This is a genomic window from Citrobacter sp. R-1.5.2 (assembly GCF_035064245.1).
Taxonomy (GTDB): domain Bacteria; phylum Pseudomonadota; class Gammaproteobacteria; order Enterobacterales; family Enterobacteriaceae; genus Citrobacter.
Map to the genome: position 1 here is coordinate 1 of NZ_JASEYC010000012.1, position 82,365 is coordinate 82,365.

Consider the following 82,365-nt stretch of genomic DNA (forward strand, 5'->3'; position numbering starts at 1 on the left):
ATCTGATGGAAATGGAAGCCACGCAAGCACCTTAAAATCACCATCATACACTAAATCAGTAAGTTGGCAGCATTACCCGTCATCGGGCAGAACATACCAATATTAAGCCTCGGAATATCCGGGGCTTGTTATTTTGCGAGCAGGCTCGTAGCAAATGGCTTAATTTGTTCGAGGAGATGACACCTGGAATAGAATAGCTGCGGGTGCTTGAGGCTTTCTGAGCTTTGAGCATTTGCAAGGTCCCGGAAAGACAAAAGCCCCAGGAGATAGTTCTATCAACCTGAGGCTAACGTACAAACCTAGACCATTTGGATGTTAGTCTCTTCTTTGCAGGGAGGCAAGACATGCTGACAAAATATGCCCTGGTGGCAATTGTAGTGCTGTGTTTCACGGTGCTGGGATTTACGTTAATGGTACGAGATTCGCTGTGCGAGTTAAGTATCAAAGAGCGTAATATGGAGTTTAAAGCTGTTCTCGCTTACGAACCGAAGAAGTAGCAACAACGCGGGGGAAACCCCGCGTCTTGATGGCCTGGTTTTGTCCTCTCGCACCCATTCCCGAAGTGCGCGCCAGTTGTTGCAGGCCCGATAAGCAAAGCGCCATCGGGCATTACAACGTTACACCAGACTCTTCAACCGATAGATCCACTCCAGCGCCTGGCGCGGTGTCAGCGAATCCGGGTCAATATTCTCCAGTGCTTCAACGGCTGGTGATGTATCTTCCGGGGTACTGAGCAGTGACATTTGCGTGCCATCAACCTGCGTTGCCGCTGCGTTTGGCGTGATGCTTTCCAGCTCGCGCAGTTTTTGCCGTGCGCGTTTGATAACCTCTTTCGGAACGCCAGCCAGTGCCGCGACCGCCAGACCATAGCTCTTACTTGCCGCGCCATCCTGTACGCTGTGCATAAAGGCGATGGTATCGCCATGCTCTAACGCATCCAGATGTACGTTCGCTACGCCTTCCATTTTTTCCGGTAACTGAGTCAGCTCGAAGTAGTGGGTAGCAAACAACGTGAGTGCTTTGATTTTATTCGCCAGATTTTCAGCACAAGCCCAGGCCAGAGATAAACCGTCATAGGTAGAGGTCCCGCGTCCAATTTCATCCATTAGCACCAGGCTGTTCTCAGTGGCGTTATGCAGAATATTGGCCGTTTCGGTCATTTCTACCATGAAGGTTGAACGACCGGAGGCGAGGTCATCCGCCGCGCCCACGCGGGTAAAGATGCGATCGATAGGCCCGATCTCCACTTTCTGCGCCGGAACGTAGCTGCCGATGTAGGCCAGCAGCGCAATCAGCGCGGTCTGGCGCATATAGGTGCTTTTACCACCCATATTTGGCCCGGTGATAATCAGCATCCGCCGCTGCGGGGAAAGGCTAAGTGGGTTGGCGATGAACGGCTCGCTCAACACTTGTTCCACCACCGGATGGCGACCCTCGGTAATACGGATACCGGGCTTATCGCTGAATGTCGGGCAGGTGTAGTTCAGGGTATACGCGCGTTCGGCCAGGTTGACCAGCACGTCCAGCTCTGCCAGTGCGCTGGCGCTCTGCTGTAAATCCGCCAGATGCGGCAACAGCATGTCGAACAGCTCGTCATACAGCTGTTTTTCCAGTGCCAGCGCTTTACCTTTTGAGGTCAGAACTTTGTCTTCGTACTCTTTCAGCTCAGGAATAATGTAGCGTTCGGCATTTTTCAGCGTCTGACGGCGCACATAGTTAATCGGTGCCAGGTGGCTCTGCCCACGACTGATCTGAATGTAGTAACCGTGGACGGCGTTAAATCCAACTTTCAATGTGTCCAGGCCGGTGCGCTCGCGCTCGCGGATCTCCAGTCTGTCCAGATAATCAGTTGCGCCATCAGCCAGCGCTCGCCATTCGTCCAGCTCTTCGTTATAGCCCGGTGCGATAACGCCACCATCGCGTACCAGCACTGGCGGGGCATCAACCACGGCACGCTCCAGCAGTTCACGCAGTTCCGTGAACTCGCCCATTTTTTCGCGCAGCATCTGTACGGGGGCGCTGTTTACGTTTTCCAGTTGAGCGCGCAGTTCCGGTAATTGCTGGAAGGCGTGACGCATACGCGCCAGATCGCGTGGACGCGCGGTACGCAGTGCCAGACGTGCCAGAATACGTTCCAGATCGCCCACCTGACGTAACACCGGCTGTAACTCACTGGTGGAATCCTGCAGTGCACCGATCGTCTGTTGGCGCTCGATCAGTATCTGCGTATCGCGCACCGGCATATGCAGCCAGCGTTTGAGCATACGGCTACCCATCGGCGTCACGGTGCAATCGAGCACCGATGCCAGCGTATTTTCTACGCCACCGGCCAGGTTCTGGGTAATTTCCAGATTGCGGCGCGTGGCGGCATCCATAATGATGCTGTCCTGCTGGCGTTCCATGGTGATGGAGCGAATATGCGGCAGTGAGGTGCGCTGGGTATCTTTTACATATTGCAGCAGGCAGCCGGCAGCACATAATCCACGCGGCGCGTTTTCTACACCAAAGCCGATCAGATCCCGTGTACCAAACTGCAGGTTTAACTGCTGGCGGGCGGTATCAATTTCAAATTCCCACAGTGGACGGCGACGCAGGCCACGACGGCCCTCAATCAGCGACGTTTCTGCGAAATCCTCGGCATACAGCAATTCGGCAGGGTTGGTGCGCTGCAGTTCCGCAGCCATCGTCTCACGGTCTGCGGGTTCACTGACGCGAAAACGCCCGGAGCTGATGTCCAGTGTGGCGTAGCCAAAGCCTTTACTGTCCTGCCAGACAGCGGCCAGCAGGTTGTCCTGACGTTCCTGTAACAGTGCTTCATCGCTGATGGTACCTGGCGTGACGATGCGTACCACTTTGCGTTCAACCGGCCCTTTGCTGGTCGCCGGATCGCCAATCTGCTCACAAATAGCGACAGATTCCCCCTGATTGACCAGCTTAGCGAGGTAGTTTTCCACCGCATGATGAGGAATGCCCGCCATCGGGATGGGCTCGCCCGCAGACGCGCCGCGTTTGGTCAGCGAGATATCGAGCAGCTGCGACGCACGTTTCGCGTCGTCATAAAACAGTTCGTAAAAGTCGCCCATGCGGTAAAACAGTAATATTTCCGGATGCTGGGCTTTCAGCTTGAGATACTGCTGCATCATGGGGGTATGGTTGGAGAAGTCCGTATCAAGTGACTCTTTCATATCGCCTTTGCTCTTTTTTTAATCTTTTTGGGTACCGGGGAAGTCTTATGTGAGCCCCTGGAAACTCACATAAACCCACAAATTTGTCATTCGAAAGCCGCCTAAAAGGCAGTAACGGCGAGCGTTGGCTCAGACTGAATGCTGTATCTTATCACCGACAACCACTGAGATTCATCCGTCGGTTGTACCGCCAGAATGCCTGGCGATTACTCATTTTCCGGCAGCGCATAATTCTGGCAGTACAGGTAGGGGATCCCTTCTTTGGTAATCAGATAGGTATCTCTGTTCAGTGCGAAAAGATCGACATTCGAGACGCTGGTGTTGGTCAGAAAGAAATCGGGCAGGATCTGCTGGATTAAACTGGCGGGAGCCGTTTCACGGTTTGATACATGAATTTTCTGTGAGACCCATACCGGGCTGGTGCCGTAACTGGAGTGTGTAAAGAGCACCATGCGTTGTACAGTCTGTTCATTATTAGTGGCGTCACTAATAATGCCATCAATATTCACAATACCTTTAGTATCACCGCTTTTGATATCAATGATCCCCTTAAATGAGGCGGTATTACGCACGATATCAATGGCTGCCCGGCAGGAAAGATTATGCAGGTGATTATGATTATTGCCGAGCCGCCAGATGCTGGCAATCGCAATTACGCAAAGGCAAAGCATCAGGATTATACCCGTCTGGATACGGAAGCGGGGAGTGCGAGGAAGTAAATTCATTAGCTATCATACCGTGGGTAATAGACAGACTGACACGCGTTTTCTTGTTCGCCTTTCATCGGCGAGCGGCACAATAGCACCGACAATTTTTTTGATTCCGGATAGGTCGTGATATAGATAAATTTATTGGCCTGACACAACGCAGGATTTTTGTCGATAAACGCAGTATGCCGGGAGAAATTGCTGGCATCGTTATTAAAATAATACTGACAGTCAGTTGATACTTGTGGCGCAGCAATATAACCGGAAAAATAATCATCACTGCTTTTCCACGGGAATACGATCAGAACGCAGATTATCAGTGTCAGCACCATCATTATCGTTTCAGTGGTCGTTACCCGTGGTTTACGTGGTGTCCCCGCCAGCAACGCCTCTATACCCGCTTCTGGGGTTAAGCCAGACTCAGGTGCTACCGGTATGTCAATGGCTAAAGGGACACTCTCCGGTGTTGCAATCTCCAGGATTTCAAACTCTTCGTTAATAATCAGTCCCTTGCGGGGTATCGTTGTGATGAACGTTTGCTCCAGTTCCAGTTGCAGCAGGCTTTTGCGTAAAGACAGGATGCTCTGATAAAAGGCATTGAAGCTGACCTGGCGATGATTGCTACCCCAGCCAAACTCCAGCAATTCGTTCTGTGAGACAACCTTTCCGCGATGTTGAATAAGTAATAAAAGACATAGTGATGCCGAGTGTTTAAGTTTTATCTGCTGCTCGGGATGGTCTACCCGCGTCAGACACTGTGTGCCTGGCGTGAAGATTATTTTATTTTCAATTAGATAACTGACATTGCCAGTCTCAGACATAATGCCTCAGCTCTTGATGATGCACCCAGTGGTCAGTGGGTTATGATAACACTTTGTCCAAAAAAGACGCCAGAACCGCGCAGTGTTTCAATTTGATAGCATAATATAACAACAATAGTAACTTTTTAATGAAAATAAAGAGCATATAAATCAATGGATTGTGTCTTTTTGGCTATTATGCAAAGAGCAAAAAGACGAAATTGTGATGACAAAGGTGATAAGCATTAATTCTTTCTGGACAGCGCAATATACTGCTCGACACCACCACGCGAGAACAACGTCAGTGCCGTTAGCGCGTCAAAAGCACCAGGGAATGCTGGTGGTAGAGGTAGATGGGGATAAATGTCAGCTTGTATTAAAGCTGACATTTATTTTGTCCGTTAAGTCAATTCCACCATTATTTTGATGAAGCAATCATTTGCGTTTGAGAGTCCCATGTTCCAGAACGAAATAGACAAATCTGTAGTGCTGATTGGTGATGAAATAAAGAAATCGGATAACGCCTGGCTGTCATTACGTAAAAAACGTCAGCGCATCGACCTGAAAGTCGATGGAAATATCTTGTTTCTGGAGAAAGGGACGGTCTCTGTATATCGTGTAGAAAATGATTTAGTGACGGTAAGTATTTCTGCACCGGCGATCCTTGGACTTCCACAAATGCGTACGGAGGTCGCTGGGCACTATTTACGCTGCGACACCGATTGTGAAATGTGGGCCATGAGCGTACAGAACGCCGATCTTTTATTTACCGCTAAAAATCTCTGGAAGCAGGCGTTTGATATCCTGGCGCACCATCTGCAACGCTATTTCCAGCGTGAAACATTGCAATCGCACAGAACCATTCGTGAGCTGATTATTGAACACGTCAAATATATTTGGGCGATGGAGCCCGCGGTACGTGAGAAAACATCCGTATATACCTTTATTTTGACCCGCAATCATATCTCGCGCAGTGCTATTCATAAGGTATTACAGGAGCTGGTGAATGACGGAAAAATCACACTCAATCGGGGTAAACTGTCTGCTTATTCCGCGGCATAAACATAAGCGCCCCTGATTTAACGCAAGGGGCGCGCAAGTGATTAACGTTCTCTGAGCGCCTCTGCACGCGCACGAATGATCGGTTTCAGCAGATAGCTAAGAATGGTTTTCTTACCGGTGAGGATATCGACGCTTGCCACCATGCCGGGAATGACAAGCATCGGATGCTCTCTTGTACCCAGGTAGTTTTTGTCAGTTTGCAGACGAACAATATAGAAACTCCGTCCCTGCTTATCGGTAATGGTGTCCGGACTTATCTGCACCACTTCACCGCGCAGCCCGCCATAGATGGTGTAATCGTAAGCGGTAAATTTCACCATCGCGTGCTGACCTGGATGCAGGAAGGCGATATCGCGCGGCTGTATTTTTGCCTCAATTAACAGCTTGTCATCCAGTGGCACGATTTCCACCAGATCGCTGCCCGGCTGAATGACGCCGCCGATAGTATTGACCATCACCTGCTGGACGATACCGCGTACAGGTGAAGTAACCATGGTGCGATTCACCCTGTCTTCCAGTGCTTTGACGCTGGCCTAGGCTTTGCTCAGGTTGGTGCGGGCTTCGTTCAGTTGAGCCAGCGCATCACTCTTGAAGCGGCCACGGCTTTCACCGATTTTGTTCTCAATCTCTTTAATTTCTGAGGCGGCTTTAGGCAGCGACAGGCTGACGGAATTGAGCTGTCCGGCGGTTTCCACTTCAGTACGATGTAAACGCAGCAGTTCGACTTTTGAAATGGCACCAGAGGCAAGTAACGGTTCTGACATTTTGATTTCCTGGCGTATTAATCCCAGGCTGTGCTTGAACTGATCTTCCTTTGATTCATAATCGCGCAGTTCTTGTTTTTTCTGCACCAGTTGCTCTTCAAGCGCCGAAATTTCGTTGTGAAATTGCGCCCGGCGGCTGTTATACAGTTCGGTTTCACCGCGGGCGACGTCCGGGGCTTTGCTGGCAATCTCTTCTGAGATTACAAAGTCACGGTTTTCAACCTCTGCGCTCAGGCGTTCTACCTTTGCGCGCAGGCCGAGTTTATCCGCTTCCGTTTCGCCGACGTTTGAAGCAAAACGTGTGTCGTCAAGGTGCAGTAATGGGGCTCCGGCGTTGACGATTTGCCCTTCGTGTACGTACAGCTCGGTAACAATTCCGCCTTCCAGGTTCTGTATTTTTTGCAGTTTTGACGAGGGGATCGCTTTGCCTTCACCGCGTGTCACTTCATCAATCTTCGCAAAACCTGCCCACACGAAGGACAGGACCACCAGCGCAAGGATCACCCACAGCGTCAGGCGAATGACCCGTGGAGCATCATCGATAATGGCGTGACTCACTTCATTGATACTGTCGGTTTGATTTTCATCACGGCCGTGAAAATAGTGCTGCATGAAGCGGCGAGCACGCGCCAGGAAATCAGCGAGACGCATTAATCTGCCCCTTTTTCAACGCATCCATCACCACCGCTTTCGGGCCATCTGCGATGATGCGTCCTTTATCAACAATAATCAGGCGGTCAACCAGCGACAACATGGAGGCGCGGTGGGTGACCAGTAATAGCGTTTTACCTGCGATGCAGGGGACCAGCGCGTGTTTGATCTTCTCTTCGCTGGTGTTATCCATCGAGCTGGTGGGTTCATCCAGTAGCAGTAGAGGCGGATCCAGCAGCAGCGCACGAGCGAGTGCCACCGCCTGCCGTTGTCCGCCTGAAAGCTGAGAACCGCGCTCGCCAACCTGCAGGTTGTAGCCGTCAGGATGCAGACGAGCGAAATCGTTGACACCTGCCAGTTCCGCCGCGCGTAACATGGTTTCGTCATCGACATAGCGCGCGCCGCACAGCAGGTTGTCGCGCAGTGTGCCGTTGAACAACTGGATGTCCTGTGGGACGTAGCCGATGCTGTGGCGGAGATCGTTGACATCCAACTGACGGGAATCGATACCGTCGATCAGGATATTACCGGCGCAGGGCTGGTACAGATTGACGATCAACTTACTGATCGAGCTTTTACCGGAGCCGCTACGGCCGATGATACCGATGCGTTCGCCGGGCTGAATGGTGAGATTAATTTTGTGCAGTGACAGGTTTTTTTGTTCTGGATAGCTAAAATCCACGTCGCGGAATTCAATGCTGCCCTGCAACTGTTCACGCTTGAGCGGGTTTTCATCCGCACGGCGCTCCTGTGTCAGTGACATCATCTTATCGGTATTCTTGATGGTGAGTTTTGCCTGCTGGTAACGGGCAATAAGACCGGTTAATTGGCCCAGAGGCATTAATGCACGGCCATTCAGCATGTAGCAGGCGATCAGGCCACCCATACTCAGCTTGCCGCCGATAATCATATACACACCAACAATGATCATCACCACGCCCGAAATCTGCTGGAACCAGCCGGTGAGATTGCTGGCCAGACTGGACAAGGTTTTCACCCGCAGTTCCAGACGGCTCAGGCTACCCAGCGTTTGTTCCCACTGGAACTGACGTTCGCTTTGGGCATTATTCACTTTAATGGCATCCAGGCTGCTGAGCGTTTCAATTAACAGTGCCTGACGCTCGCTGGCGAGACTCATGGTTTTGGCCACCGCCGCATTGACGGGTTTTTGCAGTGCCCAACTGCACAGCAGGGCAATCGGTAGCGTCAGGAGCGGGATCCAGGCCAGAGAGCCGCCAATAATGCCTATAACGATCAGCAGCAGCAGGGTGAAGGGCAGGTCGATAATCGTCGTCAGGGTCAGCGATGAGAGGAAATCACGCAGTGACTGAAACTCATGAATATTCTGCGCAAAGCTACCCACGCGCTGTGGACGCTCTTTCATCTCCATACCGATAATGCGCTCAAACAGGGTCGAGGAGATAATGAGATCGCTTTTTTTGCCCGCAATATCAAGACAGATACCGCGTAGCATTTTTAAAATCAGATCAAAAACAAAGGCAAGGCAAATGCCCACAGCCAGTACCCACAGTGTCACCGTCGCCTGGTTCGGCACCACGCGGTCGTAGACGTTCATGGTAAAGAGTGGTGTGCCGAGTGCGATCAGGTTGATTAACAGGCTGGCCAGCACGGCATCCATATACAGAAAACGTGACAGCTTCAGCGTGTCTTTAAACCAGGACTTGGTGCGTGGCAAAAAGGCTTCTGCCTGCAAATCGAACTCATGGCGCGGATGGGCAAAAATAACCTTTCCGGCATAGCGCTGTTCAAGCGTGGCTAAATCGACACGGATTTCACCACCTTCGCTTTCGCTGGGCATAAAACGAGCGCTGCCATCTTCATTCCATGCCAGCAATACGCCAGTTGCGCCAGAGCGCAGTAACAGCACGGCAGGCAGAGACATCTGCGGAATTTTATCAAGCGCGCGCGTCACCACCCGCGCTTTTAAACCGGCTCTTGCCGCAGCGCGAGGAAATATATTCAGCGTGAGTTGATCGTTTTCTAATGGCAGACCGCTGCTTAACGTTGAACGACTGGCTGATTTACCGTGCAGAGAACACAAAATAAGTAGGCTATCTAATAACGGGTCGTCATGATGGCTACGGGGATCGTGATGTTGAGAATTGCTACTGTCAGAATTCTCTGGGACTTCATTGAATAATTCAGCTTGTGCACTCATTTTCGCAACCATTCTGACCTGCACGTTTTAATAATAGCAAGCTAATAATAAGCGTGCAGGTCAGGGATTTATTGGGTATTAATAATTATTAATGAAGTTCAGGCAGGCTATTTTCTTCTGCAGAATCTACCGGTTGACCTGATGGCGGTGGTGCAATTTTTAGAATACCCATTAATTCACCTGTACGTTCGCTAATACGATAACCGCTGGTGACTGCCAGATAGCGTAATTCGACAAGGCGGCGTTTTGAGGAGAAAACTTCATTTTCGCTATCAAGTAAATCCAGTAGTGTACGCTCGCCAAGACTGAATTGATCCTGATAGGCGGTACGTACTTTTACGCTACGGTCGGCATATTCTTCGGCAGAAGGAAGCTGGGCGCGCGCGTTTTGTAATGCTGTCCACGCCAGGCGCAGTTCCTGATTCATCTGGCGCAACGTGTTGTTACGCACATCCTGAGCCTGCTTATGCAGATACGCGCGGGAGTCCATCGTGGCTTTGTCGCTACCGCCCTGGTACAGGTTGTAATGCAGTTTTACCATCGCTTCCCACTCTTCGGTATGTGCGCGAGTGGTGTCGGTGTTATTGCTGATCCCACGGGAAAGCTCAACGTCAACGCGTGGGTAGAAGGTTGATTTTGAGGCTTCGTACTGTTGATGCGCGGCCTCAATATCCGCATTGGCAGACTTCAGCAATGGGCTATTCTTCTCCATTCGACTTTTGGCGTCCGCAAGTGAGGTTGGCAGCTCAGCGTCGATACTCGCTGGCTGGCTGAGTCCTTGCGGCTCCATGCCGGTCACGCTGATAAAGGTGGTTTTTGCATCTTCGAGGTTGGTTTGCTCGGTCAGTAAGTTGTTACGCGCCTGCGCCAGACGCGCTTCGGCCTGCATGAAGTCTCCTGAACGGCCAACGCCCTGATCGGTACGCAGTTTTATCTGGTCATAGATGCGTTCATGGTTAGCCAAATCATCTTCAGCCAGACGGACAAACTCCTCGCGCTGCAACACGTCAAAATAGGCCTGAATCACCGTATATGCGGTACTTTCGCTGGTATTCATAACGCTCCAGGCGCGTGAGTCCACGGTCGCTTTTTGTCGGGCGACTTCGCTGGAGGTGGCAAAACCATTAAACACATTTTGCTCAAGGCTCAACGTCGCCTCGTTGGGGGACTGCGTCAAACCGTTGGTGCTGCCTGCGGCACGCGTCGTCGCATCATCAATATTTTTGCGTCCGGCTTCAGCATTTAAATTCAGCGACGGTAAATATCCACCTTTTGCCGCACGTAGTTCTTGTTCGGAAGAATAACGGCTGTTTATCGCCGCATTGACTTCAGGGTGGTTAGCTAATGCTTCTTTAACGGTATTGTGTAAATCTTCTGCATTAACTGAATTTATTGAAAACCATGAAAGCAGAAAAACAAAAAACTTCTTCATGACATGAATGCCTTATATCTCACGGTTATGACTTCCCGTTGTCGTTGCTATCATCCGTTTTTACAAACACGTTATATTAATTAACAAATATGAATTATCTTAATTGCTTACAGCGGACAGCTATTCAACGACATGTTTTGTCACATCGTGTTTTATTTTTGGTTATTTTTTATTATATTTATTGGCCAGTCAAGTCTCATGTAAATGCACTTTATAAAATGTGTTTTTTTCTACATTGGGATATTAATGTTTACATTAAATGAATGTGATATTTGTTCGTTAATTTATTAACGAGTTTATAAAAATAATGATGGTATTTAAGTGAGGTTACGGTGAGCAAATTACTCGGTGTGATCAAAGCAATAATTGGACAGGTTTATGTTGTTGACGCAAGTGGCGCACAGCGACGTGTTCATGAAGGCGACAGAGTATATAGCGGTGAAGAAATTGTGACCGGTGCCAACGGTGCGGTAAGTCTCTCTTTACCGGACGGAAAAACGCTGGATGTTGGTCGCAACAGCCACTGGGGCGATCATGGGCTACAGGCCAACTCTACTCCGGAACGTGATGCTCAGGATATTGCCGCCGTACAAAAAGCGATTGCTGATGGGGCTGACCCGACGCAGACACTGGATGCGACCGCAGCGGGTAATGAAGAGCCGGTGCAGTTGGAGGGCGGTGGGGGTGGTCACACGCTGGTCCAACTGGCCTTAACCGGACAAGTTGTTGATCCAACAGCCGGTTTTGACACGCAAGGGCTGGGGAGCCCGACCTGGGATATCAATCAGCCGGTAGGGGGAATGGACACAGGTACAGCCAGTGTGTTCCCACCCGAAGTGCAAATTACCGAGTTTGCGGGTAACGATGGCTACATTAATAACACTGAATTCCACCGGACCCATTTAAGCGGCACCAGTAACCAAAATCACGTCACGCTCACCTTCACCGATAGCCAAAAAAACACATTCACTGTAGATGTCCCGGTAAGTAACGGTCACTGGAATATCGATACCGATCTTGGCGGACTGGTACCGGGAAATGTAACCGTGGTGGCAATAGCGACCGATGTCTCGGGGCGGACCGCACAAACTTTCGACAATGCGTTGATTGATATTACCGGTCCACGTATCGATATTACGGTCGATAGCGTGACCCCAGATAACCTGATTAACCACCAGGAGTCTCTTCTGTCGCAAACCGTGATTCACGGGTCTGTCGGGGGAGATGCAAAGCCGGGTGATGTCGTGACGCTGGTTGTCGACGGTATAACGTATACCGGCACGGTCGACGATCCGGGAACGGGCATTTTGACTTACAACATCCCGGTCCTGACCCAAGGGCTGCTGAATGACCCGACGATTCATGCCTCCCTCACCTCTACCGATGATGCCGGCAACAGCACCACCGTTTCGACCGATCACTATGTCGATAACGATTTGTATGCACAGAATGCGGTGACCATCGGGACGGTGGCAAATGATGATGTCGTCAATGCTAACGAATCTCGCATGCCGACCATCATTTCTGGCGTAGCCAGCGGTGATGCCAAAGTGGGCGATCCGGTCACCTTGACGCTTCAGGGCAAAACATTCCATGGCACGGTGTTCGACGACCATGGCCAGCTGCGTTATGAAATTGTGGTGCCTTCCTCAACGCTGAAAGAAGGTGCAAATGATGTGCAGGTGACGCTGGTCAGCCATGACGCTGTCGGTAACGAAGCGATTGCTATTACGCACAAAACTGTGGTGCTGGATACCCAGGCACACAACACCCTGACGATTGACAATGTCACCGATGATAACACCCTGAACTTCACTGAGCTGTCGGCGAATAAGCAGGTGATTATCGGGGAAGTGCGCGGGGAAGACGCGAAAGCGGGCGACCCGGTGCTGGTGGAGATCAACGGCCACCAGTATCACGGTCAGGTGATTGATATCGGGAAAAATACCCTCGGCTACCGCATTGAAGTCGACTCTGCTACTTTTTCTGACAACGTCGGTCAGGTGCTGAAAGAGGTGACGGTACACGTCAGCGTCACTTCCCACGATGCGGCAGGTAACCTGGCAATTGCCACCAGCAACCACAACGTACATCTCGATAACTTCGCGGAAAACGCGGTGCATATTGATACCGTCGCGGGTGATGACCTTATTAATATCAAGGAATTTTTAGCCAACGGCGGGATCACGCAAATTACCGGTACCGTGACCGGCGTGGATGCGAAAGTGGGTGATGTGGTTACCCTGGAGCTGAAGGGGGGCGCGGTGATTCACAGTTCGGTTATCGCGCTGGCGGGCGGTGGGCTGGGCTATAGCATTCCGGTAAACAGCCATAAGCTGGTAACTCATCCAGAATTTAGGGTTTCTGTTACCTCTACGGACCCAGTGGGGAACAGCGTCACGCATTCTGAAACCAAAACCATCAGCGCCGACCTGTATACGCAGTCGCATATCACCATTGATGGTGTGACCGCTGATAACTTCATCAACATCAAGGAATCGACGGACAATAACGGCAAGACCACCATCAGTGGCACGGTAAGCGGCGATGCGAAAGAGCACGATACCGTTGAGCTGGTGATTAATGGTCAACACTATTCGGGTGAAGTGGAAAAGCTGGCAAACGGCAATCTGGTCTACCATATCCCCGTAGAGACTAAGGATCTGTTAGCCAACCCGCTTATCCATGCGAGCATTCATACCACGGACGATCATGGCAACGAAATGACGGCGGTGACGAAACATGTCGTTGGGCTGGATCTTAACGCCAGCGCCTCTATCGGCATTGATACCGTCGCCGGTGATGACATTATCAGTAAAGCCGAGTCCGAGCTGCATAAGGCAACCATCACAGGGCCCGTCGGCGGCGATGCGCAGAAAGATGATACCGTCACCTTAACCTTCAACGGTAAAACCTATATCAGCAAGGTTATTGAACTCGCTAACCACTCGCTGGGCTACCGCATTGAGGTCGACACAGACACACTGACGGATGGCAGCGACCAGAAGATCCATGTCTCCATCTCAACCGTTGACGAACACGGCAATACAGCAGCAGCAACGTCCGAGCATATGGTGCATATCGATCTGCACGCTGAGGCGAGCATTACGATTGATAAGGTGACTGCCGATAACACCCTGAACCATGCTGAACTGAATATGGCTAAGCAAATCATCAGCGGTAGCGTTGGTGGTGATGCGAAAGTTGACGATGAAGTCACCCTCGAAATTAATGGCTACAAGTTTACCGGTAAGGTCATTTCACTAGGTAATAACCATCTGGGTTACCGAATCCCGGTCGACTCGTCGGCATTCAGTGACAACCAGGGTGACCAGGATAAACATGTCAACATCAGGGCGACGGTTACCTCCCACGATGCGGCGGGCAACCTGGCGATTGCCACCTGCGACCACAACGTGCATATCGACAACTTTGCGGTAAACCAGGTGCATATCGATACCGTCGCGGGCGATGACGTTATTAATATCAAAGAGTTTTCCGCCAACGGTGGCATTACGCCAATCACCGGCACCGTGACTGGTGTTGATGCGAAAGTGGGTGATACGGTGATCCTGAAGCTGGATGGTGTTACGGTGATGCAAGGTGCCGTTATCACGCTGGCGGGCGGTGGGCTGGGGTACCGCTTCCCGATGAATACCCATATGTTGATGAGCCATCCGGAAATTACCGTGTCTGTTACCTCCACCGATGCAGAGGGGAACAGCGTCACGCATTCAGAGATGAAAACCATCAGTAGCGATATGTACACGCAGTCGCATATCACCATTGACGGCGTGACGGCTGATAACGTCATCAACATCAAGGAGTCGACGGACAATAACGGTAAGACCACCATCAGCGGCACAGTGAGCGGCGATGCGAAAGAGCACGATACCGTGGAGCTGGTGATTGATGGTCATCCGTACTCCGGTGCGGTGGTGAAGCTGGCGAACGGTGGTCTGGGCTACTATATCCCGGTTGACACCCAGAACCTGGTCAACGATCCGGTGATTCACGCGAGTATTCACACCACAGATAATCATGGTAACGAAACCACCGCCATCGCAGAACGTACCGTTGGGCTGGATCTGAACGCCAGCGCCTCTATCGGCATCGATACCGTTGCAGGTGATGACATTATCAGTAAGGCAGAGTCTATTCTGCATAAGACGACTATCACGGGGTCGGTCGGCGGCGATGCGCGGGAAGGTAATGACGTCACCTTAACCTTTAATGGCAAGACCTACCACGGCCAGGTCAGTAAGCTGCCTGACGGCTCGCTGGGCTACAACATTGAAGTCAGCACCGACAACCTGAAAGACGGCAGTGACCAAAAGGTCCATGTCTCCATCTCAACTGTTGACGAACACGGCAACCCATCAACGGTAACGCATGACCATATGGTGCATATTGATCTGCACGCTGAGGCGACGATTACGATTGATAAGGTGACTGACGACAACATACTCAACCATTTAGAGTTAGATAAGACCTGGCAGTTGGTTAGCGGCGTTGTCGGTAAAGATGCCCAGGTTAACGATGATGTGAGTGTTGAGATTAACGGTCACACGTATACCGGTAAGGTTCTCGTTCTGGGTAACGGTCAGTTGGGGTATCAAATCCCGGTCCTTTCTTCAGATTTTAGCAACAACCAGGGCAACCAGGACAACGATGTCACCTTCAAGGCTAGCGTAACGTCGCATGATGCGGTGGGTAACGAAGTTGTCGTGTCTACGACGCATAAAGTGCAGATTGATAATCACGCCCTGGCTGGAATTACCATTGATACCGTGGCGGGCGACAATATGATTAACGGCGCCGAGTCCACAAAACATACCACCGAAGTGATGGGTACCGTTTCTGGTGATGTGCATATTGGCGATAAAGTGACCGTTACCGTCAATGGTCACCACTACGACGCAACGGTACAGAAACTCCCTGAGCACAATAATGCGCTGGGTTATAAGCTGGATGTGTTGACGGGCGATCTGGTTGCCGATCCACATATCGTTGCGCAGGTGGTTGGGGTAGATAGCGTTGGCAACCTGCAGAAAGCCGAAGACACGAAAGATATGACGGTAGATTTGCATGCGAGAGCGCTACTGACTATTGATCCTGTCACCGGCGACAATATGGTTAACGGCGATGAATCCCGCCAGCCATTCACCTTTGTGACCGGAAAAGTCGGCGGCGACGTACACGTCAATGATACCGTTTACCTTACCGTAAATGGTCATACCCTGACCGGGAAAGTGACCGAACAGGGCGGGCATCTCGGGTATAGCATTAAAGTCAGTACCGCCGATTTGCTGTCCGACCCGCATTTAACGGCTACCGTCAGCACCACCGATGTTGCAGGCAACCCGGCAACGGCCAATGCGCAGACCACGGTAGTGATTGATACCCGCGTGGACGCGACGATTACGATTGACCCCGTTACGCCAGACAACACGTTGAATGATGTTGAACAGCATCAAACCACCACCGTTGTCACCGGCACCGTGACCGGCGAGGTTCACCCAGGCGATCCGCTGGTGATGACGATCAACGGCCATTCGTATCCTGGTTTTGTTGACGTGATTAGCGGCAACCAGTTGGGTTACAAGATAGTCGTATCGACGTCCGACCTGGTGGCTAGCCCGCATATCACCGTGTCGATGGATATCACTGATGCGGCGCAGAACCATGCCCATATTGTGGAGCATCGTGACGTTAATCTGGACAATCAGGCCCTTGCCGCGATCACCATCGATCGCGTGACGGGTGATGACGTTCTGAACGGCACTGAATTGCAGGCGCCTAAAACGACCATCAGTGGTACGGTGGGCGGCGATGCACAAAAGGGGAATATCGTTCATCTGCTGATTGACGGCCATACGGTCGATGCGACGGTTGTTGAACTGCCGAAGCTGGGGACGCTGGGCTATAGCGTTGAGGTTGATACCCAGTGGCTGCAAAACAATCCGCATATCACGGCAACCATTACCACCACCGATCCTTACGGCAATACCGCCAAGGCGGATGCGACAAGCACGGTGACAATTGACGATCGTGCCGAGGCTATCGTCCATATCGACCCGCTGGTGACGGATGATAACGATGCGGTGATCAACTACAAAGAGGCGCATAACCCGCTGACCACCGTGACCGGTAGCGTGGGCGGTGATGTGAAGGTGGGCGATATGGTTGAACTGACCATTAACCATCAGACCTACTATGCGCAGGTTCATGATGACCACGGTAAGCATGTATTTCGCACCGAGGTTTCAACGCTCGATCTGTTGATTGACTCGAATATCCATGCCGAGGTGACGGCAAAAGATGCGGCAGGCAACGTTGCGCACGGGCATGATGATATGCCGGTGGTGATTGATACCGTTGCTGATGCCGGGATAACTATTGATGTTGCCTCCAGTGGTCTACCACCAGGTAACCCTATTGCGAATAACTTGCTTCCAGGCAGCAGACCGGACTTTATCTCTGTAACCGGACATGTTGCTCCCGATGCGGTTGTAGGCGATACGGTGACGCTTACGGTGGGTCACGGATTTGTCCTGACCACTCAAGTCATTACACTTCCCGATGGTCAACTCGGCTATCAGGCGGATATTGGCTCCGATAAATTCGAAGAGTATGGCGATATTCTGGTTTCTATCACCACCCATGATAGTCATGGCAACACGGCGACAGCAACAGAGCATAAATTTATCGATCTACCGTGGTTGCACAATACACCCGTGATCGGTAATACGCCTTACGGGTTCACGACGCCGCCAGTGGTCACCCCGCCGACAACGGGCACGGGAACCACACAGCCGCAGAAGCCGCATGTCCATCTCACGGTCGATCCGGTAACGGGCGATGACGTTCTCAACGGCGCTGAAGCGCAAAAACCGACCACGCCGATTCGCGGCCGGGTGACCGGCGATGCCCACGTTGGCGATGATGTGACCGTCACTCTCAATAACCATCACTACACCGGTAAAGTGAGTGAGATTCCGGGGCTGCCGGGGGAAATGACCTGGCGGGTTGATGTTCCTTCGTCCGAGCTTAAGACACATCCGACGTTTGACGTATCCATTACCGTCAGTAACTCGGCGGGCAGCGACACCTCGAGCGTGCCGAAAACTATTCAGGTCGATACCGATAACCCGGTCCATATCACCATAGACAAGGTTGCCGGCGATGACGTTATCAACGGCAAAGAAGCGCAAAGCGGTAAAACAACGATCAGCGGTACGGTCAGCGGTGAAGGCATTCATGACGGCAGCGTAGTCTCGCTGCTGGTGAATGGTAATACCTTAACCGCCGAGGTGCATGCCGATCACGGCCAATGGGTTTGGTCGAAGGAAGTCAGCATCAACGATCTGCGTAATACCTCGGATATTACCGCCTCGGTAAGCGCCACCGATGCGGCCGGGAATACCGGCACGGGCTCGACGTCAAAGCACGTTGACGTCGATCTCAAAGCCGATGCGGGCGTCACGGTCGATGATATTACCGCCGACAACGTCCTGAACGCACAGGAAACAGGGCTGCCTAAGATTGCGGTGAGCGGTTCCGTTTCGGGTGATGTCAACCCAGGGGAAAACGTGACGTTGAAGGTTAACGGTCAAACTTATACCGCGACAATTGATGCGAGTAAGCACTACACCGTTGATGTCAATACATCAGACCTGGTGGCTGATCATACTATCGAAGCTACGGTGACCGGCCACGATAATCACGGCAACGTCCAGGATGCCAGTATCACCAAAGCGTTTTCTGTTGATACCACCGCGACGGCTGCGGTAACGGTTAATACCGTGGGCGGCGATGATGTGATCAATGCTGATGAGATAAAAGCCGGTACGGTCGAAGTCAGCGGCACCGTGAATGGTGACGTACACAAAAACGATAAGGTTTATATCACTGTTAATGGCAATCCGGTTGAGGCGACGGTCATTGAACTGCCGCATATGAATGGGCAGTTGGGGTATAAAGCGATCGTCAGCACCGCGGATCTGCAGGCCGATCCTACCATTCACGTCAGCGTGACGGGTCATGATGCGGCAGGTAATAGCCAGCCTGCGACGTATGACAAAACCGTGGTCATTGACGATCACGTGGATGCGACGATTGTGCTGGATACCGTATCCAATGATGACGTGTTGAATAACGTTGAAGCCGGGAAGCCGACTACCACCATCACCGGTTCTGTGACCGGCGACGTTGAGGTTGGTGATTTGGTCACCGTCACCGTCAATGGTAAAGATCTGACGGCGAAAGTGACCGACAGCGGCGGCCATAAGGTGTTCCGTGTTGAAGCCAGTACGGTTGATCTGGTTCACGACCAGCATATTACCGCCCACGTTGTCGCCCATGATGATGCCGGTAACCGCCAGCAGATTGATACTGATAAGACGATCACAGTCGATCGCGTGGCTTCTGGCACCGTTAGCGTTGATAGCGTCACAGTGGATAACGTTCTCAACCACCAGGAATTATCGGGACAGAAGGTCACCATCACCGGCCATGTCGGCGGCGATGCGCAGCTTGACGATCCGGTGACCTTAACCATCGGCAGTACTTCGGTTAATGGCAAAGTCATTACGCTGAGCAACGGTGGTTTGGGTTATCAGATTGACGTGGATTCCGCCGTTCTGCGCGCCAACACATCAATTGATGTGAAGGTTACCGGGCATGACGCGCCGGGAAACCCGTTCACCGCAACATCGACGCATACCTATTCTGTTGATGAGCAGGCCAACGGCGCTATTACCATTAATGACCACATCGCAGGCGACAACGTCGTTAACCTGAATGAATCGAAGTCAGATACGGTGATTAAATTTACGGTTTCCGGCGATACGCACCCGACCGATGTCGTTGAAGTGAGTATCAACGGCAACAATATGAAGGCTACGTTGGTGCCGGGCTCCTCGACGGTTTATCAGGTTGCGGTTCCGGGAACGTACCTGAATGAGGGCGACAATAAGGTTGAGGTGAAAACGACGTTACACGATGGTGCAGGCAACACGTTAGAGGTGCACGATCAGAAAAACGTGGTGCTGGATACGCATGCTGACGGCACGATTACCCTCACCGATGGTATCGCGGGCGACAACGTTGTGAACCAGAAAGAATCGCTAACGGATACCGTGATTCGCGGGACGGTCACGGGCGATGCGCAGGCGGGTGGAACGGTCACGATCAGCGTTAATGGCCATGACACCATTGCTACGATAGTTGCCGATCCTGCGACCCATACACTGGGTTACCAGGCGGCGATATCGAATGCGTATCTGAACGAAGGCAACAACGACGTTCAGGTGAAGACGACGTTACGTGATGCGGCGGGCAATACGCGAGATGTGAGCGATCACAAAAATCTGATCCTCGATACTCACGCCGATGCCAGCATCGTGGTCGATAAAGTCACCGGGGATAATCACATTTCTCGCGCAGAAGCGCAGGCCGCAACCATCCACATCACCGGTAGCGTAACGGGCGATGTACATGACGGCGAGCACATCAACGCGCTGGTTAACGGTCATCTGTATGATGCAACGCTGCATCAGGTGAATAACGAACTGCATTATGACTTTGAGGTGGATACGTCGTCATTCCGCGCCGGGCATAACCGTGTGAACGTGCTGGTTGAGGCGAACGATAACCACGGCAATACCGCATACTATGCGCAAACGCTGAATGTCATCATGGACGATCCCACGCCGATCAAAGGTCAAGCGGTGGACAAGGGGCATCATGCGGCGGTTCAGCATGCCTTGCACGATTTGTTTGACGATAGTGCGCTGTCACTCTCCTATGCCTCTTCTACGAAGGTACATGGGACGAATGTGGCGCAGGGTGTTACAGACAAAGCGAAGAGCGCTCTCGATAACGTTGATCTCAGCGATTTGGCGCGTGAACTGCACGAAGGTGTGGACATCGCGAAATACATTCACAGCGGCGACGATCATCATCTGATTGCCAGCCCGGCGAAGGTCGCGCATGGGATTGATACCGCGCTGTCGGGTCACCCTGGCGGTGATTTACATTCCACGACGTATTCGCTGGATCATCTGATCGCTAAACCTGACCAAAATCACACTCACTAACGGATGCTCACTGCCCTGTGCCAACAGGGCAGTGCATCACGCAATATGTAAGGTTACAACATGAATTCTGTTCCACCAGATGCAAACGCTCATCCTGAAAAAGAAGGGGGGAGCAAAAGCGCGGAACTTGATAATCAACAGTTCCTGGCGATGCTGCAAAAGAGCGACCTTGAAATGGTGCGCGTACTGGACGACCTGATTTACCTGCTGATCCGTAAAGGGGTCATTGCCATTACCGATCTTCCGCCAATGGCACAGGTAAAACTGATGAATCGCGCGAACGCGCGCCAGGAGCTTGGTGGGTTAGAACAACTGCTGGGTAGCGATGACCGTATTTTTTAGCGTAGGCAGGCAGTCAGCGTGCAAGCCGGATAAGCGAAGCGCCATCCGGCAAACACAGTGCTAGTGTAATTGTGACAACGGTGCGGGCTCACCCAGTAGTTGCCCCATCGCGCCATCAATGCCTAATTCCTGCAATACCGTCAGCTCGCCCTGCGTTTCAACGCGTTCAGCGATTAATGGCAGGTCAATACTGCGCGTAGCGTTGCATAACACTTCAATAAACAACCGCTTATCGCTTTCCTGATCAATATTACGAATGTAGCTACTATCGATTTTCAGCCAGGCAAGCCCCCACTGGGACAGATGACCGATCATATCGAAGCGGCTGCCAAAGTGCTGCAGACCCAGCGAGCAGCGATGCTGGCTCACGGCTTTCACAAACGCCGCCATTTGGTTTGGCCCTGGCAACTGATTTTCATCCAGTTCCAGAATCAGTTGACTGGCTAATCGTGGTGAATATTTCAATGGATTCAACAGGTCCGCCACCGTGTTTGCACTGGCGACGGAACTGCCGGAAATGCTCAGAGCGAGTTTTCCTGGCGCAGTTTTCAGCTGATTTAACGTCAGTTTCAGCATCACCCGGTCCAGACGATGGCTCCAGCCAAAACGGTGGATCCACGGCAGGAATCGACCAGCGTTAATGGTGTTGCCCTGTTCATCAACAATGCGTGACAGCACTTTGTAATGCAGAATGTTGTGCGGGTGCTGGCAGTCCACAACGGGCTGATAAACCAACTGGAATTGCTGATTTTCCAGCGCGTGTTCAAGACGCACAAACCACAGGTGCTGATCTTCGGTCGCCGTCGCCACGTCGGTGGTGGGCACGACCTGATGCTCAGTGTGTGTTTCCACTTCCACCAACAGACGATCGGCCTGAATCAGCAATGTCTGTGCATTATCTCCGGCGCTGAATGGCACCATGCTGGTATAGGCGACGGGCTGTTGGTCTGACATCCCTGTGGCATAAAAGGCCATGAGCTTTTGGCTAAGTGAATTGCTCAGTTCCAGCATTTCGCCGTGCGTGACGCCGGGGCAGAGCAGAGCAAACTCGCCCCCGCGAATACGGGCGACGGTACTGTTGAGAGACGCATATTTTTCTTTCTGTGCTGTCAGCAGGTTGGCGATATTGAGCAGTAACTTGTCGGTATGCGGCCCACCAAAACGTTGGTTTAGCCCACCTAAGTCCTGCACGCGGATTAACATCAGATACCCTGGCGCAGTGTCAGCATCGCTCAGGCGTGCCTGAAGCTGCATATCGAATGCCCGGCGGTTAGCGATTCCGGTCTGGCTGTCGAGATAGGCTTCATTGTGCAAACGTTCACTGTAGATGGCCTGCTCTTCAAATAATGACTTGAGTTTGGTTGCCATCAGATTCATCGCCCCGATAACACGACGCAACTCCGGTGTTTTGGGGAGTTCTGACAGGGTCAGAAACTCACGGCGGGTAATAGCTTCTGACTGTTTCGCCAGGTAATTGAGCGGTTGCAGCAGTTTGCGCAGCAGCAAAACACCTGCCCCCAGGCAAATGAGGCTACAGGACAACATCCATAACAGATTACCTAACGTATTGTCCCACAGGCGTTGCACAGCAAAGATAGGGTCACTGGTGACTTCAACACGTGCCGCCTGCTGCCAGCCACGCATGATCGTCGCTTCGCCGGTTTGCGCCGTGACATCTACCAGCTCAACAAACCAGGCGGGTACATTGGGGATCGATGCTGCCGCACTCCGCTCAAGGATGATTTTGCCGTTCTTCAGATCGACAATGCGGATTTTTTTGTAGTAACCGCTATCGAAAATCGAGCTGACCATTAGCTCAATCATCGCCGGATCGTTGACATTGGGGGTCAGCGAAACCCCTAATGCTGTTGCCGCATCCTGAGCATGCGAAAGGAGCTGATTGTTGGACTGATCGCGGGAGCTTTCCAGCGTCACAATAAAATTGCCGCTGAATACCACCAGCATAAAGAGAGAGATTGCCAGGAGTAACTGTTTGAAAAGAGACACAGGCGATTCCTATTTATCCATCGGGAAGCCCTCTTCCCGCATTTTTGTGAAAACTTGCTGCCAGCGAGAAAGTCTCTTGCTGTCGCCAACGCGTTTATTGTTCTGTGTGCCCGGGAGCCAGAGACCACTGTTGTTAAAGGAGTACACGGGTAATAAATCGGTACGCTGCGTGGCCGGTGAAAGGGTGTTCGTCAGGCTGTCGAGTACCAGCGGGACTGCGTCCGGCGCGGCATACCAGGTCAATACCATGTGCGCCCGGTTATAGCTCAGGGCTTTAACGTAGGTGATGCGCAGCTTCTCTTCGGGGACTCCCAACTGCCGGAGCGTAAAATATTTGGCGATTGCGTAATCTTCACAATCGGCCTCACCTTTGCGCAAAGACTCTACCGGCGTTGCCCAGTAGTCCACGCTGTGCCAGACCTCGCTGTCTTCGGCGTAATGTAATTGCGTGTTGAAAAACAGGTTTACGGCGCGTAATTGTGTTTGTTCGTCTGCATTTCGTAGAGTGATCAGCAACTGCTGCCAGGCATTGATTCGCTGTTGTGCGTCTGCGCGGGCAGGACCATACAGCGCATCGGATTTCTGCTGAATAGTGGCAAAGTCCCAGGCCGCACGCAGTGAGTTGACGGTGAGTACCAGCAGCAGTGCGCCTGATATCTGCCAGAAGCGAATGACTCGCTGAAGCGTACACGAACGGAAAATGTTCAATTGCTATGCTGGCAATGGACGGCGGGTTGATGATTTATATTTTTGCAGGAATCAGGCATCAGCCATTTTTTACGCAGCTGTGCATCAAGCGGTGAGGCAAAAATATTTTTCAGCGTACTGTTAACAAAGGTCACAAACTGCGGATCGTTCTTGCGCATCATAATGGCATAGTGCATATCACTGCCGATGGTCTCAGACGACACGCTAAATTGTTCGGGTTGTTCATCGTGGTTGATCAGCGGCCAGGACAGAACATCATCGAGGAATAATGCGGTGGATTCATTATGTGCCATTTTCTCGAACGCACCGTTGATGGTGGTGGTGGTAATCGTTGAGATATTGAGATGCTTCTCTCTGTTGACTTTATTAAATTCCAGCAGATCTTTTGAGCTTCCAGTCAGGCTCACTGTCCGTCCTTTTAAATCCTCAAGCGCGTCAATATTGTTTTTGCGCAACGAGATAATGCGCATTTTGGCGATGTAATAGTCAATAGAAAATGAAACGCTGGAGGTCCGCTCCGGCGCGTTAGCATTAACGCCACAATCCATATCTATTTTGCGGGTGTTCAATGCGGAGAAACGATCCGCAAAGTTCACGGGAATATAGTGAACGGTTAAGCTGTTGAGCTTCAGATACAGGCGTAGTTTATCGGCAATGATGTTGCACAGCGCTACGGTGTAACCCGTGACTTTGCCACTTTTATCGGTGAAAGAGAAAGGCGGTAATTGACGATAGCCGATGTTTAACACGCTGCTGTACTGGATATGGTCAAGCGTAGCGGCGTTTTGCTGCGCTATCAGTGCAGGGGATGTCGCGACGCCAACCAGCAAGATCAGCCAATGCATCGCGCGCGTTATCCTTGTCATTTCATGATTAATTATATTTTTCATAATCAAAACTGATCTTCTTCTTAGCTGCGGTGAGTGCTTTCAGGTTATCTGACATGGGAATGTTTAAATTAATGGCGCCTGGCGGTATCGGAGACTGAAACCATTTAGTGTACAGCGCGGTAAACTCTTTGCTGGTCATGAGTGACGAGAGCGCACTATCAACAAATTCTTTAAATTCTTTATCGTGTAAAGGGAGCAACAGCCCGGCCGGAAGTGGGGCACTGAGGGCAATTTTTGACAGCGCATAATCTTCGGGATTGGTGGCCTGAGCAATCATCCCTTTCAATAATACCGTGCTGGAGATCAGGGCCGAATATTCGCCATTCTTGAGTTCATTGAAGGCGGCAACATTATTCGTATCAAGCTGAATATTGATATCAAGGGCATTAGCGGTATTGATTTTTTGCAATTGCTCCACATAAATTGTGCCGCTTTTTACCAGCACGCTATGCCCGGATAGTTCGCCCAAATGGTTAATGCTGTCATTTTTACGCATGACATAGCGGGTGCTGGAAAAGTAAAAAGGCAGTGAGAATTCGCTAATGTTGTGGCGGCTTTTCGAATAAAAGGCAGGTATACACATGATGTCTGCCATATGATTTTTCATCAGTACAAACTGTGATGCCGAATTGGCCTTCACCCACTCAATGTTTAGCTTTTTAAGCTGTAGTTTTGTTTTGAGCGCGCTGACAATATTTTTGCAAATATCAATAGAATAGCCTGCGGGGTCATTACCGTTCTGCCAGGAGAAGGGAAACGCATCATCCTGATAGCCAAGGATGATGGTTTGTGTACTGGCAATCTTCTCCAGCGCATGTAACGACGGGGGAGATGCGGCCGTGCAACGTGTGCAATAGGCGATCAGCAAAGAAAAGACCAGCAATACGCGTGTTGTGATGCGCAAGACGTCAGACATTGCACGCCTCCTCTGCAAAAAGCGCTTCGCTAAAGGAGGACAACACGTCATGCTCGCGGAGTGGATAGCTGAAGAAATATCCCTGAACATGCTGGCACTCAATATCGCGCAGAATGTCCCGCTGATATTCGGTTTCCACCCCTTCTGCAGTAACCGACATATTGTATTTATGAGCGAACTGGATAAGCATTACGATCAAATACTGGCTGGCATTATCTTGCTTCAGCTTCTCGACCAGCGAGCGTGCGATCTTAATGCGGGTGAAAGGGTAGATCAGTAAATAATCCAGCGCCGCGTATCCGGTTCCTAAATCGTCCATTGCGATTTCGATGCCCAGAGAACGGATCTCTTGCAGTACGGGCAAGGCAATCGCCTTATCCAGTTTCTCCGATTCAGTGATCTCTATTTCCAGGCGTTCTGCTGACAGTTGGCTGTTACGTAATGCATCTTTAATCACGTCAACCAGGCCGGGGCTGTGTAGCTGATAGGCCGAGATATTGACGGCAACCCGGATGTGTTCCGGCCATTTGGCTGCGGATTCGCAGGACTGGCGAATAATCCACTCACCTAAACGGACAATTAGGCCGGAGCTTTCGGCAATATTGATAAAATAATCAGGGTAAATCAGGCCTTTGGTCGGATGGTTCCAGCGGATCAGCGATTCATAGCCATAAACCGTTTCATCATGCAGATTCATAATCGGTTGGTAGTGAAGTTCGAACTCCTCGTTATCAATACCGTCGATGATCTCCTGGTTAATGAACAGACCGTGAGTCTGCGTCATCACCATGCCGTCTTCGAAGAAATGGAAGCAACCGCGGCCATGATGTTTGGAGGCATACATGGCAAGGTCGGCATTGATCATCAATGTGGAGGTGTTATTGCCCTGCCAGGGGGCTGTTGTAATCCCGATGCTGCAGCTAATGGAGAATGTGTGAGTGCTCCAGGTGAAGGGGGTGCTCAATGCCCGAATGATACGTTTCGACAGGCGGTTTGCTTCTTTGACGGCGTTCTCGCTGACCTGTTGCAGGATCGCAAATTCATCACCGCCCAGTCGCGCTGCCATATCGTTAGGTCCCAGTAGCAATTGCAGACGCTGGGCCACGCTGATTAACACTTCATCGCCTGCTTTATGACCGAAAGTGTCATTGACCGGTTTAAAGTTATCGAGGTCGATGAGCAGCAGGTTGAACTGCTTTTCTTCCTGATGGATTTCGCTGACGCGTTTATCCAGCTCAAGACCAAACGAAACGCGGTTAGGTAATCCGGTCAGCGAATCATGATGGGCCATATGCTCCATCTTTTGCGACATCTCATGCATGCGTTGCAGATAGCCGCGTTCTTTCATTGCCACACGCAGTTTTTCAATCGCACCGGCCAGATGGCCAATCTCATCGTCCTGGTCAAGGTAGGGCGTTATGCAGTCGGTCTCTTCATGGGCAATGCGGGTAATCGAATTAATCAGTAACGGAACCGGGCGGAATAACCGGCGCATGAACAAGGTACCCAGCGCCAACGTCACCAGCAAAATGAGAACAAAGATGATGCAGCTCTTTTTCAGCATCGCATCGTAGGCTGCGTACAGGTCGCTCTTTTTACCAATGCTGCTTATCAGGCTACCGAGGATTTCGCCAGATGGCGTCAAAATAGGGACTGCGCTAATAAAGCACTCTTCACCATTAATCTGGGCGAAACCGATGTAGTAATTGGCCAGCACGTCACGCGGCAGGTGTCCGGAGAAGGAGATAATGCCTTCGCCATCTTCCGATTTATTGTTGATGCCGACGTAGCCTTTCTCCGGCGTGTAAAGAAACAGCCAGGTAGGGCTGTGTGTTTGCACCGAAGCCAGCGCCAGGACGTCTACCGGGTTATAGCCGGTTTGCAGAATGGAGTCGGTATCGCCAATTTGTCGGTCGGAGACGATACGGGAGATTTGCCCTGAATCGCTGGTTTCAACCGACACGTTGGTGTACACGCTTCTGATGATGTAGGTCATGATCTGTGCATTTGCTTCCGCCCGCTGAACCCACTGCTGCCAGGAGAAGTTGTCTATCAGGCTCCAGCTGGTAAAGGCGCCAGCGCCAAAAGCAATAACGATGCCCGCCAGCAAAAATTGCGTTATTTTGCCGGTGATCGAATGTTGCCACCCCTTTATAGCTCTAAGGGAAAACCGAGACGTTGCCACAGATTTTGTTAATTCCTGAAAAGATAGTGCTAATGCTGAATTGAATTTCTGCTATTACTTAATGGAATAGTATTAGATGACAAATTTGAAACGCCAAGCGTAACAAATAACTAACATTGAACAACGGTGAGTAATGACAAAAATAACGGTATGCGAATATAAATAATGCTGTTCTTTTCGTCAATAGGTAAATTTGTACACTAAAATACATTTTTCATTATCATTTTTACATTGTATTAAAGTTGACATTAACGGTGCCGGAGAATGTGTTTTTGCCTTCCGTAAGATTCGTAGAGTAATTATCATGGCTGTTTGTTTTTGTGTTGTAGATCAGATGGTTGTTGTTTTTATCTTGACGCAAGAAGTTGTCTTTTTATCTGCAAAATGTCCATTTTTATCTATATGCGGGTGTTTATTTCCTGACTTGATGTGAATAAAATACGCGCTTCCTCATAGATCATTACTTTATGTTCTCAGTGCGCGGTCAATGTTGACAATTTTGCTACGGTTAATCGGCTGACCCAAAAGGAACTGTTTGCGACATTAGAGTCTGGATTAAAGTCCTATTGGTATAGTGTGTAGCGGATAAATTGTTTTGGACGCGATAATAAATACAATCACTGCGAAAAGCATTCGAGAATGGTGCCTGCCTCTTTTTTTACCCAGTCTTTTTTATCCGTTGGCACAATATCTTAACGGACACTGTATTTTCAATAATAATATTTTAACAGTTTACGATCTTAAGCTGGCCGTTTTTTCGGGCGCACTTGTCCTGTTTGGTTTCCGGGTTCTGCCAGGGTTTCTCCTGTTTCTTGTTCTTATGTTTGCTCTCGGTCCGCAAAATGAACACCTGGATGCGCTGTGCCTGATTCTGGCATCGACCTTAAGCTATGCGATATACCGGAAAGTGACGGGCAGACGCAGCTCAAGTAGCTTTGGCCGGGTCAAAATTAGCCTCAATCGTATTGTCTGGCTGTGTGGTTACAACATTCTGCTGTACTTAGTATTCGGCAAGCTCTTCGCTGTATTCGTGATCCACGCTTACCGCCCCGATGTCGCCAATTACCCGGTGATGAGTCTGGAAATGCTGGTGCGTGTTCAAGGGATCGTCAACGGTTGCCTGACCGGGATCCCGTTCTTCTACAAGATATTCCGTATCACTCGCCGCCCGTCTTACTTGTTTACGTTTGCTAAGTCGGTCGTCGGGCAGTGCAAAGGTAATGTGAGTTCATACGGCGTGGTTGCCTGGTGCGTGTTGCTGCTGGGCCTGATGTTTTGTTTAACGTCGCCGCCTAACCCAAACATCTTTTTCTCGTTCTATAGTCTGATTCTTCTGTTCCCGCTCATGCTGTGGGGCGCGATAAAAATTGGCCATATGTTCACCATGCCCGTATGGGCTGTGGTCCTGATTATCCTGGGTAAACATAACGAAAGTTACATCGCCAACGATGTTAACTTCATGCTGCATCAGGCGCTGGTTTCTACGCTGATCTTTGTCTTTTCACTGACTATCGTGATTATGGGGGCATTGGCCAAATTTACCCGGCAGCGGTTTAACCAGGCGTTGCTGTTGGGGTTGACCGATCCCATGACGGGGATGGCAAATTTACGCGCGCTGAAGACCGAGCTGTTTACGACGAAGAACGCGACAGTCTGTCTGATTCAGATCCCCGAGCTGGAGCTTTTTTCTCGCCGCTATGGTTTTCATTTTCGCGCGCACTATCAAAAGATTCTGGCCGATCATCTCCAGCGGTATTTGGTTGAAAGCGAGAAAGTCTATTACCACGCAGGTTATGATCTGCTGATCCGCCTTGAAGATGGTTCCTATGAGCGGCTATGCGATTTGTACCATGCCGCTAACGGTTTTCGCCTCTTTCACAATAACCAGCGGTTGGGTTTTCGCACTGGTCTGGGCTACTGCCTGATTAACGATATCAGCGATGATATCTATCAACTGGTTGGCAAGCTTGCCATGGTTGCGGGTTTGTCGCTAACCAACGGCAGACCCGAAAACCTTGAAGCCCAGCATAGCCGGATCCTTGGTGACCATATTGCCGATAAAACAGATATTCGTACCGCGCTGCAAAACGCGCTGGATAACAATGCGTTTGTACTGATGGCCCAGCCGATCGTCAGTACCCGGGGGGAGGCGCTTTATCATGAAATCCTGATCCGGATGCTCAATGATAAAGGCGAATTTATTCCTCCAAACAGTTTCCTGCCAGTGGCGCATGAAGCGGGGTTAGCTCCGGATATTGATTTATGGGTAATCGAAAATACCTTCAAAGCGATGTCCGATCGCCCCCAACGATGCTTCTCCATTAACCTGACTCCTGTCACGGTGTGTCGCTCAAATATTGTCTCGAAGATCACCCAGCTATTGCAGGATTACGGTGTGGATCCGCAGCGCGTTATTTTTGAAATAACCGAGGCGGATACGCTGTCGGACAAAGAACAAACTGTAGAAGCGCTGCATTTAATTCGTCAACTGGGGTGCCGGGTTGCAATTGATGATTTTGGTACCGGGTTTGCGAGCTATGCGCGTTTGATGAACATCGAAGCGGACATTTTGAAAATCGATGGATCTTTTATTCGCCGGATCACGGAAAGTGAAATCAGCTACTACATCGTTGAATCATTCTGTCGCGTCGCTGCAATGAAAAATATGCAGGTTGTCGCCGAGTTTGTTGAGAACGCCAGCATTCAGGCGTGCCTTGAGCAAATGGGGGTGGGGTGGTTGCAAGGGTATCACATAGGTAAGCCAACGCCGCTGCTCATGCTGGAATAGCGTGTGCAAATTTAATTATGACCAACAAGCGTAATTTCTTCTCAGGTAGAGAACAAAAATCATGAGTGATGTTATTAAAGTGAAAGAACGGTCGGCTGTGGCGTCCTCTGAGGGGTCCGGTGCACGAATAATATCCTGGCTACACAATATCCATCCCGGCGTGGCAATGAAGCTCGGTATGATTCTGGTTATCTGCATTGCGACGTTGCTGATTGGTGCTTCATTTATATTGTCGTCTTATCTGTCGAAAGAGCTGCAAGCCAATGCGCTGGAAATGATCAAGACCAATACGCGTATTTTTCATAACAGCATCTCTAATGAATTCCAGAGAGTGACCCGGGATGCGGAACATTACAGCAATGTTTATATTAACAATTATCAGAATGTTGCCAATAAACCACTGCATTCTATGGATGCAGCTGAATTAAAAGCGGTTCTAAGTAGCCCAACGACCAACTCGCATTTCACCGAATTAACCAGCGTATTTGCCAGTACTTTTGTACTGGAAGGCGAGCAGTTTGTTCGCGTCAGCAGTACGCTGTTAGCAAACTCTGGCAACACGGCGACGGCAACGGCATTGGGCCGTGATAATCCGGCATTGCCGCTTCTTCTGAAAAACAAACCGTTTTCTGGTGTGGTCACGCTGTTTGGAAAACAGTTTATTAGCCACTACGAGCCGATTGCCGATAAGTATGGTCAGGTGGTGGGAGCCGTTGCGGTAGGTTTCGATGTTAAGCAGAGTCTGCAACCGATCATTCAGCGCTTGCTGAATGTGCGTATTGGGAAAGATGGCTACGCGTATGTATTGGATGCCGGATTTGAACCCGGGCGTATGCTGGTGCACCCGTCGCTCAGTAATCAGCAGGCGATCAATATCACCGATGCCAAGGGATACAAGCTGTTTGCCGATATCCTCGAGCATAAAAACGGTATTACCTATTACGATTGGGTGAGTGGCTATGGCACTGCACCCAAAACGAAAGTCGCCGTCTATGAATATGTTGACGGGATCAATTGGGTTATCGCGACAACCAGCTATGTTGATGATGTCGCCAGGAGCAGTAACCTGGTCCGTAATGGCCTGCTGCTGTTCACCGCCTTCCTGCTGCCCGTCATTTTACTGCTGATTGCGGTGGCCAGCCGCTTCCTGATTTCACGCCGTCTAAACCGCGTACTGGGTATTGCGCAGACCATTGCTGAAGGTGACTTAACGGTAGAGGTTCCAATCGACCATCATGATGAGATTGGCGAGCTACTTGGCGCAGTAGAGATGATGCGCCAGCGTTTGCACTCACTGGTGGGGGATATGGTTTCTCACGCCAACTCGGTACATCAGGCGTCGATGCATATTACAGAAGCGGTCGATGGTCAGGCATCTACCAGCGTCGAGACCTCATCATCGGTTGCGGAAATCACCTCAACGATGGAGGAGTTGTCCGCCTCTTCCACACAGATCGCGGAGCACTCGCGGGCGGTTGTGGATATTGCCAACCAGACGCTCGAAGATTGCAATAAAGGTTCTGAGTCGATGTCGCAATTGCTGATGCGTATGACGGATATTGATACCGATAACCAGCAAAACATGCGTGAAATTATGATGCTGGGCAATAAGTCGACGGAAATCAGCCGCGTGATGGTGATCATTAACAGCGTTGCCGATCAAACCAAATTGATTGCTTTTAACGCAGCGCTGGAAGCGGCCAGTGCCGGAGAAGCCGGGAAACGCTTCTCGGTCGTGGCGGCGGAGATCCGGCGTCTGGCCGATTCCGTGACGGAATCAACGGTTGAGATCGAGAACAAGATCAGCGAGATCCAAAACGCCATCAATCGTCTGGTGCTGAATGCGGAAAAAGGCGGGGAGAGCATCAAAGCGGGCGCCAGGGCCTGTAAAGTGAGCGCCGAGCATCTGAACGACATTGTTGTCACCGCGGAGCAAACGTCCACGGCGGCGCTGCAAATCTCCCTGTCAACACAACAGCAGAAAACGGCTAGTAATCAAGTGGTTATGGCGCTTCGTGAAATTGTTGTCGCCAGTAATTACACGTCGCAATCCATCAAAGACATTTTGATCGTGAGTCAGGATATGACGCATCTGTCGAAAGCGCTGAAAGAGGCTTCGACGTCATTTACTTTGACGGATATGGATGCCTGACATGAATAGCGGCAACATTCGGGTGCTGATCCACGATCTGGGCAGCGTGTCGCGCAACGAGCTGGTCAGAAAACTGGAGGAGCACTCGCATATAAGGGTTGTGGGGCAAGCAGCCCACCGCAGGCAGGCGATTCGACTGTTACAACAGTTGATGCCTGACCTGTTGATCCTGACGCTGGATACGTCGACGGCAGATAACGTTGAGATCGTTGAAACCATTATGGCGACCAGCGCTATCCCAATTCTTGTTCTGCGCTATTTCCCTGAAAACCAGTGGGATGATGATTTCATTTCCCGCGGTGCGCTGGCGGTATTGCACCACAGCAGTGGCGCTCCGTTGTCGAGTGAAGTGCTGCATCGCAAAGTAGAATTGCTGGTTGGTGTAAAAGTGATTCGTCATATCAAGGGATTACGCTATCCCACAAAGCAACGCGTACCGGGAACTCACCCGGCAATGGATGCCGAAAAGACACCAGAGGACTGGCCTTTTGTGCTGGCGATAGCCTGTTCTACCGGCGGGCCACAGGCGCTGAGCAGGCTATTGCAGGCGTTGCCCGGTACGTTCCCGTGCCCGGTGTTGATTGCACAACACATTGCCGACGGTTTTGCCAAAAACATGGTGCACTGGCTGGACAGCGTGACTGAACTGAAGGTTCGACTGGCGCAGGAAGACGATCGTGTGGAAGCAGGGTATGTGTACATACTGCCGCCTGAACAGCATCTGATCGTCAAAACAAACCAACGGCTGGCCGCGATCCCGAGACAGGAAAGTGATTTGTATCACCCCAGCTGTAATCTGCTGCTGGAGTCGGTTGCTGAGGTTTTTCGTGAAAAAGCCGTTGGGCTGATTATGACGGGAATGGGCAGCGATGGCTGTCGTGGTATTGAACTGATTTTCCGGCGGGGAGGAAGGACGCTGGCGCAGGATGAAGAAAGCTCTGTTGTTTTCGGTATGAATAAGAACGCAATCGACAAACAGCTTATCCATCGCACAATCCCGTTGGATGACCTTGCGAAGGTTCTGCTTTCGATGGCTTTTCACGGGCATGTTGAGAGTAAATTGCCATGATACCCAATCTCCCCGATTATGCCCGGTTGATCAAAGACCGGGTGGGTTTGCACTTTGATAATGCGATGGAAGCGTTGCTGGAATCGGCGCTGAGTCGACGTATGGCCGAGCTGGGAATCAGCAATTACTATGAATACTATGAACGGCTGCGCATCTCTCAGGATGAGTTTGATAGCTTTGTTACGCTGATTACAATTAACGAAACGTATTTTTTTCGTGAAAGCGACACGCTGGATCTCATCTGCGACAAATGGGTGCCCCGCCTTCTGCAACAGCGTAGCGGCCCGGTGCGTATTCTGAGCGCGGGATGTTCATCCGGCGAAGAAGCCTACTCGCTGGCAATCAAGCTGCATGAAAAGTACCAGAACGGGATGGCGCAGCAGGTTGAAATCTACGGTTGTGATATTGACCCGGTGATTCTGGCAAAAGCCAGAAATGCCTGTTATTCCAGCTACTCGTTTCGTGGTGTCGATCCGCTGATTCAGCAGCGCTATTTTACCCGGACAGGTAATCTGTTCCGTCTGCATGATGAAATCCGCGAGAAAGTCTCATTTCATCGCACCAACATTATCAAAGAGCAGTTACTGCCTGAAGTTGACATTATTTTGCTGCGTAACGTGTCTATCTATTTCGATACGCCGACACGCCGCGAACTGCATGGCAACCTGCTTAAGATGCTGCAGCCGCAGGGAGCCTTGTTCTTTGGCTACGCGGAAACGCTGGCCAACAATTTCGATATTCTGAAGCTTGAGCAAGAAGAGGGCATTTTTTATTTCTGCCATCATCGAGAAGCTCCTAAAGTCGCTCCGGTGCCCCGCGTCGCGGTACGCGTCCCTCTTCCTCGCGCCCCCGTGGTGTGTGAACCTCCCGCACCCACGGCGCAGCAATGTGATGACTGGTTGAAAAAGGCCCGTGTCTGCCTTGATGAGAAGTGTTTTTCCGAAGCTGAAGCGTGTATTGCCTGCGTATTACGCAACGATCCCCGCAACCAGGATGCGCTGCTGATTCAGGGCGTGATTGCACTGGAGCAACGAGAGTTTTCCCAGACGGCCGGAAATGCGCAAAAGATCCTCGCGCAGGATGAATGGTCGGCAGAAGCAAAAATGCTGCTCGGTCTGGCGATGATGTGGCAACACCAAACGCAACAGGCCATCGCCTGGTTTAAACAGGTGGTCTATCAGGAACCTGGCTACTGGCCTGCACACTATTATCTGGCTGAAATGTATCGGCAAAGCGAGCTTCGCCAGCCCGCTCAGCGTACGTATCGCGTGGTGATGCAATTACTTAACGACGAAATGAACAATCCTTCAACGGTTTGTCGTCTGCGTTTGCCCATGGTATTTCCTGGAAATACGTTTCGTTTTCTTTGTGAACATCAACTGGCGCAATTCGCCCATCAAAGCGGGTAAAAAGAACGATTATGGCTATCGATCTGAAAAAATTCGTTCTGCGTTTTATTGATGAAGGGAGAGGTCATTTGCAGACGATCAGCGAGGGCGCGTTTTTGCTCTCCGCTGATGAACATACTGACGCATGGATTGGGGAAATGTTTCGGGCCGCGCATACCCTGAAGGGGGGCGCGAGGATGCTGAAACTGCAAAGCATTGCTGATGTCACGCACCACCTCGAGGACGTTCTTAGCGAACTGCGGGATAAGAAACTGACGCCTGACAGGGCGCTTGGCAATCTGATCCATGAGTCCGTGGAGTATCTTTCCGGTCAACTCACCCAGCTTTTTGTCAGTGACGGAGATAATCAACTCCCCCCGGCAGATGCGAGTTTATGTGAACGCCTTGCCAGCGCCAGCCGCGGGGAGGCTGTCACATTGGTTGTCGAGGCGGCGGGAGTGTCGGAAAAACCGCTTCCTTCGACAGCGACTCCGGCACCAGTGCCGACGATCGCTGTGGATTCAGGTATAAAACAGGCTGATTCAGTACGGGTAAAGCTGAATAAACTTGACGACCTGATCGACATTCTCGGGGAAGTGCTTGCAGGTCATGACCGCCTGGAACAGCAGATACAAAACCTGAGCCAACTGGTGCCCCGGCTGTTAGGGCTTAGCGCAGAACAGTTGCGCCAGCAGATCCATGATTTCAGCGCTCAACTGAAAGCGAGCGTTCAGGTTCAGCATTTGCAGATGTATGAACTGTACGACGTGGCGGCGCGGATCCGTATGCTGCCGCTGTCCACCCTATTTGAGCCGATTTCACTGCAGGTCAGCGAACTGGCCTCCACGCTGAACAAACAGGTCGTTTGCCGCTTTGTAGGGGGCGAAGTGGAAATCGACCGACAGCTTATTGACCGGTTATCGGAGCCGCTGACGCACTTGCTGCGTAACGCGGTCGATCACGGTATTGGTGAAATTGATGAGCGGCTGGCGCTGGGAAAATCGACGCGCGGCACCATCACCATCAGTACGCAACAGGATGGAAGCGGAATACTACTGCGCGTCGAAGATGACGGGCGCGGCCTGAACTATGAGGCGATCAGCGCAAAAGCGGTCAGCAAAGGTTTGGTTCCTGCATCAATGGCCGGGCAACTCTCTGAACAAGAGTGTAATGAGCTGATTTTCCATCCCGGTTTTTCCACCAGCAAAATTGTTTCAGAGCTTTCCGGGCGTGGCGTAGGCCTTGATGTGGTGCGCAAAACGGTGGTCACCGACCTGCAGGGGGATTTGCAGGTACATAGCCGGCAGGGAGTCGGGACGTGCTTTAGCCTGCGTCTGCCCGTTTCGCTGGCAATGATGCGTATCCTGCAATTTGAAGAACAGGGCCACCTGTTCGGACTGGCTGCTCAGTATGTGGTTGAGGTGGTGGAATGCACCCCCGAAGGGATTAACGACATTGCCGGGCGACCCGCCATCATTTTGCATAACGAGTTTATTCCGGTGATTTGTGCCGGTGCTCTGCTAGGTATTCACGATCGTCAAAGCAGTGCCCCACCGGTAGGGCAACGATTAATCGTGGTGCAGAACCAGTACAGCAAAATGGCACTACGCGTTGATAAGCTGCTCGATGAACGCAAGATGATGATCAAGCCGTTGCCGAAGCATATGCAGCAGCAATCGCTGGTGTCCGGGATGGTACAGACCCCTGATAACCAACTGGTCAGTATTCTGCAGGTCCCGGCGCTGATGGCGATGGCGCAACAATCACGGCAAACCAGCACTCCTGTGCAGCCAGTCAGTGTCGCGCAAGATGCCTGGCACGTGCTGGTGGTCGATGACTCACTCAATACCCGCGAGATTGAAAAGAACGTGCTGGAAGCGCATGGCTATCAGGTCACGCTGGCAGAAGATGGGTTATCGGGTCTACAAAAAGCGAAATTGACCCAGTTTGATGCTGTGCTGACGGATGTCGAAATGCCGTTTATGGATGGTTTCACCTTCACCAAATCGCTGCGTGGAGAGAAAAACTATCAGCACACGCCAATTATCATCGTGACCTCCCGCGCGAAGGAAGAAGACCGGCGACGTGGCATTCAGGTGGGGGCGGATGCTTATATTGCCAAAGGCGACTTCGAGCAGGACAGCCTGATTAAAACATTAAAAATGCTTTTGTGCTGATAGCGTAAAATCGAGAGAGAAGATGCGAATTTTATTAGTTGATGATGATCTTTTTGCAGCTGAACTGGCATCCGTTTTTTTAGAAATGGATGGCTACGATGTGGTGATCGTGGAAAGTGCCATCTCCGCCTTAGCGTGCCTGGACTCGGATAACAATATCGATCTGGTGATCAGCGATCTGCATATGCCGGAGATTAGCGGTTTAGATTTACTGGCGCTATTACGCGCACAGGAGTGGTCTAAGCCCTTCATTTTGCTGAGCGCAAATGAGGTCACGGGCAGCGACGTTCCGTACGACCGTTGGGTGAAAAAAGATGAGAACCTGGCGGAAAGTCTGGGGGCTGCAGTGAATGCGCTACTGCAACCATCTGCGGTTACTGAATAAGTCTACACGTACGATGAAACAAGAAAATAAGCACTTAGCGATGGCTGCCGCGCAGGAAAAAATAGCGCGTCTGCGACAGGGATTTTTACGCCGCATCCCCGACATGTTGGCCCAGTCGGAAAGATTACTCGTTCAACTGGTTGCAGAGCCCAGCGAGTCTTGCCGTAAACAACTGCACATACTGCTGCACAGCATTCACGGGTCTGCCGGTTCTTTTGGTTTTACGCCTCTGGCGAACGCAGCCGCAGAAGGGGAGAGTTTACTCGCGGAGCTGGAAGCGGATCAAAGTAAGATTCATTACGATGAAATGCGGCGCATTATCCGGTGGCTGTATACCCTGACCCAGGAGCAGTTGAATCTTGAACACCGTATCAGCGATACGGACTTCAAATTACCGATCTCTTCCCCGCGCGCAGAAGAGGGATACGCTCGTCGGGCCGATAAGCCAATCTACCTGTGCGATGATGACATTGACCAGGTTGAGTTGCTCGCCACGCAACTACGCTGTTTCGGTTTTACCTGCCATGTGTTTGCTAACACGCAGGATTTTACCCAGGCGGTGCTTTCTCAGCCGCCTTCGGTGGTGATTATGGATGTCAGCTTTCCGGATAACGCCTACGGTGGCCCGCTGACAATGTCGGACCTCAAGCAGAAAGTCGGCACCGCTTTCCCGGTACTGTTTCTCTCCTGCCACAGCGATTTTAAAGCGCGGATCAACGCCATTAAATCCGGGTGTGATGGCTACTACGTCAAACCAGCCTCGATTACGGATTTAGTACAGGAACTGCATCGCTTAACCCAGCCGTCGCTGAAAAAACCCTATCAGGTGCTGCTGATCGATGACGAGCCGGCGGTGGCGCAATACAACGCGGAAATGCTGCGTATCGCCGGAATGGAAGTGCATGTACTGGAAAAACCACAGTATTTACTGCATGTGCTGAATGCCCACCCCATCGATCTGGTGCTGATGGATTACCACATGCCGGAATTTAGCGGGGCGGAGCTGACTAAGCTTATCCGCCAAATCCCGCAGCATATTGGCCTGCCTATCGCCTATCTCTCCAGCGAGACGAACAAGAGTGAGCAGCTTGGTGCGATGAGCATCGGCGCTGAGGATTTTATTCTTAAGCAGGCGAATCCAGAAGAGCTTATCCGTGCCGTCTCGATCCGAGCGGAAAGAATGCGAACCCTGCGCGCCCGCATGTCGCAGGACAGCCTGAGTGGGTTATACAACCACTCGACAACCACACATTTTCTCAAAAGTGCGATTGCCGAGTCGAACTACAGCGGTCACCCGTTTTGTCTGGTAATGGTCGATCTGGATCGCTTTAAAAGCATCAACGATACCTACGGCCATGCGGTTGGCGACCAGGTCATTGTCGGCATTTCACAGCTGTTTTCCCATCGCTTACGCAGTACCGACATCGTGGGGCGCTACGGCGGGGAGGAGTTTGTCATCATTATGCCTAACACTACGAGTGAGAAGGCTGCACGGGTGGTTGAGCGCTTGCGTAAGGATTACGAGCAGGTCGCATTTTCCGTTAATGATGCCAGTTTTCACAGTACCTTCAGCGCGGGTATCGCACAGTGGCAGTTTGGCGACAGGCTTGAAACGCTACGTGAACGTGCCGATCAGGCGCTATATGCCGCGAAGCAGAATGGTCGTAATACCTTCCGCATTGCCGAGTAAAAGGAGAAGAGATGAGCCAACAGCTGGAACAAATTCTCGCGCTGAATCATGGTGAAAAACCGGAGTGTGAAAGCGTTGATGAGCCGCAGCGTACGCTGGTGCTATTTCAACTGGCGGGTAATAACTTTGCATTCTACGGGGCACAGATAAAAGAGATCCTTGCGGAACGGCCTATTTCCTGGGTTCCCTGCTGTGCGCCGATGCTCGAAGGTGTCATCAACTATCGTGGGCGAGTGGAGTCGGTGATGAGACTGGACAGCCTGATCGACAAACCTGCGGCTAACGCGGCAGGTAAACGCACGATTCTGATTGGCTGCTCAGAGAAAATGCAAAGTGGTATTTTGATCGACAAGCTTATTGATGTGCTGGATGTTGTCGAAAGCCAGATTCACTTGCCGGGGGATTCACTGCCTCCGGCGCTACAAACCATTGCGGTTGGGGTCGTGAACGTGGCGGAAACCTGGTTTACGCTGCTCGATCTGAATCTGGTTTTTGATCGCTATCAGGAGACCAGCGGGTATGACGCCTCCCATTAATCTGGCTGCGGTACGCATTCGCCTGGGAACGCAGGATTTTTATATTCCGGCCAGTCAGGTCGGGCGCTGTTTGCTGGTGACGCAAGCTGCGCCGGAGATCCCGCGTTTTAGCCGATGGCTTGGTATTGCTGATGAACCGCAACAGGGCTGGCATTTGCATCTGTTTGTTCCAGCCAGCGGCGTAGAAACCGGCTGGTACTTATGGGGGCAACTGGAAAATGTCATGTTATCCAGCGACACCATTTTTGCCGTACCGCCGCTGTTGGCTCATGGCTGTCGTCTGCCGGCGCTACGCGCGCTGGTGGGGAGTGAGGCATTTAGCCCGCTTTTAAGCTGGTGTTGATACTCATGCCGAGTGGCGCGGCGTTTTACAGCTGCATGATTTATTATATCTGTAAATCTTGTTTTTTATTATTTTTAATCCTGCTCACCTTCTCATTGTGTTATTTACGCTTCATTACATAAGTAGTGATTTATTTAAAAGTCAGCATGCTGACTTTATTTCATTGGCAAACTCTGATGCGTCACATTTTTAAATTATTCTGAGTAAAGGACGCTGTCAGGATGATTTAAATCACTTTATTTATTCTTTGTTTATTCAAAATGGCCTGGCGATTCTCCACATTAACAAGGAAATGGATATGAGTTTACCTTCCCAGGATAATAAGGTAGGACCGGGCGCTTATTTTGCTCTGGCATTCGCCGCAGTATTTTTCTCTGGATTACTTGGCGGAAAAGAGTGGTACGGCGTATTTGATTTCACCACCCTGAATGGTGCATTTGGCAAAGTGGTCAGTAAAGCGAGCCTGGAAGGCGATACGCTGACCACGGCGAGCAGCGCGTTTCGTGGCACCGGCGGTCACGGTGCGATGGATGGCTTCCTTTTCGCATTGGGACTGATTCCTGCCGTTATGTTTGCTCTGGGCATGATCAATGTGCTGGAGCATTACGGCGCTCTGCGTGCGGCGCGTCGTCTGTTAACCCCTTTGTTGCGTCCGCTGATGGGGATTCCCGGGAATACCGGACTGGCGCTGATTGGCAGCTTGCAGAGTACAGACGTTGGCGCGTCGTTAACGCGTAACCTCGCTGATGAAGGCGAAATCACGCAGAATGAGAAAGACATTTTTGCCATGTTCCAGTTTTCCGCTGGGGCCATGATCACCAACTTCTTCTCCTCTGGTGCAATCCTGTTCACGCTGATGGCCGTAGACGGCACCCCAGCCGTGCCTGCGTCTATTGGCGCATGCGTTGCTGTGATGTTCATTATGAAAATTGTTGGCGCCAACATGATGCGCCTGGTCCTGACGTTCACCAGTAAAAAAGCCGAATCAACTGTTGCGGGAGAAGCATCATGAGCGCACCAACTTCTAATCCTGTTATTACCGATGTGTTTGTCGAAGGTGCCCGCAAAGGTTGGAATATTGCGACAACCAGCACGCTGCCGAACGTTGTAATGGCCTTTATCATCATCAAAGCGCTGGAGATCACCGGTGCGTTGAAAGGGCTTGGCATGGTATTCGCACCGCTGATGGGGCTCTTTGGTCTGCCCGGCGAAGCTGCTGCGGTGTTGATTGGCGGATGGATGTCGATGGGCGGAGGAATCGGTGTCGCTATTGGTCTGTTTGATAAAGGTATTCTGACCGGTGAGCATCTGGCGATTCTGGCTCCGGCGATTTATCTGATGGGCTCACAGGTGCAGTATCTGGGCCGTATTCTCGGGGTGATTGGCACCAATGCTAAACGTATTCCCCTGATGATTATTATCTCCGTTCTGAACGCTTTTTTAGCGATGCTGCTGATGCGCATTATTCTCTGATAAGGAAATACCATGGATTTGGAAAAGTACATTGATGAACTGCAAACGCTGGTCAACATTGACTGCGGAACGCAAACGGTCGCAGGTGTTGCCCATGTTGCTGCGGTGATGCGCGAGCTCTGGCAGCAGGAAGGCTGGCAAACAGAGATGGTTGATTTAGGCTGTGCGGTTGGGCCGGCGCTACTGGCGACCAATAAACCTCATGCGACAGAATATGATGTGCTGCTGGTCGGCCATCTGGATACCGTTTTCCCGGCGGGAACCGTGGCTGAACGGCCGATGAGCAGTGATGAAAATCGCCTGTACGGACCAGGCGTCTCCGATATGAAAAGTGGTTTGCTGAACATCGTCTGGGCCATGCGTACCTTGCCCGCGGAGCATCAGGCACGCTTATCTATCGCCGTCGCCATGAACCCGGATGAAGAGACCGGTAGCGTTCACTCCAGCGAATGGATTGGTGGACTGGCGAAACGTGCGCGTTGCGTGCTGGTGTGTGAGTCTGCCCGGGCAGACGGTTCGCTGGTGAAAGCGCGCAAAGGCGTGGGCGGCTATCAACTGACCTTTGAGGGGGTAGCAGCGCATGCCGGTAATGAACCGGAAAAAGGGCGCTCTGCCATAACCGCTTTTGCTCATAGCGTCCTGGCGATTAACGCGTTGGCTGACATAGCGCGTGGCACCACGCTGAACGTGGGGGTGGTGCAGGGCGGAAGTGCGGCGAACGTAGTGGCGGCGAAGCTGCATGCGGAACTGGATGTGCGTTTCTGGGAAAACGAAGAATATGATCGTGTGCATCAGGCGCTTCAGTCTCTTTGTCAGCAAGGTTTCCTTGAGGGCGTGACGACTACGCTCACCCGCGTAAGTCATAAACCTGCGATGGCGGCGAGCGAAGACACGCAACACCTGATGACTCTGGTTGAACGCGCCGGGCAGGAAGAGGGAATTGCGGTAACCTGGCAGGCTGTTGGTGGTGGCAGCGATGCGAACCTCACGGCGGCGTTAGGCATACCGACACTGGACGGACTGGGACCCATCGGTGCAGGTTTTCATAGTGCAGATGAGTGGCTGGATATTGCCTCCATCGAACCGCGAATTCGTTTATTAAAACGTATCATCACGATGTTGTAATCTACGGCTAATATAGCCTCCTGCAGGAGGCTATATTAATGCCATGGTCATTTATCAACATCAGAAATATTAGCTAGCATACTATTAAATGTTATTTATGCATCATGCGACTGAAACTGGCTTTCTGAATGACGATCGCGCAGCGTTGAATAAATAAAGGTGATGACAAACAGCAGGGAAAATAAAACGACAATCGTCGGCGCGGGGGCACTGTCGATGAAAAATGACAGGTATACACCCAGAAATGATGTTGCAACCGATATGGCGGTAGCCAGTAATAATGCCTGGGCGAACCTGCGTGTCATTAAAATCGCAATCGCACCGGGGGCAATTAACAAAGAGATCGACAAAATAATACCTACCGACTTTAGCGTCGCGACGATAGTCAGGGCGATCATACACAGCAGACCATAATGCAGCAGTGTGGTGTTAAGACCGCTGGCCTTTGCCTGGTGCGGATCGAATGCATGCAGTAGCAGATCTTTCCATTTGAGCCCGATGATAAGCGCTATCCCCAAAGCGATAATCGAAGTCTGCGCAATATCGCCCAGCGAAACGCCCAGCATGTCACCGAACAAAATATGGTCCAGATGAATTTCAGACTGGATTGACACATACAGCACCAGCCCGGCGCCAAACATACCGGAAAAGACGATCCCCATCAGGGTATCGCGCTTGATACGGCTGTTATCGTCAAGATACCCGGTGGCGACCGCGCAGAACAATCCGGCGACAAAAGCGCCAATCGCCAGCGGAATACCCGCAATCCAGGCCAGTACAATCCCCGGAAAGACCGCATGGCTCATGGCATCCCCCATCAGCGCCCAACCTTTCAATACCAAAAATACCGACAGCAGCGCGCAGGGTACGGCGACGATAACGGAGATGGTCAGCGCGTTGACCATAAAGCTGAACTGAAAGGGTTCCAGTAATGTGATTAAGAACATGAGGACTCCTTGTTCACCCGTCGGGCGCGGCGGCGGTTTGCCAGCAGGCCGTGTTTGGGTGCAAACACGAACGCCAGCAGGAATAACAGCGTTTGCAGAACCACAATAATTCCTCCGGTTGCACCGTCCAGCCAGTAGCTTAGCCAGGCACCAAAAAAGCTGGTCAGGCTACCGATAGCGACTGCGATAGTGAGCAGGCGTGGAAAACGATCCGTCAGCAACCAGGCGGTCGCGCCAGGCGTGACCACCAGGCAAATGACCAGAAATGCGCCGACGGTTTGCAGTGCGGCAACGGTGGAAACGGAGAGCAGCGTAAAAAATAGCAGCTTCAGCCGACCTGGATTCAGACCGATAGAGCGTGCATGGTTTTCATCGAAAAAGACCACCATCAGGTCTTTCCACTTCAGCAGCAGGATGGTCAGTGAGATAACGCCGATGATCGCCAGTTGCAAAATATCTTCCGGCGCAATCGCCAGCACGTTGCCGAGAATAATGGTCTGGATGTTCACCGACATCGGATTGAGCGACACCATAAACAGCCCGATACCGAAGAAAGAGGAAAATATCAGCCCGATGATGGCATCTTCCTTCAGGCGTGAGCGCTGATTGAGAAACAGCATACTGCCCGCAGCCAGTCCCCCGGAAAGAAATGCCCCCAGCGCGAAGGGAAGCCCTAACATATAGGCCCCGGCAACACCGGGCACGATGGAATGCGATAGTGCATCGCCAATCAGCGACCAGCCTTTGAGCATCAGGTAGCACGAGAGGAACGCGCACAGGCCGCCGACCATCGCCGAAACCCACATGGCGTTGAGCATATACTGGTAACCAAAGGGTTCTGTCAGCCAGTTCATGACTATTCCCCCTCGCGTGCCGCGCGACGTGAAATAAACGGGCGCTCATCATCGGTAATCACATGTTGCTCGCCCCCGCTCAATGCGACGTGACGCAGAACGCCGCTAAATGCCTGTTCAAGGTTCTCGGTGGTAAAGGTGGTGTCAGTTGGACCGCTGGCCAGCACGGTGCCTTTAATCATTACCGTGTAATCACAAAACTCGGTGACCGAGCCCAGGTTATGGGTGGAGACCAGCATGGTTCGGCCCTCATCGCGCAATTCGCGCAGCAGACCGATGATACGGGCCTCGGTTTTTACATCTACGCCGGTGAAGGGTTCATCCAGCAAAATGACCTGCCCATCTTGTGCAATGGCCCTTGCCAGGAAAACGCGTTTTTTCTGCCCACCGGAAAGTTCACCAATCTGGCGATGGCGGTATTCCAGCATATCGACCCGTGCCAGAGCAGCATCCACGCAGGCGTGATCGTGCGCCTTTGGCCGGCGCAGCCAGCCCATATGGCCAAAACGTCCCATCATGACCACATCTTCGACCAGCACCGGAAATGACCAGTCCACCTCTTCAGACTGGGGCACATACGCAATCAGATTCTGTTTTAGCGCCTTGCTGACCGGCTGTTGCAGGATAGAGATTTCCCCCTGTGCCAGCCGGACAAACCCCATCAACGCCTTAAACAGTGTTGATTTCCCGGAACCATTTACACCAACCAGCGCGGCAATCGAGCCGCCCGGAACCTGAAACGTGGCATCCCGCAGTGCGGTGTGGCCGTTGCGATACGTCACCGTAACCTGATTCACGGTAATCGCAGATTGACTCATGGTTGACTCCCAAGGCCGTTGTTGATGCCGTTAACAATGGTTTGTGTGGTGACGCGCAGTAGATCCAAATAGGTCGGGACCGGGCCGTCGGCAGCGCTGAGTGAATCGACGTACAGCACGCCGCCGTAATGTGCGCCAGATTCTCGGGCCACCTGACGCGCGGGTTTGTCGGACACGGTACTTTCGCTAAATACCGTGGGGATCTGATGCGCTCGTAGGGTATCGATCACCTTGCGTACCTGTTTCGGCGTACCTTGTTGATCGGCGTTGATCGGCCATAAGTACAGTTCTTTCAGATCGTTATCGCGTGCCAGATAGGAGAACGCCCCTTCGCTAGTGACCAGCCAGCGTTTATCGGCAGGAATTTTGGCAAGTTCAGCTTGTAGCGGCGCGAGCGTTTGCTTAATTTCCGCTTTATAGCGCTCGGCATTCTTCTGGTAGGTCGCCGCGTTTTCCGGGTCATATTTCATTAACGCATTGCGGATGTTATCCACGTAAATCAGTGCGTTGTCTGCTGACATCCAGGCATGTGGATTGGGTTTTCCATTGTATGGCCCTTCGCTGATGCCCATCGGTTGTACGCCGTTTGAGACCATCACTTCCGGTACGCCGGACAGATGTTGGTAGAAGCGGGCGAACCAGAGTTCCAGATTGAGACCATTTGAGAGAATTAACTGCGCACCCTGCGCCCGCTTAATGTCGCCTGGTGTGGGCTGGTATTCGTGAATTTCTGCTCCGGGCTTGGTAATTGAACTGACGTCCGCCGCATCGCCTGCCACATTGCTTGCCATATCAGCAATGATCGTAAACGTCGTGATGACCTTAAACTTTTCTTTCGCCCAGGCAGGTGACAGCGTAAGTGCCGTCAACAGGCTGGCAAGGAGAACTGATTTCAGACGAGGCAGATGCGGCATAGTATCCCTCACAATAAAGTGGTTAATTAATCATCGAATATAGCCTTTGCTATGTTATATAGCACATGGCATAAGTAAATGAAAATAATTCTTATTTGCGTAGGGTGCTAAGGATGTATCACCTTCAGGTAATAGTGCTGCGTATTTTTAAGGTGTATTATTTATGCAACTTAATTGTGGAGGTCTCATGTCCGGCAAACGTATTGCTCGTGAAAAAATGACGATCCAAAAAATGATCTCGCTGTACGAAAGCCAGTGTCCGGAAGCTTCAGATGAGCAGGGGCATTACGATGCGTTGTTTGCTTATGCGCAAAAGCGCCTGGATAAGTGCGTGTTTGGCGAGGAAAAACCGGCCTGCAAACAGTGCCCGGTACACTGCTATCAGCCAGCCAAACGGGAAGAGATGAGGCAAATTATGCGTTGGGCCGGGCCGAGAATGCTCTGGCGTCACCCGATTCTGACCATTCGCCATCTGATTGATGACAAGCGTCCAGTCCCGGAATTACCTGAGAAATATCAGCGCAAGAAGTAATCTGGTTATTTTGTGCCGGATGGCGGCGATGCCTTATCCGGCCTACAAGAGCAAGTGCTCCGTCGCGTAGGCCCGATGAGCGTAGCGCCATCGGGCAATTTAACTATCCGGTACCGGATGGCGGTTACGCTTTGGTGGCAATAAGAATGGCCGAGGCTTTGATCAGCGCGATGACCCGGCTTCCCTGGCTCAGTTTCATCTCTTGCTGACTTTCGTTCGTCACGACCGCGACAATGTCAAAACCGGCATCAGTTTTGATGTGTACGGTGGCGTTAACGGCGCCTTCAGTTACCTGTGAAACGCTACCGGCAAATTGGTTGCGGGCAGAGAACTTCAGACCGCAGTCTTCAGTCGCCAGCGTCACCCACGGCGCTTTGATCAGCGCAATGGCTTCTTTTCCTTTCGCCAGACCCAGTGCCTGCTGACTGCTATGAGTCACAATCGCGACCAGTTTTGCGCCGCCAGCCAGCGTCAGTTCAACTTCATCATTCACTGCGCCAGTTGCAACTGCACTGACTGTACCGGTTAATTGATTACGTGCTGATACCGCCATACTGCCTCCTTTCGTTGAGTTATCACCCAGTATAGCCACAATGGCTAAACCAGCGCATCCTTATCAATACCTAATCGCTTCATACGCGACAACAACGTGGTTCGTTTTAGCCCCAGTCGCTGCGCAGCACCTTTAGGACCGGCGACAACGCCATTGGTCTCTTTCAGTACCCGCATAATCAACTGGTATTCATCTTCGCCATCCTGTGCGACTTCAGTTGCGACCGGAGGCGGGGGCGTCTGCGTGGTGATATCCGGTAGGGATAATTGCAGCACGTTGCCTCGGGTCAGCAGAACGGCGCGTTCCACTACGTTTTCCAGTTCGCGGACGTTACCCGGCCACTCCATGCTGCTCAAGGTACGAAGCGCTTCGGCAGGAATACTGTCGATATTGCGCCCCATCCGGCGAGCGATTTTAAAGGTGAAGGCTTTCACCAGCAGTGGGATGTCTTCTGGACGCTCGCGCAGCGGAGGTAAATGGATCGGGAAAACGTTCAACCGGTAATACAGATCGTTACGGAATTCCCGATCGGCGACCATCTTTTTCAGATCGCGGTTGGTGGCGGCGATCAACCGAACGTCGGTTTGGATCAGTTTGTTGCTGCCCAGGCGTTCAAATTCCTGCTCCTGAAGTACACGCAGTAACTTCGGCTGGAGTTCCAGCGGCATGTCACCGACTTCGTCGAGGAACAGGGAGCTTTTATCCGCCAGTTCGAAACGCCCAATTCGCTGTGTGCTGGCCCCGGTAAAGGCACCGCGCTCGTGACCAAACAGGTCGCTTTCCAGTAATCCGGCAGGCATTGCTGCGCAGTTCATCTTCACCATCCGACGGGCATTACGTCCACTCAGATTATGAATTGCTCTGGCGATCAGCTCTTTACCCGTACCTGTCTCACCCAGAATCAATACGGTACTGTCGCTTTGCGCCACCATTTCGACCTGTTTGAGTACGCTGTACATGGCTTCGCTGCGACCGATAATTTCGCCGAACTCACTGTCCACATTGTTCAGTTGCTCGGTCAGCGCCAGGTTTTCATCGACCAGACGTTCTTTCAGGCGGTGTATCTCCTGATAGGCAAGCGCGTTATCTACCGCAATGGCTACGCGTTCGGCAATCTGGCGCAACAGTTTCAGGTTGGCGGTGGTGAAAACTTTTTCTTCACACTGCGCCAGTTTGAGCACGCCAAGCATCGTATTGCCGGACATCAGCGGCAGCAGGCACAGCGTTTGTAACTGGTTACCCCAGGTTTCGAACAGCATGCGTTCATACGGCGCAAGGGTATCGCGTTCGCTCAGGTTAATCAGTAGCATCTCTTTGCTGCGGAACACCCGCTCGGAAAGCGTGCCAGCTTCATCCACTTCACTTTGTTCGTGAGCTGGATGATTCTCATCCAGATAGTGGGTGGAGTAGATGCTCAACTTATTTTTGCGATTGCTGCGTAATACGATGCTGATGGCATCAATATCGAAATAGTGGTGGATCTCTTTGGCGACTTCGCTGACCAGCTCGTCAATGTCCAGTCGGGAGAGTACCGCATTGGTGATAGCGACGAGGATACGAAAGTTGTCACGTTCGCGACACAGCAAATCGTAATCGACGTTGTTGCTGACCCTGCTCTGAATTTGTTCCGCAACGACGCCGACTATTTGGGTGAAGGTCTGTAGCCGGTTGTACTCTTTTTCACTCCACGGGCGATCCTCGTTGCGGATAAATTCGCAGCCGCCAAAGATGCGTCCGTCCGCCGCCAGCGGCAGCAAACAGTAGTGACCAAATTCAGAATACAATCCGCCAGAGGCCAACTGTGGCCAGGTTTCTGAAAATTCATGATAGTTACAGTGCAGCGCATCAGGGCGAGACAGAATACGACGTACCGGACCGTGTGCCAGTACCGTTTCGTCTTCATAGTCGATGGGTTTACCATTTTCACGCGTCGCAAAATAACGCGCACGCTGCGTCTGTGCCTGCCATAACACAATAGCCGCGCAGTCAGCCAGCGCTGAACGCTTGACCAGCTGCGAAAGCGCCTCACTAAGAGACTGAAGATCGGGCTGCTGTAATAATGTACGAGTAATATCGAACAGGCCTTGCTGTCCGAGGTCACTCATCGGTGTATACGACATATTGCTTTTCCAGGGAAAACACCGCAGAACGGTGCGAAAACGGTAAATGAATTATAGGTATAAGTCGTAAATTATTGCCGGATGGGTCGGGTATTCAAACCATAGGCCTGATAAGCAAAGCGCCATCAGGCAGTAATACAGTGTTAATGCCGGATAACGACCCAAACGTGGTTTATCCGGCCAGGAACAGATTGCCAACCGGCTGCTAGCATATACGAGGTAATGGTTCGGCGTGTGGTAAATCGAGGGTCCGTTTCACGCCGTACAGTCCGGCAAGGCGTACGCCTTTACGTTCAACCACTTCACCAATCAGCGCGGCATCGCGTCCTAAAGGATGGGCGTGGAGTGCGGCGAGTACGGCTTCAGCAGCCTGACGTTCAACGGCAATCACCAGCTTGCCTTCGTTGGCAAAGTTGAGTGCGTCCAGACCCAGCAGTTCGCAAACGCCACGCACGGCAGGTTTCACCGGCAGTGCCGCTTCAGACAACTCAATGCCAAATCCGCAAGAGGCCGCAAATTCATGTGTTACCGCATTGACGCCGCCGCGGGTGGCATCACGCAGCGCTTTCACGCCAGGAATATCGCGTAGCGTCTGGATAAGCGGCGTTAACACCGCACAGTCGCTGACCAGTTCGCCATCAAGCCCCAACTGTTCGCGCAGGTTGAGGATAGTCGCACCGTGATCGCCAAGTGTACCACTCACCAGCAGCACATCACCCACGCTCAGGGTTTGCGCACCCCAGTGAATATTGGCGGGGATCGCGCCCATACCGGCGGTGTTGATGAACAGTTTGTCCGCGGCACCGCGCTGCACAACTTTGGTATCGCCGGTTACGATAGCAATCCCCGCTTCACGGGCGGTTGCTGCCATGCTGTTCACGACGATTTTCAGCGTGTCCATTGGCAGACCCTCTTCGAGGATAAAACCGCAGGAGAGGTAGCGCGGTATCGCGCCGCTGACCGCGACATCGTTAGCCGTACCGCAGATTGCCAGCTTGCCAATGTTGCCGCCGGGGAAGAACAGTGGGTCGATAACGTAGCTGTCCGTTGAAAACGCCAGACGATCGCCTTCTGCGACCAGTTGTGCCAGTTCCAGGCGCGCCTGATCTTCCTGTTCAGCCAGCCACGGGTTAGCAAAAGCTTCCATAAACAGACTGTTGATCAACTGCTGCATAGCCTGACCGCCGCTACCGTGGGCGAGTTGTACGCTGTTCATGCTTCACACTCCTGCTGACGATACTGATACCAGGCGGCACATGCGCCTTCAGAGGAGACCATCAGGGCACCAAATGCGGTCTCCGGGTTACAGGTTTTACCAAATAATGGGCACTGATGCGGTTTGCATCGGCCAGTCAGCACCTCCCCGCAACGTGCGCGCGGATCGTCATAGACCTGCTGCGGCGCTGGCTGGAAATGTGCTTCGGCGTCAAAGCGCTGATAGTCAGGCGTCAGGTGAACGCCGGATGATTCAATCACGCCCAGCCCCCGCCATTCGCTGTCACCGTTAACACTGAACACGTCGGCGATAGCCTGCTGGGCTAACGCGTTACCGGCATCCGGTACCACGCGGCGGTACTGGTTTTCGACCTGGCTTTGGGCCGCTATTTTCTGCTCAATCAGCATCACGACGCCTTGCAGTAGATCAAGCGGCTCGAAGCCGGCGACCACCAACGGGCGATGGAAATCTGAGGCAATGAAATTATAGGCGTCAGTGCCAATCACCATACTGACGTGACCCGGTGCCAAAAAGGCGTCGATACCGTTGTCAGGCTGTTCCAGCAGGCTGCGCAGCGTTGGGATCAAGGTAATGTGCTGGCAGAAAAAGTAAAAGTTCTGCACGTTGCGCTGTTTTGCCTGCTGCAGAGTGATAGCGGTTGTCGGCATGGTGGTTTCAAAACCCAGGCCAAAGAACACCACTTTGCGCGTTGGGTTTTCTTCGGCCAGCTTCAGCGCATCCATCGGAGAATAGACGATACGGACATCCGCGCCGCGTGCTTTGGCCTGTAGCAGTGAGCCCTGTTTTCCCGGGACGCGCATCGCATCACCAAAGGTGCAGAAAATCACTTCCGGGTGGCTGGCGATTTCGACACAACTGTCAATTCTGCCCATCGGCAGAACGCACACCGGGCAGCCTGGACCGTGAATAAACTCCACGTTTGCGGGCAGAAGCTGATCGAGGCCGAATTTAAAGATAGCGTGGGTATGACCACCGCAAACTTCCATAATGCGCAGTGGGCGTTCAGCGGTATAAGAGAGGTGAGCGGCACGCTCGCACAGATGCTCTATCAACTGCATCACCTGTTCTGGTGCGCGATATTCGTCAACAAAACGCATTTATTTTTCCTCGCCATACAGCAACGCGCCGACATCCGGCTCAACGTCAAACATGTTTTGTAGCGCGTCGAGCGTATCGCGCGCTTCAGCTTCATTAATGATGCTCATGGCGAAACCGACGTGAACCAGTACCCACTGGCCCAGACGCGGCTCACCCTTTTCATCACAGCTCCCGACCAGCGTCAGATCGACGTCGCGCTGAATACCGCAAACATCGACCTTAGCCTGGTTGCCATCAATGGTGCGGATTTGACCCGGAACACCTATGCACATCGCTGATTCTCCAGCCATGACAGCCATTGATCCATCCCTTCACCGCTGGTGGCGGAAATCAGGATGATTTCAATGTCCGGGTTCACTTCCCGGGCGCTGGCGATGCACTTCTCAACATCAAAATTAAGGTAAGGCAGCAGATCCACTTTGTTGAGCAGCATCAGTGATGCAGCAGCAAACATGTGCGGGTATTTCAGCGGCTTATCTTCGCCTTCGGTAACAGAGAGCACGGCGACTTTATGACGCTCGCCGAGGTCAAAGCTGGCTGGGCAGACCAGGTTACCAACGTTCTCAATGAACAGAATGCCATTGTCATCAAGCGGCAGACGTGGCGCAGCATCGGCAATCATTTGCGCATCAAGGTGGCAACCTTTACCGGTGTTGACCTGGATTGCGGGTGTGCCGGTGGCGCGAATACGAGCGGCATCGTTAACCGTCTGCTGGTCGCCTTCAATGACGGCACATGGCACACTGTCTTTCAGCTTCATCAGCGTTTCGGTCAGCAGCGTCGTTTTACCGGAACCTGGGCTTGATACGAGGTTCAGTACCAGATGCTGACGGGCAGCGAATCGGGCGCGGTTGCGCTCGGCCAGACGATTGTTTTTGTCCAGCACGTCTATTTCGACTTCCAGCATGCGGCGCTGGCTCATACCTGGCGCGTGAGTGCCTGCTTCACCGTGACCATAGTGCAGATCGCCTTCAGCGGTCTGGCTCGGTGCGAAACTGGAGGTTTTCACACCGGTAATATTCAGTGCCGGGCGAGCCGCCGGGGCAAATGGCGCGCTGCGGAACGCCGAGTGGGGGTTATGTTCATCACCCTCTATATATAGGTTGCCTTCAGCGCAACCACATGTCGTACACATCGCTCACTCCTGATCTTTATCTTGCGGTATATCTGTTGCCGGATGGCAGTTTTGCCTTATCCGGCCTACCAGAGGTGTCACCGGAATTAGTCTTCGGCGTCGCCTATTTCAATTCTTCGAATCTGTAAGCCGTCGTCGGCCACAATTCTCAGCATATCGCTATTGCATTGCGGACATCGACGCACGCGCTGCGTCAGCAACGTGACGTATTGCTGACAAGATTCGCACCAACATTCGGCTTCTTGTTCTTCGAGGTGGAGTTTACAACCTTCTGCAAGGGTGCCACGGCATACCAGATCAAAACAAAAGGCGAGAGCGCTGGTTTCTACGCAAGAAAATGCGCCAATTTTGAGCCAGACCCCAGTTACCCGCTTTGCGCCGTGTTGGGTGGCCTGTTGTTCAATCAATTCCAGTGCCCGTTGGCAGAGGGTTATTTCGTGCATACCGCCTCCTATGAAGTTGCCGTATTAAAAGCAATAAACATGCCAGGTTGAATTTTCACGTTCGTGACAATGTCGACGATGACGAAATGACATGTCGTCATCGCACCATAAATCCATAACCATATGAAAATAAACAATATTAATTTTGGCATGAAATGTGCTTAAGGCTGTTCATCTCTGCTAAACGGGTAACCTGACATGACTATTTGGGAAATAAGCGAAAAAGCCGATTACATCGCTGAACGGCATCGTCGCCTACAGGACCAGTGGCGTATCTACTGCAACTCGCTGGTTCAGGGGATCACCCTGTCAAAAGCGCGTTTGCATCATGCGATGAGCTGCGCGCCGGACAAGGATTTGTGCTTTGTCCTTTTTGAACACTTCACTATCTACGTCACGCTGGCGGACGGCTTTAACAGCCACACCATCGAGTACTACGTTGAAACGAAAGACGGTGATGATAAGCAACTGATTGCACAGGCAGAGTTGACCCTCGACGGGCAGATCGATGAGCGCATCAGCAACCGCGATCGCGAGCAGGTGCTGGAGCACTATCTCGAAAAAATCGCCAGTGTTTACGACAGCCTGTACACCGCGGTTGAAAACAATATGCCGGTGAATTTAAGCCAGCTGGTTGAAGGACATAACCCGGCTTAAGCCTCGGGTGTTGCCCACTTGAGTCATGATGCGGTTTGCTCTGCATCACGACGGTTTAGGGAATGGGCATGTCGAAAAATGTCGAAATGACATTTCACAGACATGTTTTCGTCAAAAATGACTATCACCTGAGGAATGCCTGGTGAATCGTTTTGTAATTGCTGACTCCACTCTTTGCATTGGCTGCCACACCTGTGAGGCCGCCTGCTCAGAGACACATCGACAGCATGGCCTGCAGTCAATGCCGCGCCTGAAAGTGATGTTAAATGAAAAAGAATCTGCACCGCAGCTTTGCCACCAGTGTGAAGATGCGCCTTGTGCCACAGTTTGCCCGGTTAATGCGATTAACCGTGTCGACGGCGCCGTACAGCTGAATGAAAGCCTGTGCGTCAGCTGCAAATTGTGCGGGATCGCCTGTCCGTTCGGCGCGATTGAGTTTTCCGGTAGCCGTCCGCTGCACATCCCGGCGAACGCCAATACGCCAAAAGCGCCGCCGGCTCCGCCGGCTCCTGCGCGTGTGAGCACGCTGCTGGACTGGGTACCGGGCGTTCGTGCCATCGCGGTGAAATGCGATCTGTGTAGTTTTGACGAGCAAGGTCCGGCCTGCGTACGCATGTGCCCGACCAAAGCCCTGCACCTGGTGAGTAACATCGATATCGCACGCGCCAGTAAACGTAAGCGTGAGCTGACTTTCAATACCGATTTCGGCGATCTCACCTTGTTTCAGCAGGCTCAGAGTGGAGATGCAAAATGAGCGCAATTTCACTGATTAACAGCGGCGTAGCCTGGTTTACAGCGGCTGCGGTTCTGGCATTTCTGTTTTCATTTCATAAATCGCTGAGCGGCTGGATTGCTGGGGTTGGCGGTGCGGTAGGCAGCCTGTGTACCGCAGCCGCCGGTTTTACCGTTCTGACCAATGCGCTGGCGGTGAGCGGCGTGATGCCGTTTATTGGCCACAGTCTGCAAATTACTCCGCTGAATGCTATCTGGCTGATTACGCTGGGTCTGTGCGGCCTGTTTGTCAGCCTGTACAACATTGACTGGCATCGTCATCCGCAGGTGAAGGCTAACGGCCTGCTGGTGAATCTGCTGATGGCCGCGGCCGTGTGCGCAGTGGTTGCCAGCAACCTCGGTACGCTGGTGGTGATGGCAGAAATCATGGCGCTGTGCGCGGTGTTCCTGACTGGCTGCAGCAAAGAAGGCAAGCTGTGGTTTGCGCTGGGGCGTATCGGTACGCTGATGTTGGCGCTCGCGTGTTATCTGGTGTGGCAACGCTACGGCACCCTGGAACTGCGCCTGCTTGACCTGCGTACCCAGGAGCTGCCGCTTGGCTCCGACATCTGGCTGCTGGGTGTGGCTGGCTTTGGCTTGTTGGCAGGGATTATCCCGCTGCATGGTTGGGTGCCTCAGGCGCACGCTAACGCCAGCGCACCGGCTGCGGCATTGTTCTCTACCGTGGTCATGAAAGTCGGTTTGCTGGGTATTCTCTCCCTGTCGCTGCTGGGCGGTAACGCGCCGCTGTGGTGGGGCGTTACGCTGCTGGTGTTAGGCATGATCACCGCGTTTGTCGGTGGTTTGTATGCGCTGATGGAACATAACATCCAGCGTCTGCTGGCGTACCACACGCTGGAAAACATCGGCATTATTCTGCTGGGGCTGGGTGCTGGCGTGACCGGGATTTCCCTCAATCAACCGGCACTGATTGCGCTGGGTCTGACTGGCGGTCTGTATCATCTGGTTAACCACAGTTTGTTCAAAAGCGTCTTGTTCCTGGGCGCAGGCAGCATCTGGTTCCGTACTGGTCATCGTGATATCGAAAAACTGGGCGGGATCGGTAAACGCATGCCGGTGATTTCTCTGGCGATGCTGGTTGGGCTGATGGCGATGGCCGCACTGCCGCCGCTGAACGGCTTTGCCGGTGAGTGGGTTATCTATCAATCCTTCTTTAAGCTCGGAAACAGTGGCGCCTTTGTCGGCAGTTTGTTAGGACCGTTGCTGGCGGTCGGACTGGCGATTACCGGCGCACTGGCTGTGATGTGTATGGCGAAAGTCTATGGCGTTACGTTCCTTGGCGCTCCGCGTACAAAAGAAGCTGAAAATGCCTGCTGTGCACCCATCCTGATGGGCGTGAGCGTGGTTGCGCTGGCTATCTGCTGTGTGATTGGCGGTGTTGCTGCACCGTGGCTGCTGCCGCTTCTCTCCTCGGCTGTTCCACTGCCGCTGGAAACGGCGAATACCACCGTCTCGCAGCCAATGATCACGCTACTGCTGATTGCGTGTCCGCTGCTGCCGTTCATCATCATGGCTATTTTCAAAGGCAACCGTCTGCCGTCGCGTTCACGTGGTGCGGCATGGGTGTGTGGCTACGATCACGAGCAATCAATGGTGATCACCGCGCACGGCTTTGCTATGCCGGTGAAAGAAGCTTTTGCGCCGGTGCTTAAACTGCGTAAATGGCTGAACCCGGTCTCACTGGTTCCGGGCTGGCAGAATGCAGCTGCACCCGCGCTGTTCCGTCGCCTGGCTCTGATTGAGCTGGCGGTGCTGGTGGTGATTGTGGTTTCACGAGGAGCCTGAGAATGAGTGTTTTATATCCGTTAATTCAGGCGCTGGTACTGTTTGCCGTTGCGCCGCTGCTGTCCGGTATTACCCGCGTGGCGCGTGCGCGTTTGCACAACCGTCGCGGTCCGGGCGTGTTGCAGGAATACCGCGACATTATCAAACTGCTGGGTCGCCAGAGCATTGCGCCTGCTGATTCCAGCTGGGTTTTCCGTCTGACGCCGTTCGTGATGGTGGGCGTGATGCTGACTATCGCCACCGCGCTGCCGGTAGTGACCGTTGGTTCACCGCTGCCGCAACTGGGTGATTTGATAACCTTAATCTACCTGTTCGCCATCGCCCGTTTCTTCTTTTCTATCGCGGGTCTGGATACCGGTAGCCCGTTTACCGCCATTGGCGCTAGTCGTGAAGCGATGCTCGGCGTGCTGGTTGAACCTATCCTGCTGCTGGGTCTGTGGGTAGCGGCGCAGGTTGCAGGTTCAACGCATATCAGCAACATCGCTGACACCATTTATCACTGGCCTGCGGCTCGCAGTATCCCGCTGATTCTGGCGCTGTGCGCCTGTGCCTTCGCCACCTTTATCGAAATGGGCAAACTGCCGTTCGACCTGGCTGAAGCTGAACAGGAACTGCAGGAAGGTCCACTGACCGAATACAGCGGCAGCGGCTTTGCGGTGCTGAAGTGGGGCATTAGCCTCAAACAGTTGGTGGTTCTGCAAATGTTCGTCGGCGTATTCCTGCCGTGGGGACAGATGGAAACCTTCACCGCGGGTGGGTTGCTGCTGGCGCTGGTGATTGCCATCGTCAAGCTGGTCCTCGGCGTGCTGGTCATCGCCCTGTTCGAAAACAGCATGGCGCGTCTGCGTTTTTGCGCCACTTCACGCGTGACCTGGGCCGGTTTTGGGTTTGCGTTTTTAGCGTTCGTCTCCTTGCTGGTGGCGTGATTTAAGAGAGTTTGAGCATGTCTGAAGAAAAATTAGGTCAACACTATCTCGCCGCACTGCACCAGGCCTTTCCGGGTGTGGTGTTGGATGAAGCCTGGCAGACCAAAGATCAGCTGACAATTACCGTCAAAGTGAACTATCTGCCTGAAGTGGTGGAGTTCCTGTACTACAAACAGGGCGGTTGGTTGTCCGTACTGTTTGGTAACGACGAACGCCAGTTGTGCGGTCATTATGCCGTTTACTACGTGATGTCGATGGAGCAGGGTACCAAGTGCTGGATAACCGTCCGCGTTGAAGTCGATGCCAATAAACTGGAATTCCCATCCGTTACGCCTCGCGTACCCGCAGCGGTCTGGGGCGAGCGTGAAGTGCGTGATATGTACGGTTTGATCCCTGTGGGTCTGCCGGATGAACGTCGTCTGGTCCTGCCGGATGACTGGCCGGACGAACTTTATCCGCTGCGTAAAGACAGCATGGATTATCGTCAGCGCCCGGCACCGACTACCGATGCCGAAACCTACGAGTTCATTAACGAGCTGGGCGACAAGAAAAATAACGTGGTGCCGATTGGCCCACTGCATGTGACCTCCGATGAACCGGGGCACTTCCGTCTGTTTGTTGATGGCGAAAACATCATCGATGCCGACTACCGCCTGTTCTATGTCCACCGTGGCATGGAAAAGCTGGCAGAAACCCGTATGGGTTATAACGAAGTGACATTCCTGTCGGACCGTGTTTGTGGCATCTGTGGTTTTGCGCATAGCACCGCTTATACCACCTCCGTTGAGAATGCGATGGGTATCGTGGTGCCGGAACGTGCGCAGATGATCCGCGCCATTCTGCTGGAAGTTGAACGTCTGCACTCGCACCTGCTGAACCTCGGTCTGGCCTGTCACTTTACCGGTTTCGATTCCGGCTTCATGCAATTCTTCCGTGTGCGTGAAACGTCCATGAAGATGGCGGAAATTCTCACCGGGGCGCGTAAAACGTACGGTCTGAACCTGATTGGCGGGATCCGTCGTGACCTGCTGAAAGAGGACATGATCCAGACCCGTCAACTGGCGCAGCAAATGCGTCGTGACGTACAGGAACTGGTCGACATGCTGCTCAGCACGCCGAACATGGAACAGCGTACCGTTGGCATTGGTCGTCTGGACCCGGAAATTGCCCGTGACTTCAGTAACGTTGGCCCAATGGTTCGCGCCAGCGGCCACGCGCGTGATACCCGCGCAGACCACCCGTTCGTAGGCTACGGTCTGCTGCCGATGGAAGTCCACAGCGAGCAAGGTTGTGACGTCATTTCTCGTCTGAAAGTCCGTATCAATGAAGTCTATACCGCACTGAACATGATCGACTTTGGTTTGGATAACCTGCCAGGCGGCCCGCTGGCGGTGGAAGGCTTTACCTATATTCCTCACCGCTTCGCGCTGGGCTTTGCCGAAGCGCCACGTGGGGATGATATCCACTGGAGCATGACTGGCGACAACCAGAAACTGTATCGCTGGCGCTGCCGTGCAGCCACTTATGCTAACTGGCCGACGCTGCGTTACATGCTGCGTGGTAACACCGTTTCCGATGCTCCGCTGATTATCGGTAGCCTCGATCCTTGCTATTCCTGTACTGACCGTATGACCGTGGTCGATGTGCGTAAGAAGAAGAGCAAAGTCGTACCGTACAAAGAACTTGAGCGCTACAGCATCGAGCGTAAAAACTCGCCGCTGAAATAAGGAATCGCCATGTTTACCTTTATCAAAAAAGTCATCAAAACTGGGGCGCCGACGTCGTCGTATCCACTGGAACCGATTGCGGTCGATAAAAACTTTCGTGGTAAGCCGGAACACAATCCGCAGCAGTGCATTGGCTGCGCAGCCTGCGTTAATGCCTGTCCGTCCAATGCGCTGACGGTTGAAACCGATTTGGCCACCAATGAGTTGGCGTGGCAGTTCAATCTCGGACGCTGCATTTTCTGTGCTCGCTGCGAAGAAGTTTGCCCGACGGCGGCAATCAAGCTGTCGCAGGAGTATGAACTGGCCGTGTGGAAGAAAGAGGATTTCCTGCAGCAGTCTCGCTTTGCGCTGTGCAATTGCCGCGTCTGTAACCGCCCGTTTGCGGTACAAAAAGAGATTGATTACGCCATTGCGCTGCTGAAGCACAACGGTGACACACGTGCGGAAAATCACCGTGAAAGCTTTGAGACCTGCCCGGACTGTAAGCGCCAGAAATGTCTGGTGCCGTCTGACCGTATTGAACTGACTCGCCATATGAAAGAGGCCAGCTGATGAGCAATTTATTAGGCCCACGTGATGCCAACGGTATTCCGGTACCGATGACGGTGGATGAATCCATTGCCAGCATGAAAGCGTCGCTGCTGAAAAGCATCAAGCGTTCAGCGTATGTTTACCGTGTGGACTGCGGGGGTTGCAATGGTTGCGAAATCGAAATCTTTGCGACACTTTCCCCACTGTTTGATGCTGAACGTTTCGGTATCAAAGTCGTCCCATCACCGCGTCATGCGGATATTCTGCTGTTTACCGGTGCGGTGACCCGTGCGATGCGCTCTCCGGCACTGCGCGCCTGGCAGTCTGCGCCAGACCCGAAGATTTGTATCTCCTACGGTGCCTGCGGTAACAGCGGGGGTATTTTCCACGACCTATACTGCGTATGGGGCGGTACCGACAAAATTGTACCGGTGGACGTGTATATTCCTGGCTGTCCTCCGACGCCTGCGGCAACACTGTACGGTTTTGCGATGGCGCTTGGCCTGCTGGAGCAGAAAATTCATGCACGTGCGCCGGGCGAACTGGACGAACAACCTGCTGAAATTCTGCATCCGGATATGGTTCAACCGCTGCGCGTGAAGGTGGATCGCGAAGCGCGTCGTCTGGCAGGTTATCGCTATGGCCGCCAGATTGCTGATGACTATATGACGCAGTTAGGGCAGGGTGAGCAGCAGGTGGCGCGCTGGCTGGAGACGGAAAACGATCCGCGTCTGACTGAGATCGTTACCCATCTTAACCATGTAGTCGAAGAGGCGCGTATCCGATGAGTGAAACGGTGGTGTTCAGTCAACTGAGCCGTAAGTTTATTGATGAGAACGATGCAACGCCCGCCGAGGCGCAGCAGGTTGTCTATTACAGCCTGGCGATTGGTCACCACCTGGGGGTCATCGATTGCCTGGAGGCGGCGTTAACCTGCCCATGGGATGAGTATCTGGCGTGGATTGCTACACTTGCCGAAGGCAGCGAAGCCCGACGTAAAATGGAAGGTGTGCCAAAATACGGGGAAATCGTCATCGATTTTAACCATGTGCAGATGCTGGCGCGCGCGTTTGACGACGCACGCGCCGTGCAGACGCCGCAGCAACAGGAATGGAGCAAGCTGATGCTGAGTATGCTTCATGACATTCACCAGGAAAGCGCTATCTATCTGATGGTGAGGAGACACCGTGACTGACGTTTTATTATGTGTGGGTAACAGCATGATGGGCGATGACGGCGCGGGTCCGCTGTTGGCGGAAATGTGTGCTGCAAATCCTCAGGGCAACTGGGTTGTTATTGATGGCGGCAGCGCGCCGGAGAACGATATTGTCGCGATCCGTGAACTGCGCCCTGAGCGTCTGTTGATTGTAGATGCCACCGATATGGGGTTAAACCCCGGCGAGATCCGTATTATCGATCCTGATGATATTGCCGAAATGTTCATGATGACCACGCACAACATGCCGCTGAACTACCTGGTCGATCAGCTGAAAGATGATGTTGGTGAGGTGATTTTCCTCGGTATTCAGCCGGATATCGTCGGCTTTTACTACCCTATGACACAGCCAATCAAAGAGGCGGTTGAAACCGTGTATCAGCGATTAGCCGGGTGGAAAGGCCACGGTGGATTCTCTGAGTTAGAAGCCCCGGAAGACTAAACTGTGCCAGTGCCGGATGCATTGTGCGTCCGGCCAGTTTTGCTCCTCGTACCCTCTGCTATTCCGTTGCTTGTTCAATAATTAATCTTCCCTGCATCACTGACACCTTCACTGCCGTACCGGTAGGGAACCCGGCCTGTTCCAGCCAGTCGCCATTTAGCGTTAACGAGGCGTGTCGGCTGATGCGTAGCGTGAAACCTGTCTTACGATCTTCATGGCGTTTTCTGACATACCCCACGGTTAAACGGCGTACGGGCTTGGTGATTACCCCGGTTGTGTTGCCATTTTTATCCGACATGAACGCTTCCTTGTGCTGAATGGTTAAGACGAAAAACTACTGAATAAAATGCCAGTAAAAAAGTATGGGGGCAAACCTGAAACTGGAAGGGGGATTCCACATTGAGAATGCAATTAATGAAATGAAAGTATTTTGCGGGTAGATTTCATGGGCGATTTGCGTCGCGATTGGACGCCTTATCTTTATGCCGGGAGATGGGGTTTTTACGCCGCAAAAAGTTTCACCGGCGAGCTGATGGATCGCGACGCCATTGCTCTGTCAGTTTCACGTTGACCGCCGTCATTAGTCATCGTCACTAGTGACGATGACACCCCATATAGCACCAGCATAAAATAAAAACCCTTAGATAACAGTTAATTAAATTCTGGCACGATTTGTGTATGTTTCGGCAGATAATCTGTCATTGCTGGAGAATTTGATGAACCGTTTCATCATTGCAGACGCCAATAAATGCATTGGTTGCCGTACCTGTGAAGTGGCCTGCGTGGTATCCCATCAGGATAACCAGGACTGCGCATCGCTGACCCCTGAAACCTTTTTACCCCGCATTCACGTGATCAAAGGCGTTAATGTTTCCACGGCGACGCTGTGTCGTCAGTGTGAAGATGCGCCGTGCGCTAACGTCTGTCCGAATGGTGCAATCAGCCGTGATAAAGGCTTTGTCCATGTGATGCAGGAACGCTGCATTGGTTGTAAAACCTGCGTTGTGGCTTGCCCTTACGGTGCGATGGAAGTGGTTGTACGTCCGGTTGTGCGTAACAGCGGTGCGGGTCTGAATGTCCGTGCAGAAAAAGCCGAAGCCAATAAATGCGACCTGTGCCACCACCGCGAAGCGGGACCTGCCTGCATGGAAGTGTGCCCAACTCACGCGCTGATTTATGTGGATCGCAATAAACTCGAGCAACTGAGCGCCGAAAAACGTCGCCGTGCCGCGCTGGACTCTACCGCATCTTTGTTGTTCTGATATCTGAAAATCCGCGTAAAATACGTGCCTGATGGCGCGCAGCTTATCAGGCCTACAAGGGCGTCATGTAGGCCGTATAAGGCGAAGCCGCCATCCGGCAAACGGACATTTCAGGGATACAATACCGCGGGAATTCATCATGACAATAAACCACCACTCCGGCGTACAACTGCGTATTCGCGGCAAGGTTCAGGGCGTCGGATTTCGCCCCTTTGTCTGGCAACTGGCGCAGCGCCTGAACCTACACGGCGACGTGTGTAACGACGGTGATGGCGTGGTTGTGCGATTGCTGGAAGATCCCGCGGCGTTTATTACCCAGTTGCATCAGCACTGCCCACCGCTGGCACGTATCGATAGCGTCGAAAGTGAGCCATTTGTCTGGACGCAGCGGCCAGCTGATTTCTCGATTCGACAGAGCGCGGGCGGAACGATGAATACGCAAATTGTCCCCGATGCCGCGACCTGTCCTGAATGCCTTGTTGAAATGAACACGCCCGGCGAGCGTCGCTATCGCTATCCCTTTATCAACTGTACCCACTGTGGCCCACGTTTTACGATTATCCGCGCGATGCCGTATGACCGTCCGTTGACCGTCATGGCGTCTTTCCCGCTCTGTCCGCAGTGCGACAAAGAGTATCGCGATCCGTATGACCGTCGCTTCCACGCCCAGCCCGTTGCTTGCCCGGCATGCGGCCCGCATCTGGAATGGATCAGTACTGACGTGCGGGTTGAAAAAGAAGACGCACTGCTGGCGGCGGTGGCACAGCTGAAAGCGGGCGGCATTGTGGCCGTGAAAGGCATTGGCGGATTTCATCTGGTCTGCGATGCCCGTAACGATAATGCCGTGGCCCGACTCAGGCAGCGCAAACACCGTCCGGCTAAGCCTCTGGCGGTGATGTTGCCCGATGATAACGGATTGCCAGAGGCCGCTCGTCGTCTGCTGACAACGCCCGCCGCGCCTATCGTGTTAGTGAATAAACACGATGTGGTTGCGCTCAGTGAGGAGATTGCGCCCGGGCTGACGGAAATTGGGATAATGCTACCTGCTAATCCATTACAGCACCTGCTGTTACAGGCACTGAACTGCCCACTGGTGATGACCTCCGGCAATCTCAGCGGCAGGCCACCGGCCATTACCAACGCGCAGGCGCTGGAAGATTTACATGACATTGCCGACGGTTTCCTGCTGCACAACCGTGAAATTGTGCAGCGCATGGATGACTCCGTGGTACGTCAAAGCGGGGAAATGCTGCGCCGATCCCGGGGCTACGTGCCGGATGCGGTTGCGCTACCGCCGGGCTTTCGCGATGTGCCGCCGATGTTGTGTTTAGGCGCAGATTTAAAAAATACTTTCTGTCTGGTGCGTGGTGAGCAGGCGGTTATCAGCCAGCATTTGGGCGATCTTAGCGACGATGGTATTCAACATCAGTGGCGTGACGCGTTGCGCCTGATCCAGAATATTTATGACTTTACACCGCAGCGTATCGTCCATGACGCGCACCCTGGTTATGTTTCCAGCCAGTGGGCCAGCGAGATGAATCTGCCGACTGAAACGGTGCTGCATCATCATGCGCATGCTGCTGCGTGTCTGGCCGAGCACGGCTGGCCGCTGGACGGTGGCGATGTGATTGCCCTGACGCTAGACGGTATTGGCATGGGCGAAAACGGTGCGCTGTGGGGCGGCGAGTGTTTGCGGGTCAATTATCGTGAATGCGAACACCTCGGAGGCTTACCTGCCGTGGCACTGGCCGGCGGCGATCTGGCGGCAAAACAGCCGTGGCGCAATCTGTTGGCGCAGTGCCTGCGTTTTGTTCCTGACTGGCAGCGTTACCCGGAAACGTCAGCGCTGCAACAGCAAAACTGGCCGGTGCTGGCTCGCGCGATCGAGCGAGGAATCAATACTCCGCAGGCCTCATCGTGCGGACGGTTGTTTGATGCCGTTGCAGCCGCACTCCAGTGCGCGCCGGAATCGCTGAGTTACGAGGGCGAAGCGGCCTGTGCCCTGGAGTCGATGGCATCGCAATGTGCTGGCGTTGATCATCCTGTCACGGTGCCGCTTGATGGTAATCATCTGGACTTAGCGGCTTTTTGGCACCAATGGCTGAACTGGCAGGCCAAATCGACAGAAAGAGCGTGGGCGTTTCACGATGCGCTGGCGCGTGGGTTTGCCACTCTGATGCGGGAACAGGCTGAAGCGCGCAGGATTAAGACGTTAGTATTCAGCGGCGGTGTAATGCATAACCGTTTATTGTCAACCCGACTGGCATTTTACCTGGCCGATTTTACGTTATTGTTCCCGCAGCGTTTACCGGCGGGCGACGGTGGATTGTCATTGGGACAGGGTGTGATTGCCGCCGCGCGAGCGTTGGGGCAAAAATAAAAAAAGCCCCGGGACTGGCGGGGCAAGAAAAACATGTCGGGGCATACCGACAAGTGGCAACGCACATCCATGTGCGTGAGGTTAATAAATCAGTAGCCGCGTTGCTGGATAAGGTTGTAGGTCGGATAAGGCGCAGCCGCCATCCGGCATCACAGATTTACACGGGCAACGTTTTCAGCAGCGCGAAGGCTTCTTTCATCCGGTCTTCACTGACGACGAAGGCACACAATTGACCTTCGTCGTTCATCCCTCGGGCGACCATCCCTTGCGCTTCGGCGGCAATATGCCAGTTCAGATCGCGACGCTGGGTTTCCCCTGCCAGGTGTAACGGCAGTTCCGGCGTTTTGACTTTTACCAGCATGGCGGGCAGCTTCAACGGCGCGTTACCACCGAGCAGGTTTTTCGCCAGATACATGGCGCTTAACTGAATCGGTTGCAGGAAAGGCAGTACCTGACCGTTAATTTCCGCACAGTCACCGAGCGCGTAAATGTCCGGATGACTGGTTTGCAGGTAGCTGTCGACGCAAACGCCCCGATTGATGTTCAGTCCGGCGCGACGCGCCAGTGCGGTTTCCGGACGCAGACCGGTTGCAGCGATCACCGCATCAACGTCGACACTACGGTGACGATCGAGCGTGGCGCGGATACCGGTGCTGGTTTTCTCCAGACCCTGCAGTTGTGATTTCAACAGCAGATGCACACCCATATCGGTCAGACGATGCTGCAAACGGCTGCTGACTTCCGGCGGCATTAACGAGGCCAGAATGCTGGCGGCGTTATCGATAAGCGTCACCGCTTTGCCGGCACGACAGAAATCCATCGCCAGTTCGCTGCCAATCAAGCCACCGCCGACAATCAGTACCCGCTGGGCGTCACGCAGCTGTGTTTCACAGGCGCGATACTCTTGTTGGCTGTTCAAAGTGAGCATTAACTCACGCCCGGTAACCGGTGGCACAAAAGCCGATGCGCCCGTTGCCAGTACCAGCTTGTCGTACTCCCATTGCTGCTCCTGGCTTTTCACCATGTGAGCATCTGCATCGATATCAGTAACCCAGGTATGTGGAAACAGGCGTAAGTTAAACTGTTCGGCAAACTCCCCCGCCGACTGGCGGGTGAGGTCGTCTGCGCGCTGTGCCTGACTGATCACGTGGCTGAGATCGGGCTTGTTGTACTCATCCATGCTGTCAGCGGCAATCAGGGTCAACGGAACCGTTGCATCCTGTTTACGGATATTTTTGACTAACTGGCGGGCGGCAAAGCCCGAACCAATAATGACAATTCCGCGGCTCATTTTGCCTCCGTTGCCAGTACGTCAAAGACGTCTTTACCTAATGAACATTCCGGGCACAGGAAGTTGTCCGGCACGTCGCTCCATGGTGTACCCGGTGCGACATCCTGCAGCGGCTCACCTTTTGCTGGATCGTAGATCCACTGGCAAACGCTGCACTGCATGCTTGGGCCGAGGTCCGCGGCAGCCGCAGCGGCACAGGCGCAGGCTTCTTCCTGGGCGACGGCTTTCACCTGGGTTTCCGGCAGCGGAGCAAGTGCCCACTGATGTGCAATTTCTCGACCGTGCTGGCGGCACAGTTCCAGCGCATCTAGATCAGGACGCCATTTTGCTTTCAGGCTCAGTGACATTTCAAAACCTGCATCCTGCAGGCGAGTGGACAAACGGTCTACCGCACCGCCACTCCAGCCATGTGAACCGAAGGCGCTGGCGCGTTTGTTACGAAAACGCAGGCCGGTCATTTCTTCCACCAGACCCGCGATTTTCGGCATCATCACGTTATTCATGGTCGAAGTCCCTACCAGCACGCCTTTAGAGCGGAAGACGTTAGTCAGTACTTCGTTTTTATCGCTGCGGGCAACGTTGAAGATTTTCACCGCGACGTTCGGGTCTACTTCGTTGATGCCCTGGGCAATCGCATCGGCCATCATGCGGGTGTTGTTCGACATGGTGTCGTAGAAAATGGTGATGCGGTCTTCCTGGTAATCCGCCGCCCATTTCAGGTACATCTCTACGATTTGTGTTGGGTTGTCGCGCCATACCACACCGTGGGAAGTGGCAATCATGTCGACCGGCAAGTTGAAGCCAAGGATCTCCGTGATTTTCGGTGTGACCAGGCGGCTGAACGGGGTCAGGATATTGGCGTAGTAGCGCTGACACTGTTCGAATAACTCCGTCTGATCCACTTCGTCGTTGAATAAGCGTTCATCACAATAGTGCTGGCCAAAGGCGTCGTTACTGAACAGTACCGCATCACCGGTCATGTAGGTCATCATGCTGTCCGGCCAGTGCAGCATCGGTGTTTCCACGAAGATCAGCTGTTTGCCGTTACCAATGTCCAGTGAATCACCGGTTTTCACCACGTTAAAGTTCCATTCCGGGTGATGGTGGTGACCGTTGATGGAGTCAATGGCGTTGGCTGTGCAGTAAATCGGGGTATCCGGGATGCAGGACATCAGCTCGGTCAGCGCCCCAGCGTGGTCTTCTTCCGCATGGTTAATGATGATGTAATCGATATCTGCCAGGTCGATTTCACTGCGCAGGTTCTGCACGAATTCACGGCTAAACTTGTGGTCTACTGTATCGATCAGGACATTTTTTTCTTCACGGATAAGATAGCTGTTGTAGCTGCTGCCGCGCAGCGTTTTGTATTCGGTTCCGTGGAAATCACGAACTTCCCAGTCACGTTGGCCAACCCAATGAATGTTATTTTTAACCAGAATAGACATAGCAACCTCAGTAATTAATTTCGCGTTTTTCTAAAAAAGATGTTTTGCTTATTGCAGGTTGCGTGCCAACTTTTTATTTATTTGATTTATAACGATTTAATATTTATTGCCTACAAAGTGGTAGTCAAAATGACTATTCATTTCATTGTCAATATGACAATATGTATTGTCAAAATGACAATGAGGTGGTCATGAGCTTTTCTGTAGACGTGCTGGCGGGCATCGCCATTGAATTACAAAGCGGTATTGGGCATCAGGACCGTTTTCAACGCCTGATCACGACGTTACGTCAGGTGCTGGAGTGCGATGCGTCGGCATTGTTGCGCTATGAATCCCGACAATTTATTCCGCTGGCGATCGATGGACTGACGCAGGATGTTCTCGGCAGGCGCTTTACGCTGGAGGGGCACCCACGGCTGGAGGCGATTGCCCGTGCCGGGGATGTGGTGCGTTTCCCCGCCGACAGCGATTTGCCCGATCCTTATGATGGGTTGATCCCCGGTCAGGAGAGCCTGAAGGTGCATGCCTGTATCGGATTGCCGCTGTTTGCCGGACAAAGTCTGATCGGGGCGCTTACGCTGGATGGCATGGAACCCGATCAGTTCGATGTGTTCAGTGATGAAGAGCTTAGGCTGATTGCTGCGCTGGCGGCGGGCGCGCTCAGTAATGCGCTGCTGATTGAGCAACTGGAAAGCCAGAACATGCTGCCAGGCTCGTCAACGGCCTTCGAGCAGGTGAAAGAAACGCAAATGATTGGCCTGTCGCCCAATATGATGCAACTGAAAAAAGAGATCGAGATTGTTGCGGGCTCCGATCTCAATGTTTTGATCAGCGGTGAGACGGGAACCGGGAAAGAGCTGGTGGCGAAGGCCATCCATGAAGGTTCGCCGCGTGCGGTAAATCCACTGGTGTATCTGAACTGCGCGGCGTTGCCGGAAAGCGTGGCGGAAAGCGAGCTGTTTGGTCACGTCAAAGGGGCGTTTACCGGGGCTATCAGCAACCGTAGCGGCAAGTTTGAAATGGCGGACAACGGTACGCTGTTTCTGGATGAGATAGGTGAATTGTCGCTGGCGCTACAGGCCAAGCTGCTGCGCGTATTGCAGTACGGGGATATTCAGCGCGTGGGGGACGATCGCAGTTTGCGCGTTGACGTACGCGTGCTGGCAGCAACCAACCGCGATTTGCGTGAAGAGGTGCTGGCCGGGAATTTCCGCGCGGATTTGTTTCATCGCCTGAGCGTCTTTCCTCTTTCTGTGCCACCACTGCGCGAACGCGGTGAGGACGTTGTTTTGCTGGCGGGATATTTTTGCGAGCAATGTCGGCTGCGACTGGGACTTTCCCGCGTGGTGTTAAGTGGCGGTGCGCGTAGCCATTTGTTGAACTACGGCTGGCCGGGAAACGTTCGTGAACTGGAACATGCTATTCACCGCGCCGTGGTGCTGGCAAGGGCGACAAGGGCAGGGGATGAAGTGGTTCTGGAAGCGCAGCATTTTGCTTTACAGGATGACAGTTCCGTCCCGCCGCCGGAGGTTCTTCCCGAGGTTCCGCTGCATCATAACCTGCGTGAGGCAACAGAATCTTTCCAACGGGAGATGATTCGCCGGGCACTGGCGCAGAATAATCACAGTTGGGCGGCAAGTGCGCGGGCGCTGGAAACAGACGTCGCCAACCTGCACCGGCTGGCGAAGCGTCTTGGACTGAAGGATTAAATAATCCCTGCCTGATAGAAATCCTGCAGGTTGATAGCGCCGGTGAGTTTACCGTTTTCATCCACCACCGGCGCCGCGGTGATTTTGCGCTTCATCAGAACTTCTTTGGCATCAATCGCTCGGCTCTGCGCCTGCAGCGTGACGCCATTATGGGTCATCGCTTCGCTTACCTGAGTCGTAAGTGCGCCACCGCCAACCAGCCAGCGGCGCAGGTCGCCGTCGGTAAAGACCCCTTTCACCAGCGATTGATCGTCGCAGACCGCTACCAGGCCCAGACCTGTGCGACTCAGTTCCAGCATGGCATCCATGACGCTGGTAGTGAGCGTTACCTGTGGTACAGCATCGTCACGGCGCATCAGGTGATGCACTTTATTTAACAGACGTGCGCCCAGCGCACCGGCCGGATGGGAACGGGCAAAATCTTCTTCGTTAAACCCACGAGCCTGCATCACGGCTATCGCCAGCGCATCGCCCATCATCAGCGTGTTGACGGTGCTGGAAGTTGGCGCCAGGCGCATCGGGCAGGCTTCACGCTCTACTGAAATATCCAACACCGCTTTGGCTGCCAGGCCCAGTGGCGAAGTTGGTTTTCCGGTCATTGCCAGCAGGGTGACGGATTTGTCTTCCAGGCGTGGAATGATGAGATCCAGCTCCTTAGCCCCGCCAGAGTAGGAGATAAACAGCATGACATCGCGACTTTCAATCATTCCTAAGTCGCCGTGCAGCGCTTCTGCCGGATGCACAAAAAAGGCGGGCGTGCCGGTACTGGCGAGGGTTGCCGCGATTTTTTTGCCAATATGGCCTGACTTGCCAATCCCGGAAACAATCACTTTGCCTTCACAGTGGATGATAGTATTGGCAGCCCGAACAAAATCATCGCCCAGTCGCTCTGGCAGTCGACTGGCTTCCTGTAATTCCAGCATTAACGTCTGACGGCCCGCGTTCAGTAGTGCATCACTCATTGGTCTCTCCGGTTATAATCACTTCAATCCCTTTTGCTTCCAGCGCCTGACGAAACGCAGGGTTAATACCCGCATCGGTAATCAATTTGTCGACGCTTTCCAGACTGCACACAACATTGGGACTTTTGCGCCCAAATTTTGACGAGTCAGCCATCAGAATGACTTCGCGAGCGGCATTGCACATCGCTTTACTGACGCTAAACACCTCATTAAATGTGGTTACACCGGCATTGAGATCGATGCCGTCGGTGCCCATGAAGAGTTTATCAAAGCTGAACTGCTCAAAGGCATTTTCTGCCAGCTGTCCGTGAAATGACGCAGATTTTTTACGGAATGTCCCGCCGGGCATCAGGATGGTTTGCTCGTTGTCCAGCTCCGAAAGCGCATTAACAATGTGCAGGCTGTTGGTCATGACGGTGATGTTGCTAAAGCGGCTGAGCATCGGCACCATCTGCAGCACCGTACTGCCTGCATCCAGAATAATGGAGTCGCCATCGTGAATAAAGCGAACGGCGGCTTCGGCAATTTGCTCTTTTTTATGCGTGTTGATCAGCGTCTTGTGATCGATTGGCGGGTCAGATTCGTCTTTATTCAATACTACGCCGCCATAGGTGCGAATGACGGTTCCGGCATTTTCCAGAGTGACCAGATCCTTACGAATGGTCGTACCGGTGGTGTCAAAGTAGTGGGCCAGTTCTTCAACCGAGCATTTTCCCTGCTTTTGCAAGTGCTCCAGTATGGCAGCCTGACGCTGACGAGGTTTCATAGGCGTGATTACCCTGACTTAATAAGTTGCAAAATGATAATTTCGCAAGCTATTAGCATTCACAACGAAATTACCCATGTTTCAGTTTAAGCGCCAATGATAGTGCATTCTGCGAAAGCGGATCATGGGGAAAGATCACATCAGGCTGTAATTCATCAAGATGTTTGCCCATAATTGTGGCAATTTTGCCAGGTCTTGCAAAAACGGTAAGACCTTTCATAAATAACGTATCAGCAACCCGCTGTTGCTCATCCAGTGCGATAGCGACCACAACACGGGGTTTAAAACGCCCACCGGAGCGACCCACGCCGACCCGACCCCGCTGGCAGAGCTTATCGAAAGCCCGATTAAAACGGGATATTTGCCAGCCTCCCAATGCCAGTTGCAGACACCACGCAATGGCGGCGACGGTAATCAGTGCGGAAACCATAATGTGCTCCTTTGATTTTGCCGGATGGCGGCTGCGCCTTATCCGGCCTACTGCGTGTAGGCCCGGTAAGCGCAGCGCCACCGGGCAATCATGTCTCTTAAAACATCACCTGACCGCCGGTCACGTTGATGGACTGCCCGGTGCAGTAAGAGGCTTTTGGACTGGCGTAAAACAGCAGCATATTCAGTACGTCCTGATAATCGCAGCCGCGCTTGAGTGGCACTTTATCAATGTAGTACTGCTCCACTTCGTCCGGCTTGAGGCCAAGTTTAGTGGCATATTGCGGTAACAATGACTGGAACATTGGAGATTTCAGCAGGTTACCCAGCATTAATGAGTGCACCGTAATGCCGTATTCCGCCAGGTCCAGTGCCAGCGATTGCGTTAAGCCCACGCCGCCAAATTTCGCCGCGCTGTAACCCGAGTTATGCTTGCTACCCACTTTCCCCGATTTGGAGTTGATTTGGATAATGCGGCCCTGCACGCCATCACGGATCATCAGGCGCGAGAATTCACGTGCACAGAGGAAATAGCCGACCAGATTCACCTGAAGTGAACGGTCGAAATCCCCTAACTGAAAGTCGCTGATAAATGCCGCTTTGGCAATGCCCGCGCTGTAAACCAGCAGGTCAACGCGACCGAATATTTCATCGACTCCGCGAGACAGCGCCAGCACGCTCTGTTCGCTGGTGGCATCTGCACCAAAACCGTAAGCGGTACCTTCACCGAACTCGGCGTTAATTTCCTGTGCCACATTCGCCGCTTTATCGCTTTGAATATCGACGACCGCAACGCGGTATCCTTCTGTCGCAAGCCCACGGCAAAGGAATGCTCCCAGGGTCTGGCCTCCACCAATGACAACGGCTACCTGATTCATTTTTTTCTCCTTCAATCTTAAGCAACAAACTTCAAAATACAGCCCGGTGCGATATCGTCCGGTACGGGCCCCGCTATGTGCACGGTGCCGGGAAATTCCGCTTCGCTTAGTCCGTCGAAGCGCAGAGTGATATGTCCGAGTTCACGTAAGTTTTGTTCTGCCACGCTGCCGACAGCCGTAACCGGGTAGTGATGCTGGCCCAGTTCGAAACGGATACCAGCTTGCAGAGAACCGTTCAGCACGCCATGGCAATGAATGAAGCAAAACTCTTCGATATCCGCAGGGGCGCCTTCACGAAAGGTAATCAGCATCTGGTCGCAAAGTGCATCTGCTGCGCTTTGGCCGATACGGGTGATGGTGGTCTGATAAATCACGGTCATTTCTGAGTGCCTCTTATTGGTAAATAAAGCCGGAAACAAACCAGGCGATGAGAACGGTAGGTGCACCGGTGAGGAAGCGGCTTACCAGAACAGATGGCACACCGACGCGCACGGTGTCCTGACGAGCCTCGGCCAGCGACAGGCCTACCGGGATAAAATCGCACGCAGCCTGGGCGTTAATGGCAAACAGGGCAGGTAGTGCCAGATGCGGCGGGATATTTCCCAGACCAATCTGTACACCGATCAGTACGCCGATAACTTGAGCAATTACCGCGCCAGGTCCGAGGAAAGGCGATAGCAATGGGAATGAGCAAATTAGTGCCAGGGTCACCAATCCCAGAGGATGGCTGGCCAGCGGCGCAAGACCATGGGCTATCCAGTCACCTAAACCGGAAGCCATGATGATGCCAATCAGTGCCGAGACGAACGCCATAAACGGCAGAATGGTTTTCAGCACGGTATCAATCGTGTCGCGTCCGGACTGGAACAGCACCGCAACGGCGGAACCCATGCCCATACCGACTTTTGCCAGCAGGCCATCACTTTGTTCGGTAATCTTTTTGCTGGTGTCGTAATCGCGACCAATAGTGCTGCTTGCAGGCTGCGGCGTAGCGGATGTTTCACCGACAACGGTGATATTTTCTTCTTTCACGCCAGAGACATAGATATCTTCAACAATGTATTGTGCCAGTGGGCCGGATTTCCCGGTCGCGTGAATATTTACCGTCGGTATACGACGTTTCGGATAGATCCCGCAGCGCAACGTGCCGCCGCAGTCGATGATTGCAACACCGATTTCATTCTCGGGTGGTTCACCTTCTTTGAAGCCATCAACGGCCTGCCAGCCGGTCAAGCTGGCCAGTTTGTCGACAATTGCAGGGCGTGTCCCGGCAGTGATATAGACAATTTTCTTTCCTGAAATGGCGTCCAGTTCGAGTGGGCCACCCCAGCCGCCTGTGCCTTTTTCAATACGAATACGTGTCATGATGTTGCTCCCGCCAGATGCACTTTCTGCTCAAGTTGAATGCCCATTTTTTTCTCAAAAATGGCGGTAGTGAAATCGGTCACCCAGCCACGGAAGAAGTTGGTGACCAGACCGACCAGTAAATAGCTTACGGCGAGCGGGCCAAGCGGGAGGCCCAGCGTCGTCAAGCCGCTGGCGATCCCCAGATAGACAAACAACTCTCCGGGGTTAATGTGTGGGAACAAGCCGTTCATTGAGTGGCAGCTATAGGACGCTGCTGCGTAATAGCTGGGCTTATATTTCTCTGGCATAAAACGGCCCAGGCTCAGGGTCATGGGGTTACAAAAAACGAATGTGCCGATGCACGGCAGCAGCAGATAGCGGGACAATGGGTTCCCGGCACAACGCTGGGCAAAACGTTCAATACGCTGCTGGCCAATAAAGTTAATCAGCGCATTCATGATGACCAGCAGGCTAATTAGCAGTGGAAGAATACCGGTCACCATGCCGGTAAACACTTCTCCGCCTTTCTGGAACAGCCCGATAAACCACTCAGCACCGAGTGTGATGGTGTCGATCATTATTCTCTCCTGTAGGGATTTTAGTTACCTTGCCAAACGGTAATTAATTTTAATCAGATCGAAAGGTTTAAAAGTGTTATTTTGATCTCAAAATGAAAGATAAATATTTTAATTTGAAAGTTATTGCGTGAGTGCTCGCAAATGTGCGGGTCGGAGATGAAAGGGGATGTAAATTCTGTGAAGGAGAGCGACTACCGCTTCCTTGTATGACGGAGGATGCTTTACCATACTTCCCCCAGGCTGAATTTGTTTAATGGATGTCTCATGTTCAAGCGTCGTTATGTAGCGTTACTCCCCCTTTTCGTACTGCTCGCTGCCTGTAGCAGCAAACCCAAACCTTCAGAGACTCAAACGACTACGGGTGCGCCATCCGGCGGCTTCCTGCTTGAGCCACAGCACAACGTCATGCAAACAAGCGGTGATTTCGCCAATAATCCGAATGCACAGCAGTTCATCGAGAAAATGGTGAATAAGCATGGTTTTGACCGTCAGCAATTGCAGGAAATCCTGTCGCAGGCTAAGCGGCTGGACTCAGTATTGCGTCTGATGGACCGCCAGGCACCCACAACGCAGCCGCCAGCCGGACCTAATGGCGCATGGCTGCGCTATCGCAAGCAGTTCATCACCCCGGACAACGTGCAAAATGGTGTGGCGTTCTGGAATCAATATGAAGATGCGCTGAACCGCGCGTGGCAGGTATACGGAGTACCACCAGAAATTATCGTCGGCATTATCGGCGTTGAAACGCGCTGGGGCCGCGTGATGGGCAAAACGCGTATTCTGGATGCGCTGGCGACGCTTTCCTTCAACTATCCGCGCCGTGCGGAATACTTCTCTGGCGAGCTGGAAACCTTCCTGCTGATGGCGCGAGATGAAAGTGATGATCCGCTCGATCTAAAAGGTTCCTTTGCTGGTGCGATGGGTTACGGTCAGTTTATGCCATCCTCCTATAAACAATATGCCGTTGATTTCAATGGTGATGGGCACATTAACCTGTGGGACCCCGTCGATGCTATCGGCAGCGTGGCAAACTATTTCAAAGGGCACGGCTGGGTGAAAGGCGATACCGTGGCAGTACCTGCAAATGGACAGGCACCGGGTCTTGCGAATGGCTTTAAAACCCAATACAGCATTTCTCAGCTTGCCGCGGCTGGCCTGACACCGCAGCAGTCGTTGGGGAATCATCAGCAGGCTAGCCTGCTGCGTCTGGATGTTGGCACCGGCTACCAGTACTGGTATGGACTGCCGAACTTCTACACCATCACCCGCTATAACCACAGCACGCATTACGCGATGGCGGTTTGGCAGTTGGGGCAAGCGGTAGCGCTGGCTCGCGTGCAGTAATCGCGTGTTACCGGCCTACAGGAAGATTTCGCTTGTAGGCCGGATAAGATGCGCTGGCATCGCTATCTGGCAGGTCTTATTTAGGTAACGGATCAATTTTTGGAATCCCCCTCGTAAAACGTTCTCCTCATCCCCATCTTGATTGTGAAAGTGCTATCTTGTCCGGCATATTTTTTTAACTGACAGAGGCTGAAATGACCGACAGTGAACTGATGCAGTTAAGTGAGCAGGTGGGGCTGGCGTTAAAAGCACGCGGAGCAACGGTGACAACAGCGGAATCCTGCACCGGCGGTTGGGTGGCAAAAGCCATTACCGATATTGCCGGTAGCTCAGCCTGGTTTGAGCGCGGGTTTGTCACTTACAGCAACCAAGCCAAAGCGCAGATGATCGGCGTGCGCGAAGAAACGCTGGCGCAGCATGGGGCGGTGAGTGAACCGGTGGTCGTTGAAATGGCGATTGGCGCGCTAAAAGCCGCCCGTGCAGACTTCGCCGTCTCAATTAGCGGTATCGCAGGACCCGATGGCGGTAGTGAAGACAAACCCGTGGGTACGGTGTGGTTTGCCTTTGCCAGCGTCAGCGGTGAGGGGATTACCCGGCGGGAATGCTTCAACGGTGACCGTGAGTCGGTACGTCGTCAGGCGACCGCGTATGCGTTACAAACCCTGTGGCAACAATTTCTACAAAATACTTGATACTGTATGAGCATACAGTATAATTGCCTCAACAGAACATTATCTTTCACGTTTCGCGGTTTAATCCGAAAGCGGCATGACAGGAGTAATTAATGGCTATCGACGAAAACAAACAGAAAGCGTTGGCGGCAGCGCTGGGTCAGATCGAAAAGCAATTCGGTAAAGGCTCCATCATGCGCCTGGGTGAAGACCGTTCCATGGACGTGGAAACCATCTCTACCGGTTCGCTTTCTCTGGATATCGCATTGGGCGCGGGCGGTTTGCCGATGGGACGCATCGTCGAAATTTATGGGCCTGAATCCTCCGGTAAAACAACGCTGACGCTGCAAGTTATTGCTGCCGCACAGCGCGAAGGTAAAACCTGTGCATTCATCGATGCAGAACACGCGTTGGATCCTGTCTATGCGCGTAAGCTTGGCGTTGATATCGATAACCTGCTGTGTTCTCAGCCGGATACGGGTGAACAAGCTCTGGAAATCTGTGACGCACTGGCGCGTTCTGGCGCAGTCGACGTTATCGTTGTTGACTCCGTTGCTGCACTGACGCCGAAGGCTGAAATCGAAGGTGAGATCGGTGACTCTCATATGGGCCTTGCGGCACGTATGATGAGCCAGGCAATGCGTAAGCTGGCGGGTAACCTGAAGCAGTCCAACACATTGCTGATTTTCATCAACCAGATCCGTATGAAAATTGGTGTTATGTTCGGTAACCCGGAAACGACTACCGGTGGTAACGCTCTGAAATTTTACGCCTCCGTCCGTCTGGATATCCGTCGTATTGGCGCGGTGAAAGAGGGCGATAACGTGGTCGGTAGCGAAACCCGCGTTAAGGTCGTGAAAAACAAAATTGCAGCGCCGTTTAAACAGGCTGAATTCCAGATTCTTTACGGCGAAGGTATCAACTTCTACGGCGAACTGGTTGACCTGGGCGTGAAAGAGAAGCTGATTGAAAAAGCGGGCGCATGGTATAGCTACAACGGTGACAAAATTGGTCAGGGTAAAGCGAATGCAACCAACTGGCTGAAAGAAAACCCGGCTGCCGCAAAAGAAATTGAGAAAAAATTACGCGAGTTACTGCTCAATAACCAGGATTCAACGCCAGATTTCTCCGTTGATGACAGTGGTCAAGATGTAGCAGAAACCAACGAAGATTTCTGATAGTCTGACGTAATCGCATATAAAAGGGCTGCATATCATGCAGCCCTTTTCCATTTCTGAAGGCTCAATATGACAGATTCAACTTCCCGCCGCTCTGCTTACTCCCGATTACTTGACCGCGCGGTGCGAATACTTGCGATGCGCGACCACAGTGAGCAGGAACTGCGGCGTAAACTGGCTGCCCCGGTGATGGGGAGAAATGGACCAGAAGAAATTGATGCCACGCCGGAGGATTACGACAAGGTTGTCGCCTGGTGTATTGAAAGCCGTTATCTTGATGATGACCGATTTGTTCAGCAATTCATCACCAGCCGTAGCCGTAAAGGTTATGGACCAGCGCGTGTGCGCCAGGAATTAGGTCAGAAAGGGATCGCGCGTGAGGCCATTGAGCGGGCAATGCGGGAATGTGAAATTGACTGGGCGCTGCTTGCGCGGGAGCAGGCAATCAGAAAATATGGCGACCCCTTACCTGTCGATTTTTCAGAAAAGGTTAAGGTCCAGCGTTTTTTGCTCTATCGCGGCTATCTGATGGAAGATATTCAGGCAATATGGCGAAATTTTGACGATTGAGCGCATACGGGATTTTACTTCCCAGTAAAGAAAACTTATCTTATTCCCACTTTTCGATTGCCAGAGGCGCAGTTTGCATGCCGATGCTGGTAATGACATTTCGTTAGCTTGATTTCTTCAGGATAATTATGAGCAAGAGCACCGCTGAGATCCGTCAGGCGTTTCTCGATTTTTTCCATAGTAAAGGACATCAGGTAGTTGCCAGCAGCTCCCTGGTACCCAACAATGACCCTACTTTGTTGTTTACCAACGCCGGGATGAACCAGTTCAAGGATGTATTCCTTGGCCTCGACAAGCGTAATTATTCCCGCGCAACCACTTCGCAGCGTTGCGTACGCGCGGGCGGTAAGCACAACGATCTGGAAAACGTCGGTTACACTGCACGTCACCACACCTTCTTCGAAATGCTGGGCAACTTCAGCTTCGGCGACTACTTCAAACACGATGCCATTCAATACGCATGGGAACTGCTGACCGGTGAAAACTGGTTTGCTCTGCCGAAAGAGCGTCTGTGGGTCACCGTCTATGAAACTGACGATGAAGCCTATGAAATCTGGGAAAAAGAAGTCGGTATTCCGCGCGAACGTATCATCCGTATTGGTGATAACAAAGGCGCTGCGTATGCATCCGACAACTTCTGGCAGATGGGTGATACCGGTCCTTGCGGTCCGTGCACCGAGATTTTCTACGATCACGGTGACCACATTTGGGGTGGCCCTCCGGGAAGTGCAGAAGAAGATGGCGATCGCTACATTGAGATCTGGAACATCGTCTTCATGCAGTTCAACCGTCAAGCCGACGGTACCATGGAACCGCTGCCGAAGCCGTCCGTAGACACCGGTATGGGTCTGGAGCGTATTGCGGCCGTGCTGCAACACGTTAACTCCAACTACGAAATCGACCTGTTCCGCTCACTGATCGAAGCCGTGGCGAAAGTGACCGGTGCGACCGATCTGAGTAATAAATCACTGCGCGTTATCGCCGACCATATTCGTTCCTGCGCATTCCTGATTGCCGATGGCGTTGTCCCGTCGAATGAAAACCGTGGCTATGTGCTGCGCCGTATCATTCGTCGCGCGGTACGTCATGGCAACATGCTGGGCGCAAAAGATACCTTCTTCTACAAGCTGGTTGGTCCGCTGGTGGAGGTCATGGGCTCTGCGGGTGAAGAACTGAAGCGTCAACAAACCATGGTTGAGCAGGTTCTGAAAACCGAAGAAGAGCAGTTTGCGCGTACGCTGGAACGTGGGCTGGCACTGCTGGATGAAGAGCTGGCGAAACTGTCTGGCGATACGTTGGATGGCGAAACAGCATTCCGCCTGTATGACACTTACGGTTTCCCGGTTGACCTGACGGCAGACGTTTGCCGCGAGCGCAACATCAAGGTTGATGAAGCTGGCTTTGAGGCCGCAATGGAAGAACAGCGCCGCCGTGCGCGTGAAGCCAGCGGTTTTGGCGCAGACTACAATGCGATGATTCGTGTTGATGGTGCCTCTGAATTTAAAGGCTACGAGAATCTGGAACTGAACGGCAAAGTGACCGCGCTATTTGTTGATGGTAAAGCGGTAGATGCCATTAGCGCCGGTCAGGACGCTGTCGTTGTTCTGGACCAGACGCCGTTCTATGCAGAATCCGGTGGCCAGGTTGGCGATAAAGGTGAACTGAAAGGCGCCGGTTTTGCCTTTGCCGTGAACGACACGCAAAAATATGGTCAGGCGATTGGTCATATTGGCAAGCTGTCTGCGGGTTCTCTGAAAGTGGGCGATGCGGTGCAGGCTGATGTGGATGAAGCGCGTCGTGCGCGGATCCGTCTGAACCACTCCGCAACGCACCTGATGCACGCGGCGTTGCGTCAGGTTCTGGGCACGCATGTGGCGCAGAAAGGTTCACTGGTAAACGATAAAGTGCTGCGTTTCGACTTCTCGCATACCGAAGCGATGAAGCCTGCTGAAATTCGTGCTGTTGAAGATCTGGTGAACGCGCAAATTCGTCGCAACCTGCCGATTGAAACGAACATCATGGATCTCGAAGCAGCGAAAGCCAAAGGTGCAATGGCGCTGTTTGGTGAGAAATACGATGACCACGTGCGTGTTCTGAGCATGGGTGATTTCTCTACCGAACTGTGTGGTGGTACTCACGCCAGCCGTACGGGCGATATCGGTCTGTTCCGTATTATCTCCGAGTCTGGTACCGCTGCTGGCGTTCGTCGTATCGAAGCCGTGACCGGTGAAGGCGCTCTGAATACCGTGCATGCTGAAAGCGATCGCTTAAGCGATATTGCGCAGCTGCTGAAAGGCGATAGCCAGAATATCGGTGATAAAGTTCGTTCCGTACTGGAACGTACGCGTCAGCTCGAAAAAGAATTGCAGCAATTGAAGGAACAGGCCGCAGCGCAGGAAAGTGCGAACCTTTCCAGCAAAGCAGTTGATATCAACGGCGTGAAGCTGTTGGTAAGCGAGCTTGCGGACGTTGAACCGAAAATGCTGCGTACCATGGTTGATGATCTGAAAAATCAGCTGGGTTCTACTGTTGTTGTACTGGCAACAGTTGCTGAAGGTAAGGTTTCTCTGATTGCGGGCGTGTCTAAGGATGTGACAGACCGCGTGAAAGCAGGGGAACTGATTGGGATGGTCGCTCAGCAAGTAGGCGGCAAGGGTGGTGGTCGTCCGGACATGGCGCAAGCCGGTGGTACGGATGCTGCGGCTCTGCCGGCAGCGTTAGCCAGTGTGAAAGGCTGGGTTAGCGCAAAACTGTAAAAATTATAAGCGTAAGTCGACGCTGCGGACTTCAATCCGCAGCGTTTGCATCAACGCTGTCGACAACGATAAAGTCAGGTTGAAGTTGTGTATATCGGCTAAACTTAGGTTTAACAGAATGTGATGCCGTGACTGCTTACACTTAGGTGTTTGTCATCGCTTACTTTTTGGCGTTATATGATGGATAATGCCGGGATACAGAGAGACCCGACTCTTTTAATCTTTCAAGGAGCAAAGAATGCTGATTCTGACTCGTCGAGTTGGTGAGACCCTCATGATAGGCGATGAGGTCACCGTGACAGTTTTAGGGGTGAAGGGCAACCAGGTGCGCATTGGCGTCAACGCCCCGAAAGAAGTTTCTGTCCATCGTGAAGAGATCTACCAGCGTATCCAGGCTGAAAAATCCCAGCAGTCCAGTTACTAAGGTTTCCGCGTCTCACCTTCCTGGTGAGGCGCAACCTGATTGAGTGTCTTCTTTTCTTACTTTTCACTTCCTCATTGCTCTCTTATCTCTTTCTATACTGCTCTGACTTCTCTCTTATCTCTTTCTATACTGCTCTGACTTCTCTCTGATTCTTGTTATTCCACGTCGTTTTCTCTGCTGTGATGCTGTTATTGTCTTCCCCGGTGATTTTTCTGTTCGTACATCGTCTCCGTATAACGCCGATTTATCTGTTGATAAAACACTCTTTTTGCCGTTTTTGCAGACTAATTGCGCGTGAAATGTGCAAACGATAAAAGCTCTGGAAAAATTGTTTGACTTATAAGTCCCAGAAAGTAATATGTGCGCCACGCAGCGACGATGAGCAGAAACAAGTTCTTCGAAGCACTCGCAAGAGGCGTGTTGGTGAGGTGGCCGAGAGGCTGAAGGCGCTCCCCTGCTAAGGGAGTATGCGGTCAAAAGCTGCATCCGGGGTTCGAATCCCCGCCTCACCGCCATTTGCATCCGTAGCTCAGCTGGATAGAGTACTCGGCTACGAACCGAGCGGTCGGAGGTTCGAATCCTCCCGGATGCACC

The 82,365-nt window shown here is 52.4% G+C and carries 67 protein-coding genes, 2 tRNA genes and 1 pseudogene; 37 read left to right on the top strand and 33 right to left on the bottom strand.

Annotation, left to right across the window (positions count from 1 at the left end):
- The first annotated feature begins 344 nt into the window (after positions 1-344).
- Positions 345-497, top strand: a complete 153-nt coding sequence (locus QMN38_RS18905) for a Hok/Gef family protein (RefSeq protein WP_043017378.1) — start codon at positions 345-347, stop codon at positions 495-497.
- A 120-nt stretch (positions 498-617) separates the two neighbouring features.
- Here QMN38_RS18905 and mutS read toward each other — a convergent pair whose 3' ends face one another.
- The 4 genes from mutS to QMN38_RS18925 form a co-directional block, all read right to left on the bottom strand.
- Entirely contained in the window at positions 618-3,185 is a 2,568-nt protein-coding gene (mutS, locus tag QMN38_RS18910) for a DNA mismatch repair protein MutS (protein WP_323605620.1), read from the bottom strand.
- A 206-nt stretch (positions 3,186-3,391) separates the two neighbouring features.
- Positions 3,392-3,910, bottom strand: coding sequence for a hypothetical protein (locus QMN38_RS18915; RefSeq protein ID WP_323605621.1), 519 nt, complete (start codon positions 3,908-3,910; stop codon positions 3,392-3,394).
- The gene (locus QMN38_RS18920) at positions 3,910-4,713 is read right to left on the bottom strand and encodes a winged helix-turn-helix domain-containing protein (protein ID WP_323605622.1); all 804 of its coding nucleotides are present in this window, start codon (positions 4,711-4,713) and stop codon (positions 3,910-3,912) included. The genes QMN38_RS18915 and QMN38_RS18920 overlap by 1 nt, the downstream gene beginning before the upstream one ends.
- A gap of 224 nt (positions 4,714-4,937) precedes the next feature.
- Positions 4,938-5,081, bottom strand: a complete 144-nt coding sequence (locus tag QMN38_RS18925; protein ID WP_271455769.1) for a hypothetical protein — start codon at positions 5,079-5,081, stop codon at positions 4,938-4,940.
- A gap of 67 nt (positions 5,082-5,148) precedes the next feature.
- Between QMN38_RS18925 and QMN38_RS18930 the strand changes: the two genes are divergently transcribed.
- Positions 5,149-5,754, top strand: a complete 606-nt coding sequence (locus tag QMN38_RS18930) for a helix-turn-helix domain-containing protein (RefSeq protein WP_271442802.1) — start codon at positions 5,149-5,151, stop codon at positions 5,752-5,754.
- A 41-nt stretch (positions 5,755-5,795) separates the two neighbouring features.
- Here QMN38_RS18930 and QMN38_RS18935 read toward each other — a convergent pair.
- The 3 genes and pseudogenes from QMN38_RS18935 to QMN38_RS18945 form a co-directional block, all read right to left on the bottom strand.
- Positions 5,796-7,169, bottom strand: a pseudogene (locus QMN38_RS18935) (HlyD family type I secretion periplasmic adaptor subunit).
- The gene (locus QMN38_RS18940) at positions 7,156-9,348 is read right to left on the bottom strand and encodes a type I secretion system permease/ATPase (protein WP_323605623.1); all 2,193 of its coding nucleotides are present in this window, start codon (positions 9,346-9,348) and stop codon (positions 7,156-7,158) included. The pseudogene QMN38_RS18935 and the gene QMN38_RS18940 overlap by 14 nt, the downstream one beginning before the upstream one ends.
- An 88-nt stretch (positions 9,349-9,436) precedes the next feature.
- The gene (locus QMN38_RS18945) at positions 9,437-10,780 is read right to left on the bottom strand and encodes a TolC family outer membrane protein (protein ID WP_323605624.1); all 1,344 of its coding nucleotides are present in this window, start codon (positions 10,778-10,780) and stop codon (positions 9,437-9,439) included.
- 332 nt (positions 10,781-11,112) lie between these two features.
- Here QMN38_RS18945 and QMN38_RS18950 point away from each other — a divergent pair, with 332 nt between their 5' ends.
- Together QMN38_RS18950 and QMN38_RS18955 are read left to right on the top strand one after the other, a co-directional pair.
- The gene (locus QMN38_RS18950) at positions 11,113-20,880 is read left to right on the top strand and encodes a retention module-containing protein (protein WP_323605625.1); all 9,768 of its coding nucleotides are present in this window, start codon (positions 11,113-11,115) and stop codon (positions 20,878-20,880) included.
- Between the two features lie 60 nt (positions 20,881-20,940).
- Positions 20,941-21,222 carry a hypothetical protein gene (locus QMN38_RS18955; protein ID WP_271442603.1) on the top strand — a complete coding sequence of 94 codons (282 nt, stop codon included), beginning with the start codon at positions 20,941-20,943 and terminating at the stop codon, positions 21,220-21,222.
- A 60-nt stretch (positions 21,223-21,282) separates the two neighbouring features.
- Here the strand turns inward: QMN38_RS18955 and QMN38_RS18960 are convergent, their stop codons facing one another.
- From QMN38_RS18960 to QMN38_RS18980, 5 genes are read right to left on the bottom strand one after another with little or no spacing between them, the layout of a single operon-like run.
- Positions 21,283-23,229: a bifunctional diguanylate cyclase/phosphodiesterase gene (locus tag QMN38_RS18960; RefSeq protein ID WP_271449773.1), complete on the bottom strand. Its 1,947-nt coding sequence runs from the start codon at positions 23,227-23,229 to the stop codon at positions 21,283-21,285.
- Positions 23,230-23,238: 9 nt separating this feature from the next.
- Positions 23,239-23,931, bottom strand: a complete 693-nt coding sequence (gene lapG / locus QMN38_RS18965) for a cysteine protease LapG (RefSeq protein WP_416348268.1) — start codon at positions 23,929-23,931, stop codon at positions 23,239-23,241.
- Between the two features lie 2 nt (positions 23,932-23,933).
- Positions 23,934-24,782, bottom strand: a complete 849-nt coding sequence (locus QMN38_RS18970; RefSeq protein WP_271456882.1) for a transporter substrate-binding domain-containing protein — start codon at positions 24,780-24,782, stop codon at positions 23,934-23,936.
- A gap of 28 nt (positions 24,783-24,810) precedes the next feature.
- The gene (locus tag QMN38_RS18975; RefSeq protein ID WP_323605630.1) at positions 24,811-25,833 is read right to left on the bottom strand and encodes a transporter substrate-binding domain-containing protein; all 1,023 of its coding nucleotides are present in this window, start codon (positions 25,831-25,833) and stop codon (positions 24,811-24,813) included.
- Entirely contained in the window at positions 25,736-27,928 is a 2,193-nt protein-coding gene (locus QMN38_RS18980; RefSeq protein WP_323605632.1) for a putative bifunctional diguanylate cyclase/phosphodiesterase, read from the bottom strand. The genes QMN38_RS18975 and QMN38_RS18980 overlap by 98 nt, the downstream gene beginning before the upstream one ends.
- A gap of 820 nt (positions 27,929-28,748) precedes the next feature.
- On the opposite strand from QMN38_RS18980, the gene QMN38_RS18985 reads away from it, so the two are divergent.
- The 12 genes from QMN38_RS18985 (at position 28,749) to QMN38_RS19040 (ending at position 43,054) form a co-directional block, all read left to right on the top strand.
- Positions 28,749-30,716, top strand: a complete 1,968-nt coding sequence (locus QMN38_RS18985) for a sensor domain-containing phosphodiesterase (RefSeq protein WP_271456879.1) — start codon at positions 28,749-28,751, stop codon at positions 30,714-30,716.
- A 61-nt stretch (positions 30,717-30,777) separates the two neighbouring features.
- Positions 30,778-32,868: a methyl-accepting chemotaxis protein gene (locus QMN38_RS18990; RefSeq protein WP_323605633.1), complete on the top strand. Its 2,091-nt coding sequence runs from the start codon at positions 30,778-30,780 to the stop codon at positions 32,866-32,868.
- A 1-nt stretch (position 32,869) separates the two neighbouring features.
- On the top strand, positions 32,870-33,937 hold the full coding sequence (locus QMN38_RS18995; protein WP_323605634.1) for a chemotaxis protein CheB: 1,068 nt from the start codon (positions 32,870-32,872) through the stop codon (positions 33,935-33,937).
- Positions 33,934-35,346, top strand: coding sequence for a CheR family methyltransferase (locus tag QMN38_RS19000; RefSeq protein ID WP_323605636.1), 1,413 nt, complete (start codon positions 33,934-33,936; stop codon positions 35,344-35,346). Before QMN38_RS18995 ends, QMN38_RS19000 begins: the two co-directional genes overlap by 4 nt.
- 11 nt (positions 35,347-35,357) lie before the next feature.
- Positions 35,358-37,502 carry a hybrid sensor histidine kinase/response regulator gene (locus QMN38_RS19005; RefSeq protein ID WP_323605638.1) on the top strand — a complete coding sequence of 715 codons (2,145 nt, stop codon included), beginning with the start codon at positions 35,358-35,360 and terminating at the stop codon, positions 37,500-37,502.
- Between the two features lie 22 nt (positions 37,503-37,524).
- Entirely contained in the window at positions 37,525-37,887 is a 363-nt protein-coding gene (locus tag QMN38_RS19010) for a response regulator (protein WP_323605640.1), read from the top strand.
- Positions 37,888-37,900: 13 nt separating this feature from the next.
- Complete coding sequence (locus tag QMN38_RS19015; RefSeq protein ID WP_323605642.1) at positions 37,901-39,577, top strand: GGDEF domain-containing response regulator; 1,677 nt, start codon at positions 37,901-37,903, stop codon at positions 39,575-39,577.
- A gap of 11 nt (positions 39,578-39,588) precedes the next feature.
- Positions 39,589-40,113 (top strand): chemotaxis protein CheW, encoded by a 525-nt coding sequence (locus QMN38_RS19020; RefSeq protein ID WP_271442635.1) that lies wholly within the window; start codon positions 39,589-39,591, stop codon positions 40,111-40,113.
- A complete protein-coding gene (locus tag QMN38_RS19025; RefSeq protein WP_271442634.1) occupies positions 40,097-40,456 on the top strand; it encodes a hypothetical protein in 360 nt (119 codons plus the stop codon). Before QMN38_RS19020 ends, QMN38_RS19025 begins: the two co-directional genes overlap by 17 nt.
- A 292-nt stretch (positions 40,457-40,748) precedes the next feature.
- Entirely contained in the window at positions 40,749-41,468 is a 720-nt protein-coding gene (locus QMN38_RS19030) for a nucleoside recognition domain-containing protein (protein WP_271449783.1), read from the top strand.
- The gene (locus tag QMN38_RS19035; protein ID WP_271442632.1) at positions 41,465-41,929 is read left to right on the top strand and encodes a YjiG family protein; all 465 of its coding nucleotides are present in this window, start codon (positions 41,465-41,467) and stop codon (positions 41,927-41,929) included. Before QMN38_RS19030 ends, QMN38_RS19035 begins: the two co-directional genes overlap by 4 nt.
- Before the next feature lie 12 nt (positions 41,930-41,941).
- Positions 41,942-43,054, top strand: a complete 1,113-nt coding sequence (locus tag QMN38_RS19040) for a M20 family metallopeptidase (protein ID WP_323605646.1) — start codon at positions 41,942-41,944, stop codon at positions 43,052-43,054.
- 95 nt (positions 43,055-43,149) lie between these two features.
- On the opposite strand, the gene sitD is transcribed toward QMN38_RS19040, so the two are convergent.
- From sitD to QMN38_RS19060, 4 genes are read right to left on the bottom strand one after another with little or no spacing between them, the layout of a single operon-like run.
- Positions 43,150-44,001: an iron/manganese ABC transporter permease subunit SitD gene (gene sitD, locus QMN38_RS19045; RefSeq protein ID WP_323605648.1), complete on the bottom strand. Its 852-nt coding sequence runs from the start codon at positions 43,999-44,001 to the stop codon at positions 43,150-43,152.
- Complete coding sequence (gene sitC / locus QMN38_RS19050) at positions 43,992-44,855, bottom strand: iron/manganese ABC transporter permease subunit SitC (protein WP_202037915.1); 864 nt, start codon at positions 44,853-44,855, stop codon at positions 43,992-43,994. The genes sitD and sitC overlap by 10 nt, the downstream gene beginning before the upstream one ends.
- Before the next feature lie 2 nt (positions 44,856-44,857).
- Entirely contained in the window at positions 44,858-45,673 is an 816-nt protein-coding gene (sitB, locus tag QMN38_RS19055) for an iron/manganese ABC transporter ATP-binding protein SitB (RefSeq protein ID WP_271441802.1), read from the bottom strand.
- Positions 45,670-46,587 (bottom strand): metal ABC transporter substrate-binding protein, encoded by a 918-nt coding sequence (locus tag QMN38_RS19060; protein WP_271456869.1) that lies wholly within the window; start codon positions 46,585-46,587, stop codon positions 45,670-45,672. The genes sitB and QMN38_RS19060 overlap by 4 nt, the downstream gene beginning before the upstream one ends.
- A gap of 187 nt (positions 46,588-46,774) precedes the next feature.
- Here QMN38_RS19060 and QMN38_RS19065 point away from each other — a divergent pair, with 187 nt between their 5' ends.
- Entirely contained in the window at positions 46,775-47,119 is a 345-nt protein-coding gene (locus QMN38_RS19065; protein ID WP_271441804.1) for a nitrous oxide-stimulated promoter family protein, read from the top strand.
- A 124-nt stretch (positions 47,120-47,243) separates the two neighbouring features.
- Here QMN38_RS19065 and QMN38_RS19070 read toward each other — a convergent pair whose 3' ends face one another.
- The 7 genes from QMN38_RS19070 to hypA all read right to left on the bottom strand — a co-directional run bounded on the left by QMN38_RS19070 (position 47,244) and on the right by hypA (position 53,705).
- Positions 47,244-47,672: a TOBE domain-containing protein gene (locus QMN38_RS19070; protein WP_003037421.1), complete on the bottom strand. Its 429-nt coding sequence runs from the start codon at positions 47,670-47,672 to the stop codon at positions 47,244-47,246.
- Positions 47,673-47,716: 44 nt separating this feature from the next.
- Complete coding sequence (gene flhA, locus QMN38_RS19075) at positions 47,717-49,792, bottom strand: formate hydrogenlyase transcriptional activator FlhA (RefSeq protein ID WP_323605652.1); 2,076 nt, start codon at positions 49,790-49,792, stop codon at positions 47,717-47,719.
- A gap of 205 nt (positions 49,793-49,997) precedes the next feature.
- On the bottom strand, positions 49,998-51,008 hold the full coding sequence (hypE, locus tag QMN38_RS19080) for a hydrogenase maturation carbamoyl dehydratase HypE (protein ID WP_323605655.1): 1,011 nt from the start codon (positions 51,006-51,008) through the stop codon (positions 49,998-50,000).
- Entirely contained in the window at positions 51,005-52,126 is a 1,122-nt protein-coding gene (gene hypD, locus QMN38_RS19085; RefSeq protein ID WP_323605656.1) for a hydrogenase formation protein HypD, read from the bottom strand. Before hypD ends, hypE begins: the two co-directional genes overlap by 4 nt.
- The gene (gene hypC, locus QMN38_RS19090; protein ID WP_061068460.1) at positions 52,127-52,399 is read right to left on the bottom strand and encodes a hydrogenase 3 maturation protein HypC; all 273 of its coding nucleotides are present in this window, start codon (positions 52,397-52,399) and stop codon (positions 52,127-52,129) included.
- Complete coding sequence (gene hypB, locus QMN38_RS19095) at positions 52,390-53,262, bottom strand: hydrogenase nickel incorporation protein HypB (RefSeq protein ID WP_124020831.1); 873 nt, start codon at positions 53,260-53,262, stop codon at positions 52,390-52,392. Before hypB ends, hypC begins: the two co-directional genes overlap by 10 nt.
- A gap of 86 nt (positions 53,263-53,348) precedes the next feature.
- On the bottom strand, positions 53,349-53,705 hold the full coding sequence (gene hypA / locus QMN38_RS19100) for a hydrogenase maturation nickel metallochaperone HypA (RefSeq protein ID WP_101741655.1): 357 nt from the start codon (positions 53,703-53,705) through the stop codon (positions 53,349-53,351).
- A 198-nt stretch (positions 53,706-53,903) separates the two neighbouring features.
- Here hypA and hycA point away from each other — a divergent pair, with 198 nt between their 5' ends.
- From hycA to hycI, 9 genes are all read left to right on the top strand, one after another.
- Positions 53,904-54,362: a formate hydrogenlyase regulator HycA gene (gene hycA / locus QMN38_RS19105; RefSeq protein ID WP_271441805.1), complete on the top strand. Its 459-nt coding sequence runs from the start codon at positions 53,904-53,906 to the stop codon at positions 54,360-54,362.
- A 142-nt stretch (positions 54,363-54,504) separates the two neighbouring features.
- Entirely contained in the window at positions 54,505-55,116 is a 612-nt protein-coding gene (gene hycB / locus QMN38_RS19110) for a formate hydrogenlyase subunit HycB (protein ID WP_271441806.1), read from the top strand.
- A complete protein-coding gene (gene hycC, locus QMN38_RS19115) occupies positions 55,113-56,939 on the top strand; it encodes a formate hydrogenlyase subunit 3 (RefSeq protein WP_271449790.1) in 1,827 nt (608 codons plus the stop codon). The genes hycB and hycC overlap by 4 nt, the downstream gene beginning before the upstream one ends.
- 2 nt (positions 56,940-56,941) lie before the next feature.
- Positions 56,942-57,865, top strand: coding sequence for a respiratory chain complex I subunit 1 family protein (locus QMN38_RS19120; protein WP_202037927.1), 924 nt, complete (start codon positions 56,942-56,944; stop codon positions 57,863-57,865).
- Positions 57,866-57,882: 17 nt separating this feature from the next.
- The gene (hycE, locus tag QMN38_RS19125) at positions 57,883-59,592 is read left to right on the top strand and encodes a formate hydrogenlyase subunit HycE (protein ID WP_202037928.1); all 1,710 of its coding nucleotides are present in this window, start codon (positions 57,883-57,885) and stop codon (positions 59,590-59,592) included.
- A gap of 9 nt (positions 59,593-59,601) precedes the next feature.
- Positions 59,602-60,144: a formate hydrogenlyase subunit HycF gene (hycF, locus tag QMN38_RS19130; protein ID WP_271449792.1), complete on the top strand. Its 543-nt coding sequence runs from the start codon at positions 59,602-59,604 to the stop codon at positions 60,142-60,144.
- Positions 60,144-60,911 (top strand): formate hydrogenlyase subunit HycG, encoded by a 768-nt coding sequence (hycG, locus tag QMN38_RS19135; RefSeq protein ID WP_271441809.1) that lies wholly within the window; start codon positions 60,144-60,146, stop codon positions 60,909-60,911. The genes hycF and hycG overlap by 1 nt, the downstream gene beginning before the upstream one ends.
- Positions 60,908-61,318 (top strand): formate hydrogenlyase maturation HycH family protein, encoded by a 411-nt coding sequence (locus QMN38_RS19140; RefSeq protein WP_069324564.1) that lies wholly within the window; start codon positions 60,908-60,910, stop codon positions 61,316-61,318. The genes hycG and QMN38_RS19140 overlap by 4 nt, the downstream gene beginning before the upstream one ends.
- Positions 61,311-61,781 (top strand): hydrogenase maturation peptidase HycI, encoded by a 471-nt coding sequence (gene hycI / locus QMN38_RS19145; RefSeq protein WP_271454172.1) that lies wholly within the window; start codon positions 61,311-61,313, stop codon positions 61,779-61,781. Before QMN38_RS19140 ends, hycI begins: the two co-directional genes overlap by 8 nt.
- A gap of 58 nt (positions 61,782-61,839) precedes the next feature.
- Here the strand turns inward: hycI and QMN38_RS19150 are convergent, their stop codons facing one another.
- Positions 61,840-62,079 carry a SymE family type I addiction module toxin gene (locus QMN38_RS19150; protein ID WP_271441811.1) on the bottom strand — a complete coding sequence of 80 codons (240 nt, stop codon included), beginning with the start codon at positions 62,077-62,079 and terminating at the stop codon, positions 61,840-61,842.
- A gap of 418 nt (positions 62,080-62,497) precedes the next feature.
- Between QMN38_RS19150 and hydN the strand changes: the two genes are divergently transcribed.
- Positions 62,498-63,043, top strand: coding sequence for an electron transport protein HydN (hydN, locus tag QMN38_RS19155; RefSeq protein ID WP_003037366.1), 546 nt, complete (start codon positions 62,498-62,500; stop codon positions 63,041-63,043).
- A 139-nt stretch (positions 63,044-63,182) separates the two neighbouring features.
- The gene (hypF, locus tag QMN38_RS19160) at positions 63,183-65,423 is read left to right on the top strand and encodes a carbamoyltransferase HypF (protein ID WP_323605664.1); all 2,241 of its coding nucleotides are present in this window, start codon (positions 63,183-63,185) and stop codon (positions 65,421-65,423) included.
- Positions 65,424-65,580: 157 nt separating this feature from the next.
- Here hypF and norW read toward each other — a convergent pair whose 3' ends face one another.
- Together norW and norV are read right to left on the bottom strand one after the other, a co-directional pair.
- Positions 65,581-66,714: an NADH:flavorubredoxin reductase NorW gene (norW, locus tag QMN38_RS19165; protein WP_323605666.1), complete on the bottom strand. Its 1,134-nt coding sequence runs from the start codon at positions 66,712-66,714 to the stop codon at positions 65,581-65,583.
- Positions 66,711-68,159 (bottom strand): anaerobic nitric oxide reductase flavorubredoxin, encoded by a 1,449-nt coding sequence (gene norV, locus QMN38_RS19170; protein ID WP_323605667.1) that lies wholly within the window; start codon positions 68,157-68,159, stop codon positions 66,711-66,713. Before norV ends, norW begins: the two co-directional genes overlap by 4 nt.
- A 191-nt stretch (positions 68,160-68,350) precedes the next feature.
- Between norV and norR the strand changes: the two genes are divergently transcribed.
- Positions 68,351-69,868: a nitric oxide reductase transcriptional regulator NorR gene (gene norR / locus QMN38_RS19175; protein WP_271441815.1), complete on the top strand. Its 1,518-nt coding sequence runs from the start codon at positions 68,351-68,353 to the stop codon at positions 69,866-69,868.
- Here the strand turns inward: norR and gutQ are convergent.
- From gutQ to srlA, 7 genes are all read right to left on the bottom strand, one after another.
- Positions 69,865-70,830, bottom strand: a complete 966-nt coding sequence (gene gutQ, locus QMN38_RS19180) for an arabinose-5-phosphate isomerase GutQ (RefSeq protein ID WP_137382783.1) — start codon at positions 70,828-70,830, stop codon at positions 69,865-69,867. The two genes, norR and gutQ, sit on opposite strands and share 4 nt — an antisense overlap.
- A complete protein-coding gene (gene srlR, locus QMN38_RS19185; protein WP_137382784.1) occupies positions 70,823-71,596 on the bottom strand; it encodes a glucitol operon DNA-binding transcriptional repressor SrlR in 774 nt (257 codons plus the stop codon). The genes gutQ and srlR overlap by 8 nt, the downstream gene beginning before the upstream one ends.
- Before the next feature lie 70 nt (positions 71,597-71,666).
- Entirely contained in the window at positions 71,667-72,026 is a 360-nt protein-coding gene (gene gutM / locus QMN38_RS19190; protein WP_137382785.1) for a transcriptional regulator GutM, read from the bottom strand.
- A 97-nt stretch (positions 72,027-72,123) separates the two neighbouring features.
- Positions 72,124-72,903, bottom strand: coding sequence for a sorbitol-6-phosphate dehydrogenase (gene srlD, locus QMN38_RS19195; RefSeq protein WP_003037345.1), 780 nt, complete (start codon positions 72,901-72,903; stop codon positions 72,124-72,126).
- A 17-nt stretch (positions 72,904-72,920) separates the two neighbouring features.
- A complete protein-coding gene (gene srlB / locus QMN38_RS19200) occupies positions 72,921-73,283 on the bottom strand; it encodes a PTS glucitol/sorbitol transporter subunit IIA (RefSeq protein ID WP_271441816.1) in 363 nt (120 codons plus the stop codon).
- A gap of 13 nt (positions 73,284-73,296) precedes the next feature.
- Complete coding sequence (gene srlE / locus QMN38_RS19205; RefSeq protein WP_271441817.1) at positions 73,297-74,268, bottom strand: PTS glucitol/sorbitol transporter subunit IIB; 972 nt, start codon at positions 74,266-74,268, stop codon at positions 73,297-73,299.
- The gene (gene srlA, locus QMN38_RS19210) at positions 74,265-74,828 is read right to left on the bottom strand and encodes a PTS glucitol/sorbitol transporter subunit IIC (RefSeq protein ID WP_003825953.1); all 564 of its coding nucleotides are present in this window, start codon (positions 74,826-74,828) and stop codon (positions 74,265-74,267) included. The genes srlE and srlA overlap by 4 nt, the downstream gene beginning before the upstream one ends.
- Before the next feature lie 264 nt (positions 74,829-75,092).
- Here srlA and mltB point away from each other — a divergent pair, with 264 nt between their 5' ends.
- The 8 genes from mltB (at position 75,093) to QMN38_RS19250 (ending at position 82,363) form a co-directional block, all read left to right on the top strand.
- Positions 75,093-76,172 (top strand): lytic murein transglycosylase B, encoded by a 1,080-nt coding sequence (gene mltB, locus QMN38_RS19215; RefSeq protein WP_271441819.1) that lies wholly within the window; start codon positions 75,093-75,095, stop codon positions 76,170-76,172.
- Between the two features lie 194 nt (positions 76,173-76,366).
- Positions 76,367-76,864 carry a nicotinamide-nucleotide amidase gene (gene pncC, locus QMN38_RS19220; RefSeq protein ID WP_271449800.1) on the top strand — a complete coding sequence of 166 codons (498 nt, stop codon included), beginning with the start codon at positions 76,367-76,369 and terminating at the stop codon, positions 76,862-76,864.
- Between the two features lie 92 nt (positions 76,865-76,956).
- Positions 76,957-78,021, top strand: coding sequence for a recombinase RecA (gene recA / locus QMN38_RS19225; RefSeq protein WP_137382790.1), 1,065 nt, complete (start codon positions 76,957-76,959; stop codon positions 78,019-78,021).
- 69 nt (positions 78,022-78,090) lie between these two features.
- The gene (gene recX, locus QMN38_RS19230; RefSeq protein ID WP_323605670.1) at positions 78,091-78,591 is read left to right on the top strand and encodes a recombination regulator RecX; all 501 of its coding nucleotides are present in this window, start codon (positions 78,091-78,093) and stop codon (positions 78,589-78,591) included.
- Between the two features lie 128 nt (positions 78,592-78,719).
- Entirely contained in the window at positions 78,720-81,347 is a 2,628-nt protein-coding gene (gene alaS / locus QMN38_RS19235) for an alanine--tRNA ligase (RefSeq protein ID WP_323605672.1), read from the top strand.
- A 238-nt stretch (positions 81,348-81,585) separates the two neighbouring features.
- Positions 81,586-81,771 carry a carbon storage regulator CsrA gene (gene csrA, locus QMN38_RS19240; RefSeq protein WP_000906486.1) on the top strand — a complete coding sequence of 62 codons (186 nt, stop codon included), beginning with the start codon at positions 81,586-81,588 and terminating at the stop codon, positions 81,769-81,771.
- A gap of 422 nt (positions 81,772-82,193) precedes the next feature.
- Positions 82,194-82,286 (top strand) — tRNA-Ser (locus QMN38_RS19245).
- A gap of 3 nt (positions 82,287-82,289) precedes the next feature.
- Positions 82,290-82,363 (top strand) — tRNA-Arg (locus QMN38_RS19250).
- Positions 82,364-82,365 lie beyond the last annotated feature (2 nt).

What these genes read in the sequence shown, in the direction of transcription:
- hypA (WP_101741655.1), bottom strand. Translation starts at nt 53,705, where the DNA reads ATGCACGAAATAACCCTCTGCCAACGGGCACTGGAATTGATTGAACAA.
- QMN38_RS19025 (WP_271442634.1), top strand. Translation starts at nt 40,097, where the DNA reads ATGACGCCTCCCATTAATCTGGCTGCGGTACGCATTCGCCTGGGAACG.
- QMN38_RS18940 (WP_323605623.1), bottom strand. Translation starts at nt 9,348, where the DNA reads ATGAGTGCACAAGCTGAATTATTCAATGAAGTCCCAGAGAATTCTGAC.
- alaS (WP_323605672.1), top strand. Translation starts at nt 78,720, where the DNA reads ATGAGCAAGAGCACCGCTGAGATCCGTCAGGCGTTTCTCGATTTTTTC.
- QMN38_RS19060 (WP_271456869.1), bottom strand. Translation starts at nt 46,587, where the DNA reads ATGCCGCATCTGCCTCGTCTGAAATCAGTTCTCCTTGCCAGCCTGTTG.
- hypC (WP_061068460.1), bottom strand. Translation starts at nt 52,399, where the DNA reads ATGTGCATAGGTGTTCCGGGTCAAATCCGCACCATTGATGGCAACCAG.
- QMN38_RS18945 (WP_323605624.1), bottom strand. Translation starts at nt 10,780, where the DNA reads ATGAAGAAGTTTTTTGTTTTTCTGCTTTCATGGTTTTCAATAAATTCA.
- QMN38_RS19065 (WP_271441804.1), top strand. Translation starts at nt 46,775, where the DNA reads ATGTCCGGCAAACGTATTGCTCGTGAAAAAATGACGATCCAAAAAATG.
- hypD (WP_323605656.1), bottom strand. Translation starts at nt 52,126, where the DNA reads ATGCGTTTTGTTGACGAATATCGCGCACCAGAACAGGTGATGCAGTTG.
- hypE (WP_323605655.1), bottom strand. Translation starts at nt 51,008, where the DNA reads ATGAACAGCGTACAACTCGCCCACGGTAGCGGCGGTCAGGCTATGCAG.
- QMN38_RS18920 (WP_323605622.1), bottom strand. Translation starts at nt 4,713, where the DNA reads ATGTCTGAGACTGGCAATGTCAGTTATCTAATTGAAAATAAAATAATC.
- srlA (WP_003825953.1), bottom strand. Translation starts at nt 74,828, where the DNA reads ATGATCGACACCATCACACTCGGTGCTGAGTGGTTTATCGGGCTGTTC.
- hypF (WP_323605664.1), top strand. Translation starts at nt 63,183, where the DNA reads ATGACAATAAACCACCACTCCGGCGTACAACTGCGTATTCGCGGCAAG.
- QMN38_RS18930 (WP_271442802.1), top strand. Translation starts at nt 5,149, where the DNA reads ATGTTCCAGAACGAAATAGACAAATCTGTAGTGCTGATTGGTGATGAA.
- sitC (WP_202037915.1), bottom strand. Translation starts at nt 44,855, where the DNA reads ATGAACTGGCTGACAGAACCCTTTGGTTACCAGTATATGCTCAACGCC.
- csrA (WP_000906486.1), top strand. Translation starts at nt 81,586, where the DNA reads ATGCTGATTCTGACTCGTCGAGTTGGTGAGACCCTCATGATAGGCGAT.
- norW (WP_323605666.1), bottom strand. Translation starts at nt 66,714, where the DNA reads ATGAGCCGCGGAATTGTCATTATTGGTTCGGGCTTTGCCGCCCGCCAG.
- srlD (WP_003037345.1), bottom strand. Translation starts at nt 72,903, where the DNA reads ATGAATCAGGTAGCCGTTGTCATTGGTGGAGGCCAGACCCTGGGAGCA.
- QMN38_RS18995 (WP_323605634.1), top strand. Translation starts at nt 32,870, where the DNA reads ATGAATAGCGGCAACATTCGGGTGCTGATCCACGATCTGGGCAGCGTG.
- QMN38_RS18915 (WP_323605621.1), bottom strand. Translation starts at nt 3,910, where the DNA reads ATGAATTTACTTCCTCGCACTCCCCGCTTCCGTATCCAGACGGGTATA.
- QMN38_RS18990 (WP_323605633.1), top strand. Translation starts at nt 30,778, where the DNA reads ATGAGTGATGTTATTAAAGTGAAAGAACGGTCGGCTGTGGCGTCCTCT.
- QMN38_RS18985 (WP_271456879.1), top strand. Translation starts at nt 28,749, where the DNA reads ATGTTTGCTCTCGGTCCGCAAAATGAACACCTGGATGCGCTGTGCCTG.
- QMN38_RS19150 (WP_271441811.1), bottom strand. Translation starts at nt 62,079, where the DNA reads ATGTCGGATAAAAATGGCAACACAACCGGGGTAATCACCAAGCCCGTA.
- QMN38_RS19140 (WP_069324564.1), top strand. Translation starts at nt 60,908, where the DNA reads ATGAGTGAAACGGTGGTGTTCAGTCAACTGAGCCGTAAGTTTATTGAT.
- QMN38_RS19035 (WP_271442632.1), top strand. Translation starts at nt 41,465, where the DNA reads ATGAGCGCACCAACTTCTAATCCTGTTATTACCGATGTGTTTGTCGAA.
- srlE (WP_271441817.1), bottom strand. Translation starts at nt 74,268, where the DNA reads ATGACACGTATTCGTATTGAAAAAGGCACAGGCGGCTGGGGTGGCCCA.
- hycA (WP_271441805.1), top strand. Translation starts at nt 53,904, where the DNA reads ATGACTATTTGGGAAATAAGCGAAAAAGCCGATTACATCGCTGAACGG.
- pncC (WP_271449800.1), top strand. Translation starts at nt 76,367, where the DNA reads ATGACCGACAGTGAACTGATGCAGTTAAGTGAGCAGGTGGGGCTGGCG.
- QMN38_RS19010 (WP_323605640.1), top strand. Translation starts at nt 37,525, where the DNA reads ATGCGAATTTTATTAGTTGATGATGATCTTTTTGCAGCTGAACTGGCA.
- QMN38_RS19120 (WP_202037927.1), top strand. Translation starts at nt 56,942, where the DNA reads ATGAGTGTTTTATATCCGTTAATTCAGGCGCTGGTACTGTTTGCCGTT.
- sitD (WP_323605648.1), bottom strand. Translation starts at nt 44,001, where the DNA reads ATGTTCTTAATCACATTACTGGAACCCTTTCAGTTCAGCTTTATGGTC.
- QMN38_RS19000 (WP_323605636.1), top strand. Translation starts at nt 33,934, where the DNA reads ATGATACCCAATCTCCCCGATTATGCCCGGTTGATCAAAGACCGGGTG.
- QMN38_RS18970 (WP_271456882.1), bottom strand. Translation starts at nt 24,782, where the DNA reads ATGCATTGGCTGATCTTGCTGGTTGGCGTCGCGACATCCCCTGCACTG.
- srlB (WP_271441816.1), bottom strand. Translation starts at nt 73,283, where the DNA reads ATGACCGTGATTTATCAGACCACCATCACCCGTATCGGCCAAAGCGCA.
- recA (WP_137382790.1), top strand. Translation starts at nt 76,957, where the DNA reads ATGGCTATCGACGAAAACAAACAGAAAGCGTTGGCGGCAGCGCTGGGT.
- hycE (WP_202037928.1), top strand. Translation starts at nt 57,883, where the DNA reads ATGTCTGAAGAAAAATTAGGTCAACACTATCTCGCCGCACTGCACCAG.
- QMN38_RS19030 (WP_271449783.1), top strand. Translation starts at nt 40,749, where the DNA reads ATGGATATGAGTTTACCTTCCCAGGATAATAAGGTAGGACCGGGCGCT.
- hypB (WP_124020831.1), bottom strand. Translation starts at nt 53,262, where the DNA reads ATGTGTACGACATGTGGTTGCGCTGAAGGCAACCTATATATAGAGGGT.
- flhA (WP_323605652.1), bottom strand. Translation starts at nt 49,792, where the DNA reads ATGTCGTATACACCGATGAGTGACCTCGGACAGCAAGGCCTGTTCGAT.
- QMN38_RS19005 (WP_323605638.1), top strand. Translation starts at nt 35,358, where the DNA reads ATGGCTATCGATCTGAAAAAATTCGTTCTGCGTTTTATTGATGAAGGG.
- QMN38_RS19020 (WP_271442635.1), top strand. Translation starts at nt 39,589, where the DNA reads ATGAGCCAACAGCTGGAACAAATTCTCGCGCTGAATCATGGTGAAAAA.
- mutS (WP_323605620.1), bottom strand. Translation starts at nt 3,185, where the DNA reads ATGAAAGAGTCACTTGATACGGACTTCTCCAACCATACCCCCATGATG.
- hycF (WP_271449792.1), top strand. Translation starts at nt 59,602, where the DNA reads ATGTTTACCTTTATCAAAAAAGTCATCAAAACTGGGGCGCCGACGTCG.
- QMN38_RS18905 (WP_043017378.1), top strand. Translation starts at nt 345, where the DNA reads ATGCTGACAAAATATGCCCTGGTGGCAATTGTAGTGCTGTGTTTCACG.
- hycG (WP_271441809.1), top strand. Translation starts at nt 60,144, where the DNA reads ATGAGCAATTTATTAGGCCCACGTGATGCCAACGGTATTCCGGTACCG.
- QMN38_RS19040 (WP_323605646.1), top strand. Translation starts at nt 41,942, where the DNA reads ATGGATTTGGAAAAGTACATTGATGAACTGCAAACGCTGGTCAACATT.
- norV (WP_323605667.1), bottom strand. Translation starts at nt 68,159, where the DNA reads ATGTCTATTCTGGTTAAAAATAACATTCATTGGGTTGGCCAACGTGAC.
- hydN (WP_003037366.1), top strand. Translation starts at nt 62,498, where the DNA reads ATGAACCGTTTCATCATTGCAGACGCCAATAAATGCATTGGTTGCCGT.
- srlR (WP_137382784.1), bottom strand. Translation starts at nt 71,596, where the DNA reads ATGAAACCTCGTCAGCGTCAGGCTGCCATACTGGAGCACTTGCAAAAG.
- QMN38_RS19015 (WP_323605642.1), top strand. Translation starts at nt 37,901, where the DNA reads ATGAAACAAGAAAATAAGCACTTAGCGATGGCTGCCGCGCAGGAAAAA.
- gutQ (WP_137382783.1), bottom strand. Translation starts at nt 70,830, where the DNA reads ATGAGTGATGCACTACTGAACGCGGGCCGTCAGACGTTAATGCTGGAA.
- mltB (WP_271441819.1), top strand. Translation starts at nt 75,093, where the DNA reads ATGTTCAAGCGTCGTTATGTAGCGTTACTCCCCCTTTTCGTACTGCTC.
- QMN38_RS18925 (WP_271455769.1), bottom strand. Translation starts at nt 5,081, where the DNA reads ATGTCAGCTTTAATACAAGCTGACATTTATCCCCATCTACCTCTACCA.
- hycC (WP_271449790.1), top strand. Translation starts at nt 55,113, where the DNA reads ATGAGCGCAATTTCACTGATTAACAGCGGCGTAGCCTGGTTTACAGCG.
- gutM (WP_137382785.1), bottom strand. Translation starts at nt 72,026, where the DNA reads ATGGTTTCCGCACTGATTACCGTCGCCGCCATTGCGTGGTGTCTGCAA.
- QMN38_RS18955 (WP_271442603.1), top strand. Translation starts at nt 20,941, where the DNA reads ATGAATTCTGTTCCACCAGATGCAAACGCTCATCCTGAAAAAGAAGGG.
- norR (WP_271441815.1), top strand. Translation starts at nt 68,351, where the DNA reads ATGAGCTTTTCTGTAGACGTGCTGGCGGGCATCGCCATTGAATTACAA.
- QMN38_RS19070 (WP_003037421.1), bottom strand. Translation starts at nt 47,672, where the DNA reads ATGGCGGTATCAGCACGTAATCAATTAACCGGTACAGTCAGTGCAGTT.
- recX (WP_323605670.1), top strand. Translation starts at nt 78,091, where the DNA reads ATGACAGATTCAACTTCCCGCCGCTCTGCTTACTCCCGATTACTTGAC.
- QMN38_RS18975 (WP_323605630.1), bottom strand. Translation starts at nt 25,833, where the DNA reads ATGTTCAGGGATATTTCTTCAGCTATCCACTCCGCGAGCATGACGTGT.
- sitB (WP_271441802.1), bottom strand. Translation starts at nt 45,673, where the DNA reads ATGAGTCAATCTGCGATTACCGTGAATCAGGTTACGGTGACGTATCGC.